The following is a 112,902-nucleotide window of genomic DNA, read 5'->3' on the forward strand; positions in this document are numbered from 1 at the left end:
GCCGTCGTTGGCGTTGCTGCCGACCAAACCGCCGGCGTAGCCGAAGCCGGTCGTATTGACCTCGCCGCTGGCCGACGAGGCGCTGATGGCGCCGAGGTTGCGGCCGGCCAGGCCGCCGATATTGGCGGCGTTGGCGCCGGCCAGTCCGGTGATGGCGCCGCTGGCGGCGGCGTTGCTGACCGCCGCGCCGTTGTCGCCGACCACGCCGCCGACGTTGGTCACGCCGGTGACGGCGGCGGACGAGACGACGTTGTCGATGATGCCGCCGGCGCCGGCAACCGCGCTGCCGACCAGGCCACCGACGTTGACGCCGCCGCGCACGCTGCCATCGGCCAGGCTGAGATTTTTGATGGTGCCGCCGCCCAGCACCGAGAACAGGCCGACGTTGTTGGACCCGGCGCGATTAATGCTCAGGTCGTTGATCTTGTGGCCGTTGCCGTTGAACGTGCCGGCATACGGATAATCGGTATTGGCGAGCGGCGCGAAGCCCTGGCCCGCGTTCCAGTAGGCCGTGCCGCCGGCCTCGATGTCCTTGTTGATGCTGAACCATGTCGACGCCGGCAAGCCGCCGGCGCCCTGCAAGCCGTAGATGTCGTCGAGCAGATACGGCGTGGCCGCGCTGCCGTCGCCGCCTGTTGCGCGCACGAACGTGCCGCCGTCGAGCCGGAAATCGCGGGCGGCGAAGGCGGGCAAGGCGCCGGTCTGCTTCCACTTGCCGCCCGCGAGCGTGAAAGTACCACCGACGAAGACGGCGTGCGGCGCGACGATATTGTTGGCGGCGTTCAGGGTCAGGTCACCGGAAATCGAGAGCGGCTGTGCGAGTGTGATGTCGCCGCCCGCGTTCAGGCGCAGGGAGGCGTTGGCGCCGTCGATCGACGCCTTCAACTCGATGCCGGCGTCGGCGTTCAGGGTCAGGCCGTGGGTCGAGGTCCACGTGACGGGACTGAGCACGCTGATCTTGCCGCTGCCGGTGCCGGCGCTGTTGGCGGTGCTGACGGTGACGTCGGTGGTCGCCAGCGCGCCCTGCAAGGTACTGGTCAGCAGCAGCGAATCGGCCACGGCCGCCGTTTCCAGGAACACGCCGCTATTGTTCGGCGGCGTGTTCCACGAAACGGCGCCCGTCATGCCGGCGGCCGTGGCGGTGCCAAGGTCGCTGGCGATGTAGATGTCGCTCGGGTCCAGCAGCAGCCGGCCGGTCGCGCCCTTCGGCGCGCGCGTGTCGACCCTGCCCTGCATGTCCAGATAATGGCCGGAGGTTTCGACGAAGCCGCCGTTGCCGCCGGCCGCGCCGCCGCGCGCGGAAATGGCGCCGTACACCTGCGTGGCCCGGTCGCTCCAGACGATGACCTTGCCGCCGTCGCCGAGGCCGGTGGCGTCGGCCTTGATCACGCTGTCCCGGCCCACATAGGTTTGCTGCGCGTTCGGCAGCGCTGCGGTATTGCCGTCGCCCCGTCCCTGATAATCGCCGCCGACCAGCACCGTGCCGCCGCCGGCGCCGCCACTGGCGTCGACCACGGCGTTGCCGGTCAGGCCGACCTGCGCGCCCAGCAGCACGATGTCGCCGCCGGTGTTGAGGTTGCCGCCCGACTGGCCATCGGCCACGCCGCGCGCGCTGGTGCTGCTGCCCGCCTCGAGCAAGGTGGTGCGGCTGGACTTGAGAATGATCTTGCCGTTGGCGCCGACCACGGCGCTGTCGGCGTTGATGGCGCCGCGCTGGTTGACCAGCGCGCCGTAAACGCCGACGCGCCCGCCCTGGGCGACGATGCTGCCGAGGTTGAGCGCCTGGTCGGCCGGCGACGACACCACCACCTGCACGTTGGGATCGCGCGAATCGAACAATTGCACGCTATGGCCGGCCGCCAGCACCACGTCGCCGTTGGGCGACGAAATGATGCCGCTGTTTTCCACCGACGGCGCGATCAGGAAGATCTGGCCGCCGCCCGGCGTGGTGATCGCGCCCTGGTTGACGACCTTGCCCGCGTTGGCGCCGCCGGCGAAGGTGTTTTTGCCGGCCAGGAAGTCGGCGTTGGAGATCGCCAGGCTCGAGGCGACCAGGCCGTTGACGTCGACCCGCGAGCCGGCGCCGAACAGCACGCCGTTCGGGTTGATCAGGAACACCTTGCCATTCGATTGCAGCGAGCCCAGGATGACGCTGGGGTCCTGCCCGGTGATGCGGTTCAGGACCTTGCTGTCGGCGCTTTGCTGGATGAAACGCGCCACCTCGTCGGCGCCGAGCGAGAAGCCCTGCCAGTTGATGATGGCGCCGGGCGTATTGGTGATGGAATACGTCTTGCCCTGGAAATTGAAGCTGGCCTGGCCCGCCACGACGGTCGGATTGACGGGGGCGGCGTGAACCTGCGCCGCGCCGCCATAACAGGCCGCCACCAGGACGGACAGCAGCTTGCGCCGCAACCCGCGCCGCAGCGGCGCGCCCGCGCGCACAAGTTGGCGCTGGCGTTGGCAATCAAGATCTGCTGTCATGAAGGCATCCTCTATCGGGGCTGGTCGTCAGCCCACCGCGCCGGTGACGACGCCGTGGGCGGGTAAGTCATGGATGGATCGAACGGTGAACATCACAACGAACTGGCATGCGGAGCCCGTCGAGAAATATCCAACGGGAAACAAATATTACTAGAAGTTTAGTCGGGTTTGGACTTGGCGCCGGCATTTTTTTGCTAATAAGCATGTATTTCTCGCTTTCTGTGGCATGGCGCGACGCTCAGCGGGGACGATCATTGCAAGCGCATTATTATTGCATTTATAGCACTACTTCGTCTCGAACGTTGTGACGCCGTCCCAGTCGTCGCCCGGCGGATGGACCTGGTAATAGGCGATGCGTTCAGTGTATAACGAGTACAGGCGGTGATCCGGGTATAGATCATGCAACTCGGAAATTATTGACATGGCTCTATCCCACTGTTGCGCCCGCACGGCGGCCAGCGCCTCGTGCCAGCGCGCCAGTCCGGCGGCGGTGGCCTCGTCCAGCTCGCCGGCGGGCGCCAGCGGCTCGAAAATGGCGACCGGCTCGCGCTTGCCCTTGACGCGCACCAGGTCCAGCTCACGGTAGGCGAACTCCGGCGCGGCCGCGCGGGTGGCCGCGCCGACCGCGATGCCGACGCCGTAGACCTTGGTGATGCCTTCGAGCCGGGCGCCGAGATTGACCGCGTCGCCCATGACGGTATAGGCGCGGCGGATCTTGGAACCCATGTCGCCCACGTGCATCAAGCCGGTGTTCAGGCCGATGCCGATTTTCAGCGGCGGCCAGCCGCGCGCGATGAAATCGTCGTTGAGGCGCTGCGCGCTGGCCTGCATCAGCAGCGAGGTGGCGACGGCGCGGCGGGCGTGGTCGGCGAAGGGCACCGGCGCGCCCCAGAACGCCATGACGGCGTCGCCGATGTATTTGTCGAGCGTGCCGCGATGACTGTCGCGGATGTCTTCGGACATCGCCGTCAGGTACAGGTTGATGTATTCGCGCAGCGCCTTCGGCGTCAGGCCCTCGGAGATGGTGGTGAAGCCGCGCACGTCGACGAACAGCACCGTCAGCTCGCGGCTTTCCCCGTCCATATTGTATTGTTCGGGATTGGCGGCCATCTCGGCCACCAGCTCGGGCGCGACATATTCGCCGAAGCGCGACACCAGCGCCCTGCCCTTGCGCACCTCGAAGAAGTAGCCCCACGCCACGTTGAAGACAAAGATGGCGGCAATGACGATGAGCTGCATCGCCAGCTGGAACAGCAGGTCGCGCGCGCTGTACAGGTAGTAGTTGAGGCCGATGCTGGCGCCCAGCGCGGCAGCGCCCAGCAGGATGGCTTGCAACGGCGCCAGCGCCGGCAGCGCGAACGTCAGCGCCAGGCCGGCCAGCACAATCAACCCCGCCTCCAGCACGATGGCGTAGAACGGCCGCGCTTTGAACTGGTCGTCGAGGATGGACTTGATGATGTTGGCGTGGATTTCGACGCCGGGGAACTCGGGGTTGACGGGCGTGGCCCGCAGGTCGACCAGGCCCGGCGCGGTGGTGCCGATCAGCACCACCGCGCCCTTGAGCAGAGCGGCCGGCGCGCGCCCGGCCAGCACGTCGGCCGCCGACACGTAGCGGAAGGCGCCGCCGCGCGGCCCGCCGCCGCCGCGGAACTGGATCACCGTCGTCATCGCCTCGCCCACCGGGATCAGGCGCTGGCCGCCCGGCAGGAACAGCGACAGGAAATCGTAGCCGCCGCTGGCCTGCTGGCTTTGCGACATGCGCTCGACCGCGCGGTCGAGGTAGGGTTTGATGGCGCGCGCCTTCAGGTACACGGCGGCCGTGGCCAGCGACAGCGACGGATAGTAATCGGCGCCGACCTGCTGGATCAGGCCGGCGGTGCGGACGATGCCGTCCGGATCGGTGACCACCGAGAAGCTGCCGGCGCCGGCGGCCGCGCGCGCCAGCGGCGCGACGTTGGCCTCGTAGCCGTCGGCCGAATAGGCCAGCAGTTCGCGGCCGTTCAAATCCTGTTCGGTAAACAGCGGCGCCGGCAGCGCGCCCTTGACCTGGTCCGGCGACAGGTTAAAGCCGAGCACCACCGGCTGGCCTTGCAGCGCGGCGGCGAACAGGCCGTCGTAGTCCATCGCCGGGCGCAGTTGTTCGAGCCGTTGGCGCAGCGCCGGCACGTCCTTCAGCTCCCCCGCCGACAGTTTTTCCAGCACGCCGTAGCCGGAACTGGTGTCCGGCTCGGGAAAGGAGATATCGTAGCCGACCGCGCCCACCTTGTAATGGCGGGTCAGCCGGGAGACCAGCCGCGCCTGGATGTCGCGGCTCCACGGGAAGCGGCCGAATTCGGTCAGCGCCTTGCCGTCGATGTCGACGATGACGATGCGCGGGTCGAGCACCGGCGCCTGCAGCTTCATGCGCTCGCCGGCGATCAGGCTGTCGAGGCGGGCGACGGTGCCGTTGTCGTACCAGCCCAGCGCATAGACCGCGCCAAGCGCGGTGATGAGCATGCCCGGCAGCCAGCGCGGAGCGTACTTGCGCAGCGTTTTGGCCCAACGGCTCCACAGTGGCACGGGCGCTCCTTCAGGCGAAAAGGCTAAGGCGTGTAGCCGGGAATCCGCGCTTCGTCGATGACGTCGATCTGCTTCTCGTCCATGTTGCGGCGGGCGAAGTCCAGGTAGATCTTGCTGCGAATGAAAATGTCGAACAGGTGCGGGTCGATGTGGCCGTTGAGCGAGAACTGGCCGAGGATGCGCAGCGACTCCGACAGCATCTTACCCTTTTTATACGGACGGTCCTTGGCCGTGAGCGCCTCGAAGATGTCGGCGATCGCCATCAGGCGCGCCTGCACCGACATCTGGTCGCCGGTCAGGCCGCGCGGATAGCCCTTGCCGTCCATGCGCTCGTGGTGGCCGCCGGCGTACTCCGGCACGTTCTTGAGGTGCTTGGGCCACGGCAGCGCCTCGAGCATGCGGATCGTCACGACGATGTGGTTGTTGATGATCTTGCGCTCGGCCTCGGTCAGGGTACCGGAGCGGATGGTCAGGTTCTGCACCTCGTCGGCGTCGAGGAAATCGCTGTCGATGCCGTCCGGCCCGGTCCAGCGGCGCGCGGCGATCTCGCGCACGCGCTGCTGGTGCGCGGCCGACATGGCCTCGGCGCCGACGTTGGCGAAGCGGATGAAATCGCGCTCGTCGCGCAGCACGGCCTGGCGGCGCGCCAGCTCGGCGTCGATCGCGGCCAGCCGCGCGGGATCGGCGGCGCCGGCGGCCAGCTTTTGCTTCAGCGCGGCGATCTCGGCGTCGCGCAGCAGCACCTCGAAGCGGGTGTCGATGGTGGTGATGCGGTCGCTGATGGTCTCGAGCTTGGTGGCCTTGTCGACCACGTGCACCGGCGTGGTGATCTTGCCGCAATCGTGCAGCAGGCCGGCCAGCCACAATTCCTTGCGGTCGGCGTCGGTCATGCGGAAGCCGGCCATGGGGCCGGTCTCGGTGGCGTGCACGGCCTCGGCCAGCATCATCGTCAGCTCCGGCACGAACTGGCAATGGCGCCCCGTGTAGGGCGATTTTTCGTCGATGCCGATGTTGATCAGGTTGACCAGCGCTTCGAGCAGCTCCTCGAGCTGGCGGATCAGGCGCTGGTGCGTCAGCGCCACCGCCGCCTGCGCGGCCAGCGCCTCGATGAAGCGCTGGTCGGTGGGCGAGAACGCGCGGATGGCGCCGGTTTCGGTGTCGAGCGCGTTGATCAGTTGCAGCACGCCGACCAGCTCGCCCTCATGGTCGCTCATCGGCACCGTCAGGAACGATTGCGAATGGTAGTTGCGCTGGCGGTCGAAATCGACCATGCCGGAAAAGTTGAAGACGTCCGCCTGGTAGACGTCCTCGATATTGACCGAGACGCCGAAATGGGCCGCGTACGCCGCCACCGAGGCCAGGTTCTTTCCGCCACCGTCGTCGTACAACGCAATCGGCGGCGCGGTGACGGGCTCGCCGTCGCCACCGCCCTGGCGGATGCCAAGGCTGTCGTTCCACAGAATATTGAAATCGAGAAAGCGCTTGTCCGCGCTGGGCCGGTACAGGGTGCCGCCGTCGGCGTTGGTCATGCTTTTGGCGACAATCAGGATACGCTCCAGCAGCGCATCGGTGTCGTGGGTGCCGCCCAGCGCAACGCTGAGTTCCGTCAACTGGTCGAGACGCTGGGCAATCTGCGTTGGATTCAACTCTTGCATGATTGTTTTTTTGTTACCGTTTAAGGAAAGTGACTGGCATCGACGCACTGTCGAGTGTAGCCGCCGCGCAAGCTGTTGTACATGGAGAAATGTGCAGTGCGGCAAAATTGCCGCTTTCCGGCGCTGTTTCTTGTTCTGTTACACCCTCGCGCGGGAAAAAAAAGCTATCATCGGCCGTTGGTGGCAAGGCAAAAAAATCAGCCGGCACGGGCAAAATGACAAAAAAATCACTAGGGATAGAGCATGAAATTCAGATTTTGGGGCGTACGCGGCTCCATCCCCTCGCCGGGGCCGCGCACCGCGCGCTACGGCGGCAACACCACCTGCATCGAAGTGCGCACCGATGATGACACGCTGATCATTATCGATGGCGGCACGGGCCTGTTCTCGCTCGCGCAATCCTTAATCCAAAACAAAACCGCCGCCATCCACGCCAACATTTTCATCACCCACAGCCACTGGGACCATATCCACGGGCTGCCGTTCTTCACGCCGCTGTTCGTGCGCGACAGCCGGGTGCGGCTGCACGGCGTCACCGACCCGGTCACCGGCAACGGCATCGAGCACGTGATGGGCGTGCAGTTGCAAAATAGTTATTTCCCGGTCAGCGAAACGCAGATGGACGCGACCATCGAATACCACACGCTGACGGTGGGCGAGGCGATCCAGGTGGGCGACGCCACCGTCAACAACGTCGTGATGAACCATCCGGTGACCGATCTGGGATATCGCATCGAGTGCAACGGCAAGTCGCTGTTTTTCACCGGCGACCACGAGCCTTTCTACAATATCCATCCGGACGGCCACCCGGAGCACGCGTCCTACGAGCACTGGATGCATGAGCGCAGCGCCGCCATCGACGCCATGGCCCGGGGCGTGGACGCGCTGATTGTCGATTGTTCGTATACGAGGGAGGAATATCCCGCCAAGCGGGGTTGGGGACACGGCACGTTCGACTCGGCGTTCGCGCTGGCGCTGCGCACCGGCGCCGGGACCTTGTACTGCACCCATCACGAGCCGACCCGCGGCGACGATGAGCTGGAGGCGGTGTTCGCCGACGTGATGGCGCGCCATGCGTCGCTGCTCGGCGGGCTGAAGGTGGTGCTGGCCTACGAGGGGATGGAAATAGCGCTGGGCGGGGCGTCGTAATCGGTCGATTGACGCCTCGCCGACGGCGCACCGATGGCGGATTACGGCGTGCCGCCTAATCCGCCCTACGTATCTCCACGGCGGTTCGTGCGTTACCGTTCAGTATCCTAGGCGACGGATACACGTAGGGCGGATTAGCGCAGCGTAATCCGCCATCTGTGCGCCGCCGCTCACGCAACAAATCAGGCCGCCACCGCCGGGCGGGCCGTCAAACGGCGGTCGGCCAGCGCGCGCAGCCGGGCCACGGCGGCCGGCAGGTTGAAGGCGCGGCCGGCGCGCAACGCGCTGACCATTTGCGTGGCGATGCGCAGCGCCGGGGCGGCGGCGTTCTTGGCCGCGTACGGCAGCACCAGGCGGTAGCGGCCCTGCATGCGCGGCACCACGCCGACGAAACCCACCGTCACTTCGTTGAGCGCCAGACGGCGCAATTCCAACGCCACCTGCTGCACCACGCGCACGATCTGCGGCACGTCGTCGCCGCGCATGCCGACCAGGCCGGCGTGGCTGCGCACGCCCGGCAGCATCGCCAGCAGGCGCTGGTCGAGCGACGCCAGCGCGGCCGGGGTGGACGGCGCGTCGTCGACTTCGAGAATACTGAGCAAGCAAGGCTGGGTGGAATAGCGGTTGTCGCTGGAGAGGTAACGCTGATCGATGATACGCATGGTTTTTCTGGCCTTTGACGAAACAGGCCACATTCTGAGGCCGATCAGCCCGGCGCGGAAGCGGAGCGTGGAGCCTTCGCTTGTAAGACGAAACTTACACATAAGGTGTTTCTAAGCCCTGCATGTTAATTTCACGGCAGTTGTTTCTCAAAGCAAACAGCGAGCGGATTACCGATGTATTTGCCGTAGTTTGCGATGCGGGCGTAGCCGCGCGCCGTGTAAAAATCGACCGCGCGACGGTTGACCAGGCGCGTCTCGAGCCAGATCGCCTGGTAGCCGAGTGCGGCCGCCTCCCGCTCCAGGTAGCCCAGCACGGCGCTGCCGATGCCGCTGCTGTGGCGGCGCGCGTACATGCGCTTGATCTCGGCCACCCCCGGCTCCAGCGGCCGGAAGGCGCCGCAGCCCTGGGCCACGCCGGCGGCGTCGCGCGCGACCACGAAACACGCCATCGGGCCACGCACGTCGTCGGCGTCGAACGAGGCCTTGCCGCTGCTGCCGGTGATCTCCTCGAGCACCGTCGACAGCTCCGCCATCAACGCCATGGCGTCGGCGGCGCCGGGGTCTTCCGGCGTGAGCACCACGGGGGGGATCGGCTTGTTCATGCAAACGATTATTGCACAGTGCAGATCACCAGTTCCGGATCGGCGTTGATGCGCACCGGGATACCGCTGCAACCCACGCCGCGACTGACGATCAGCTCGCCGTTACCGCGCAGCGGGAAACGCCCATAATGCAAGGAACGCGACAGCGGCCCGCGCGGCATCACCAGCGGCGTGCCGTCGCCGGTGGCGATTTGTCCACCATGGGTGTGGCCGGCGAAACCGACATCGAAGCGGTGGCCGTCGAGGCGCAGCAGGCCGTCGGGCGCGTGCATCAGCAGCACCCGCGTGGGGCCGGCGCCGGCGAACGTGGCGTGGCCGTCGGGCGCGCCGGTCCACGGATCGTCCATGCCGCACACCGACACGCCGTCGAACGGCGCCGGCAAGGCGTGCGCGCGGTTGACCAGCATCTCCACCCCGGCGCGCGCGAACATGCGTTCGAGCAGGCCGTGGTCGGTGATCAGGTCGTGGTTGCCGAACACGGCCAACTTGCCCAGCGGCGGATGGCACGTCGCCAGCGCCTCGCACAGCGCGTGGGCGTAGCGCGCCGGGCCGTGGACGTAGTCGCCGCCCAGCAGCAGCAGGTCGGGCCGCTCGGCGTCGATGCTCTTGAACAGCGCGTCGAACAGGCCGGCGTGGGTGGGCGGACCGGCATGGAAATCGGAGGCGAAGGCGATCTTGAGCGGGCGCGGCAAACGGCGTTCGGGGGGCAGCGCCACGCTGTAGCGCGTCACGCCGAGGCGGCCGTGCAGGCCGAGGCGGTAACTCAACGACGCCACCAGTCCGCCGAGCAAGGCGGCGTTCATGAGCGCCTCGCTGTATTGCCGGAACCGGGAGGGGCGCATGCCGCGCTGGGCCTTGCCCGGAAGTAATGTCATTGATGCCTGAGTGAATTTGGAAAAGGCGGCATGATAGCGCATTTGCGACATCGCGGCCCCGACGGTGGTAAGCTGGGATGGAACATCCATGCATTCAGCCTCGCCGGCGCGGTTGCCCCATCGCGCCTGCCTCGACTCCCCTACAGAGATTGCACGATGACTACTGACACCACCATCCCGGGCAAAGACGCCGCCCTCGAAACCACCATCGCCAGCTTGCAGGCCACGCTGGCCAGGCGCCGCTTCCGGCTGACCGAATCGACGCCGATACACGAGGTCCACGGCATCTGGTCGATGCAGCTCAAGGACGACGACTGCCCGCTGCTGGTCGCGCACGGCAAGGGCGCGACCGAACTGGCCGCGCGCGCCAGCGCCTACGGCGCGTTCGTCGAACGGCTCGGCACCCACGACTTCTGGACCCGCTACCACCTGGGCGCCGCACGCGGCGAGGCGGCGCTCGTGCACTACCCGGGTGAGCGATGGTTCGCGCCGAGCGCCGACGGCTCGTGGCCGTCCGAACTGCTCAACCCCGAGCTGCACGCGCTCTACAATCCAGACGGCGACATCGACGCCGGCGTGCTGGTCGACCTCAACTCCGGCAACGCCGGGCGCGGCATCTGTGCCCTGCCCTACCAGCGCCTGCGCGACGGCGCCACCGCCTACATCCCGGTCAACCTCATCGGGAACCTGTACGCCAGCAACGGCACGGCCGCCGGCAATACCGTCAACGAGGCGCGCGTGCAGGCGCTGTCGGCGATCTTCGAGCGCGCCATCCAGTTCCGCGTGATCGGCGAGGGCCTGTGCCTGCCGGACGTGCCGGACGACGTCATCGCGCGCTTCCCCCACATCGAGGCTGGCATCGCCGGGCTGCGCGCGGCCGGTTTCGGCGTGCTGGTCAAGGATGCCTCGCTGGGCGGCAAATACCCGGTCATGAACGTCACGCTGATCCATCCGAAAGACCAGGGCGTGATCACCAGCTACGGCGCGCACCCGAGCCTGAAAATCGCACTGGGACGGGCGCTGGCCGGGCTGCCGCCGGGCCTGTCGCTCGACGCGCTCGAAGGCTACCCGGAGCCAAGCTTCGACCCTGACGAGACCGACGCCGCCGCCAACCTGGAGGCGCACTTCCTCGGTGCGGGCGGCGTGATCGCGTGGGACTTCCTGAGCGACACCTCGGACTATCCGTTCGTCGACTGGAACTTCAGCAGCACTACCGGGGAGGACTACCGGTGGCTGGTCGACGCCTTGCACGCGGAGGGGAAGGATATCTACGTGGCCGACTTCGACGTGCAAGGCGTCCACACCTGCCGCATCGTGGTGCCGGACTTCTCCGAAATCCATCCGGTCGAGGACCTGGAGTGGGAGAACGACAGCGTCGGCAACGCGCTGCGTCCGCTGCTGGCGCGCCTGCACGAGCTCAGCGTGCAGGAATGCACCGCCCTGCTGGTTGAGCTGCAGACCTCCAACCTGGACGACGAACGGGCGGTGTGGGAAATCCTCGGCCTCGCGGTGCCGGCCGGCACGCCGTGGAAACAGCTGCGCATCGGCGAGCTGAAAACCTTGCTGGCGTTGGTGGTGGGCGACGAGGAAGCGGTGCTAGAGGGTTGCAACTGGATCCACCATTATGGCGACCTGCCCAGGCCGCGCCGGCTGGTGTACCGCTGCATCGAGAGCATCGTCAGGCTCGAGGAGCCGGAGAACTTCCGCCGCGCGCTGGAGCTGCTGTACGGCGTCGAGACGCTCGCGATGGCCGAGGCCCTGCTCGACGGTTCCGAACGCTTCTTCGGCCTGGAGACGCTGGGCCCGAACTTCGAAGGCAGCGCCCTGCATCAAAGCCTGCTGGCCGCCTACGACAAGCTGTTCGCGCCGGACGCGGTGTGACATGCCCTAAACTGAATATGATGGCCCTGGCCTCACATTCCAAGCTAAATTCAACGAACCATCTCGATCAACTCAAGTAAGCGACAAAGCTGCGGGCAAATTCTTTTGCCAACGCCTCGTCCGGTTCCCGCATGACGGTATGCCACAGCGATACCGGCTCCAACGCGATCGCTTCAATCGACGTGATCGCGTGCAGCAACGCAAAGCGCAGTGCGCGCTCGGGGGCGGCATGATGGATCTGATCGCGATGCACCAGCAGACATTGGACGCTGAGCTCAAGATTCTCGGCCATGATGGCGCGCGCGGTGGCAACAAACTGCGGGTCCACGTCGGCATCGATAAACCGCGCCAGCGCACGCACCAGACGTGGATGTTGTCTGTACTGCCTGAACATCGAGTCCATCAGCGCCTCGGCGCTTGCCGCCAGCGTGGCGCCTTGCAACGCGCTGGCAAGCCCCGAGCGGTTTGCTTCCCTGCTGTTTTCCAGCACGTGTAGTAACGCCGCGCGCATCAAGGCGTCCTTGTTGGCGAAGCGGCGGTAGACGCTGGCCGGTGAGACGCCAGCGAGCTCCGCGATGCGAGGAATGACCGCCCCCTCCAGGCCGTACTCATCCAGCAGGCGAATGGTGGCGCTCAGCAGCCGGTCCAGGGTGGCTTGGCTGCGCTTCTGCCGGGGTGCGGCGATCACTTTGTTCTGATTCATCCAGCCATGATAGACAAATCCCGCCAAATATGCGAATGTAAACCCACATTCACTTTTTAAGACATTACCATGAACAACCTGCCACCGACTTTTCGCCACGTCTGGATCGGTGCGACCATTTCGCAATTGGGGGACGTCGCCTTCATGCTGGCGCTGCCCTGGCTGGTGCTGCAACTGACCGGTTCCAGCATGGCGCTGGGCTCGGTCATGATGGCGCTGGCCATTCCGCATGCGTTGCTGATGTTGGTCGGTGGCGCGGTGAGCGACCGCTTCCCGGTGCGGGTCTTGCTGGCGGTGGCCTACACCGCGCAGGCGCTGTGCGTCACGCTGATCGCCGCGCTGCTGCACGCGCAGGCACTCGATTTGCCGATGCTGTATCTGCTCGCAGCTTGTTTTGGCGTGGCAGACGCTTTCAGCTCGCCCGCATTGCGCGTACTGGTCGCCCAACTGCTTGCGCCAGAACAGCTGCACCGCGCCAACGCGCTGCTGCAATCGAGCAGCCAGCTATGCGTGCTGGCCGGTTCGGCCGTCGGCGGACTGCTGATCGCGCAATGCGGAGTGAAAACCATGTTCATCGTCGATGCCGCCAGCTACGCCTACATCATCGTGGTCCTCCTGCTCCTGGCAGACGGGCGGCGGGCCGCCACATCGACCGGCAAAACGGTCGGCATCAGACGGGCAATTGTCGATGGTCTGCGCTACGTTTGGGGAGACAAGGGATTGCGGGCGCTGACGATCAGTTTCGCCGGCATCAATTTTTATGTCATCGGACCCAGCCAGATCGGACTGGTCGTACTGGCCGGCGACCGCCATGGCTCCACCGGCTTCGGCTTGCTGATGGCGAGCGCGGCGGCCGGTTCATTGGCCGGTTTGGGGCTGGCCGCCAGGTGGTCGCCCGCAGCCGGTATTCAAACGAGGGTCGCCATCGCTTCCGGGATGCTTAGCGCCATGCTGGCGTGTCTTGCGCTGCCCATGCCGCTGTGGTTGCTGTGCCTGGACGCGGGCCTGCTCGGCGCGGTGGCGGGTTTCATCAATGTCGGCGTACTAAGCTGGCTGCAAGGTCGCGTGCCCGGCGACATGCTGGGCCGCGTGATGAGCGTGCTGGGGCTGGCATCGGCCGGCATCACGCCACTGTCGCTGGCGGTCGCCGGCGTGTCGGCGAAGTTCGGCGCAGACGCGCTGTTCGTCGGTGCCGGCGCGATGCTACTGTTGACGACGATGGTTATCCGGTGGGCATTGCCCTTGCGCCTGGCCCCGGCATGAAATGGCACTCACGGCAGCGCAGCGTCCACCAGCAGATCCGGCTGCAAGGCGCGGATGCGCAGCTCGGTGAAATAACCGCCGGCCTCGTTGTAACGAAGATAGTTGCGGCCGCAATTCATGCAGCGCGACACCGTGCAGCGGTTGTAAGGATAGTAGCGCGGCGCGATCGGCGCATCCTCGCTTTCGTAGCGCGTGTCGTTCGGATGGAATTCGACGAACGTCGGTTCATCGTACGGATCGTCCATCAACGTGCCGAGGTCCTCGAAGCGGTCCAATTCAAGAGTCATCGGCAACGCCTGCCAACCCGCCAGCGATGCCTGATTGCAGCTGCAAGGTATGCCTACCGCGGCGGACGCCTGCGCCAACTGGGTCAACGTTCCGAAATCAACTTTTTGCATGCTTAGCCCATCAAGAAGTTATCGATTTTACCGCAATGCAGATCAACTCATCGCCCGGGATAAAGGTTTACATTGGACACCTCGACCCTCGCATAAATATCATGGAACTCAGAATCCTCACATGGGCATTTCCTTGGGTAATGGCTATTTTTGAATTTCTCATGCGCAGCAGCTTAAGCGATCCCGCCCCCGCCGCATTTATTGGCCCGACAGTCGGTGCAGCGTCGCTTGCATGCTACTGCCGCTCACGTGAGCAAGGGAATTGCATCGAACCGCTGCGAGTTCCTCCAAGCGCATATCCTTCGATCGCAGGGAAGATCACTGCGCGCAATGGATCAACGTCACGGTTTGGCCAGGTTTTTCCGCCTGGGCAAGCAGCTTGTATCTAAGCCTTACGGATGGCGATCGTTTTTTTGCGAACGTCGATGGCGGACGGACCGCTATTCTTATCGGCGCTATACTTTGGGGCATCGCGGTTCTTGTGGATTTTGCGCGAGGGGGCAAAAAATGAACTGGGATTCGGTTATCGATGGGCTGCTCCTGATTTTCTCTTGGATGCTTGGTTCCATGGCGGTCGCCATCACTCTCGCGCTGGCCATTCGTCATTTCTTCCCTCGTCGACCGGAGGACGACTACACCTTTGTCCTGAAGTCGAAAGACGGCAAAAAAGCCACCGTTGAATTACCGCCGGACTTGCCGGAAGCTGAGCAACAAGAACGGGTGCGGCAAGCTTACGAAAAAGTCGGACTGCCTCCTCAATCCCATTACCCCGTGCCCATGCCTAGTGGCGACGCCAACTTGTGGCGATTGCGCCGCCACACCACCAAAGCATTCCGAAGCGGCAATTCCCAAGCGATCCCTATCCCGCCTGAAATCGCCTACGGCCGGGCCGACATCGATCTCGACATTCAAAGGGTCGGCGACGAGCTCCGCATCCGTCCGGCCAGCGGCGACTCATCGTCGACCACGACGGCGCAGCCGCCCCGCTCCCGCGTCCAATAAAAAAGGGAGCCTCGGCTCCCCTTCGCGTTACATGATGTGCTGCCCCACCCACCAGGCGATCGCGGCGACGAAGGCCGACGCCGGTATGGTGAAGATCCACGCCCAGACGATGTTGCCGGCCACGCCCCAGCGCACCGCCGACATCTTTTGCGCGGAACCTACGCCGACGATGGCGCCGGTGATGGTGTGCGTGGTCGACACCGGCACGCCGAGGGCGGTGGCGGTGAACAGGGTGATCGCGCCGCCGGTCTCGGCGCAGAAGCCGCCCACCGGTTTGAGCTTGGTGATCTTCTGGCCCATGGTCTTGACGATGCGCCAGCCGCCGAACAAGGTGCCGAACGAGATCGCCGTGTAGCACGACACGATCACCCACAGCGGCGGCTCGGCGTCGCCTGCCTGCGAGTAGCCGGCGGCGATGAGCAGCATCCAGATGATGCCGATGGTCTTTTGGGCGTCGTTGCCGCCGTGGCCGAGGCTGTACGAGGCGGCCGACAGCAGTTGCAGGCGGCGGAACCATTTGTCGACCCGGCGCGGCGTCGAGCGCACGAACACCCACGACACGAGCAACATCATCAGCGAGCCGAAGATGAAGCCGAGCAGCGGCGAGAGCACGATGAAGGCCACGGTCTTGATCAGGCCGGCCGAGATCAGCGCGCCGGTGCCGCTCTTGGCCACGGCAGCGCCGACCAGGCCGCCGATCAGCGCGTGCGACGACGACGACGGAATGCCGTAGTACCAGGTGACGATGTTCCAGACGATGGCGCCGACCAGCGCGCCGAAGATCACGTACTGGTCGACCACGCTGGGGTCGATGGTGCCCTTGCCGACGGTTGCGGCCACGGTCAACTGGTGGAACACGAAAATGGCGACGAAATTGAAGAACGCGGCCATGGCCACCGCCGTTTGCGGCTTCAGCACACCGGTCGAGACGACGGTGGCGATCGCGTTGGCGGCGTCGTGGAAGCCGTTCATGAAGTCAAACACCAAGGCCAGCGCGATCAGCACGCCCAGCACGTAGATGCTTATTGTTATGGTATTCATGGACTGATCTTTTTGTAATTAGGCGTTTTCGACGATGATGCCTTCGATGATGTTGGCCACATCCTCGCAACGGTCGGTGACGGTTTCCAGAATTTCGTAGATCGCCTTCATCTTGATCAGGTTGCGCACGTCCGGTTCGTCGCGGAACAGCTTGGACATGGCCGCGCGCATGACGTGGTCGGCGTCCGATTCCAGGCGGTCGATCTCTTCGCAGATGGCGACGATCTGGCGCGAGTTGTCCATGTTGTGCAGCAGCGCCACGGCTTCCTTGACCTTCTCGGTGCAGGCGAGCACCAGCTCGGCCAGGCGCTTGGCTTCCGGCGTGACCGAGTGCAGGTCGTACAGCGAGACGGTCTGGGCGGCGTCTTCCAGCAGGTCGAGGATGTCGTCCTGGCGCGTGATGAGCTTGTGGATGTCGTCGCGGTCGATCGGCGTGATGAAGGTCTTGTGCAGCAGGTCGACGGTGGCGTAGGTGATCTTGTCGGCCTGTTTCTCGATGCTCTCGATGGCGTGCACGCGGTTTTCCAGGTCGTCGAAGTTGGACATCAACCCCAGCATCTCTTTTGCACCTTTGACGCACAGGTCGGCGTGCTGATTGAACAGGTCAAAAAATTTGCCCTCGGTGGGCATCAAGCGTCCAAACATGTCTTTCTCCGTTTCATAGTCGTGATTACTGCTACAGACCGCCCTCCGGCATTCGCCGGCGGCGTCAGGATGGGTACGCCCTGTTTGCTGTGGCGTACCCAGTGGTGTTGCCGGTGTTAGTCGCCTTGGTACAGCGCCAGGTTACCGGCGTAGTTGCCGAACTTGGTGTATTGGCCGATCCAGGTCAGGCGCACCGAGCCGATCGGGCCGTTACGCTGCTTACCGATGATGATCTCGGCCGTTCCCTTATCGGGCGAGTCGGGGTTGTAGACCTCGTCGCGATACAGGAAGATGATGACGTCCGCATCCTGCTCGATAGCGCCGGATTCGCGCAGGTCGGACATGACGGGACGTTTGTTGGGGCGTTGCTCCAGCGAGCGGTTCAGCTGCGACAGCGCGATCACCGGGCACTGCAGTTCCTTGGCCAGGCCCTTGAGCGAGCGCGAGATCTCCGAGATCTCGGAGGCGCGGTTGTCGCCTTGGGTCGAACCGGTCATCAGCTGCAGGTAGTCGACCACGATCAGGCCGAGCTTGCCGCACTGGCGCGACAGGCGCCGCGCGCGGGCGCGCATCTCGATCGGGTTCAATGCCGGGGTCTCGTCGATATAGACCTGGGCGTCGTTCATTTTCTGGATGGCGTGCGTCAGGCGCGGCCAATCCTCGTCGTTGAGCTTACCGGTGCGCAGGCGGTGCTGGTCGAGCTGGCCGACCGAACCGAGCATACGCATGGCCAGCTGCACGCCGCCCATCTCCATCGAGAACACGGCGACCGGCAGGCCCTCTTCGACCGCGACGTTCTCGGCGATGTTCATCGAGAACGCGGTCTTGCCCATCGACGGGCGGCCGGCAACGACCACCATGTCGCCCGGCTGCAGGCCGGAGGTCATGCGGTCGAGGTCGATCCAGCCGGTCGGCACGCCGGTGATCTCGGACTGGTTGTCACGTGAATATAATTCATCGATGCGCTCGACCACCTGGGTCAGCAGCGGCTGCACCGGCAGCCAGCCGGCGGCGCCGCGGGCGCCCTGTTCGGCGATGGCGAAGATCTTCGATTCGGCCTCGTCGAGCATTTGCTTGACTTCCTTGCCCTGGGGCGTGAACGCCTGGCCGGAAATCTCGTCGGCCACGGTGATCAGCTGGCGCAGGATGGAGCGGTCGCGCACGATCTCGGCGTAGCGCCGGATATTGGCCGCCGACGGCGTGTTTTGCGCCATCGCGTTCAGGTAGGCCAGCCCGCCGACGTCCTCGGCCTTGCCCATCTGCGTCAGGGTTTCGAACACCGTGATGACGTCGGCCGGTTTGGAGCCGTTGATCATCTTGACGATCTGTTCGAAGATGATGCGGTGGTCATAGCGGTAGAAGTCTTCCGAATGCATCATGTCCGCGATACGGTCGAACGCCTGGTTATCGCGCAGCAAGCCGCCGATGACGGACTGTTCTGCTTCGATGGAATGCGGCGGGACGCGGAGTGAATCGAGTTGCGGATCGGAGGGGGTGTTCATGGCGCGAATTATACCCGCTTAGGGCGGCAGCCAAGGCGTTACCGCGAAAAAATTGGCGATAAAAAAGCCGGGCAAGCCCGGCTTTTTTCAACTATTACCAATATCGCAAGCGTTATTAGCAACACAACGGGCATTGCTGCCCGTGCAAGCAATTTAGGCTGCTTCGCCGACGACTGCAACGGTCACTTCGACCACTACGTCGGTGTGCAGAGCAACGCTCACCGGGTGCTCGCCAACGGTCTTCAGAGGACCGGTAGGCATGCGCACAGCAGCTTTTTCTACAGCGAAACCAGCTTTGGTCAGCGCTTCAGCGATGTCGAAGTTGGTGACCGAGCCGAACAGACGGCCGTCGACACCAGCTTTTTGCGAAACGTTCACGGTCATGCCGTTCAGTTTCTCGCCTTGGGCTTGCGCGGCGGCCAGTTTAGCGGCAGCAGCTTTTTCCAATTCGGCGCGCTTGACTTCGAATTCAGCAACAGCCGACGCGGTAGCGCGACGGGCCATTTTTTGCGGAATCAGGAAGTTACGTGCGTAACCGTCTTTAACTTTAACGACTTCACCCAGGTTGCCCAGGTTGACGACTTTTTCTAACAGAATGATTTGCATAGTTTTTCTCCAGGATTAGACTACGCAATTAAGCGTGGTGCAGATCGGTGTAAGGCAGCAGCGCGAGGTAGCGGGCGCGTTTGATGGCGGTGTCAACTTGACGCTGGTAGTGCGCCTTGGTGCCGGTCAGACGTGCTGGCATGATCTTGCCGTTTTCCTGGACGAAGTCCTTCAGGGTATCAACGTCTTTGTAGTCAACCTGCTCAACGCCAGCGGCGGTGAAGCGGCAGAACTTCTTGCGCTTGAACAGTGGATTTTGTTGCTTGCGCTTTTCTTTAAGCTTGAGCTTGTTTTTGTCGAACTTTTTACCGAATGCCATTTGAGGCTCCTGTATCTAAATTGAGCTGTCTGGGACAGCACTAAAATCAATGATGTGAAACACCAGGCTTTTGCTGTTGCGTGTCTTTTTGTTGAGAAAACCGGTGAACTGGTACACCCCGCCCAGTGGCGCCTGGTTGAAGCGGCCCGAGATCTCGCCCGCGGCAACCGCGGAAATCTCGAATTCGCTCAACCGGGCAATGCCCGCCTCCATCTGCTGCGACCGGTGCTGGAGTACAGCGTTCACGATCGGCATGCCGGCCGGGGTATAGCGCAAGGCGTCCCGTTCGGCGATCAAGGCAATGAATTGGCTTTGATTCACTGGAGCTGAGTCAGCTCGGTTTTGCAACAATTAGGCCGCAGGAGCGGCGGCAACAGGAGCTGCTGGGGCTTCGGTGCGATGCGATTTCGCTGCATCTTCACGTTGTACCGACTTCATCATCGGCGAAGGAGCGGTTTCCGCTTTCTTCATCTTGACGGTCAGGTGACGCAGCACGGCATCATTGAATTTGAAGGCGGTTTCCAGCTCGACCAGGGTCTCGTTGTCGCATTCGATGTTCAGGCAGATGTAGTGTGCCTTAGCCAGTTTCTGGATCGAGTAAGCCATCTGACGACGGCCCCAATCTTCAACACGGTGCACGGCGCCGCCGCGGGTCGTTACGGTGGTTTTGTAACGTTCGATCATGGCGGGCACTTGCTCGCTCTGGTCCGGATGGACGATAAATACTATTTCATAGTGACGCATGCAAACTCCCTTAAGGACTGTGAAAATATAGCCCACCCTGGCGTCAAGACAGGTGTGGGAAGAGGTAAGCCCGCGACTATATCAGCTTTTCGGGCGGAAATCTACCCCTTCGCCGCCCCGGGACAGTGCTAACATCTTGCAAAACCAACAGGATTTCGATATGCAACCTTTCCGCGCGCTGTCCCCTCTGCTGTTTACCTTCCTCATTACGGGCCCAGCCCACGCCGCCGAGGTGCCCACCCCCGCCGCCGCCAAACCCAGCCATCCCGACATCGCCACCAAGGCCTACAGCACCAGGGAATTCCTGCTGGCGCTGCGCACGGACACCCAGACGCTGGCCCGGCTCGATCCGGTCGCCGATCCCAGCTTCGACTTCACACCCGGCCCGAGGGAAGCCGAGCGCCAGTACGACGGCTACGCCCACATCGGCGACCTGAACCTGCGCCTGCGCAGCGGTGGCGCCGGGGCCTGGCAGGAATTCTCCTCATCCGCCGCGCGGCGACCGATCAAGCCGCTGACGGCCGGCGGCAAGGTCCTGGCGGCGGCCGACATCACGGCCAGCCTGGGCAAGGACCTGCCGTTGACGGTGGAGCGGCGCTGGCTCAACGAGGGCGGCACGCTGGTGCTGCGGTTCACGTTGATTAACAAGTCGAACGCGCCGGTGGAAATCGGCGGCCTCGGCATGCCGATGGTGTTCGACAACATCATCACCGACCGCAACCTGGAGCAGGCCCACGCCAGCGCCAGTTTCGCCGACCCTTATATAGGCCGCGACGCCGGCTATGTGCAGGTGACGCGCCTCAACGGCCAGGGCCCGGCGCTGATCGTCACGCCGGACGGGCGCACGCCGCTGGAAGCATGGCGTCCGCTGACCGACCGCAGCCCGCGCGCGCAAACCTCAGAAGGCTTCTACGACTGGACCGTCGCCAGCAAGGCCTACGCCGAGAACGAATGGAAGAACGCCGGCGAACAGTGGAACACGCCGACCAGCATCACTTTGGAAGCGGGCGCGCGGCGCGACATCGGCGTGCGCTTCGCCACGGCGCCGTCGATCCGCGCCATCGAAGCCGCCCTGATCGCGCAAAAGCGCCCGGTCGCCGTCGGCATCCCCGGCTACGTGGTGCCGACCGATCTGGAGGCGACCTTGTTCCTCAACAGTCCGCAAAAAGTCGTCGGCATCACCAGTTCGCCCGAGAACGCGCTGGCCGTCGCGCCGGTCAAGTCGAGCGCCAAAGGCTGGGCGCGCTACACGGTGCGCGGCAACGGCTTGGGACCGGCGCGCCTGTCGATCGCCTACGCCGACGGCAGCGTGCAGACGGTCAGCTACTTCGTCACCAAGCCGCTGGAGCAGACGGTGGCCGACCTCGGCAAGTTCTCCACCACCCAGCAATGGTTCGACGACAAGACAGATCCGTTCAACCGCGCGCCTGCCATCCTCACCTACGACCGCGACGCCAAGCGCATCGTCACCGACGATCCGCGCGTGTGGATCTCGGGCATGAGCGACGAAGGCGGCGGCGGCAGCTGGGTGGCGGCCATGAGCAAGCAGCTCGACAACCCGGACGCGGCCGAAGTGGCCAAGCTTGAACGGCTGGTCAACGAGACGGTGGTCGGCAAGTTGCAGGTGGCCGACGGCCCGCAGGCCGGCGCCGTGCGCAAGAGCCTGTTCTACTACGACCCGAAAGCCTTCCCCGGCTACTACAACCAGAAAGCGGACTGGAGCACCTGGACCTCATGGCCGAAGAAGGACGCGGACGACCTGGGCCGCGCTTATAACTATCCGCACGTCGCCATCGGCCACTGGGTGCTGTACCGGCTGGCGCGCAACCACGCCGGCCTGGTCACCGCGCACGACTGGCGCTGGTACTTGCAGCGCGCCTACCAGACCACGGTGGCGATGGTGCGCGACGCGCCCGAGTACGCGCAGTTCGGGCTGATGGAGGGCGACGTCTTCCTCGACATCCTGAAAGACCTGCAGCGCGAAGGCATGACGGCCGAGGCGGCCGACATGGAAGCGATGATGAAGCGGCGCGCCGACCACTGGCGCACCCTTGCCTACCCGTTCGGCAGCGAGATGGCGTGGGACTCGACCGGCCAGGCCGAGGTCTACGCGTGGATGCGCCACTTCGGCTACACCAAGCAGGCCGACATCACGCGCGAAGTGATCCTGGGCTACGACCCGGCGATCCCGAGCTGGGGCTACAACGGCAACGCCCGCCGCTATTGGGATTTCTTATATGGCGGCAAGACCGCGCGCATCGAGCGCCAGATCCACCATTACGGCTCGACCTTGAACGCGGTGCCGCTGTTCGACGCCTACCGGGCCAACCCGAGCGACCTGCACTTGCTGCGCGTGGCCTACGGCGGGCTGCTGGGCGGCATCACCAATATCGACCGCGACGGTTTCTCGTCGGCCGCCTTCCACGCCTGGCCGGACATGATGCGCTGGGACGCCTACAGCGGCGACTACGGCATGGGCTTCTACGGCCACGCGTACGCGACCGCCACTTATGTGTTGAACGACCCGACCTTCGGGTGGCTCAGCTTTGGCGGCAACATGAAAGTGGCTAATAATGGCACGGTCCAGATCGTGCCCAAGGACAGCGCACGCACGCGCCTGTTCGTGGCGCCGGCGCGTGCCTGGATCACCCTGGAGGCGGGCAAGATCGACAGCGCCACCTACGATCCGAAGAGCGGCGCGATCACGATCGAGCTCGCAGCCGCCACCGCTGCGACGCCGGCGGCCCGTCTGCTGGTCGAGAGTCCGGGGGGCAGATTCAAGCCGCAGGGCCTAGTTGCCGAGCGCGATGGCTACAAGATTCCGCTGACGGCGGCGACCACGCGCGTGCTGTTGAAGCCACGATGAAGGTGGTTGAACGAACTTTTTTCATTTTATTTCGCTGAACACAACAAATTTCCTTGCATTGCGGGCCATACTGTACAAAAATACAGACTGTCTATATACACAGGCCCAACTGCACTCATGATCAAGCTCACCGCACGTCAGGAACAAATTCTCAATCTGATCAAGGATGCCATCGAAAACACCGGCTTCCCGCCGACGCGCGCCGAGATCGCCAACGAACTGGGCTTCAAATCCGCCAACGCGGCCGAGGAGCATCTGCAGGCGCTGGCGCGCAAGGGCGCCATCGAAATCGCCGCCGGCACCTCGCGCGGCATCCGTCTGCTGGGCGTGCACGCCGAACCGGCCACGCCGAAGGTGCCGGTGTCGCTGATGATGTCGTTGCCGCTGATCGGCCGCGTGGCCGCCGGCTCGCCGATCCTGGCGCAGGAAAACCTGGAGACGAGCTACAGCGTCGACCCGGCGATGTTCTCGTCCAAGCCGGACTACCTGCTCAAGGTGCGCGGCGAATCGATGCGCGACGCCGGCATCATGGACGGCGACCTGCTGGCGGTAAAGAAGGTCGACAGCGCCAAGAACGGCCAGATCGTCGTCGCGCGGATCGGCAACGACGTCACGGTCAAGCGCTACCGCAAGACCGGCACCCTGGTCGAGCTGCTGCCGGAGAACCCGGACTTCAAGATCATCAAGGTCGACCCGGAGGCGGACGAGTTCGCGCTGGAAGGCCTGGCGGTCGGCCTGATGCGCAGCTGGCACTAAGCCCAACCCAGGCTCTCATTCCGGGGTCAGGTCCTAATGCCGCTAAGTTAAGCTCTTAGCGGCATTTTTCTTGTAAACGACGGCCGAAAGTGTTAACTTGCCGGCACGATGCTATCAGATGCCATTTCCCTCGCTATAGACCTTCCAAGCCCGCCCGACTGGAGGCGGCTAGGCGCGCATTTACCTTACGAATGGATTGAAGGGGCGCTGGCCGCCACTGACAAGGCCAGTATCCGGTCACGGCGTCTGCCGGCGCAGCAGGTCGTTTGGCTCGTCATTTCGTTGGCTTTATACCGGCATTTATCGGTCAAGGACATCGTCGACAGCCTCGACTTGGCGCTGCCGGAACTGGCTGATCGCTGCATCACCTCCAGCGCCACGACGCAGGCGCGCCAGCGCGTTGGGGCCGAGCCACTCAAATGGCTATTCGAGAAATCGGCCCAGCAGTGGATAGGCCACGACCAAGCGCATTATTTATTCAAGGGATTGCACCTGCTGGCCATGGATGGCACGACGCTGCGCCTGGCCGACAGCGCGGCCAACCGCGAGCATTTTGGCGCGCAGAATTATCCCAACGACAAGGTGGCCAGCTATCCGCAAACGCGGGCCGTCACCTTGATGATGGCCGATACCCAGCTCATCCGCGACGCCCGCTTTGGCCGCTACAGCGTCAGCGAGATGACGCACGCCCATGACCTGCTCGCCAGCGTGCCCGACGACTCGCTCACGGTGTTCGATCGCGGCTTCTTCTCGGCGCAGTTGTTGTCCAATTTAACCACGGACGGCAACAACCGCCACTTCCTCATTCCGGCGAAAACCAATACCAAATGGACCATCGTGGAAGGCACCGACGAAGACGCATTGGTGGAAATGGCGATCTCGGCGCAGGCCAGAAAGGCGACCCCACGTTGCCCAAAACGTGGCGCGCACGAGCGGTGAAGGTGGACGACGGCGACGGCGGCAAACCGCGCCACCTGCTCACTTCGCTGACAGATCGCAAAATGATCAAACGTGCTGACTTGGCTGCCTGTTATCAGCGTCGCTGGCGCATCGAGACCAGCTACAGGGAATTGAAACAGTCCATGCTGGGATCGGCGCTGACCTTACGCAGCATGAGCGTCGAAGGCACCGAGCAAGAGATCTGGGGTGCGATGATCGCCTACAACTTGATTCGCATTGAAATGGCCAAGGCGGCATTGGAGGCCAAATGCGCGCCCACCTCGATCAGTTTCCTCCTCGCCCTGACCACCATTCAGAACGAACTGATGACGATCGGGCGAGCAACCTCGCCGGGAACCATTCCGGCCAGACTCAAACGCCTGCGCGATAGGCTGGTACTCGACCTGAAGGCGCAGCGACCCGGCCGGAAATTCGACCGGGTCGTTAAAGCGGTGGCGCAGCGATATCCAGAGAAACGACTAACTAAAAAAGCTTAACTTAGCGGCATTAGGGTCAGGTCCACCATTTCTACACGCTCTCGGCCGTACGTGCGGCCACGGGGCCTTGTTTTGGCAATAAGGCTGGGCTCGTGTAGAAATGGTGGACCTGACCCTGGAGTTGTTTAGCAGCCTTCCAGGGCGCAGGCGAAGTCGTCGAGCAGGTCGTCGGTGTCTTCGATGCCGACCGAGACGCGTATCAACGATTCGGCGATGCCCATCGAGGCGCGGCGCTCGGCACCCATCTCGTAGAAAATCGTGTGCGCGACCGGAATCACCAAGGTGCGCGTGTCGCCCAGGTTCGACGCCGGAATCGCCAGCTTGAGGCGGTTCAGGAAGTCGAAGCAGTCGATCCCATCCTTCAATTCAAAACTGAGCAGCGAACCGTGCTTGCGGAACAGTTCGCTCGAGATGCCGTGCTGCGGGTGCGATGCCAGGCCCGGATAGTGGACGGCGGCCACGCGCTCGTCCGCCTCCAGGATCTCGGCCAGCGCCAGCGCGTTGGCACTGGTGCGCTCCATGCGCAGCGCCAGGGTTTCGGCGCCGACGGCGATGTGGTGCGCCGCCTCCGGCCCCAGCGAGGCGCCGAAGTCGCGCAACCCTTTGGCGCGGATCTGCGCCAGCCCCCATTGCACCGGCGCTGCCTTCTTGTAGTTCTCGTAGATATTGGGGAATCTGGTCCAGTCGTATTCGCCGGTATCGGTCAGGCTGCCGCCCAGCGCGTTGCCGTGGCCGCCGATCGATTTGGTCAGCGCGTTGACCACCAGCCCGGCGCCGACCGACTTCGGCCGGAACAGGTACGGCGTGGTCATCGTGTTGTCGACGATGTAGAGGATGCCGCGCGCCTTGCACAGCTCGCCGATGCGCTTGAGGTCCGCCACCTGCGTGCGCGGGTTGGCTATGGTTTCGACGAACACCATGCGGGTCTGGTCGGTGATGGCGGCCTCGACGTTGGCGACGTCGGTGGCGTCGACGAACGACACGCCGACGCCCTGCGCCATCGTGGTCTGCCACAGGCTGTTGGTGTTACCGAACAGGAAGGCCGACGAGACGACATGGTCGCCCGCGCGCAGCAGCGCCTGGAACACGGCGCCGATCGCGCCCATGCCGGTGGCGAAGCACAAGGTGCCGACGCCCTGCTCCATCTTGTTGACCTTGTCCTCGAGCGCGGAGATCGTCGGGTTGCCCTGGCGGCCGTAGCGGAAGCCCGGCTCCTTGCCCTGGAATACGGACGCCAGCTGGCGCGCGTCGCTATAACCGAACGCGACCGAGGTGTGGATCGGCTTGTGCAGCGAGCCATGCTCGATGCCCTTCAGGCGGTCGTTGTGCAGGATGGTGGTGGTGAAACCGTAGTGTTTCTTATCGTTCATATGCTTGGAATGGTCAAAAAAAAAGCCCGGTACGGCGAACCGTACCGGGCGCGACATCAGCCTTCGGCGGTCGCGAGATTCAGATTCAGTTGCGAGCGGCCGGCGTCCTCGTGGGTCGTCTTGGCCTTCGGGTTGTGGCGCGCGTACTCCAGCTTGTCGAGGTATTCCTTCGACACGTCGCCGGTCACATAGATGCCGTCGAAGCACGACGCTTCGAAGTTCTTCAGCTCCGGATTGACGTCGGAGATGGCGCGCTTCAACGACTCGATGTCCTGGTACACCAGGTGGTCGGCGGTGATTTCGCGGCAAACTTCCTCGGTGGTGCGGCCGTAGGCGATCAGCTCGTCGCGGGTCGGCATGTCGATGCCGTACACGTTCGGGTAGATCACCGGCGGCGCGGCCGAGGCGAAGATAACTTTCTTCGCGCCCGCTTCGCGCGCCATCTGCACGATCTCCCGGCTGGTGGTGCCGCGCACGATGGAGTCGTCGACCAGCAGCACGACCTTGTCCTTGAATTCGGAGGCGATCGCGTTCAGCTTCTGGCGTACCGATTTCTTGCGCGCGGCCTGGCCCGGCATGATGAAGGTGCGGCCGATGTAGCGGTTCTTGATGAAGCCTTCGCGGTACTCGACGTTGAGCGCCAGCGCCAGCTGGATCGCGGCCGGACGCGACGAATCGGGAATCGGCATGACGACGTCGATCTCGCCGTCCTTGAATTCGCGCTTGATCTTCTCGGCCAGGTACTCGCCCATTTTCAGGCGGGTGGCGTAGACCGAGGCGCCGTCGATGACCGAGTCCGGACGGGCCAGGTAGACGAATTCGAACACGCACGGGTTGAGCGACGGATTGTCGGCGCACTGGCGGCTATGCAGCTGCATGTCGGCATCGACGAAGACGCACTCGCCCGGCGCGACGTCGCGCAGGAAGCGGAAGCCCATGCCTTCGAGCGCCACCGATTCGGAGGCGACCAGGTACTCGGCGCCCTGCTCGGTTTCGTTGATGCCCAGGCACAGCGGACGGATGCCGAACGGATCGCGGAAGGCCAGCAGGCCGACGCCGGCGATCTGCGCGACGGCGGCGTAACCACCCTTCACACGGCGGTGCAGCACGGTGACGGCGTCGAAGATGGTGTCGGCGTCGATCGAGATGCCGGTGGTGGCCTTCTGGATTTCGTGGGCCAGCACGTTGAGCAGCACTTCCGAATCGGAGTCGGTGTTGATATGGCGGCGGTCGTTCTTGAACATCTCTTGCTTGAGCTGCTCCCAGTTGGTCAGGTTACCGTTGTGCGCCAGGGTGATGCCGAACGGGGCGTTGACGTAGAACGGTTGCGCCTCTTCCTCGCTCGACGAGCCGGCGGTCGGATAGCGGCAGTGGCCGATGCCCGAGTTGCCTTGCAGGGTGCGCATGTTGCGGGTGCGGAAAACGTCACGCACCAGGCCGTTGGCCTTGTGCATGGCGAACATGCTGCTGTGATTGGTCGCGATACCCGCTGCATCCTGGCCGCGGTGCTGCAACAGCAGCAAGGCGTCATACAGCAGTTGATTGACAGGTTGATGGGAAACGACGCCGACGATGCCACACATGATGGTGCTCCTGGACTGGGTAATACAGATTAAAGACGCAGATTAAAGACGCAGATTAAAACCGGTGGTGCAATTCAAAAGTTCACATGCTGCGCCATCGCAGCGGGAAGGAAGGTCTTGACGAGCCGGGCGCCGGTCTCGGCATACGGACTGAGCAACGCCTCCTTCCAGAAATCCTGTTGTGGGAGCGACGTCATCCCACACAAGATGACGGCGGTCAGCACGATTACAAGGCCACGGCCGACGCCGAACACGGCGCCGAGCAGGCGGTCCAGCAAGCTCAGGCCGCCGGCGTCGAGCAAGGCGCCCAGCGCCATCGCCAACAGGCCCATCAAAATGCGTACGCCGATGAACAGGGCGATGAAGGCCAGGATCAGGCGCAGCACCTCGCCCGGCACCACGGCCGGCAACATCACGGCCAGCGCGGCGGCGTAGGCGTTGGCCACCACGAAGGCGACCACCCAGCCGGCCAGCGACAGCACTTCCTTGACCAGCCCGCGCAGCATGCTGATGATGATCGACGTGACCATCACGAAGATCACCAGATAATCGAAAATCGTCACGTCAGGCGGCCTGGATCACACCGTTTCCAGGCGGCCGCTCAGGCCCATGCCGCTCAGCTTGGCGCGCACTTTTTCCGCCTCTTCCTTGTTGGTGAACGGCCCCACGCGCACGCGGGTGATCTCGCCGGAAGGCGTTTTCTGCGTGAAGGAGCTGATGCCGGCGTCCTTCAGCTTCTTGCGCAGCTCGTCCACCTTGCCCTGGTCGCTCAGCGCGGCCACTTGCAGCACGAATTTCTGGCCGGATTCGGCGGCAGCGGCCGGCTTGGCCGCGCCCTTGCCTTCCAAAATGGCGAGCGCGCGCGCGTCTTCGGACGCCTTGTCGGCAGCGGGCTTGGCGGCAGGTTTGGCGTCGGCCAGCTTGCGCTCGGCATCGGCCTTGGCTTTTGCTTCGGCCTTCGCCTCGGCCAGCTTGCGCTCGCCTTCGCGCTTGCGCTCGGCATCCAGCTTGGCCTTGGCCTCGGTCTCGGCCCGTGCCTTGGACTCATGCTCGGCCTTGGCTTTGGCCAGCGCCTCGGCCTTGGCTTCCGCCTTGGCCTTGGCCTCGGCCTTCAGATCGGCCTGGGCTTCGGCTTCCTGCCGGGCGTTGTCGGCCTTGATGACCTCCTCGGCCGACGGCGCGGCGCGGGCGGCCGCGACAGCGGGTTTGCCCGGCTTGACGTCGTCGACGATTTCTTCCTTGCTGTCGAGGGCGGCGCTTGCGGGGACGGCGGCAGACGACGCGCGCGCGGCGGCCGGCTTATCCTTGGCCGGAATCTTGATTTCTATATCGGACGCGAGCGGACGCGGCTCGGAATCGAGCACCATCGGCAAGCCGACGGCGACAGCCAGCGCCAGCGCGATGGCGCCGACCAGGCGGCGGCGCGCGCGTTTCTTTTCCGGCAACACCGGATCGTCCGCCTCGCGGTCCTTGGCGCGGCGCGAGTTGGCCGGACCGTCGGCCGACGAGGCGCGCTTGGAGCGTGCGCGCTCGCCTGCGGCTTGATCATCCGCGCTGGTGTAATAGCCGCTGTCCTGACCGGCGGTCTCTTGCTTGTTTTTACCGAATTTCGAGAACAAGCCCATGCGTGATTTCAGTCCTGTGCGTTCAATGGAGTGAGGATTTTCTCGCCGCCATGACGCCTGCGACCGTGAGGAAAGATCCAAAGACCACAATTCTATCATTCTCCCCGGCCCGGCTCATCGCATTTGCATAGGCGGCGGCCGGATCGTCGAAGATATTGATGGTGCGTTCGGATTTTTCCGGTTGCACAATTTGCACCTTCGCGGCCAGTTCCGAGGCGCTGGCCGCGCGCGGCGACGGCAGATTCGTCAGGCACCAGTGGTCCACATGCTCGGACATGGCGGCGATGACGCCATCGATATCCTTGTCGTGCATGGAGCCGAACACGGCGTAGGTGTACGGATGGAAGCCCATATTGCCCAGGTTCTGGTTCAGCGCCGAGGCCGCGTGCGGGTTGTGGGCGACGTCCAGGATCACCGTCGGCCGGCCCGGCAGCACCTGGAAGCGGCCCGGCAGCTCCACCGTGACCAGGCCGGTGCGCACTTCCTGCGCGCCGACCGGCAATTCCAGCTTGAGCGCCTCCAGCGCGGCCAGCACGGCGGACGCATTGAGGATCTGGTTGGCGCCGCGCAGGCTCGGATAGGCCAGCGAATTGCGGCGCTGCGAGCGGCCGCCATAATTCCACTGCTGCTTGTCGCCGGAGTAATTGAAATCGCGGCCCATCAGCCACAGGTCGGCGCCGATGGCTTCGGCGTGGTCGATCAGCGACTGCGGCGGCACCGGGTCGGAGCAGATTGCTGTCTTGCCGGCGCGGAAGATGCCGGCCTTCTCGAAGCCGATCTTCTCGCGCGTATCGCCAAGATAGTCGGTGTGGTCGATATCGACGCTGGTGACGATGGCGACGTCGGCATCGACGATATTGACGGCGTCCAGGCGCCCGCCGAGGCCGACTTCCAGGATGACGACATCCATGCCCGCGCCGGCCAGCAGCTTCATGATGGCCAGCGTGGTGAATTCAAAATAGGTCAGCGGGGTGTCGCCGCGCGCCGCCTCGACGGCGTTGAAGGCGTCGACCAGCACCTCGTCGCTGGCCAGGTCGCCGTTGATCCGGGCGCGCTCGTTGAAGTCGAGGAAGTGCGGCTTGATGTACAGGCCGACCTTGTAGCCGGCGCGCAGCAGCACCGATTCCAGCATGGCGCAGGTCGAACCCTTGCCGTTGGTGCCGGCCACCATCACGACCGGGCAGCTAAAGCTCAGCTGCAAGCGTTCCTTGACGGCCAGGACGCGGTCCAGGCCCATGTTGATGACGGTTTCGGCGTGGCGCGATTCAATCAGCGCAAGCCAGGCGGGCAAAGTGGTTGGGAGGTTCGACATGATAAGACTCTGAAAATGGCAACGGCGCGCAGGCCGGATGATATCCGATTGCGCGCCGTTGTGCCGGGCATTGAAACTGCAATATTGGCTATGCGATAAGGTTACGCAATAACCTCGGCCGGCTGGTTTTGCAGCAAGGCCATCAGGCGCGCGATTTCTTCGCGCATCTTGCGGCGGTCGACGATCATGTCGACGGCGCCCTTGGTGACCAGGAACTCGGAGCGCTGGAAACCTTCCGGCAGTTTTTCGCGCACGGTGTTTTCGATCACGCGCGGGCCGGCGAAGCCGATCAGCGCCTTCGGCTCGGCGATGACGACGTCGCCCATGAAGGCGAACGAGGCGGACACACCGCCCATGGTCGGATCGGTCAGCACGCTGATGAACGGCAGCTTCTTCTCGGACAGCTTGGTCAGCATGGCGGTGGTTTTCGCCATTTGCATCAGCGACAGCAGGCCCTCTTGCATGCGGGCGCCGCCGGTGGCGGTGATGCAGATGAACGGCACTTTCTGTTCCAGGGCCACTTGCGCGCCGCGCACGAAGCGCTCGCCGACCACGGAGCCCATGGAGCCGCCCATGAATTCGAATTCGAAGCAGGCCACGACGACGGGCATGCTCATGATGGCGCCGCCCATGACGATCATGGCGTCGGTCTCGCCGGTCGCTTCCATCGCCTGCTTGAGGCGGTCGGGGTATTTCTTGCTGTCTTTAAACTTCAGCGTATCGACGGGCAGCGTGTCCATGCCGATTTCATAACGTCCGCCGGCGTCGAACAGGCTGTCGAGGCGTTCGCGCGCGCGGATGCGCATGTGGTGGTCGCATTTAGGGCAAACATGCAGGTTCGATTCCAGATCGGTGCGGTACAGGACGGCTTCGCACGATGGGCATTTGACCCACAGGCCCTCTGGCATCGTCTTGCGGGCGGCAACGTCGGAACGCTGGATTCTTGGGGGCAGCAGTTTTTCCAACCAACTCATAAATTCTCCTTGCAGCTAACTTGTGGCCGAAGTGTAGCCGTTTCTTGTACGCCTGTCGAACATTGCAATACAATAATTTTTAGCTTTCGTCATGGAATTCGCGGGGATTTAGAGGGAATCCCCTACTGCCGTCGCCTCTGTTTCGTCGTCGGTGGCAGGCATCTCTATCGTCACTTTGTAGTTCGCGCGAGCGATATGACGCAGATATGTTTCAATTACACGTTCAGGCGGCAGTCCAACCTCATCTCCAATTTGCTTGAAATAATTAATGGCATCGTTAGACAAACCGATCGTCAGCTCGCGTCCGATCTGCCGGGCAAAGTGGTTGGCAACAGGAACGCTTTTTGATAAATCTAACTCATCGTTACACATAGTTTCCTCATTGATAAATTTTCAGTTCCGCTTTGTTAGCCTTACGAGCTGATATGAGGCGTACGACATCAGCGCCTCGATAACAATGACTTACCAACAACAGCCGCCCTCGGTAACTTATTTTGCGAAGGTTGGATTTGGCCTTCTGCTCATCCCATTCAAAGCGCACGACCGCTCCCCTTCAACATAGTCAGTACTTAACTATGTATCAAGGTGAGCGGTCGTAATTTGATGACGGCCAAGCGGCCGGAGGGTGTTACGGTCTTCTAAAACCGGTCAGGCGTCGAGGGCGCTGCGGATGTCGCGGACGAAAGCTTCGACGGCCGCAACCGAACCTTCCTTGCCGTGCTTTTCGATCTCTTGCACGATGCGGCTGCCGATGACGACCGCGTCGGCCACCTCGGCCACGGCGCGCGCGGTGGCGCCGTCGCGGATGCCGAAGCCGACGCCGATCGGCAAGCTCACGTGCTTGCGGATTTCCGCCAGGCGCTCGGCCACCTGCAACGTATCGATATTACCGGCACCGGTGACACCCTTGAGCGAGACGTAATAGCTGAAGCCGCCGCCGACCTTGGCCACCTGCTGGATGCGTGCCTCGGTCGAGGTCGGCGCCAGCAGGAAGATCAGGTCGAGCTCGGCCGCGCGCATGGCGGCGGCGAACTCTTCGCACTCCTCCGGCGGATAGTCGACCACGATGGCGCCGTCGGCGCCGACTTCCTTCGATCTGGCGATGAAGGCGGCGGCGCCGATGCGCTCGATCGGGTTGGCGTAGCCCATCAGCACCACCGGCGTGGTCTGGTTGGTCTTGCGGAATTCGGCGACGTACTCGAACACGTCGCGGATGCCGACGCCAAACGCCAGCGCCCGCTCGCAGGCGCGCTGGATGACCGGACCTTCGGCCATCGGATCGGAAAACGGCACGCCGAGTTCGAGGATGTCGGCGCCGCCCGCGACCAGCGCGTGCATCAGCGCAACGGTGTGCTCGGGACCGGGATCGCCGGCGGTGATGAAGGTGACGAGCGCGGTTTTATTGGCCGCCTTCAGGGCGGCGAAGGTTGGTGCGATTCTGGACATGGTTTTCCTTGGTAGAGTTATTGGATGGATTAGTTGAAGTTCAAACCCATCCGCTCCGCCACGGTGTGCATGTCCTTGTCGCCACGGCCCGACAGGTTGGCCAGAATGATCTGATCCTTCGGCAAGGTGGCCGCCAGCTTCACGGCGTACGCCAAGGCGTGCGACGATTCCAGCGCCGGGATGATGCCCTCGATATGGCAACAATCGTGGAAGGCCTTGAGCGCCTCCTCGTCGGTGATCGAGACGTACTCGGCGCGGCCGATATCCTTCAGGTAAGCGTGCTCCGGGCCCACGCCGGGATAGTCCAGGCCCGCCGAGACCGAATGCGTCTCGATGATCTGGCCGTTCTCGTCCTGCAGCAGATAGGTGCGGTTGCCGTGCAACACGCCCGGATAGCCCTTGGTCAGCGAGGCCGCGTGCTTGACGCCGTCCAGCCCCTCGCCCGCCGCCTCGACGCCGATCAAGCGCACCTGCTTCTGGTCGATGTACGGGTAGAAAATGCCCATCGCGTTCGAACCGCCGCCGATGCAGGCCATCACGTAGTCCGGCTGGCGGCCGGTCATCTCCGGCATCTGCACCAGGCATTCCTCGCCGATCACCGACTGGAAGTCGCGCACCAGCATCGGGTAAGGATGCGGGCCCGCCACGGTGCCGATGATGTAGAAGGTGTTTTCGATGTTGGTGACCCAGTCGCGCATGGCCTCGTTGAGCGCGTCCTTGAGCGTCTTGGAACCGGACTCGACCGGCACCACGGTCGCGCCCAGCAGCTTCATGCGGTAGACGTTCTGCGCCTGGCGCTTGACGTCCTCGCTGCCCATGTAGACCACGCACTCGAGGCCGAAACGGGCGCAGATGGTGGCGGTGGCGACGCCGTGCTGGCCGGCGCCGGTCTCGGCGATGACGCGCGGCTTGCCCATGCGCTTGGCCAGCAACGCTTGGCCGATGACGTTGTTGATCTTGTGGGCGCCGGTGTGGTTCAGGTCTTCGCGCTTGAAGTAGATCTGCGCGCCGCCTGCCAGCTCGGACCAACGCTTGGCGTGGTAGATCGGCGACGGACGGCCGACGAAGTGCTTGAGCTCATAGCGGAATTCTTCGAGGAATTCCTGGTCCTTGCTGTAGCGCTCGTAAGCCTGGTTCAGCTCGGCCAGCGCGTAGGTCAGCGTTTCGGCGACGAAGGAACCGCCGTAGGGGCCGAAGTGGCCGCTGGCGTTGGGCAGTTCGTAGTCTTTGGCGTGGAACAGGGGCGCGGCTGCGCCGATCTCAGGTAATGCTTTCATGGTGGGTTTCGCTTTCAATCATGTCATCTCCGGCCCGCACCGCCGCGACGAAGGCGGCGATCTTGCGGGCGTCCTTGATCCCCTTGGACGCTTCGACACCACTGCTGATGTCGACGGCATAGGGGCGTACACCGACCACCGCGTCAGTCGCGTTGTGTACGCTCAAGCCACCACTTAAAACGACCCGAGGCGCGAGATCTTTTGGAATGAGAGACCAATCAAAACCCTTTCCTGCGCCACCGTAGGCATCCACATATGTATCCAGCAACAAACTGGTGAACAGGGGACTGGCGGCGCGGCATAGTTGTTCGTATTCTAGCAAATCGGACGGCAAGGTGTCGGGTTTGACGCGAAACACGCGCATGAACTGTCGCCCGCAGGCGGCGGCGATGGCGGCCGACTGGGCTATCGTCTCGTCGCCGTGCAGCTGGATCAGGGACACCGGCGCCACTTTCACCACGGCGGCCACCTCCTCCGGCGTGGCGTTGACGAACAGCCCAGTGCAGGTAATAAACGGCGGCACGGCGGCGATCAGCGCGGCGGCCTGCTCGGGCGTGACATAGCGCGGGCTTTTCGGATAAAACACGAAACCGATCGCATCGGCGCCGGCGGCCACGGCCGCTTGCACGTCCTCCACGCGGGTCAGGCCGCAGATTTTGACTCGGGTGCGTGGCATGCAATGTTTCCTTTTTAGAACCAAGGGAGCGCGCTGGTGGTCTCCAGCGGCAATTCCCATTTGGGATCGTAGTCGATTTTAGCCAGGTACAAGCCATCCGGCATGAAAGTGGGCGCGGCGGCATGGCGGTCTTTGGTTTCCAGCAATTGGCCCAGCCATTCAGGCTTTTCGCGTCCGGTGCCGATGTAGACCAGCGAACCGACCAGGTTGCGCACCATGTGGTGCAGGAAGGCGTTGGCGGTGATGGTGAACACCACCAGTTCGCCGACGCGCTTGATCTGGATGTCATGCATCAGTTTGACCGGCGACTTGGCCTGGCATTGCGCGGCGCGGAAAGCGGTGAAGTCGTGCCAGCCGAGCAGCGGCTGCACGGCTTGCTGCATCAGCGCGACGTCGAGCGGGCGGAAGCAGAAACCGGCGCGGCCTTCCAGCAACGGCGAGCGGGTCGGGTTGTTGTACAGCACATAGTGGTAGGTGCGGGCGCGGGCGCTGAAACGGGCGTGGAAGAAGTCGTTAACCGTCGGGTCGCCCGGCAGTTCCTTGGCCCAGCGCACGGCGATCGACGGCGGCAGGAAGGCGTTGACGCCGCGCACCCAGGAATGGGCGTCGCGGGTCAGGTCGGTATCGAAGTGGACCACTTGTTCGAGCGCGTGCACGCCGGTGTCGGTGCGGCCGGCGCAAGTGGTGGCCAGGCGAACCGTGGCGAATTTTTCCAGCGCCTGTTCCAGCTTGTCCTGGACCGTGTGGCCGTCTTCCTGTTTCTGGTAGCCGTGCCAGGCGGTGCCGTCGTACTGGACGCCGATTGCTATCCGTTTCAATTGCTGCCCGAGGTGATGTTTGAGGCTGGCATTATATCGGACAACCTCGCGGACAACCTCGCGGACAACCCGACACCGCTTACCCCAGCTGCGCCTTCATGGCGTTGGCTTTGGCGATCTGGTCGTCGCTGCCGCCGCGCAGCACTTCGTCCAGCAGCTCGCGCGCGCCTTCCTTGTCGCCGATTTCCTGGTAGGCGATGGCCAGGTCGAGCTTGGTGTCCATCTCCATGTGGTGCGCCGACAGGGTGTCGTCGCGCGCCGGCGATGCTGCAGGTTCCGCTGGTTCCGCCAACTCCGCCTTCGCGCCCTCGCCTGCGGCGCCGGTGAATTCGTTGTCCAGATCGAGGTTGATGTCCGACAGGTCGAACTCGCGCGCGGGCGCCGGCGCGGCCGTGATCGATTCGGCGTCTTCCGGCAACTCCAGCGGCTCGTCGAAGTCCACCGCCTTCGGATCGACCTTCGGCGGTTCGGTCAGGGCCGGCACTTCCGGAATATCGAAGCCCATGATGTCCATGTCCAGCGGATCGGTGCCGGCCGCCGGCACGCGCTCCGCCGATTTGGCCGATTCGGCAGGCTCCGCCGTGTCTTCCGGCAGATCGAGGCTGAAGTCCATGCTCGGGTCGTCGGCGGGCGCCGCAGCGGCCGCCGGTGCGGAGGCGGCAGGCGCATCGAAGGCCAGATCAAACGGATCGTCGGCAGCCTCCTCACGCGCCGGGGCCGGCATTTCGATCGGCGCCTTGTCGCTGGCGACCGGTTCGAAATTCATGTCGCCCAGGTCGAAGTCCATCAGGTTGTCCGATTGCGCGGCAACCGATGCTGGCGATACCGACGCGTCGGCCGGTTGCGGCAACGCCGTTTCCATGTCGCTCAGGTCGCTGCCGAAGTCCATCGCGCTGTCGGCCTTGGCAGACGCAGCATCCAGGCCCACGTCCAGATCGAGGCCGCTCGGGGTGGCGGCAGGCGGTTCGGCGCCGAAATCGTCGCCCGTGCCAAAATCGTTGGCCGAATACGCCGAGGCGGCGGCAGCGGCGGCCGCCGCGCCGGCCGCGACCGGCACGGCGGCGGCCGACATGGCAACGCCGCCGGCGCCGTCAGGCGCCGCCGAGTACAGCGGATTGGTCGGATCGATCGACTGCCCCATCGCGGACGCCTGCGCCCACTCCTCGCCCTGGCCGCGCGTCAGCGCATACAGCTCGGAGGCCTGGCCTTCGAAGGCGCGCGCATCCTTGCGGGTAGCATAGATTTCCAGCAGCTTCAGGCGAACCGGATGGCGCTCGGGGTTCGTGCGCAGCGCTTCCTTGAGGATATCCTCGGCCTGCGCGTCGCGGCCGTAGGCGATGTAGACGTCGGCCTCGGCCACCGGATCGACCTCGTTGGTGTCGAGCTGGCTGGCCGACGGCGCGAAATTGGAGTTGAACACGCTGTTGCTGGTGTCGACGTTCTGGGCCCCGGCCTCGGTGATGAACGGCTGTATCGGGGTGGTCGGATCGGGCGGCATGACGATCTCGCCCGGCACCACGACAAATTTCTTGCTCTTGCGGCGGCGCGCCAGGATGATGCCGTAGATCAGCGCCAGCAAGGCCGCGACCGCCAGCCCGACCAGCTGGATATTCTCCATCATTACTTCGTACCAGCTCGGCTCGACCGGCTTGCGTGGCGGCACGGCCAGGGTGCGCTTCGGTTTCGGCGCCTCGGCCGGGGTGGCGGCTGGCGCCGGCGTGGGCGCCGGCGCGGCGACAGGCGCTGCGGCAACTGGCGGCTTCTCGGCGATGGTCTTGTTCTTCACCGCCATCAGCTGTTCGAGGTCGTTGACGTTCTTTTCCAGCTCCTTGACGCGGGCGGCCGCTTCGTCCACCTGCTTTTGCTTGGCGATGTTTTCTTCGGCGGCCACGCCCGTCTTGCCCGCGACCGGCGCGGTGGCGGTCGATTTGGACAAGGTCAGCTTGTCCTTGGCCTCGTTGACGGCGTTCGGTTTTTCCTCGACCTTGGCGGTGATCTTGCCCTTGACGTTTTGCGTCGTCTCCGCTTCCCTGGCCGGCGTGCTGTTGGCGACCTGCCCGGCAAGCTTGGCGCGGTAGGCGTTGAAATCGACCGCGTGCGCGACCACCACGCCGCGCGCCTCGCCTTCGGGCACGATGGCGCGGACGGCGCCCGAATCCGGCACCTTCAGGATCTGGCCCGACTTCAGGCGGTTCATGTTATTGCCGGAGAACGCCTCCGGGTTGGCGCGGTACAGCGCCACCAGCATCATGTCGAGCGAGATGTCGCCCGGCTTGACCTGGCTGGCGATGCGGCTCAGGTTGTCGCCTTTTTTAACGGTGTACTGCTCGGTCGACCTGGCGGGTTGCGGGCGGGCCGGCGCCGTGGACGAAGGCGCGGCAGGGGTCGCGGCGGGCGCGGACGCCACCGGCGCGTTCGGCGCGGTCGCGGCCGGGGCGTTGGCCTGGCGGCTCAGATCGACCGGCGCGGCCACTTGCGGCGAATTGGCCGAACGCATGTCCGGTGGGTCGAGCAGGAAGGTGTATTCGCGCACCATGCGGCCGCCGGTCCACTTCAGTTCCAGCAGCATGTCGACGAAGGGCTCGTTGACCGGCTGGCTCGACGAGACGCGGATCAGTTGGCGGCCGTTGCGCTGCTCCACTTCGAAGCGCAGCGAGCTCAGCGCGGGATTGAAATCGATGTTGGCGGTACGGAAGGCATCTGGCGACGCCAGTTGGGCGACCAAACCGCTGGCTTCTTCGGGCGTGACAGCGGTCAGTTCGATTTCCGCCCGCAACGGCTGGCCCAGCGACGACAGGACGGTCAGCTTGCCAAGTCCGGCGGCGTTCGCGGCGGCGGACAACAACACCGCACCGGCGACCGCGCTAGTGAGTGTTTTCAACGCGAACGAAACGATGCTGGTGCGATTGGTGAAGGGCATAGTGGGCGGCAGTAGGTTATCAGAGGGAAAATGTTACTTTCCCGGATATATCAACATATCACCATGCACATGAGCATGCAAGCTTTGCACGCCGTTTCTCAAGTGATACATGAGGAGTTGTCAGGTCTGTGCCTAATTTGGTGAAAAAAAAGGGGTTTTCCCTATGAGAGCACATAGAGAAAACCCCTTCCACTACCAAGATTGCGCGGTAGCTTTTACTTATCCAGCACGATGCGCAGCATGCGGCGCAGCGGTTCGGCCGCGCCCCACAGCAGCTGGTCGCCGACGGTGAAGGCCGACAGGTAATCGTCGCCCATGCTCATCTTGCGCAGGCGGCCGACCGGGATCGTCAGGCTGCCGGTGGCGGCGGCCGGCGACAGGTCCTTGACCGACGCTTCACGCGTGTTCGGCACCACTTTGACCCACTGGTTGTTGGACGCGATGATGTCGTGGATCTCGTCGATCGGCACGTCCTTCTTCAGCTTGATGGTCAATGCCTGCGAGTGGCTGCGCATGGCGCCGATGCGCACGCACAGGCCGTCCACTGGAATCGCCTTGGAACCGAAGTCCGCGCCCAGGCCGAGGATCTTGTTGGTCTCGGCGCCGCCCTTCCACTCTTCCTTCGATTGGCCGTTGCCCAGGTCCTTGTCGATCCACGGGATCAGGTTGCCGGCCAGCGGCGCGCCGAACTGCCTGGTCTCCTCGGGAGAGAGACCATGTTGCGTCGCCAGCACCTGGCGGTCGATTTCCAGGATCGCGGAAGCCGGATTGTCCAGCAGCGCCTTGACCGACGAATTGATCGTGCCGAACTGGGTCAGCAGTTCGCGCATGTGCTGGGCGCCGCCGCCCGATGCCGCCTGGTACGTCATGGAGGTCATCCACTCGACCAGGTTGTGCTGGAACAGGCCGCCCAGGCCCATCAGCATGCACGACACGGTGCAATTGCCGCCGATGTAGTTCTTCACGCCCTTGCCCAGTGCGTCCTTGATGACGTGCAGGTTGACCGGGTCCAGCACGATGACGGCGTCTTTTTCCATGCGCAGGGTCGACGCGGCGTCGATCCAGTAGCCGTTCCAGCCGGCCGCGCGCAATTTCGGGAACACCTCGGTGGTGTAGTCGCCGCCCTGGCACGAGATGATGATCTCGCACTTTTTCAGTTCGTCGATGTCGGTGGCGCTTTTCAGTTTGGTTTCATTCTTCGCCATCTTCGGGGCGTCGCCGCCCGGGTTCGACGTCGTGAAGAACACCGGTTCGATGTGGGCGAAATCTCCCTCTTCCTGCATGCGCTGCATCAGGACCGAACCAACCATGCCGCGCCAACCTACCAAGCCTACGAGTTTCATTTTGCTCTTCCTTGTCTTTAGTTTTTATGCGAGTGCTTTAACTACCGCGTTGCCCATCTCCTCGGTGCCCACCTTGGTGGTGCCCGGCTCGAAGATGTCGGCGGTGCGCAGGCCCTGCGCCAGCACGGCCTTGACGGCGGTCTCGATGCGGTCGGCCTGTTCGTTCTTGTTGAACGTGTAGCGCAGCATCATCGCGGCCGACAGGATCGTCGCCAGCGGATTGGCGATGCCCTTGCCGGCGATGTCCGGCGCCGAACCGTGCGACGGCTCGTACAGACCCTTGTTGTTGGCGTCGAGCGAGGCCGACGGCAGCATGCCGATCGAACCGGTCAGCATCGCCGCGCAATCGCTCAGGATGTCGCCGAACATGTTGCCGGTGACGATGACGTCAAATTTCTTCGGCGCGCGCACCAGCTGCATGGCGGCGTTGTCGACGTACATGTGGTCCAGCGCGACGTCCGGATATTCCTTGTGGACGTCGGTGACGATGTCCTTCCAGAACTGGAACGTCTCCAGCACGTTGGCCTTGTCGACGCTGGTCAGTCGCTTGCCGCGTTTTTGCGCGGCCTGGAACGCCACGTGGGCGATGCGGCGGATCTCGCCTTCGGCATAGCGCATGGTGTCGAAACCTTCGCGCTGGCCCTTGAACGGACCGTCCGGGCACTCGCGCACGCCGCGCGGCTGGCCGAAGTAGATGTCGCCGGTCAGTTCGCGCACGATCAGGATGTCGAGGCCGGAAACGACTTCAGGCTTCAGGGTCGAGGCGCCGGCCAGTTCCGGATACAAAATGGCCGGACGCAAGTTGCCGAACAGGCCCAGGTTCTTGCGCAGGCCGAGAATGGCCTGCTCCGGACGCAGCGCGCGTTCCAGGGTGTCGTACTGGTAGTCGCCGACGGCGCCAAACAGCACCGCGTCGGCGGACTTGGCCAGCGCCAGGGTGGCGTCCGGCAGCGGATGGCCATGGGCCGCGTAGCCGGCGCCGCCGACGGGGGCGGTCTCCAGCTCGAACGATTCGCCCAGCACATTGAGGACCTTGACGGCTTGGGCGACGATTTCCGGGCCGATACCGTCGCCCGGGAGGATTGCGATTTTCATGTGAGTTTTCGAGATTAGATGACGTTAGCCAACCAGGGTTGGTTTGCCAGATGGCGCTCTTCGAATTCGCGGATGGTGTCGGCGTGGCGCAGGGTCAGGCCGATATCGTCGAGTCCGTTCATCAGGCAGTATTTGCGGAAGGCGTCGATCTCGAAGGGATAGGAGACGCTGCCATTGCTGGTGGAAATGCGCTGCTGCTCAAGGTCGACCACCAGACGGTATCCGGGGAAGGCCTTGACTTCGTTGAACAGATGATCGATCTGCGCTTCAGGAATCACGATGGGCAGCAAGCCGCTCTTGTAGCAGTTGTTGAAGAAGATGTCGGCGAACGACGGCGCGATGATGGCGCGGAAGCCGTACTGGTCCAGCGCCCACGGCGCGTGCTCGCGCGAGGAGCCGCAGCCGAAGTTTTTACGGGTCAGCAGGATCGAGGCGCCCTGGTAACGCGGCTCGTTGAGCACGAAGTCCGGATTGAGCGGACGCTTGCTGTTGTCCATGCCGGGCTCGCCATGGTCGAGGTAACGCCACTCGTCGAACAGGTTGGGGCCGAAGCCGGTGCGATGGATGGACTTCAGGAATTGCTTCGGAATGATGGCGTCGGTGTCGACGTTGGCGCGGTCGAGCGGGGCCACCAGGCCTTCGTATATCGTAAATTTATCCATGATCTCGTTCGGGTTGTGCGACGGCGGACCGTCGCGGCCCGCCGTACTGCGGTTATTTTTTGGTCGAAGCGCCTTCCAGCGACTCACCGACTTTTTTCACGTCCTTGCCGAAGCCGTTGACTGTGTTGCAGCCGGTCAGGATCAGCGCAATGATGGACAGGGCGAATAGTTTTTTCATGTTGGTGTACTCGTGGTATCAAACAAAAAATTCAGCGCAGCGTGCGCACGTCGACGAAGTGGCCGGCGATACCGGCGGCGGCGGCCATCGCGGGCGACACCAGATGGGTGCGTCCGCCCTGACCTTGGCGTCCTTCGAAATTACGGTTGGAGGTCGAAGCGCAGCGCTCGCCCGGTTCCAGGCGGTCGGCGTTCATCGCCAGGCACATCGAGCAGCCCGGCTCGCGCCACTCGAAGCCGGCGTCCTTGAAGATGCGGTCGAGGCCTTCGCGCTCGGCCTGGTCCTTGACCAGTCCGGAACCCGGCACCACCATCGCCAGCTTGACGTTCGACGCCCGCTGCTTGCCGCGCACCACGGCGGCGGCCGCGCGCAAATCCTCGATGCGCGAGTTGGTGCACGAGCCGATAAAGACCTTGTCGATGCGGATGTCCTCGATGGCCGTGTTCGGCTTGAGGTTCATGTAGACCAGCGCCTTTTCCATCGCGTCGCGCTTGACGCTGTCCTTTTCCTGGTCAGGATCGGGCACGCGGCCGTCGATCGATGTGACCATCTCGGGCGACGTGCCCCAGGTCACCTGCGGCTTGATCTCGGCGGCGTCGAGCGTGACGACCAGGTCGAATTTGGCGCCGGCGTCCGAATGCAGGGTGCGCCAGTAGTCGACCGCGCGGTCCCAGTGCGGCCCCACCGGCGAGAACGGGCGGCCTTTGACGTAGTTGATCGTGGTGTCGTCGACGCCGATGATGCCGGCGCGCGCGCCCGCCTCGATCGCCATGTTACAGACGGTCATGCGGCCTTCCATCGACAGCGCGCGGATGGTCGAACCGCCGAACTCGATACAGTAGCCGGTGCCGCCGGCCGTGCCGATCTTGCCGATGATGGCCAGCACGACGTCCTTGGCGGTCACGCCCACCGGCAGCGGGCCGTCGACCTGCACCAGCATGGCTTTCGATTTCTTTTGCAGCAGCGTTTGCGTGGCCAGCACATGCTCGACCTCGGAGGTGCCGATGCCGTGCGCCAGCGCGCCGAAGGCGCCGTGGGTGGACGTGTGCGAGTCGCCGCAGACGACCGTCATGCCCGGCAGGGTGGCGCCCTGCTCCGGCCCGATCACGTGGACGATGCCCTGGCGCTTGTCGTTCATGTTGAAATAGGTCATGCCGTAGGACTTGGCATTGTTGTCCAAGGTTTCGACCTGCAGGCGCGAGACCGGGTCGGCGATGCCGTCGGCGCGGGAGGTGGTCGGCACGTTATGGTCGGCCACGGCCAGGTTGGCCGACAGGCGCCACGGCTGGCGGTTGGCGGCGCGCAGGCCATCGAAGGCCTGCGGACTGGTCACTTCGTGCACCAGGTGACGGTCGATATAGAGGATGGTGGTGCCGTCTTCCTCGGCCTTGACCACGTGGGATTCCCAGAGTTTGTCGTAAAGCGTCTTCATCATGATGTGTGCTTACTGCTGCTGCCTGTGTGAGTGATCCACTTCGATTATGCCATATTGTGCAATGCGATAGCGACCGCCGCCATCCGGCCTCGTGAGCCGATGCGGTTCCGCCTACCGATACACGTTTTATGACTCCTTTAAAAATTCGGTGCTGCAAACAAAAATTAAACGAAAAAAAAGCCTGCGTGAACGCAGGCTTTTGGTGTCTGTGGCTAAGTCCTTGGACTAGGCCGCCATGCGTACACTTCCCCTGCATCCGTCCATCAGGAACGATAGGCCCACCACTAGCACCAGTTCGCCCTCGGCCGAGCGCGCGGTGCCGGTGATGCCCTCGACGGTAATCGCGGTCATCGGCTTGATGACCAGGTCGGCGGTGCCGTCGACCGCTTCCACCGCCAGAATATACGGCTGTGGCGCGGCGACAACAATACCGACCTTCTCGCGGCAGCTCTCGTAGCCGAGCGCATCGGCCAGCGAGCGCACCGGCAGCGGACGGCCCTGGTCCTTGAGGACCGGGGCGCCGCCCACTTCCAGGAACACTTCCGGCAATTCCACCACGCGCTGCACCACGGCCATCGGCAGCGCCAGCGCGGCGCCCGAGGTCGACACCAGCATGGTCGGCACGATCGACAGCTCGATCGGCAGGCGGATGGCGAACTTGGTGCCCTTGCCCAGCGCCGATTCGATGTGGATGGCGCCGCGGTTCTTCTCCACGGCGGTCTTGACCACGTCCATGCCGACCCCGCGGCCGGACACGCTCGAGGCCACTTCCTTGGTCGAGAAGCCCGGCAGGAACACCAGCTGGAAGCACTCGTCGTTGGTCAGATTGGCCGACTCGCTGATCAAACCCTTCTGCTGGGCCTTGGTGCGCAACACCACCGGGTCCATGCCCTTGCCATCGTCCTGCAGCACGATCATGACGCTGTTGGCTTCCTGCCATGCCTTGAGCGAGATGAACGACTTGGCCGGCTTGCCCGCCGCCAGGCGGTCTTCCGGCGACTCGACGCCATGGTCCAGCGAGTTGCGCAGCATGTGCACCAGCGGATCGTACAGACTGTCGACGACCACGCGGTCCACTTCGGTCTCGGCACCTTCGATGGTCAGTTCGACGTCCTTGCCCAGGTCCTTGGCCAGCTCGCGCACCAGGCGCGGGAACTTCTGGAACAGGCGGCCGACCGGTTGCATGCGCGTCGCCAGGGTGGCGCGCTGCAGTTCGGTCGAATACCGCGACGCCCGCTCCAGCGTTTCCGCCAGGGTGGCCATCAGGGTCTGGGCCTGGCCCTCGAATTTGAATTGCAGCAAACGTTCCAGCAGCACGGCGGCCTGGTTGGCGGCCTGCACCGATTCGCCCGCCACTTCCAGCAAGGCATCCAGTTTAACAGCATCGACGCGGATCGACTCTTCTTTGGCCGGCGCGGCATGCGGACGCTCTTCGCGTTTTTCCGGCGCGTCGCGCTTGGCCGGGGCGGCCACGGCGGTGCCGGCGACGGCGGCCGGCGCGGCGGCGGCCGGGGCTGGCGCTGCTGCAGCTGCGGCGGCGGGCGCTGCGGCGGCAGCGACCGGCGCGGCAGAGACGGCCGGACGGGTGTAGCTGCCGGCCGGCATCACGGTTTCATACATGCCTTCCCAGTCGAGGCCGTCCTCGGACGTGATCGACACGGCGGCCACGGCGGCTGGCGCGGCGGCGACGGGCGCTGGCGCAGCTGCCGGCGCGGGGGCCGGCGCCGGTGCCGGAGCGGACGCGCCGGTCTTGCCCTCGATGGCGTCGGTCAGGATCACTTCCAGGTCGTGCGGCATCGGCGCCAGGCTGTGCGGCTCGGCGCCGTTGTTCAGTTCGGCGAGCTGGTCGGCCACGAAGCCGGACGCCTGCAGCGCCGCCTCGATCGCGATCGGCGTCACCGGCGCGGCGCCGGTGCGCAGCGCGTCGAACAGGTTTTCGGTCAGGTGGCAGGCCGCGACCATCGCCGGCAGGCCCATGAAACCGGCGCCGCCCTTGATGGTGTGGAAGGAGCGGAACACCGCGTTCAGTGTCTCTTTATTATCGGGGTCGCGTTCGAGCCGCAGCAAGTGCTCTTCAACGTTGACCGCCAGATCCATCGCCTCGACGACGAAATCCTTCAGCATATCGTCCATTAGAATCCCAGGTCAGCAAGCAGGTCGTCGACATTGTCCTGGTTCAGCGCCACGGCCGGAGCCGATGGGCCGGACATCAGGGACACTTCTTTTTGCGCGATTTTTTCGCGTACCGCTGGCGGCGCGTTATCGCGCAGCAGTTCTGCCAGTTCGTGCTCCACCGTCTTGGTGATGTTCACGACCTTCTTGATCAGTTGACCGGTGATGTCCTGGAAGTCCTGGGCCATCATGATTTCGAGCAAACGCGCTTTTTCGGCCTCGGTGGCGGCCGACACGGCCACGGCGAAGGCTTGCGAGTCGCCGGCGAGCTGCTTGAACTGGTCAAGGCTGAGCTTGCCCGCGAACAGGTCGGCCCAGCGGTTTTCCATTTCCTTCGACTTCTTCGACAAGGTGTCCTGCTCGGGCATGCCCTCGTCGAGCGTGTTGAGCACCTTGTTGGCGGCTTGTTCGGTCAGGGTGGCGACGTATTCCAGACGGTCCTGGGCGTCGTTGATCTGCGACGAGGCCTCGGTCAGCGCCTTGTCGTAGCCCAGTTCGCGCAGCGAATCGTGCAGCAGGCGCACGATGCCGCCCAGGCGCTCGAACATCGGCTTGTCGCCGCCCTCCTCGGCCTCGCCGCCTTCGGCCGGCGCTGCGGCAGGAGCCGGCGCGGGGGCCGGTGCCGGGACCGGCGCGGCAGCGGCGGCCGACGACGACGAGACCTCGTCGAACAGGCTTTCGAGGTCGTCTTCTGCGGCGGCGGGTGCGGGGGCAGGCGCTGGAGCGGGCGCTGCGGTCTTGCTCTGAGCGGACACTTCTTCAAATAATGCGTCGAAATCATCAGCGGCGTTGGTCATAATCCCTGCTTCTCCATAATTTGTAAAATTGCTGCCCTCAACCCTGCGTATTGATGACGCTCGGCAATAAAAAGCACTTATGCGAGTGTAGCAGGGCAACACGGAAATATTCAATGCCGGCGTCGGTCGACTGCCCTGTTCTCCGTCTCAAAGCCGTGTTTCGTTGTATTTGGAGATACTATCATCGGATACATTGCCAAAGGGAGCATTAAAGAGACAAACCTGATGCTTGTGTGCAAAAAAGCCGCCGAGCAACTGTGAACAAGTGTTAAAGCGGCCGGCGGCGGTGCCGCGCTACGCTTTTTATTTGCGCTTTTATTTGATAAACATCAAGTCTTTCCTTACTAACAATACTGGAATTCGCGACTACAATAAGCGGTAGGCCGCGTTGAACAAGGAGGCTCGCCATGTACCGCAAAATCCTGATCACCACCGACGGCTCCGCCGTGTCGAGCAAAACCGCGTGCGCCGGCGTTGCGCTGGCCGAACAGCTTGGCGCCGAGGTATTGGTCCTGTTCGTCGCGCCCGAGTACCAATACCCGATCTACGTGGAAATCATCCCGCCCAGCTATCCGAGCGAGGACGAATACCGCGCCGCCATGCTGCGCGCCGGCAAGGAACACACGAAGGACGTGGTCGAGTCCTGCGCGCGCCGCAACGTCCGCTGCGAGGCGCTGACAACGTTTTCGGAAAGCGCCGCGCTGAACATCGTCGAGGTGGCGGAAAGCCACGCGTGCGACCTGGTCTTCATGGGCTCGCACGGGCGCAGCGGCTGGGGCCAGCTGCTGCTGGGCAGCGTGACCAACAAGGTCTTGTCGCACTCGCGCATCCCGGTGCTGGTGCATCGCTTGATCAAAGAGCCGGACCACAAATAAAATGCGGCCTGACTGCGGTTTCTATAGTAAGATCGCAAGGTTAATTCAAACACAACAGTATTTACTTTAGGTCACCTGAGATAGCCTCTTTATGATTCGAATAGTCATTGCGGACGACCACACCATCATGCGCGAGGGTCTCAAGCGCATCCTCGACGGTGCACCGGACATCGATATCGTGGGCGAGGCGATCGACGGCTTCGAAGTGCTCGGCCACGTGCGCCAGGGCGGCTTCGACCTGCTGCTGCTGGACCTGTCGATGCCGGGGCGCAGCGGCGTCGACCTGATCCGCCAGATCAAGGCCGAAGCGCCCAAGCTGGCCATCCTGATCCTCACCATGCACGAAGAGGAGCAGTACGCCGTGCGCGCCATCCGCGCCGGCGCCCAGGGTTACCTGACCAAGGAAAGCGCCGGCACCCAGCTGGTCGGCGCGATCCGCAAGGTCGCCTCCGGCCGGCCCTACATCAGCACCGAGGTGGCCGAGCAACTTGCGCTGAATATCATGATGCCCAACGAGAGCCTGTTGCATAAACAGCTGTCGGACCGCGAATTCGAGGTATTTTCGTTGTTGGTGGCCGGAAAATCGATCACCGAGATCGCCAACAGCCTGCACCTGAGCGTCAAGACCGTCAGCACGCATAAAACCCGCATCATGCAAAAAATGGGCATGAACTCGCTCTCGGAGATGGTCCAATATGCCGTGGCGCATCGCCTGTTGTCTCCCTTCAAAACCTGAAAAACGCCGGGGCAGTAGGAGTACTCCTACATCCGTGCGCTGACGCCTACTCCCATATTCAGCCATTGCTGATATCTATCTCCTCCCTCTGTTGGCATACTGAAACCACACGATTGATGCTGCAAGGCTACATGCCAAGCAGCGAGATGCCATACGGCACATTTGCTGTACAAAATGTCATGCGGTTTGCCGTCCCCGGCCCAACGAACAGAGTTACCTGATCAGGAGATCAACATGCTGTCAACGCAAACGTCTGAAATTCGCCCAGTCACCACCACGACGATGCAATCCTCGTCGATGGAAGCAGGCCGCCAGCGTCAGGGGCGACTGTGGTCGAACCTGAAAGAGGTCTGCGACCTGCTGCACATCCCGGCGGCCGTCTCGGTCTCGACCGAGGAACTGCTGTTCCAGCACGTGCAGTTCAAGACGGGCCAGCGCATCCACACGATCGGCCAGCCGTTCGACACGCTGTACATCGTCAATTCCGGCTTCCTCAAGACGGTGCTGATCGACGAGTTCGGCAACGAGCAGGTCCTCAGCTTCCCGATGAAGGGCGACATGCTCGGCGTCGACGGCATCCACACCCGCCACTACTCGTCGGAGGCGGTGGCGCTGTCGGACTGCGACCTGATCCTGCTGCCGTTCAAGAAGCTCACCGCCCTCGGCCGCGTGCACCTGGAACTGGAAAACATGATGTATGGCGTCATGAGCCGCGAGCTGGTGCGCGAGCAGGCCATGATCGGCATGCTCGGCGCGCTCAGCGCCGAGGCCCGCGTGGCGCGCTTCCTGGTGTCGCTGGCGGACCGCTTCGCGCAGATGGGCTATTCGAGCAAGCTGTTCAACCTGCGCATGACCCGCCACGAGATCGGCAGCTACCTGGGCCTGACCCTGGAGACGGTCAGCCGCACGCTGTCGGCCTTCAACGAAATCGGCCTCATCAGCGTCGACCAGCGCACCATCGGCATCAAGGATCCGGAGGCGCTCAAGACCTTGCGGCGCCTGCCGCCGTCGCGCACCCGCGCCAAACAACTGGCCGCGGCCAAGAGCAAGGCGGGCGAGGCGGTCACGCCCGGCCAACTGCTCGCCGCGCTGTAGGCTCCGGCCATCTCTGGCAATCACCCAGCCTTGGGCCCGGCTTCCCCGCCGGGCTTTTTTTTCGCCCGCCAACCTCCCCACGTTCATTTCAAATAAGGCTTGCATTCCGTCCCGCCTTCCACAATAATGAATGCAAATACGAATCATTCTTATTTAAAGGAGAAACGACGATGACCACCACCCTGACCATGCCTGTGCCGCAGCCAGCCCGCCCTTCCCACGCCGTGGTGTCCTCGGCGGTGTCCCCCGTCAAGCGCGTCAACAGCGCCGGCCTGATGGAGGGTGGGCGCGAACTCGAGATCGAACACGCAGGCCGCGTCTACCGTCTGCGCGTCACGCAGCTCAACAAGCTGATCCTGACCGCCTGATTTCTTTTATCTTTGCCCCGGGCGCCGCCGCGCCCACTCCCCGAGTCGCCAGCCACACCGCCAGCCGCACTCCCAATCCGACAGGAGCGTTTGATGGCCATAGACCGTAGCAATCCGATTTTTCTCGCCCCCGCGCAAGGCGGACACAATCCAGAACTGATGCTGTCCGCCGTGCTGCATTTGATGTCGCACTACACGGCCGGCAGCGACGCGGCCGGCGGCTGCGTCAAGCTGGCCTCGGTAATCGAACGCCACCTGAAGGCGCTGGCCGGCCTGCCGGACCTGGCGCCGGTGCTCAGCGCCACCTGCCAGCAGCTCTCCGAGCAGTGGGCCACGGTGGTCGAACGCAGCATGCACGAGCAGGAGAAGACCAACTTCCTCAGCCGCATAATGGCGCGCGCCCGCAGCACGCCGGCCACCGTCTGAGGAGACGACCAGATGTGCGAAAAACACGATCCGCTGGCGGCCATCGTCGCCGCCGCCATGCCACGGCTGGGCACCGCAAACCCGGCACCGGCGCCAGCGCAGCCTGGCACCGACCTGCAAACCGCTCGGCAAGTCGTCAAGCCGGTCATCAACAACGTCGCCGCCATCCTTGCCGGCGAACCGGACGCCCAAACCTCGCGCCGCAGGCGTTTGTGGGAGCTCGGCCACGCCTGCCACTGCCCGCTGGTCGGCGTCGGCTTTCCGCTGGGCGTGTTGCGCAAGCTGGTCGACAAGGTTACCAGCGGCAAGGTCGTCGCCGATGATTACGAAGTGCATGTGGGCGCGGTCACCGAATGCGGCAGTCGCAACCGGCTGTCCGAGGCGCTGCAAAAGGAACTGGAGCGGCGCTACGCGGCCGTGCTGCTGCGCTTCCGCAGCGCCAAGACGACCGGGCAGGTCGGCGAGCTGTGGCGCACCGCCGTGGCCAACGGCGACGTCGCAGGCGCCTTCTGGGCCGGCCTGACGCACCCGCGCTGCAGCAGCGAGCTCGAGGAGCAAATGTGCCGCGACCTGCACATGGTGCAACACCAGGCCGGCGCCTGCGTGCGCGCCGACATCGGCAAGTTCAACGCCACCCTGGCCGAGAACACGCGCCTGACGCACGACCTGGGCAAGGCCCAGCAGCGCGCCGCCGCCCTGCTGGCCGACAAGAGCGCCGACGCCGAGCGCCACGCGACGCAACTGATGCAGCTGCGCGCGCAACTGGTGGGCAAGGACAGCATGATCGACTCGCTGCGCACCGAACTCGAACAGTTGAAGGAATCGATCCCGGGGCTGGAGACGCGTGCCAGGCTGGCCGAGCGGCTGGCCCAGATGGACGAGCGCGAGCGCGCGCTGCGCCAGCAGATCGCCGAGCTCAAGACCGAGGCGCTGCGCGCCGTCGAGCCGCCGGCGCCGATCCAGGAGCAAACGCGCCAGGTGGTCGAGCATGTCATGAAGATGCCGCTGCGCCTGAGCGACCGGGCCGTGCTGTGCGTGGGCGGACGCTCGGGCAACGTCGCCACCTACCGCGAGCTGATCGAGCAACAGGGCGCCCAGTTCGCGCACCACGACGGCGGCCTGGAGGACAACGCCAACCGCCTCGACGCCAGCCTGGCGGCGGCCGACCTGGTGATCTGCCAGACCGGCTGCATCAGCCACAGCGCCTACTGGCGGGTCAAGGACTATTGCAAGCGCACGGGCACGCGCTGCGTATTCATCGACAACCCCAGCATCTCGAGCCTGGCGCGCGGCCTGGAGCAGGCCGGCGCCGAGCCGTAACCCCGCCCGGCGCGATCCCGCCGCGCCAGTCCTCCCCGCCATAAAAAAAGCCCCCACCCGCGCTGAACGCCGGTGGGGGCTTTTGCTGCTAAGCGGCGAACCGGCTTAGAAGGTGTAGTTGCCGGTCATGTAGAACGTACGGCCCATCGGATCGGCGTAGCGTGCATCGTAGCCGATCTGGTGGCCGGACGAGGCGCGCAGCGACAGCGGTGGATTGCGGTCGGCGATGTTTTTCACGCCGGCGCGCAGACCGAACTGCTTGGTCGCTTGCCATTTGCCCTGCCAGTCGAAGGTCAGGTACGACGGCACTTCGATGCGGAACGTTTCGTTCTTGTTCGTACCCAGGTTGAACGACGTCGCCGACGCATCGGTGTAACCGTTGCGGTAGTTGGCGATCAGCGAGTTCGAGAACGCGCCGGTGTCGAGCGTGGTGGCCAGACGGATCACGTGGCGGAACGACACGGCATCGTTGATACCGAAGAAGTTCATGCTGTTGACCCAATCGTTGCTCGTGCCCGGGCGGGTGTAGTCCGACTTGATCAGGTAGGTGCCGTTCAGGGTCGTGCTCAGGTTGCCGAAACCGAAGCGGTGACGGTAGGTCGTTTCCCAGTCGATACCTTGGTTGTGGGTCTGGCCGATGTTGACCGACAGCGTTTTCTTGGCCCACAAGGTCTGGCCGCTGCCTGGTTCCACGAAGGTCGTGAACAAATCGCGGAACTGGACCGGATCGGCGAAGATCTGCGCTTCCGACACCGCCGAGACGGCGTCACGGATTTTCACGTCCCACAGGTCGGCCTGGACGTAGAACGACGAGGTCGGCTCGAAACGGAAGCCCACGGTGAATTGCTTGGACTTCTCGGGACGCAGGTTCTCGTTGCCGCCGGACAGGACGTTGTACTGGCTCTTGCCAACGCGGCAGTAGGACGAGTTTTCCGCCGCGAGGTTGGCCGGGCATTCCCATGGCGAGGCGGTGAAGCCGGCCGCCACCAGTGGCTGGCCGATGTCGAGCATCGACGGCGCCTTGAAGCCGGTGCCGTACGAACCGCGCATCAGGAACGACTGGGTTGGCTGCCAACGGGCCGAGACCTTGTAGGTGCTGGCCGATTCCTTGTTGCCCATGTCGCGGTTGGCGATGTGGTTCTGAACCGCTTCGATGGTGTCGTAACGCGCTGCGGCCGTCACTTCGATGCTTTTGATCACAGGTACGTTCAACTCGGCGAAAGCGCCGTAGTTGTTACGCTCCATGTCGTAGGCCGGGGAAGCGCTGAAGCCGTAGATGTCCGACGAGGTCGCGTTCGGGGTTTGCTCGTAGTGGTAGTTGCGGTAGTCGCCGCCCAGGGCGACGTTGGCCGCGCCGGCCGGCAACTGGATCAGTTCGCGCGAGCCGCGGAAGTCGATGCCCTTGAGCGTGGTCGACGCTTCGCGGATCGAACCCTTGAACACCGAGTTGGCGATCAGTTGCTTGGTCGCTGCGCTTTGCGCGCCGGCGGCCAGGAACGGGTTGAACTGGTTGTTGGCCAGCATGCTGCGGAACTCGGCGTTCTTGACGTAGCCGCCTTCATAGCGCTCGTCGATCGAGTTCTGGGACCAGGTCAGGCCGGCGCCGACGCTCCAGGCGCCGATCTCGCCCTCGGTGCCCAGCACCAGGTGCTTCGCCTCGGTGATGGTCTGGCTGTCGCGGGTGCCCCAGTCGTAGGTGCGGTAGGTGGCCGTGGCGCTCGACAGGTTGGCGTCTTGCGCGGTGGTCAGGTACGGACGCACGTAGTTGTTGTACAGCTGCGAACCTTTGGCCAGCGCGATCGACGCGGTGTTCGGCGCGATGCGGGCGGTCAGGTCCATGCGCGAGTAGGCTGCCTCGGCGAACACTTCGAAGGTTTCGCCGACTTTGGCGGTGGCCTTGGCGAACGCGGTGTCGCGCTGGCTTGCCGGGACGATCTCGACCGTGGCGGCCGAATCGAAGCCGCAGTTCTGCACGGTGGCGGTGTTGTTCTTCTGCGGCTGGTTCATCGGGCCGCACTGGCCGTTGATGTTGCGGTACGGATTGAAGCCGATCGACGAGGTCGAGGTCGGGGTGCGGCCGTCGCGGTAGGCCACGGCGACGTTGGCCGGCACGGCCGAGGTGCTCGAACGGTCGTGGAGGTAGTTCTGGCCGTTCCAGCTGAATGGCAGGAACGAGCTGTTGGCGAAGTCGCGGTCGGTCGCTTTGACGCGGCTGTTCTCGTCGTGGCGGGCCGACAGCAAGATGTTGTAGCGGTTCGTGTCCAGATCGCCGAAGCCGTAGGTGGCGCTGAAGTTGCTCGACTGGCCGGCGCGGCTTTGGCCGGGCTGGCTGGCGGTCGCTTCGATGCTGCCGCCTTGCAGGTTTTTCTTCAGGATGAAGTTGATCACGCCGGCGATGGCGTCCGAACCGTACAGGGCCGAAGCGCCGTCGGTCAGGATCTCGACGCGCTCAACCGCGCTCATCGGAATGGCGTTCAGGTTGATCGCGGAGCCCGAGCCTTGCGGGGCGACGCGGCGGCCGTTCAGCAACACCAGGGTGTAGCTTTCGCCGATGTCGTGGATGGACGCGGACACGCGGCCGCCGGAGTTGGTGCCGGCCGCGATGGCGGCGACGGTGAAACCTTGCATCGACGGCAGGGCCTGGATCAGTTCGGCGACCGAGGTGGCGCCGGTCTTGGCGATCTGTTCCGAGCTCAGGCGCTGAACTGGCAGGGCGCCTTCAACGTTGATACGTTTGATGGCCGAGCCGGTGATTTCCACTTTCTGGATGGCTTGCTCTTGTGCCGACGCCTGACCTGCGAACATGGTGGTACCGGCCAGGACTGCGAGTGCCAGGCGTACCGAACGGGCGCCGACTTTCTCTTGCAAAATCATTCACTACTCCCTGTAATGTGGTTATATAAACTCCATGAGCAAGGTGAATGCGTGCGCTTCGCGCTCTGCGGCCGAGACAGGCCTGGCGCGGGAATGGGCCGCTGGGGCCGCAACGCAGGACGGAAAAGGATCAGGCTAGGCGACGAGTACGTAAGGACCTTCCTTGCTCATCAACCGAAGATTATGTAACGGCTTTGTCACAAACAGGGGATGTTTTAAGGCAATTTTGCGAAACAATAAGACAAACCGGCGAGAAGTGTGGATTGTTCAGGTGAACGTGATTTGGAATAAACTTTATTTTGCACAAGTCCGCCTTGGCCATATGCAAGCGTGGCGTTTTTACCACATCGATATATATATCCCAACAACAACATGACGATTTCGGCCGATAAACATCGCGCCGGGAGCGCTTTTCGGTCACTTAAGTATCACATTGTATGCGCCCGGGAAGCCGGCGGCCACTTGGTCGCTCCCGCCGCGCCCGGATGGCTTACGTCCTACCACATCGCTAATACACATCCCGCTGGTACCGCCTTTCGGCGACCAACGCATCCAGTTGCACACTCCCCAAGATCGCCTCGAGCGCCTGATGGACGCCGGCCGCCATGCCCTGCAGGCTGCCGCAGACGTAGATAGCGGCGCCGTCGGCCACCCAGGCGCGCAACTTGTCGGCGCGGGCCGGCAGCAGATCCTGCACATAGCGTGCCGTGCCGCCGTCGCGCGACCAGGCCAGGTCCAGGTCCAGCCGCCCCGCCAGGTGCATCGCCTCGAGCTCGTCGTGGTAATGAAAATCGTGGGCGCTGTTGCGCTCGCCGAACAGCAGCCAGTTGCGGCCCTGCCCGGCCAACGCGCGCGCCCTGAGGTGGCCGCGCAGGCCGGCGATGCCGCTGCCGTTGCCGATCAGGATCAAGGGACGGCCCGCGTTGCCCTCGAGCCGGAAACGGCGGTGCTGGCGCAGCCGCAGCCGCACCGTCCGGCCTGGCTCGGCCTGGCGCGCCAGCCAGCCGGAGGCCAGGCCATGGCTGCCGTCGTCATGGCTGTGCAGGCGCACCAGCAGATGCACCCTGCCGTCGGCCGGGATCGACGCGATCGAGTATTCGCGCGGACGCGACGGCTCGGCCGGCGCGGCGATCTGCACCAGGTCGCCCGACTCCCAGTCCGGCAACACGCCGCCCGGCGGCGTCAGCTCCAGGTGGTAGACCGGCGCACCGGCGCTGCCGGGGTTGAGCTCGGCGCGCGCATGCAATGTCCAGTCCTCGAACGCCGGGGCGCTCCAGTCCGGCGCGTCGCTGGTGCCGACCAGGTGGCTCAGTTGCTGGCGCCATAGCCCGATGGCGGCATCGGCGCTGCGGTCGACCTCGATGCGCGGGAACAGGCTCTGCGCGCCGCGCGCGGCCAGCCAGGCGTCCAGCGCCCGGCCGAAACCGCAGAATTGGGCGTAGGCGCTGTCGCCCAGCGCCAGCACCGCATAGTGCAGCTGCGTCAGCGGCAGCTCGGTGGTCATCAGGCGGCCGGCGAAAGCTGCCGCCGCGTCGGGCGCGTCGCCTTCGCCATAGGTGCTGACCAGGAACAGGATGCGCTCGGCGCGGCGCAGGTCGTCGGCGTCGAGCTCGGACAGTTCGCTCAACTGGGCGGCGATGCCGGCCAGCCGCAACGTCGCCAGCGTTTGCTGCGCCAGCGCCTCGGCGTTGCCGGTCTGGCTGGCGTAGGCGACGATCCAGCCCGGGGCGGCTGCCGCCTCGGCCTTGGCGCGCAACGCCGCCCGGCGCTTGCGGCGATGGCGCAGATACGGCAACAGGCACACCAGGCCATAGCTGGCGCCCAGTCCTGCCACCAGCATCAATCGGGTCGGGTCGTCGGTCCAGATCATTCGGGTTATTCGTCCAGCATGCCGCGTAAATGGGAACTCATGTGTTCGGTGAAGCCGCCATCGGCGTCGCGCGCGACAAAGCGCGCCGCCAGCCCCTGACGTTCGGCCAGCGCCAGGCCCTGTTCGGCGCCCAGCACCGTCAGCGCGGTCGACCAGGCGTCGGCCGCCATGCATTGCGCGTGCACCACCGTGACCGACGCCAGGTCGTTGGCGATCGGCATGCCGCTGCGCGGATCGATGGTGTGCGAATAGCGCCGGCCGTCGAGCTCGAAGTAGCGGCGGTAGTCGCCAGAGGTGGCCACCGCCAGGCCGTGCAGCGCCAGCACCAGCGACGCCGGTTCTTCCACGGCGGGGGCATCGTGCACCTCCTCCAGCGCCACCCACCACGGCTGGCCGTCCGGCTTGACGCCGGCGCCGCGCAATTCGCCGCCGACCTCCACCAGATAGTGCTCGATACCTTGTGTTTTCAAATAGTAGGCCAGCCGGTCGACGCTGTAGCCCTTGGCCACCGCCGACAAATCGAGCTGCACGCCGCCCGGCTGCAACGCCTTGCGCCCTTCGCGCTCGAGCCGCACGCCGGCGGCGGCCAGCTGGTTGCGCGCGATGGCGATCTCGTCCGATGAAGGGGGAACGAATTCAGGTTGGTCGAAACGCCCGTAAGGTCCGAAGCCCCACAGGTTGACCAGGCTGCCCGCGCACGGATCGTAGGCGCCGCCGGAATCGCGCGCCACGCCCATCGCGAACGACAGCACATCGAAAAACGCCGGCGGCAAGGCCAGCCAGCTGCCCGCCTCGGCGCGGTTGAACCGGCCCAGGTCGGAATCGGTTTCCCAGTGGCTCATTTCGGCCACGACGGCATCGAGTTGCTGTTGCAGCCCGTGTTGCAGATGGTCGAGCGCAAGGTGGCCGGGCGAGCCTGCCGGCGCGGCCACCAGCCGCACCGACCAGCTGGTGCCCATGCTGCGGCCGGCGATATCGCGGATTACGCCGTCGGCCGGCGCCGGGTCGTCGGAAATATGATGAGGCAGGAGAACCCGGCGCATGCGGACCTTGTCGACGTGTAAGTGTGGAGACGCCGGCCGGATTACTCCGGCAGGATTTCCACGGTGGCCGCGTAGCTGGCGCGGCGCGGCGCCATCTGCGGCGGCTGGCCCTGCACCTGCGGCGCGGCCGCCGGCCAGCTGCTGCTGACCATGTACATGCCGGCCGCCGGCAGGGTGAACGTCAGCTCGCCCTTGGCGTCGGTGTTCTGGCGGATCTCGCCCAAGGTGCCGCGATAGCGCACGCCGCCGGGAATCAGGCTCACGCCTTGGTTGGCCGCCGGTTTGCCGTCGAGCAGGAAACGCCAGGTCGCCTTTTCGCCGGCGCGCAGGTCGTTCGGATGGGTGACGGGCACCATCTCCAGGCCCACGCCCGTGGTCTTGAAGACCGCCATGTCCGGCTCGCCGGTGGTGACGAAGGTCTCCAGGCGGCTGTCGGTGCGGGTGAGCTTGACCTCGGTCGCGTCGGCCGGCACGTCCTTGGCCAGGGTTTCCTCGGTGCCGCGGAAGCGTTTCATTTCGCCTGCCGCGTTCTTGTAGCTGCCGAACACGTTCTTCGACACCAACTCGATCTTGTACGTGCCCGGTTTCGGCAGCTTCAGGTCGAAGCTGTTGCGCATCTTGCCGTTGGCGACGTTCTGCTTTTCCAGCTTGGCGCCGTCGGGACCGGTGATGACGACCGTGTCGACTTTGAGCGGCTGGTGGTCGACATCGAACAGGCCTTCCGAAATGGCGGCGTCGATCGTGACCCAGGCTTCCTTGCCTTCGATCAGGGTCGACGACGGCAGCAGCCATGGCTTGTGGGCGTGCGCGCTCAGCGCGATGCCGGCCAGCGCCAGCGCGACCAGCGATTTCTTGAATGTGGACATGTCCCCTGCTTTCTTATGGTTTCAGTTGTACAACCACGGCGCCCAGCTCTTCCTTGCCCTGGCCTTTGAGGTCCTGCTTGGCCTTCGGCGGCCACTGCAGCGGCACCTTGACCACTTCGCGTCCGCCCGCCTCGCGCGCCGCTTCGACCAGCAAGGTGTAGTTACCGGCCGGCAGCTTGTCAAGCGCCGCCTTGGCGCCCGGGAAAGTCAGCGACACTTCGCCCGGCGCCTTGGTCGCGCCGCTGACGCCGTCCATCGGCATCTCGACGTCGCGCCCGGTCTTGCGCCACCACTGGCGCATGTCCTTGAGCCACTTGGTGCCGGCGTTGTCCTTCTTCTTGGTGTCGTACAGCACGGCCAGGTTGGTCACCACTTTCTGGTCGGCGTTCTCCAGCCACGCGGCGATGTAGGGGCGGTGGTATTCGGCAACGTTCAATTGCGGCACGTCGAGTTTGAGGGCCAGATCGGCGCCCATGGCCGAGGCGCTGGCCAGCGGCAGGCTCAAGGCGATGGAATAACGTAATTTCATGGAGTCCCAGTGCGAGGTGAAGGAGGTTGGAAAATTAGTGTATGAACAGCAAAGCGATGACAAATGGAATCAAAATACCCAGCCCGACCATGGGCCACGTGAACGGCCGGTTGGCGGCGTGGAACTTCAGGATCAGCAAGCCGGTGATGCAAAACACCAGGCAGGCGCCGGCGAAAATATCGATGAACCAGTTCCACGCGGCGCCCGTGTTGCGCCCCTTGTGGACGTCGTTCAACCACGAGATCCAGCCGCGGTCGGTCTTTTCGAATTCGGCCGCGCCGTCCTCCAGCGCGATGCGCACCCAGGCGTCGCCGCCGGCCTTGGGCATCGGCAGGTAGACCTCGTCGGCGGCCCATTCGGCGGCGCGGCCGCCGGCCTGCACCTTCCAGGTGTCGCTCAGCCACTGTTCGGCGGCCGCCGGCAGCGGCTCCTTGGCGCCGTCGTGCTCGGCCGCGTAGGCGCGCAACTGCGCCGCCAGCGCCGCCGGCACGCTGGCCTGCTGGCGCACGATCGCCGGCTTGGCTTCGATCTGCGAGGCGTGGTTCAGGGTGATGCCGGTAATGCTGAACAAAAACATGCCGAGCAGGCATAAAGCCGAACTGATCCAGTGCCACTGGTGCAGGTTCTTCAGCCATACCGCGCGGCTGGCATTGCTGGCTTGTTGAGCGCTCAAATCATGTCCTCGATCGGTGAAAGTGCGCCCTTGAGCCAGGCACAAACACAAATGATAATAATTATCATTTGCGTTGTCAACCTGTCCAATGTAACGCCTGTGTAAAGTTCGCTGGTTAAACTGGCTTCACGCCAGCGTGAGAGCGCGTACAGACCGCGTCCCGGACGATGCGTAAGCTTGGGCCGAATCATCCTTTTGTCATGGAGGCGCATCATGCCGCTGTATTCGCAAGACCAGATCAACACCATCTCCGCCAAGATCAAGGATGTGCGCTTCGGCATGTTCACCACCTTCGACGCGGAACACGTGCTCACCAGCCGTCCGCTGACCACCCAGCAGATCGACAACGAGGGCAACCTGTGGTTCTTCGCCTCGGACGAGGCGGCCTTCATGCTCGACCTGCCGCAACATCCAGGCGTTAATATCAGCTACTCCGACCCGGAGCGCAACCTGTACCTGTCCATTTCGGGGCGCGCCTACGTGCTCAAGGACCGCGCCAAGGCGCGCGAACTGTGGAACGCGGCCGCGCGCAGCTGGTTCCCCGAGGGCGTCGACGATCCGCACCTGACCCTGATCCGCGTGCGCATCGAGTCGGCCGAATACTGGGACGCCGGCTCGACCAAGATGAAACAGCTGGTGCAGATCGCCACGGCCGCCATTACCGGCCGCGCGCCGGTGGCGATGGGCCGCCACACCACGATCTGCCTGTAGTGTCGATAAAAAAAGACCTGCGGACGTGACGTCCGCAGGTCCAAACGGCCGGGGCCCAGAGGAGAAGGCGCCAGCCGCACATCAAGCGTAGATTAAGATTTCGAGCCCGCGTTACCCGAGGAACCGGAACGGCTGCCGCCACGGCTGGCTTTTCCGCCAGCGCTGCCACGGCCTGCATCTGCGCCGTCATCCTCGTCACGCGCGCTGCCCTGATTGCCGCCGCGCGAGCCGCTGCTGCTGCTTTGGCTGTTGCCATTGTTCTTGTGACTCATCGCGCCCGCGCGGCGCGCCTCTTCCGAGGTGAATTCGTGTGCCGTCCCTTTTTGATGGGCGGCGCGGCCGCCCTGGGCCGCTATCTGGCGCTGCTGCTCCGGATCCATCGACGCGAAACCGCGTTTTCTTGGTGCGCTTTGCTCGCTGCCCGACTTGCCGCCTTGTTTGCTGTCTGGACTGCCGCCCTGGTTACCGCCGCCTTGATTACCGCCGCCCTGATTACCGCTCCTCTTATTAGTCGCCATGACCATCTCCCTGAATGATTGTCGTCATTCCCGCTTGCTACACAGGTGGAGTCATCGTAGTGCACAGCATAACGGCGAAATATAGGACACGCGTAGCAGAGAATGTAGGACCATTCCCTGTACAGTTGTCGCCGGCCGCCCAACAACGCTTGGGTCCGCTACGCCGGCGCAACTAGCGGTTTGACAGGCACCTCGACCACGGTGTCGCCGCTGGTGACGAACAAGCGCTCGCCCGGCTCAGGCAGCACCGGGTGGCCGCCGGTGAAGGCGCCGAAGGCCGGCAGCACCACCCGGCCCTCGCCGACCAGGAAGCACGGCAGCAGCAGCGAGTCCCAACCGGCGCGCAGGCGGTACACGGGATGCACGTGGCCGGCCATCAGGTAGCCGGACACCAGCAGATCGGGATGGTGGCAGAACGCGAACGGCGCCTGCCGCAGCGGCTCGTCGACCATGTCGATGGCCAGCCGGGCCGGCGGGTCGCCGGCATGGGCGTCGTGGTTGCCGCGCACCACCGTCAGCTTCAGCGTCGGCCGCGCCAGGCGCCAGCCGTGGATCGCCGTCATCGTCGCTTCGGCGTGCGCCGCCTTGGCATGCAGGAAGTCGCCGAGGAACAGGATCTCGCGCACCGCGTGCCGCGCCAGCAAGCCATCGAGCGCGCGCAGATTGGCCGCCGTCGTCCCGCCCGGCACCGGCACGCCCAGCGCGCGGAACGAGGCGGCCTTGCCGAAATGGATATCGGCGATGATCAGCATTTTTTCGCGCGGCCAGTACAGCGCCTTCTCCGGCAACAACAGTACCTCTTCGCCCGCCAGTTCGATGGCCAGGGTGCCCGCCATGCCGGCGACGCCGGCCTCTTCCATCTGTTGGGCCTTGCTGATTGCAATTGTCATGGTCCGGCCGCCTTTTCAAGTTCGCGCACCAGCCTGGCGACGCGATCCGACAGTTTTTCGGTAGTGAGCTTTTCGCGGAAGCGCTCGACCATCAGCGCGAAGCCGAATGGCGTCGCCCGCTTGGTTCCATGATAACTGACTTGGCGTGCTTGCAACGCCTCTAATGTATCGCGCAGGCGGTTCAATTCCAGTTCCTGCTCGAGCACCTCGCGCTGGGCCTGGGTGAGTAGCAGATTGCCAGCGTCGTGCTGGGTGAACACCGCGTAAAACAGCGACGACGACGCCTGCAACTGGCGCGCGCTTTTGGGCTGTCCCGGATAGCCCTGGAACACCAGCCCGGCGATGCGGGCGATCTCGCGGAAACGCCGCTGCGACAGTTCGGTCGCGTTCAGGCTGGCCAGCACGTCCTCCAGCAAATGCTCGGTGCTGAACAGGCCGACCTTTGCACCATCGCCTGCGGCGATCAGCGCGGCCCAATCGATCTCCTGCGGCGCCAACAGCTCGAAGCCGTAGTCGTTGACGGCGATCGAAAACGTCACCGGCGTCACCTTGCCGACCCGCCATGCCAGCAAGGACGCCAGCCCGATGTGCACCGAGCGCCCGGCAAACGGGAACATGAACAGGTGGCGGCCCTCGCGGCTCTGCATGCTCTCGACGACGGTGGTGTCCGGCGTCGGCAGCGCCGACCAGCGCTGCTGGATTTCCAGCAGCGGCTTGATCGCCTGCATCTCCGGCCCCTCGTAGCGGCCCAGGGTGGCGAGGCGCAACTGCTCCAGCGCCGCGTGCGCCAGTTCCGACGACATCGGCATCTTGCCGCCCTGCCAGCGCGGCACCGCGCCCTTCTTGACGCCGGTGGCGCGCCGCACGTAGGCGGTCATCTCGTGCAGGCGGACGAATTCCAGGATGCGGCCGCCGAACAGGAAGTGGTCGCCCTTGCGCAGGCGCGAGATGAACGATTCCTCGACACTGCCGATGCGCCCGCCGCTGAGGTATTTGACCTGCAGCGAACTGTCCGAAACGATGGTGCCGATGCCCATGCGGTGGCGTCGCCCCAGCGCCAGGTCCGGCACGCGGTAGACGCCCTCCTCGTCGGGCAGCACGCGCCGGTATTCCGGATACACGGCCAAGGTCTGGCCGCCGCGCGCCACGAAGTCGAGCGCCCATTGCCATTCCTCCGGGCCCAGGTTGCGGTACGACCAGGCGGTGCGCACCTCCTGGTAAAGCGCTTCGGAGCGGAAGCCGCCGCCCAGCGCCATCGTCACCAGATGCTGCACCAGCACGTCGAGCGGCTTGTCCGGCACCGGCCGCGCTTCGATATCGCGCGCGGCCACCGCCTGTCTGGCGCCGGCCGCCTCCAGCAGCTCCATGCTTTGCGTCGGCACCAGGGTCAGGCGCGAGATCCTTCCCGGCGCATGGCCGCTGCGGCCGGCCCGCTGCAGCAGCCGCGCGATGCCCTTGGCGCTGCCGATCTGCAGCACGCGCTCGACCGGCAGGAAGTCCACGCCCAGGTCCAGGCTCGACGTACATATCACCGCCTTCAGCTGCCCCTGCTTCAAGCCCTGCTCGACCCAGTCGCGGACCTCCTTGTCGAGCGAGCCGTGATGCAACGCGATCAGCCCGGCCCAGTCGGGGCGAGCCTCCAGCATGTGCTGGTACCACAGCTCCGCCTGCGAACGGGTGTTGGTGAACACCAGCGTGGTCGCGTGCTTTTCGATTTCGGCGATGACCGGCCCGAGCATCTGGATGCCCAGGTGGCCGCCCCACGGAAAGCGCGATGGGTTGGCCGGGATCAAGGTGTCAACCTGGATCTCCTTGGCGACGTGGCCTTCGACGGTGACGCCGTCCGCCATCAAGGCCTGCTTGGCCTGGTCCAGGTTGCCGAGCGTGGCCGACAGGCCCCACACCAGCAGCGCCGGATTCCACATGCGCAGGCGCGCCAGTGCCAGCTGCGTCTGCACGCCGCGCTTGTTGCCCATCAACTCGTGCCATTCGTCGATGATGATCATGTCGAGCTGGGCGAACTGGGTGGCCGCCTCCGCCTTGCTGAGCAGCAGGGTCAGGCTTTCGGGCGTAGTGATCAGGGTGTCGGGCAGTTTCTTGTTCTGGCGGGCGCGCTGTGCGGAACTGGTGTCGCCGGTGCGCGCCTCGATCTGCCAGCCGGTTTTGCCGCCGGCCGCAAGCCCTGGCAGCGCCTCCAGCGACTCCTGCAGCGCCCGCAAGGTGTCGGCGGCCAGGGCCCGCATCGGCGTGATCCACAACACCTTCAGCCCCGCCTTGGGTTTGGCCACGGCCGCCGCGCGCTGCAACGCGGCGAACCACACCGCGTAGGTCTTGCCGGCCCCGGTGCTGGCGTGCAGCAGCCCGGACTGGCCGGCCGCCGCCGCCGCCCACACCTCGCGCTGGAACGGGAACACGCTCCAGCCGCGCGTGGCGAACCACGCCTTCGTTTGCGCGACCGCCGCGGTGGTCTTGAACTTTGCTGGCACCGGGCCGGGCAGCCCGCTCATGATGTGGCCAGCAGGCTTTTCAGCGTATCGAGCGTGTCGGCCTCGTCGATCGATTTATCGTCGCGCTGGCGCAGGATGCGGGGAAAGCGCACGGCAATGCCGGACTTGTGGCGCGGCGAGCTGGCGATGCCTTCGAAGCCGATCTCGAACACCATGCTGGGCGTGACGCTGCGCACCGGCCCGAATTTTTCCACCGTGGTCTTGCGGATGGCCTGGTCGACCTTGGCGATCTCGGCATCGGTCAAGCCGGAATAGGCCTTGGCGAACGGCACCAGCTTGCGCTCGCCGCCATCTTCCTGCTCCCAGACGGCGAAGGTGTAGTCGGTGTACAGCGAGGCGCGCCGCCCGTGGCCGCTTTGCGCGTAGATCAGCACTGCGTCGATGCTGTACGGATCGATCTTCCACTTCCACCAGGTGCCCACGTTTTTGGTACGGCCCACGCCGTACCTGGCGTCGTTCGCCTTGAGCATCATGCCTTCGACGCCGCGCTCGCGCGATTCCTCGCGGATTTGCGCCAGATGCTCCCAGCTGTCGGCCGTGATCAGCGGCGACAGGCGCAGCTGCGGCGCCGCCTGCTGCGCGCGCAGCATGCTCACCAGTTGTTCGAGCATGCGCCGACGCTCCGATTGCGGCAGCCCGCGCAGGTCGCGGCCGTCCATCTCCAGCAGGTCGTAGGCCACCAGCACGGCCGGCAGTTCGCCCAGCAGGCGCGCCGACACCTGCTTGCGGCCCATGCGCTTTTGCAGGTCGGCGAACGGCGCCGGCGCGTTGCCGCCATGCCAGATCAAGATCTCGCCGTCGATCACCACGCCGTCGGGCAGGCGCAGCGCGGCCAGTTCAGGAAAGCGCTCGGTGATCAAATCCTCGCCGCGCGACCACAGCCAGTTCTGGCCTTCGCGGCTGACCAGCTGCGCGCGCATGCCGTCGTATTTCCATTCGACCTGCCAGTCCGACAACGCCCCCAGCGAGGCCGGTTCGCGGTCGAGCAGCGCGTGCGCCAGGAAGAACGGATACGGCTGGCCGCCGCGCTGCGCGTGCTCCTCCGGCGTGTGGGCGGCGATCAATTGCAGGAAACCGGCCGCCGTCGGGCTGACGCTGCCGTCGGTCCAGCCCATCAGACGCTGCGCCACCAGCTTGCTGTCGAGGTTGGCGATGGCGCTGAGCGCGCGCGTCACCAGCAAGCGCGACACGCCGACGCGGAAGCCGCCGCCGATCAGCTTGGTGAGCAGGAAGCGCTCGCGCGTGTCGAGCTGGTCCCAGTACAGCAGCAGCGCGGAGCGCACCGCTTCCGGCGCGGCGCCGCGCAACGGCGCTATGCCCAGCTCGATCCAGTCGGCCAGGCCGATGTCGCTCGGCTGGCTGGGCGGCGGCAGGATGTGGGCGATGGTCTCGGCCAGGTCGCCGACGGCGTGGTAGCACTCGTCGAACAACCAATCGTCCAGGCCGGAGTATTCGATGGCGAACTGGCGCAGCAGCTTGGTCGGCACCGCCTGTCGCGGCTTGCCGCCGGCCAGGAAGTACACCGCCCAGGCCGCGTCCTGCGGCGCCGCGCTGGTGAAGTAGGCTTGCAACGCCGCCAGCTTGCGGCTGGTGGAGGTGGTTTCGTCGAGTTCCGCGTATAGACGGGCAAAATCACGCATCGGCGGCTCCTTCCGTTGCGGTGACCGGGTTATCCGACCCGGCGGCGACTGTCGCCACGGGGTCCGCCGCAACGCCGGCGGCCGCGACCTCGTCGGCCTCGTCGTCGCCGTATTCGGTGTCGAAGCCGCTGGCCTGCAAGCCCTGCTGCTGCAACCAGCGCACCAGCACCGGGATCGAGCCATGGGTGACGATCACGCGCTCGGCGCCGGTGGCGGAGATCGCCTGCATCAGTCCCGGCCAGTCGGCGTGGTCGGACAACACGAAGCCGCGATCGACGCCGCGCCGGCGGCGCGCGCCGCGCAGCTGCATCCAGCCGCTGGCGAAGGCGTCGCTGAAGTCGCCGAAGCGCTTGATCCACGGCGAACCGGCGGCCGACGGCGGCGCGATGACCATGGCGCGGCCGATGGCCTGCTTGTCGACCTCGCCGACCATGACAGTCGGCGGCAGCCACACGCCGTCGTCGCGGTAGACCTGGTTCAGGGTCTGCACCGCGCCGTGGCAGATGATCGGGCCGATATCGGGATCGAGTCCGCTCAGGATGCGCTGCGCCTTGCCGAAGCTGTAGCACTGCATGACGCTGGCGCGCCCCTGCTCGGCGTTGGACCGCCACCAGTCGTTGATGTCGTCATACACTTCCTGCTGCGGCTGCCATTGGTAGATCGGCAGGCCGAAGGTGGATTCGGTGATGAAGGTATCGCAGCGCACCGGCTCGAACGGCGTGCAGGTGCTGTCCGCCTCGACCTTGTAGTCGCCGGACGCCACCCACACCTGGCCCCGGTACTCCATGCGCACCTGTGCCGAGCCCAGCACGTGACCGGCCGGGTGCAGCGAGATCTTCACGCCGTTGTGCACCACCCGCTCGCCATAGGCCAGGCCCTCGATGTGGATCGGGCCCAGGCGCGACTTCACGACGTTCACACCCGTCTCGGCCGTCAGATAGTGCTGATGGCCGCCCCGGGCATGGTCGCCGTGGGCGTGCGTGATGACGGCGCGTTCCACCGGCCGCCAAGGGTCGATGTAGAACTGGCCGGGCACGCAGTACAGGCCTTCCTTACGGACGACCACCAAGTCGGATGGCGTTGATGTGGATGTGGACATGAACAGCTTTCAGAAAACGGCGTTTAGCCACGATAGCCGATTCTGTCGCCCGTCCCATGCCCCCGTCTGTCAGGCAGCGCACCTTCATGAGGGATCGATGAACTCCGCCATGAAGCTGATGTTGTCGTCTTCCTGGCCGTTGATGACGACATGTTCGTCGCCTATCATCAGCATGGCGGCGAGGTCGAGGCCTCTTACAGTTGGGCTTGGCTGTACAGGTCCGCCCTCGCTGCCGGTGTGTCGTGGTGGTTGCTGTTGCTGCTGTTCTTGCTTGTCATTATTTTTTGGCTTGCCCTGACGCTGTGAGTCGGCGTTCTTTTTTCTGGTCGACATAAATTTTCCGTTTTGATTGGTAAAAGACGCGCCCCTGGACGTCGTGACGCACTGCGACAAGAGTAGCCTGCATGGCAGGCGCGCGCCATCGGAGACTGCCTAAATTACCGTAGGAGGGCGGACTGTCTGCTGCGCGTCTTGCCCGCTTGGGCTACCATAGCGGCTTGGCCGAAGCCCACCCGCGCTTCGCGGACCCTCAATCGACACAATTGATTATCAGAATATTATGACTTTCACCCTCAGCGACACCGCCTACAGCACCGACACGCCGGAAGCCAAGCGCGCCATGTTCGACGACCTGCGCTCGCAACTGACCGGCCTGGTGCACGGCGAGAGCGACTTGATCGCCAACACCGCCAACTTCAGTTCGCTGGTGTTCAACAGCATGCCGGGCTTGAACTGGGCCGGGTTCTACTTCCTCAAGGGCGACGAGCTGGTGCTCGGACCGTTCCAGGGCAAGCCGGCCTGCATCCGTATCAAGAAGGGCCGCGGCGTGTGCGGCACCACGGTGGTCGAGGGTAAGTCTATCGTTGTGCCGGATGTGCATGCGTTCCCGGGGCATATCGCGTGTGATGTGAACTCGCGCTCGGAGCTGGTGGTGCCGGTGCGCGGCGCCGACGGCGAAATCGTCGGCGTGTTCGATCTGGACAGCCCGCTGCCGAACCGTTTCGACCAGACCGATGCCGATGGCATCGAGGCGCTGGTAAAAGTATTGGAAGCGACGCTGGTTTAACGTAGCTGGCCGGCGCGCGCCAGCAGCAACGTCCGCTCGCGCTGGTTCTGCGTCAATTGCGCGGCGCGCTCCAGCTCCGCCCTGGCCTCGTCATTGCGCCCCAGCTTGGCCAGGAAATCCCCGCGCACGCTTGGCAGCAGATGGTAATTTTTCAGCGCCGCCACCTCCAGCAAGCCGTCCACCACCTCCAGCCCCGCCTCCGGCCCGAACGCCATCGACACCGCCACCGCCCGGTTCAGCTCCACCACCGGCGACGGCGCCAGCTGCGACAACGCGTCATACAACGCCGCGATCCGCCCCCAGTCCGTATCGCCGGCCAACCGCGCCCGCGCATGACAGGCGGCGATCGCGGCCTGCACGCCATACGGCCCCAGCCCCCGACCGGTGCGCTCGGCCCGCGCCAGCGCCGACAAGCCGCGCCGTATCAGCAACTGATCCCAGCGCGAACGATCCTGCTCCAGCAACAGTATCGGCTCGCCGCCCGGCCCCACCCTGGCACGGGCGCGCGACGACTGGATCTCCATCAGCGCCACCAGCCCGTGCACCTCCGGCTCCTGCGGCGCCAGCTCGGCCAGGATGCGTCCCAGCCGCAGCGCCTCCTCGCACAGCGCCGGACGCATCCAGTCTGCCCCGGCACTGGCCGAATAGCCCTCGTTATAAATCAGATAGACCACCTGCAGCACCGACGCCAGCCGCTCGACCAGCTCGTGCGCGCGCGGCGCCTCGAACGGAACTTTGGCCTCGGCCAGGGTGCGCTTGGCGCGCACGATGCGCTGCGCCACCGTCGATTCCGGCACCAGGAAGGCGCGCGCGATCTCCTCGGTGCTCAAGCCGCCCAGCAGGCGCAAGGTCAGCGCCACCCGGCCGTCGGTCGGCAGAATCGGATGGCAAGCGACGAACACCAGCCGCAGCAGATCGTCGCCGATGTCGTTTTCCAGCGCGTCGGCCACCGCCGCCTCCAGGTCGGGCGCGGCATCCTGCAACATGCCTTCGATTTCGTACGTGAGCCCCCGCTCCTTTTCCTGATGCAGCTGGCGCCGCCGCAGCACGTCCAGCGCGCGGTTTTTGGCGACGGTGGTCAGCCAGGCGGCCGGCTGCTCGGGCACGCCGCTCTCGGGCCAGCGCTCCAGCGCCAGCACCAGCGCGTCCTGCGCCAGTTCCTCGGCCTGGCCGACATCGCGCAGCATGCGCGCCAGCACGGCGATGATTTTGGCGGACTCCATCCGCCATACCGCCTCGACGATCCGGGCGACGTCAGAGGCCACGGTTCTTCTTGTTGAAGGCGCCGCGCAGGCCCGCTTCCAGCAGTTCGGCGCGCAGGCGCTCCTCGGCGGCGCGCATCTCCGGGGTGAATTCCTGGTGTTCGAGGCGCTCGCACGCCTCGCGGATCTCCAGCGTCAGGTCGCCCGGGTGCGGATACGGATACGCCTTGGCCCAGGCGATGGCTTCTTCGCGCGTGGCGACCTGCACCATCCAATAACCGGCGATCAACTCTTTCACTTCCGTGAACGGGCCGTCCACCACCGTGGTTTTCGAATTGGCGAAATGCACGCGCGCGCCGGTGCCGGTGCCGCGCAGGCCGGCGCCGGCCAGCAGCACGCGCTCGCGCACGGCCGCCTCGTTGGTTTCGTTCATGCGATCGATGACTTCGGCCGGCGGCATCAGGTCGGCCTCCGCCTCGACGTCCGAGCGCAGGAACACCACATAGCGTTTGAGCGCGACGTCGCGTTGCGGCATGTTGCCCAACACCGTGCCGCGCTCGTCGATGCTGTGGCAGCCGCCGACGCAACCGGGATCGCGGATTTCATAGACCGCGCCGCTGTCGAACAGGGGCCACCAGCGCACCTGCTCGATGACGTCCTCGCGCGAGGCGGCCTCGACCAGGGTAAAACCGGCGACCAGCTCCTTGGGCGAAAACGGGCCGGTGCTCTGCAGCCACTCGCCGTCGCGGCGCGTCAGGCGCACCGCCTCGGTGCTGGGGCGCAGGAAAACGCCCGGCTCGAGCGCCGGCGGCTGCTCGCCCCGCTCCGTGCTCTGGTTGGCGCGGCGCAGTACCATGAATTCCATTGCTTGCTCCTGTGAAGATGTTAGTAGTCGTTGAATACTAAGGTAGCAGCTTCACAAGCGTGCGCGCAAGGCTTCTTCCTGCGCCACGACCTCGGGTGTGGCGGCGTCGCCGAAATCCTCCAGCTCGAACACCTGGCGGATCTCGATCTCGGACGGGCCGTCGGACGGATTCGGACAGCGCTTCATCCATTCGATGGCCTCCTCCTTCGACTTGACCTGGATCAGCCAGAAGCCGGCGACCAGCTCGCGGGTCTCCGGGAACGGGCCGTCGATGACGGTGCGCTGGGTGCCCTCGTAGCGGATGCGCGCGCCCTTGGCGCTCGGTTGCAGGCCCTCGCCCGCCAGCAGCACGCCGGCGTTGACCAGCTCCTCGTTGAACTTGCCCATGGCGGTCAGCAATTCGGTGCTTGGCATCTTGCCCGCTTCCGAGTCCTCGGTGGCTTTGACGATGATCATGAATCTCATGATTGTGGCCCGCATTCAGGGTTCATCGCCTGCATCGCCTCGCCCATCTCTTCCGGCGACATGTCCTTGACGTGCGTGGCGATCGACCAGTTGTGGCCGAACGGATCGACGACCTGGCCGTAGCGGTCGCCCCAGAACTGGTTCTCCACCGGCATGCGCACGGTGGCGCCGGCGGCGACCGCCTGCTCGAACACCTGGTCCACGTTCGGCACGTAGACGTGCAGGGTCACCGGGCTGCCATTGAGTTTTTTGGGGCCGACGCTGCCGTAATCGGGAAACTCGTCGACCAGCATCACATGGGAGTCGCCGATGCGCACGCTCGCGTGCATGATCTTGCCGTCCGGCGTCTGCATGCGGGCCGTTTCCACGGCGTTGAAGGCTTTTTTATAGAATTCGATGGCGTCGGCCGCGCCGTCGCAGACCAGGTGCGGGGTGACCGTATGCATGTCGCGGGGGACGGGCTCTACTTGTGCAGTCATGGTGATCTCCTAAGTGTGGTGGGACCGAGTGAGACATCCCACTCTACCTCCACGACGAAGCAGCACAAACCGAATCGACAGCTTTTTCTAACTATTTTGCGTTTTTTCAAACGACAGGTAAAAAACCGTGCTGGCGCCCGGCACGCTGTCGACCCGGATCTTACCTCCATGCAATTCCATGATGGCGCGCACGATGGACAGGCCCAGCCCAGCCGAGTGCGCGCGGTCCGAGCGGGCCGCATCGGCCCGGTAGTAACGGTCGAAGATATGCGGCAAATGTTCGGCGGCGATGCCGGGGCCGGTGTTGCTGACCGCCAATTCCACGCCGTCGGCCGTGGCGCGCGCAGACAAGGCCACCTCGCCCCCGGCCGGCGTGTGGCGGATCGCGTTCGACACCAGGTTGCCCACCGCGCGCTGCAACAGCATCGGATCGGCCTCGGCCCGCAGCGGCGGCGACTCGACCGTCAGCCGCACGCCGACATCGTCGGCCAGGACCTCGAAATAGTCGTGGAGCCGTTGCAGCTCGGCGCGCAGGTCGACCGATTCGCGCCGCAGGCCCAACTGGGCGTTGTCGACCCGCGCCAGGAACAGCGTGTTCTCGATCATGCGCCCCAGCCGCTCGTATTCCTCGAAGTTGGAGGCCAGCAGCGCCTGGTATTCCTGCACCGTACGCGGACGCGACAGCGCCACCTGGGTCTCCATCATCAAGGTGTTGACCGGCGTGCGCAGGTCGTGCGCGAGGTCGGCGGCAAAGCCGGACAGCCGCTGCACGCCATCCTCCAGCCGGTCGAGCATGGCGTTGAAGGCTTGCCCCATTTCGCGCAGCTCGACCGGCGCGTCCTCCACCGACAGGCGGGTGTTCAGGCGGCTGGTGTTGATGTCGTTGGCCTTGCCGATGACCGAGCGCAAGCGTCGCATGCTGTGGCGCACGATGGCGTAGCCGAACAGGGCCGCCAAGGTGGCGCCCACGCACAACGCGACAAACAGGTCGACCGCGTAATTGCGCATGATGCGCAGCCGGTCCGAGCGCTCGCGCGCCAGGGTGATCTGCACCGGCTGGCCGTCCGCGCCCACCAGCCCGACCGCGCTGACCATGCGGCCGGTGCCCATGGCCGGGGTCCAGTCGTGCACGTCGGCCAGGGTCAGGGGCTGCTTCGGCGGCACGCGCTCGACCTGCGGCAGCGGCCGCGAAGTCAGCGAGGTGCGCAGCAAGGTCATGCCGTCCGGGCTCCTGACGCTGAGCATGAAATCGTCGTGGCCGAACAGGGCCTCCGTCAGCGGACGGGGATTTTGCACGATCGCCTGCGGCGACGGCAGCTCGGCCAGGATGCGGCGGATCTGCGCCACCTTGCCGATCAACTCGATATCGTCGCGCTCGGCCATCTGGCTGGCCAGGGTCTGGTACAGGTAGGCGCCAACGGCCAGGAAGGTCGCCACCGCCACCGCCGACAGCAGCAGCGCCACCCGCAAGGTCAGCGACAGCGGACGCGGCCTGCGCGCCCCGTGCGCGGTCCCTGCCACCGTCACGCGCGCTCCTCGACCAGATAACCGATGCCGCGCACCGTCTGGATCAACTTGACCGGATACGGATCGTCGATCTTGGCGCGCAGCCGGCGGATCGCGACATCGACCACGTTGGTGTCGGAATCGAAATTCATGTCCCACACCATCGACGCGATCTGCGTGCGCGACAGCACCTCGCCCTGGCGCTTGGCCAGCAGGTGCAGCAGCGCGAACTCCTTCGCCGTCAGCTCGATGCGCTGGGCCTGGCGCGTGACGCGGCGGCGCAGCACGTCGATCTCCAGATCGGCCACGCGCACCACGTCGGCCTCGCGCACCGGTCCGCGCCGCATCAAGGTCTTGATGCGCGCCAGCAGCTCGGCAAAGGCGAACGGCTTGACCAGGTAATCGTCCGCGCCCAGCTCGAGCCCCTTGACCCGGTCGGCGACATCGTCGCGCGCGGTCAGGAACAGCACCGGCGTGTGCTTGCGCTCGCGCAGCTTGCCCAGCACCGCCCAGCCGTCCATTTGCGGCAGCATCACGTCCAGCACGATCAGGTCGTAATCGTGTTCCAGCGCCAGCGCCAGGCCGTCGACGCCGTTGCGCGCCAGGTCCGCCACGTAGCCCGATTCGCGCAAGCCCTTGACCAGATAATCGCCCGCTTTGGGCTCGTCTTCCACCACCAGTATTTTCATGACGCCCATTGTCCGATGTTCGAAGGCGGATTTGGATTACAAATCCGTCATTTGCACCATCTGGCAAGGATACATCATGCAAAGCTGTCGGACGGCAACGGGCAACGCCGCCCTGTCCGGTCACATCGGCGGCGCGGCTTCCTGCCAACCACGGGCGGCGCCGTTTACCCCCGCCGACGCCGACATGCCTGCCCGTTCGGCCAAGTCCTTGGCGGCGGCGACGATCTCGTTCTGCGCCAGGTGCTGCATCATGTGGCCGACGTCGGGCAACAAGGTCAACTCGCTGTGCGGCACGTCCTTGTGCAGCCGCGCAGAATGACTCTCGGGATCGATCACGCGGTCGTTCTTGCCCGCCATGATCAGTAACGGCAGGCGCAGCTCGCCGTAGCGCTGCTCCAGCGCGGCGGCCGCCTGCACCATCAGCGACGCCTCGTCGGCGGTGGCTCGCACCTGGACGGGACGCAGCAGCATCCACGGGTCCTCGCGGCGGAACGATTCGGGCACTTCGCTCGGGCTGAACATGCCCTTGGCAGCAAGCGGCCAGGCCAGGCGCCCCAGCAGCGGCGACACGGTAAAGCGCATCAGGTCGCCGAGCACGGGAATGGCCGGCATCGCGGCCAGCGGCACGTCGAGCCGCGCGCTCGGATAATAGTAGCCCGACAGCAGCAACAGGCCCAGCACCTTGTCCGGCGCCCGCAGGGCCATCTCCAGCGCTACCATCGTGCCCCACGAGTGGGCCAGCACCAGATAGCGGTCGGCACCCAGTTGGCGCAGCGCCTCGGCCATCAGCCGCGCCTGGGCGCACGGGGTCCAGCTGGTGTCGCGCGGCCGCTCGCTATAGCCGAAACCGGGGCGGTCGATGGCGATCACGCGGTACGAGCGCGACAGTTGGTCCAACAGCCCATTGGCCCGGAAATCGTCGGCCGTCACCACGGTGCCGTGCAACAGTAGCAGCACCGATCCCTCGCCCTGTTCGATGTAATGCAGGCGCACGCCGTCGACCTCGATGAAGCGGCCCGCGGGCGGATTATCGCGCTCGGCCTTGGCGGCACGGTTGCGCACGGCCAGCCACGAGCCGGCAAGGGCTGCGGCGGTAACCAAGGCCGCGGCGCGCCAACGCGGCCGGCCGCTCCCGGCCCGGGACGTGCCGCGCCGTTCAATCGTTATGTTTCGCATAGCAATCTCCGTTCAGATTAATGAAGCACAATCACGAGACTCAATCATGGGACAAAAACCCGCAGCGGCGCGTTCCGTTACTTACGGCAAGACTGGCGCCACGCCGTCGAAGCCTGGCGTGACCGCGAATACCCCGGCGATGTGGTCGATGAACACGCTGGCGCGCAGCGGCAGCAGGCGCGCCGCCGAGTAGACGGCGTTGACCGGCGAGAACGTCGGGGCGTGCCCGGCCAGCACGTCCACCAGGGCGCCGGAGCGCAGGTGGTCGTCCACCATCCATCTCGACAGGTAGCCGATGCCGAGTCCGACGAGCGCGGCGCGCCGTACGGCATCCAGACTGTTGACCCGCAGCCGGCCGCGCACATGGACCTCGCCATCTCTCAACCGCCACGCGCCGCTGCCGCCAAGCAGCGTGTAGACGATGCACTCGTGGCGCGCCAGGTCGGCCGCCGTTGCCGGCACGCCGTGCCGCGCCACGTAGCGCGGGCTGGCGACGCACAAGCGCTCCGAGTTGCCCAGGCGGCGGGCGCGCAGTGCGCTGTCCTTGAGCTCGCCACCCCGGATGGCGACGTCGACGCCTTCGGCCACCAGATCCACAAAACCGTCGTCCACGCGCAGTTCGAGTTCGATATCCGGATAGCGTTCCAGAAAGGCCGGCAAGGTGGGGGTAATGACTTCGGTGCCCAGCGCCGGCGAGCAGGCCACGCGCAGCAAGCCGCGCGGATTGTGCTGTCCCAGCACGTCCGCCTCGGCCTGGGCGATCAGGTCGAGCGCCTGCCGCGCTTGCGTGTAATAGCGCTGTCCCTCGGCCGTGACCACCAGCTGGCGCGTCGAACGGTGCAGCAGCAAGGCCCCCAGGTCCGCCTCCAGCGCGGCGATGTGGCGGCTGACGTTGGGCTGGCCGATGTCGAGCTCGCGGGCGACAGCTGAAAAGCTGCCCGTCTCGACCACGCGCACAAAACAGCGCATCCATAACAATTTATTCATTTCCGAAGCCCAAGCTGATCGTCATATGCAATTAGAGCATAAATCATATGCGTCGGGCCTGTCTTATCGCGGGGGTGTTTCGGCCGCACACTGCTTCCATGGTCTTTCAGGCCGCAACCCAACGCAAAGGAAAACATCATGTCCCAGAAACTCGAAGGAAAAGTAGCAGTGGTCACCGGCGGCACCAGCGGCATCGGCCTGGCCGTCGCCAAGCGTTTCGCCGCCGAGGGCGCGCGCGTCTACATCACCGGGCGCCGCCAACCGGAACTGGACGCCGCCGTCGACGCCGTCGGCGCGGGCGCGATCGGCGCGCGCGTCGATTCGGCTGACCCGGCGCAGTTGACCGCGCTGTTCGAGCGCGTCAAGGCCGAGCACGGCAAGCTCGATGTGCTGGTGGCCAACGCCGGCGGCGGCGCGATGCTGCCGCTGGGCCAGATCACCGAGGAACACTTCGACGACACCTTCAACCGCAACGTCAAAGGCACCTTGTTCACGGTGCAGGCGGCGCTGCCGCTGCTGGGTGCAGGATCGTCGGTGATACTGACCGGCTCGACCGCCGCCAGCACCGGCACCGAGGCGTTCAGCGTCTACGCGGCGTCGAAGGCGGCGGTGCGTTCGTTCGCCCGCAACTGGATCCTCGACCTGAAGGGACGCGGCATCCGCGTCAACACCATCAGCCCCGGTCCGATCAAGACGCCGGGCCTGGTGGAACTGGCCGGGCCGGACGCCGCCCAGCAACAAGGCCTGCTCGACTACTTCGCCACGCAGATTCCGATGGGCCGCGTTGGCGAGCCCGACGAGATCGCCAAGGCGGCCGTGTTCCTGGCCTCGGACGACGCCAGCTTCGTCAACGGCATCGAGCTGTTCGTCGACGGCGGCCTGGCGCAGATCTAGTCAGACGTCGAGCGGCTGCGGCTCGCCCAGCATGAAACCCTGGGCGTAGTCGACGCCGATCTCGGTCAGCTTGGCCAGCGTAGCCTGGTCATTGACAAACTCGGCGATGGTGCGCCGCCCCATGATGTGGCTGATGTCGTTAGTGAAGCGCACCATCTCGAAATCCACGGTGCTGCTGGTCATCATCTGGATGAACGAACCGTCGATCTTGACGTAATTGACCGGCAACTGCTTCAGGTAGGCGAACGAGGCCATGCCGGTGCCGAAATCATCGAGCGCGAAACGGCAGCCCAGCTGCTGCAAGGCCAGCACGAACGACAGCGTATTCTGCAGGTTGGCAAAGGCGCCGGTCTCGGTGATCTCGAAACACAGCTTGTCGGCCGGCACCGCCACCGCCTGGATGCGTCCGACCGCGTACTGCTGGAAACCCGGATCGGCCAGCGCCCGCTGCGACAGGTTGATGGTGCACAGCTCGAGGCGGTCGACGTGCTCGGGATGGCTCTCCAGCCAGGCCAGGCTGCGGTCCAGCACCCAGCGGTCGACCTCCTGCATGATGTCGTAGCGCTCGGCCGCCGGCAGAAAGCTGGTGGGGCCGACCGGCCCGGCGCTGCCGTCCTTCATGCGCAGCAGGATCTCGTAGTGCAGGCCGCCGTTGCCGGTGCCGCCAAGCGCGCGGATCGGCTGGTAGTACAGTTGCAGGTCGTCGTTGCGGAAGGCGTCGCCGAGCCGCTTTACCCAATACATGTCGTTGCGCCGCTGGGCGATCTCGGCGCCGCCGCGCTGTTGCAGAAACACCCGGTTGCGGCCGCTCTCCTTGGCGACGTAGCAGGCGTGGTCGGCCTGGCGCAACGCTTCCTCCATCGTGGTGGTGCCGCCGTCGAGCGGCGTCAGGCCGATGCTCACGCCCAGCCGGAACACCTGGTTGTTGCAGATGTAGCGGAAGTTGCGGGTGGTGTCGAGCAGCTTGTTGGCCACCACCATGGCCTCCTCCACCGTGCAATGCTCGACGATCAGCGCGAACTCGTCGCCGCCGATGCGCGCCAGGGTGTCGCGCTCGCGCACATGGGTGCCGTAGGCCACCGACAGCTGGCGCAGCAGGTCGTCGCCGGCCGCGTGTCCGCAGGTGTCGTTGACAATCTTAAATTGGTCCAAATCCAGATAGAGCAGCGCGCTGTCGCTGGCGCCCGGCTGGCCGGTGCGGTCGAGTGCGCGCTGGAGCCGCACGCCGAACTCGCGCCGGTTCACCAGCCCGGTCAGCACGTCGTGGCTGGCCTGGTAGCTCAGGTTCTTGAGCAGCCCGCGCGACTCGGTGACGTCGTTGAGGACCAGCACGGCGCCGCCGGTGCGGTTGTCGGGCAGTTGCAGCGGCGCGGCCGCGTAGTCGATCGTGTGCCGGCTGCCGCTGCGCGAGCGCAGCACCGCCGGCGCCGACGACGTCACAGGGCGGCTTTCGCGCATGCAGCGCAGTACGGTGTCCAACCCCGGCGCCGCAGGCGACGGATCGGCCGCACCGGCCGGAGCAGCCAGTTCTGCCGCCGGCTCCTCGTCCAGTTGCAGCACCTGGTCGAGCGGCAGGCCGCGCGCCTCCTGTTGGCCCCAGCCGGTCAGCCGTTCGGCGGCAATGTTCATGCTGTCGATGTGGCCGTCCAGGCCGGTGGTGATGACGCCGTTGCTAATCGCCCGCAAGGTCACCTCGGCGCGTTCCTTTTCCGCCCGCAGCGATTCCTGCATCCGCTTCAGGTCGTCGATGTCGTGGGCCACGGCCACGGCCATGCGGCGCTCGTCGCCCTCGGCCTGCACCGGCGTGGCGCCGACGCGGAAGTAGCGCGGTGCCGTCCCGGGTACGTGGAACACCAGTTCGCGCGCCGGCACCGGCTGCCCCGTGATGATGGCCTCCGCCAAGGGAAACTCATGCGCCAGCAGGCGCCGCCCGTCCGGATCGCGAACATCGGTGCGGGCGTAGTCGTGATAGGTGGCGACCTCTTCGAGCGTGGCGCCGAAGATGCGCCTGGCCTTCAGGTTTTGATACAGCAGCTTGCCCGAGGGCACCTCGGCCACAAACACGCCGGACGGCATCTGGTCGATGATGGCGCGAAAGCGCTGGCGCATCACCTGCAGTTCGTTGAGCAGGCGCTCGCGTTCCTCGGCCAGCAGGCGCATGTCGTGGATGTCGACGCAGACGCCGGTCAGCTCGCCCTGGCCCTCGCTATTCCTGGTCCAGTCGGCCCGCACGAAGAACCAGCGGCAGTTGCCGTCCTGGCGGCACAGCCGCACCTCCAGGGTCAGCGGCTGCCCCGGCATGGCCGTCATCAGGGTGCGCAACCTGTCATGCACGGCCGGCACGTCCTGCGGATCGACCAGGGCGCGCCAGTTGCCGGGGTCGGGCGCCGGGCCGGCGGCGTCGTAGCCGAGCAATTGCTTGAGCGCGGGGGACAACTCCAGGCGGCGGCTGGCGGCTTCCCACTTCCATGTGCCGGCGTTGGCGGCGGTCATGATGCGGCGGTTTTCTTCTTTTTCGTCGAGGCACTGTTCCAACAGCTTGTGGCGCGTCAGGTCCATCGTGACCTTGGAGAAGCCCACCAATTGCTTGTGTTCGTCGCGCAAGCCGGTCAGCGCGATGTGCGCCCAGAACAGGCTGCCATCTTTTTTCCTGCGCCAGGTTTCCTCGCTGTAGAAGCCATGCTTGGCCGCCTCGCCCAGGTTGTGGTCGGCCCAGCCGCGCGCCTTGTCCTCGTCTCGGTACAGCAGCGACAGGTGCTCGCCGATGGCCTCGTCGGCACGGTAGCCCTTCATGACCTCGGCCGCGCGGTTCCAGCTGGTGATGACGCCGCGCGTGTCCATCAGGAAGATCGCGCATTCCTTGATCTCCTGCACCATCAGGCAGAACATCTCGGCCGCCTGGTGCGGCAACGGTATCGATTCTTTGGGAGTTTGCGGCATAGGCTGCCCGGCCGGATCGGCGCGGCTCGACAAAATTGAACATCTATTTTGCCGGATTTTCGCCGCGCCGTTTGATAGCGTTTCTACCGTGCCAGCGTTAGCGGGCCGATGCCAGCCTTCGCACCACCGTGATCATGCGGTCGATCTCGTCAAACGTGTTGTAGAACGCCAACGATGGCCGCACCGTCGTCTCCACGCCGAAACGTCGCAGGATCGGCTGCGCGCAATGGTGCCCCGTGCGCACGGCGATGCCCTCGTCGTTGAGCGCGTGACCGACCTCTTCCGTAGTGTAGCCGGCCAGCACGAACGACATCACGCTGGCCTTGTCGGCGGCCGTGCCGATCAGGCGCACGCCCTTGATCGCGGCCAGCTCGCGCATGCCGTAGACCAGCAGATCGTGCTCGTAGCGGGCGATGTTTTCGATGCCGATGCGCGTCACATAATCGATCGCCGCGCCCAGCCCGACGGCGTCGGCGATGTTGCCCGTGCCGGCCTCGAACTTGTTGGGAATCGGCTGGAACACGGTCTTGTCGAACGTCACATCGGCGATCATGTTGCCGCCGCCCTGCCATGGCGGCATGTCCTCAAGCACTTCGCGCTTGCCCCACAACACGCCGATGCCGGTCGGCCCGAACAGCTTGTGGCCGGAGAAGACGAAGAAATCGGCGCCGATGTCCCGCACGTCGATGCGCATATGCGAGACCGACTGCGCGCCGTCGACCAGGGTCCTGGCGCCGGCCCGCTTGGCAAGCTCGACGATTTCCTTGACCGGCGTCACCGTGCCCAGCGCGTTCGACACTTGCGTGACGGCGACGATCTTGGTGCGGTCGTTGAGCAGCTTGCGGTACTCGTCGAGCAACACCTGGCCGGTGTCGTCGACCGGGATCACGCGCAGCCGCGCCCCCTTGGCGGCGGCCAGCTGCTGCCAGGGCACGATGTTGGCGTGGTGTTCGAGATTGGAGACGATGATCTCGTCGCCCTCGCCCACGTGCTGCCCGCCCCAGCTCTTGGCCACCAGGTTGATGGCCTCGGTGGTGCCGCGCACGAAGATGACTTCGTTGACGTCCGGCGCGTTGAGGAAACGCCGTACCCGCTCGCGGGCGCCTTCATAGGCGTCGGTGGCGCGGGCGGCGAGCTCGTGCGCGGCGCGGTGGATGTTCGAGTTCTCATGCGCGTAGAAATACGCAATGCGGTCGATCACCGACTGCGGCTTGTGGGTGGTCGCGGCGTTGTCGAACCACACCAGCTGGCGACCGTTGACCTTTTCCTGAAGAATTGGAAAATCGCGCCGCACAGCGTGCACGTCGAACGGCGGATGGCGGTCGCCGCCGGCCGATGGCACGGTCGCGTGCGGCGCCGGCTTGGCCGGGGTGACGTAGCCGCTCGGCAGCACCACCGCGTCGACGAAATAATACTGCGGCGCGGACGATGGCGATGGCGCCGCCGGCGCGGACGCGCCCGGCAAGCCGGTGGCGGGTGGCGACAACGAGGGCCCCGCGGACAGTTGCGGCGACGGGAACGATGGCGTGTAACCCTGCGGCGACGGCGGCGCGCCCTGCGGCAAAGGCGACGACGGCGCCGGCGCCTGCCGCGTTGCGGCGCCAGGCTGGCCGTAGCGCTCGCTCAGGAAATAGTACGACGACGCTTCGGCCGGCGGCCCGGCGTTGCCGGCGCCTTCCGGAACGCCGAGCACGGCGCCGCCGTTGCGCGGCTCGTACGCCGGAATCGCGCCGAACGCTTTGTCGGGCACGCCGTTGCCGGCCTGCGCGGCAGGCAACAACGCAGGCGCGCGGTTACCCAGCGACAGCACCTGGGTCGGCGACGCCGGAATCAGGTTGGTGCCGGGAATTTGTCCCTGCGGTATCGGCGTGCCGGGCACGCTGGGACCGAAGCCGGCCGGGCTGACCAGCGGCGAACCGGGCGGCGCGATGTTGGCCGGCGCCTGCACGCCGGGCACGCTCAATTGCCGGGCGAACGGCGGCGCCGAAAAGAACTCGTTGGCCAGGCGCGCCAGCGCGGCCGGATCGAACGGCGCGCCGGACGGTTCGGGAACGCCGGCGGCGCGGTCCGCCGGCAGGGAGATGGGGGGCGAAAGGAGGCTCACGTGGCGCGCTTACTTATAAGTGTCGGGATAGTCGTGGTACTTGTTGATCTCAACGTCGTCGAGCACGGCCAGCGCGTCGGAGGTCAGCACCGCGAGCGAGCAGTACAGCGAGATCAGGTACGACGATATCGCATGATTGTTGATGCCCATGAAACGCACCGACAGGCCCGGGCTTTGCTCGCCCGGCAGGCCCGGCTGGAACAGCCCGACCACGCCCTGGCGCTTGTCGCCCACGCGCAACAGCAGGATCTTGCTCTTGCCGTCGGCCACCGGCACCTTGTCCGACGGGATCAGCGGAATGCCGCGCCACGTGATGAACTGCGAGCCGAACAGGCTGATGGTCGGCGGCGGCGTGCCGCGGCGGGTCGCCTCGCGGCCGAAGGCGGCGATCGCCAGCGGATGGGTCAGGAAGAAGGCCGGCTCCTTCCACACCTTGGTCAGCAGCTCGTCGAGGTCGTCCGGCGTCGGCGCGCCCGTCAGCGGGAAGATGCGCTGCTCGTCGGTCACCTGGGCCAGCAGGCCGTAGTCGGGATTGTTGATCAGCTCGCTTTCCTGGTTTTCCTTGATGGTCTCGATCGTCAGGCGCAGCTGCTCCTTGATCTGGTCGTGCGGGCTGCTGTAGAGGTCGGAGACGCGGGTGTGCACGTCGAGCACGGTCGAGACGGCGTTGAGGAAGTACTCGCGCGGATTTTCCTCGTAGTCGACATAGGTGCGCGGCAGCTGGTTCTCTTGCTCGCGGGCGGTGCAGGTGACTTTGATCGCTTCCGGATTCTTGACCTTGTTGAGCCGGTAGATGCCCGCCTCCACCGGCACCCATTGCAGCAGGTGCGTCAGCCAGCGCGGGCTGATGGTCTCGAGCTGGGGAACGGTCTTGGTCGCGTTCGCTAATTGCCGTGCTGCGTTATCGCCCAGCGCCGTGGTACCGCCTACAGTTGCCGACATCGTGACTCCATTTCAGTAAGGTGAAAAAACACATAAGGTCATGCAGAAAATAACCGGGCCAGTATGGCGTTACTGATGAGTCAGCTCAACATGCTATCGCCACCAATCGCCCCCCCCTCGGGGGTCAGCGCCCCCCCTCGGGGGTCGGTGCCGACATTCAGACACGGACTAATCCGTTCGGCTGCCGAGCTTGTGTCCGAATGTCGGCACTGACCCCGGGGGGATGGACGCGGTGGTGGTGGTGTCGCTGACCATTTCGCCGCGCGTCAGCAAGGCCGACGGCGTCAGCTTGAGCGCCAGCGCCAGCTTCTCCACCGTCAGCAGCGACGCGATCACCCGGCCCCGCTCGATCTCGCCCACATACGAGCGGTTCAGGTTGGAGTTTTCGGCCAGCTGTTCCTGCGACCATCCCTGCGCCTCGCGCAGTTGCCGCACGCCGATGCCGAAGCTGCGCACAAGGGTATTCATCGGGCCGCCGCGCCGCTCAGGCCGCCGCGATGCCGTTGGCGAAGGCGCCCACGCGCGACTCGGCCTGGGCGATGCGCCCGCCCGGCGGCACGTCGTGCGTCAGCCAGACGTTGCCGCCGATGATGGCGCCCTTGCCGATCGTGATCAGTCCGAGCACCGTGGCGCCGGCATAGATGACGACGTCGTCCTCGACCACAGGATGGCGCGGCAAGCCCTTTTGCAGGTTGCCGTCGGCGTCGGTCGGGAAGCGCTTGGCGCCAAGCGTGACGGCCTGGTACAGCCGCACGCGGGCGCCGATGACGGCCGTCTCGCCGATCACCACGCCCGTGCCGTGGTCGATGAAGAAGCCGGCGCCGATGCGCGCGCCGGGGTGGATGTCGATGCCGGTGGCGCCGTGCGCCAGCTCGGAGACGATGCGGGCGAGCAAGGTCAGGCCCAGCGTATAAAGCTGGTGGGCGATGCGGTAGTGGATCATCGCCAGCACGCCCGGGTAGCACAGCAGCACCTCGTCGACGCTGCGCGCGGCCGGGTCGCCCTGGTAGGCGGCCATGACGTCGCTGTCGAGCAGCGAGCGGATCGCCGGCAGCGCGGCGGCGAAGCGGCGCACGGCGCCCAGCGCCTCCTGGTCGATGTCGTGCTCGACGCTGGAATCGACCACGCGCAACGGTTCGCCACGCAGGCCGGCGTTGTATTTCAACTCGCGCCGCACCTGCTTGAGCAGCGCGTGCAGCACCCCATCGAGCGCGTGGGCGACGTGGAAATCCTCGCTTTCCTGGCGCAGGTCCGGCGGGCCGAGGCGCATCGGGAACAGCACGCCCTTGAGGCTGTCGATGATGGCCGCCAGCGCGTTCCGCGACGGGAATTCACGCCCGCCCGGCTCGCTGCCTCGGCTTTGCTCCTGGCGCCAGCGGTGGCGCGCCTCATGCAGCGATTGCACGATGGTGGTGATGTCGAAAGTAGCCACGCTGTCCTCGTCGGGATATGGTTGAGTGCTGGTTGAATGCCGCGGTTTAGTCCTGCACCCACGGCAAGCCGTGGAAGCGCCAGCCGTCGGCCTTGCCGCGCTGCTGGCGCGCGTCGATCTCGCCCTCGAAACCTTCTAGCACGTTGAAGACGTTGGTAAGGCCGGCTTTCGTGGCCGCCTCGGCCGCCAGCGCGGAACGTTTGCCGCTGCGGCACAGCAGCAGGACCACGCTGTCCTTGCCGCCGATTTTGCTTTCCAGTTCGCGCGCGAAGCGCGGGTTGCGCGTCAGCGCGGTGCCGGTTGCCCACGGCACATGCAAGCTGTCGGGCACGTGGCCGACGAATTTGCGCTCCTCGCCGGTGCGCACGTCGACCAGCAGCACGTCCTTGGTGGAAAACAGTTCCCAGGCGACGGCCGGGGCGACGCCGCCGGCATACGGCAATTGGGACGCGGCCGCATCGGCCTTGATCGATGCCAGCACTGGAGGCAGCGCCGGCGAGAGGACGTCAACTGACATAGAGAGACCTTATGATGGCTTGGAATGGTGGCGAGCCGCCGGCCGTTGATGGCGATAGACGGCTTGCGGAATGAAATATACGTTTTGGCGAAGTGAAACAAAACGAATAAAATCAACTTCGCAAAGATGAAAACCGTCTATGCGACGGAAATGCCGTCGATGGACGACGCGCGGCGGGCGCCGGCCGGGGTGGCGGGAATCGGTGGGGGCTTGCTCAGGCGTCGGCGCAGGCCGGCTGCGGCAGCGGATGGTGGCCGCTTCTCAGCGGCGGGGCCACGCGATTGCGGCCCCGGTGTTTGGCGTCGTACAGCGCCCGGTCGGCCACGCCGATCAGCGGGCTGCAGCCGGCGCCGCGCACCGGCACGCAGGCGGCGACCCCGGCGCTGATGGTGACGACGCCGAAATCGCTGGTGCGGTGGGGCTGTCCGAGCGCCCGCACGGCCGCGCAAATGCCCTCGGCAACGGCGTGCGCGCCTGCCAGTTCGGTGTTGGGCAGGAATACCACGAACTCCTCGCCGCCGAAGCGCGCGGCGATGTCGGCGGTGCGCTGCGCGGCGCGCGCGACGACGTCGCTGACCAGCTTGAGGCAAGCGTCGCCGGCCAGGTGGCCGTAGGTATCGTTGTAGCGCTTGAAAAAGTCGATGTCGAGCATCACCAGCGCCACCGGCAAGCCGTCGCGCGCCGCCCGCGCCAGTTCGCTCTCGAGCCGCTCGTTGAGGTGGCGCCGGTTCTTCAGGCCGGTCAGCGGGTCGGTTGTCGCCAGCAGCTCGAGCTGCGCGACGCTGTGCTGCAAGGCGGCTTGCGAGTGGCGCAATTCGATTTCCAGATGGTCGCGCAGGCTGATCTGGCGGATCAGGCGCGTGCCCAGCCAGCCCAGCGTGGCCAGCAGCAGCGCCAGCGCGCCGCATTGGCGCCAGGTGTCGGTCCACCACTGCGCGAAGATTTCATCCTTGGACAGCGACGCGGCGATCACCAGCGGATAGCCGTGCACGCGCCGGTAGCTGTACAGGCGCTCGACGTTGTCGACCAGCGCCACCCGCATCGCCGTGCCGCTATCCTGGCCCTGGTCGATCAGCGTGAACACGGCGCCGCCTTTGAGGCTGCTGCCGATGACGTTGTTGAGCATCGGCCGGCGCGCGATCAAGGTGCCGTCGTCGAGCGCGATAAAGATGCCGCCGGCCTTGCCGATGTCGAAGCCGTTGTAGTACTGCTGGAAGTAGTCGGTGCGGACGGTGGCCAGCACGACGCCGGCGAACGAGCCGTCGGCGTGGTCGACGCGCTGCGACACCGGCAGTATCCATTGGCCGGACGAGCGGCTGCGCACCGGCGTGCCGATGTGGACGCCGCGCCCGGCATGCGTGCGGTGGTACTGGAAATACGGGCGGTCCGCGTTGTTGGCGCCGGGATCGACTTTGTCGAGCGAGGTGATCACCCAGCGCCCGTGTTCATCGTAGACGAAGATACCCTGCAGGCCGCTGGTCTGCGCCACGCGGGCCTGCAGCAGCGCCTGCAGGCGCGCGAAGTTGGACGGGCCGGTGCCGTCGCGCTCGACGCGCTCGACGACGCCGAACAGCACCGAGCCGACGATGTCGATCGTGCGCTCGGCGTGCTCGGCGGTCGCGCGGGCGATGTTGACGGTGGCGCGGGCGCTCTCGTCGAGCTGGGTCTGGCGGGCGTTGCTGCGGTAGGCGAACTGCAGGCCGCAGATGGCGCACAGGATGGCAACCAGGAACAGCGAGGCGGCGCGCCGGATCGGCCGCTTTTTCCCTTCAAGCTGCACCAGTTTCGACGCGCCCGCCCCGCCATCGGCGCCGGCGGGCGCCGGCGCGATGGGGTCGGACACGTTGACGGTGGACTGCGACATACTTCCCTTGGGCTATTTTTAACGGGTAAAAACGCGGCGGGGGTTGGGCCTCGTCGTGGGATCATAACAGAATTACTTTCCAGAAAGTAATTTTTGTGTCGGATTTCCCACAGCCGGCGTCACATGGCGTCCAGGGTCGCCAGGGTGGCGGCGTCGAGGCGCAAGGCGCCGGCGGCGACGTTGTCCCGCAGGTGCGCCACCGACGAGGTGCCGGGAATGACGAGGATGTTGGGCGAGCGCTGCAACAGCCAGGCCAGCGCCACCTGCATCGGCTGCGCGCCCAGCGCGGCGGCCGCCCTGGTCAGGGCGTCGGACTGCAACGGCGAGAAGCCGCCCAGCGGGAAGAACGGCACGTAGGCGATGCCATCGGCCGCCAGCGTATCGATCAACGCGTCATCGCCGCGATGGGCGAGGTTGTACTGGTTCTGCACGCAGACGATGTCCGTGATCGAGCGCGCCTCGGCCACCTGTCCGGCCGTGACGTTGCTCACGCCGATATGGCGGATCAGTCCCTCCTCCTTCAGACGCACCATCGCCGCGATGGCCTCGCCGATGGCCGAGCCGTCCGGGCCTTGCACGCCAGGGGCGCGGTAGTTGACCACGTCGAGCGCCTCCAGTTGCAGGTTGCGCAGGTTGTCGTGGACCGCGTCGCGCAGTTGTTGCGGCGACGCCGCCGTCAGCCATGACTGGTCGGCGCCGCGCACGAAGCCGATCTTGGTGACGATGGTCAAATCGTCGCGATACGGATGCAAGGCTTCGCGGATGATCTGGTTGGTGACGTGCGGGCCGTAGAAATCCGAGGTGTCGATGTGGTTGATGCCCAGTTCGATCGCCTCGCGCAGCACGGCAACGGCGGCGGCGCGGTCCTTCGGCGGCCCCCACACGTGCGGGCCGGCCAGTTGCATGGCGCCGTAGCCGACGCGGTTGAAGCGGACGCCGCTCCCGGCGGGGGTGAACTGGTCGCCGGATGGGGAATATGTGGTCGTCGTTTGGGTCATGGTGATCTCCTGGTGTGTGATGTGGAAAAGCATGGACACATGGTAACGGCAGGACGACCGTGTGATAATGGGGGCAATGCCGCACGGGCTGTACGAAATTCCGCACAATCGAGATCATGACCACAGAAAACCCCTCCATGGCCGACCTGGCCACTTTCGCGTTGGTGGCCCAGCACGGCGGCTTCCGGCAGGCGGCGCGCGCCGGAGGGCAGTCGGCGTCGGCGCTGAGCGAGGCGCTGCGGCGGCTGGAGAACCAGCTCGGCATCCGGCTGCTGCTGCGCACCACCCGCAGCGTCACCCCGACCGAGGCCGGGGCCTTGCTGCTGGCGCGCCTGCAGCCGGCGTTGAGCCAGGTAGCCGGCGCCCTCGACGTGCTCAACGACCTGCGCGACAGTCCGCGCGGCACCTTGCGCCTCAACGTGCCGGTCAGCGCCGCGCGCTTCTTCCTGCAGCCGCTGGTCAACCGGTTCATGCGCGCCTATCCGGACATCGTGCTGGACGTGGTGATCGACAATAATTTCGTCGACGTCGTCGCCAGCGGCTGCGACGCCGGCATCCGCTACGGCGAGCGGCTGGAACAGGACATGATCGCCATCCCCATCGGGCCGCGCGTGCAGCGCTTCGCGGTGGCGGCCGCGCCGGACTATCTGGCGCGGCGCGGCGTGCCCGAACACCCGCGCGACCTGCTGCAACACGCCTGCCTGCGCGGCAAGTTTCTCAGCGGGGCGATCTATCCATGGGAATTCGCGCGCGACGGCCAGACGCTGACGGTCGAGCCGACCGGGCCGCTGGTGGTCACGCCGACCGTGTTCGACCTGGCGGTGGGCGCGGCCGTGGCCGGGCACGGCGTGATCTATCTGTTCGAGGAGTGGCTGGAACCGTACATGGCCTCAGGCGAGTTGCAGCCGATACTGCGGGATTGGTGGGCGGATTTCCCGGGGCCGTTTTTATACTATTCGGGCCGGCGCCACCTGCCCGCGCCGCTGCGCGCCTTTGTCGATTTCATCCGGGCGCCCGATGCGGCGCAGGACTAGTGCAAGTAGCGGGAGTGACTGGATTTGCTTCACGGATGTGCCGCGCTTATTTTCATCCAGTCTTGAACCAAGGTATCCAGGGCGAAATCTACGAACTGGCGCAGGAAAATCGCTCCGAGCGGCATCAACGTCGGCGCCATTGAAGTCTATGTGGCATTAAATCCACTGTATCGTGGCAGATCGATCGTGCGATCCTGGCAGGCGGTGCCCAGCCATACATTCGGCGGGCACCGCTTGGTCGCCCTAAAGCCGCACCGCATCACTCGGCCGACATTTGGCCGACATTTGGCCGACATTTGGCTGACATTCGCCTGACATTCGTCGGCGCTAGCCTTCGGTGGCAGCCATCGCGCGCTGCCAAGCCGGACGGGCCTTGATGGTGTCGGCGAAGGCGTTCAGCTTCGGCCAGCGCTGCCCTTCCGGTTGCTGGGTGGCCAGGATGACCGGGAAGCTCAGCATGATATCGGCGGCGGTCAGCCCTTCGCCAATGAAGTAGCCCGACGGCTGCAGGATACTTTCGAGATAATCGAAATAGCTGGCCACCTGTTCGTCGATACGCCCGTGCAGGGGGGCGCCGCCCTCGCCCAGGCGCGAGACATAAATCCGTAACAGCAGGGGCAGCATCGCCGAGCCTTCGGCAAAATGCATCAGCTGCAGGTGCTTGAGCGCGGCCGACGATCCCGGCTCGGGCTGCAGGCGTCCCTCCCCGTAGCGGTCGCACAGGTACTGGACGATCGCGCCCGACTCTTCGATCAGTTCGCCGTCGTCCTCCAGCAATGGCGACTTGCCCAGCGGATGGATTTTCTTGAGCTCGGGGGGCGCGAAGTTGGTCTTTGCGTCGCGCTGGTAGCGGACGATGTCGTACGACAGTCCCAGTTCCTCGAGCAACCAAACGATCCGCTGCGAGCGGCTTTTGTTCAAATGATGGACGCGTATAGCCATGTTTTTCCTTTGAGCTTTGTGGGTTTTTAGTGCTGGACTTATAGCACAAGCGGTGTTCAGTACGGAAATCTGGACCGGACTAACCGAACTCTAATCCGTTACTATCTGTTCAGCGCTAGCATGTTCGCCGCGCCAATGTCATCGATGCGTCCGGCGATCCAAGCGAGAAAGGCGTCGCGGGTGTCGCTCGCGCGATTCCTTCAGAGCGCTGTGGTCGTCGCATCAGCGGCACCGGCACCGGTGACCGCAACGGTAGCGTCTGTAGTGGCCACAGCCCCGGCACCTGCGCCGCGTCGCATGGTGGAGCATCGCACGGTGGCGCATCACACTAGCGAGCCACTAGCGACAACCGGACCTCTGCGGGCAGAGTTGAGCGGATAGGCACTATGAGCGTCGGCGATCCGAGTCGGTCAGCAGCCCGTGTTGCGTTCCTTGCCACAGAGCGCTTACAATTGGTCTCCTTCCACGTCCTTGTTCCTTCCATGGCAAATCAGAGCGCGCTTCCGGAAAACTTGGTCAATGTGGCGAGCGTCGAACGTACCTGGAATGGCATCGCCGTCGTGATGACCGAGTTTATCGGCACCGGCCGGGTGCTGCACCAACTGGCGCACGATGGCCAGTCGCGGCTGGGCATGCTCTTGGAGGAAGTCGGCAATGGCCGCTCTGAACCGCGGCTACGCGGCAACGTGCCCTGCCCGGTCGACTACAAGCCGCGCCAGATGCACTTCACACCCGCAGGGATGGAGCTGTGGGGATTCAGCGAGGATGTTCGCTATGCCCGTGACATCAACCTTTGCTTCGATATCGACGCACTCGGCAACCGCTGCCAGATCGAAGGACCGCGCGACCTTGCGCACACGCCGCGGCTGCGCTTTACCGACGATGGGAGCTGCGCGCTCATCAACTTGCTGGCGGATGCGATGCGCGATCCGGATCCGTCGGCGCAGCTGTACGGCGACGCCCTCGTGTGCTCGATTGCGATCCGGCTGTTTCGCGGTAACCCGGCCCCGGTCAAGGGCCCGGCCAAACTGTCCCCATTGCAATTGAGCGATGCGCTAGGCTTCCTGGAAACAAGCCTGCCCTCCAGGGTGGACCTGGCGACGCTGGCAAACCTTGCCGGACTATCACAGTCGCACTATCACCGCGCCTTCAAGGCCTCGACTGGCTTGGCACCCTACAAGTGGCAGCTGCAAGCGCGCATCGAGCGCGCCAAGGCGCTGCTGCTCGACACCTGCGGTTCGCTTGAAGACGTGGCCGAAGCGACCGGCTTCGCGGACGCAGTCCATTTTGGCCGGACTTTTCGCAAGCTGACGGGCGCAACCCCGTCAGTCTGGCGCAGGGATCGCCTCAGTTAGGCAAGCTCGGCGTTCAAGCCCGCGCCGCCGATTGCAGCAGCTGTATTTCCCAAGCCAGCGCGACCCCACTGGCGCCGCCGTGGTCCAGCACGACCTGCGAGAGCTCGGTGGCCGATTTCACGCGCGCCCAGTCGCGTTGCCACTCGGAGATGACGGCCATCCAGGTGATCGGCACGGCGCCGGCCTGCACCAGCCGGCGCACCGCCATGTCGTGTGCTTCGGCCGAGACACCGCCCGACGCATCGGTCACGACGAACACGTCGTAGCCCTCGCCCAAAGCCTGGATCGCGGGCATGGCCAGGCAGATCTCGGTCCACAGCGCGGCGAGGATGAGCTGTTTGCGGCCGCTCTTTTTGACGAGGTCGGTGACATTGGCGTCTTGCCAGGTATTGATGAAGGTACGATTGATCGGCTTCTGGTCGGGGAACACATCTTGCAGCCCCTTGATCAGGTTGCCGCCGCGATCTTCGATCACCGTGGTGAGGATGGTCGGGACGCCAAACACTTTGGCGCCCTTTGCCAGGCCGACCACGTTATTGACGATCATTGTCGGCTCGTGACTGTGCAGGTTGGCGAATTGGTAGGGCTGGTGGTCGATGAGCACGACTATGCTGTCTTCAGGGCGAAGCAGTGCGGGAAGGCCGGTCTTGGGCATGTAAAACTCCTTGGTGGATGTGGCGTTTGTGCGCCGTTGCGGAATGACTGACGGGGCGGCAGTACCGCCTTCCGTCCACGAGAGAGATTGTCATGACAGGCCGGGTTTGGCACTGACCCGTCTTGCGCAGAACAGTCTGAATTTCTCACCGGGCCATCACCGGTGCCAGGATCCGCCGGGTAGACGAGGGTCATGCTGAAACACTGGAGTTGAGTGCTGCGACCACCGACTCAATACGCCCCCAACACGGACCGCAGCACATTTGTCCGCTGGCCTTTGAAGAGCTTCTTTACATATCGCGAAATCCAGATATACCGTGCTTCATGGACTTACTTGAAACATTCAAAGCACTCTCAAACCGCACCCGAGTTGAAATTCTGGAACGGCTGAAGGATCCTGAAAACAGCTTCCCACCGCAGGACGAAGGAGATGTTCATACGGTCGGCGTCTGCGTCAGCAGTATCCAGGAGGGAGTTGGATTGTCGCAATCGACGGTCTCCAACTATCTGGCGACACTGCAGCGGGCAGGTTTGGTGGAAGTCCAGCGGGTAGGACAGTGGACGTACTATAAGCGCAACGAGCAAGCCATCCGTTCACTGGCGCAACAGATAGGCAAAGACCTGTAAATTTTTTTGCCACAACATATCGATAATTTTCGATATCTCTTTTTAACGAAGCGAGGAAAAAAATGAAAGCAATGACACTCACCACTTTTTGCGGTACCGATGCATTCGAACTGGTCGACGTACCGAAGCCGGCACCCGGCGCCGGACAGGTGCTCGTGCGCGTGCACGCTACTTCGATCAACCCACTGGACTACCAAGTCCGTCGCGGGGATTACAAGGACTATGTGCCCCTGCCCGCCATCACCGGCCACGATGTCTCCGGCGTGGTGGAAGAAGTCGGAGCGGGCGTCGCGTCCTTCGTTCCCGGTGACGAGGTGTGGTACACCCCGCAGATCTTCGATGGTCCGGGAAGCTATGCGGAGTACCACGTCGCCGCCGAAAACATCATCGGCAAGAAGCCTGCCTCGCTTAGCCATGTGGAAGCGGCCAGCCTGACCTTGGTTGGCGGAACCGCGTGGGAAGCGCTGGTCGGCCGCGCGCAACTTCGCGTCGGGGAAAGCGTTCTGGTGCACGGCGGCGCCGGCGGTGTGGGTCACGTGGCAATTCAAGTGGCGAAGGCGATCGGCGCGAAGGTGTACACGACTGCACGTGCGGATCAGTTTGAATTTGTCCGCAGCCTGGGCGCCGACGTCGTGATCGACTACGAAAAGGAAGACTATGTCGAAGTCATCATGCGCGAATCGGCGGGCCAGGGCGTCAACGTCATCTTCGACACGATCGGCGGGGACACCCTCACCCGCTCGCCGGACGCGCTCGCCCAGCTCGGCCGGGTCGTCTCGATCGTCGATCTGGCCAAGCCGCAAAACCTGATCCAGGCCTGGGGCAAGAACGCCAGCTATCACTTCGTGTTCACGCGGCAGAACCGCGGCAAGCTCGATGAACTGAAAGCGTTGGTGGAACGCGGTCAATTGCGTCCGCATATAGGCGCGACGTACTCGCTGGCAGAGATTCCGCTTGCCCATGCGCGTCTGGAAAGCCGTGATAACGGACTGCGCGGCAAAGTCGCTATCGCTGTCGTGCCGGAAGCAAACGCGGCCCAGGCAAAATCCTAACGCTGGCTAAGGAGAAAATCATGATCTATGAGATTGCTTCGCTGCCTGTCAGAGCCGATCAAGTCGATGCCTTTACAAGCGCGTTTAACTATGTGACCCATCTGCTGACACGCGTGCAGGGATACGGGCGTCATATGCTCACGCGGGGAGTCGAGACGCCATCGCATTTCACGCTGATTGTGCAATGGCAAACGCTCGAGGACCATACGCAAGTGTTCGAACCAAGTGAAGACCACCGGGCTTTCATGGGGGGGCTTGAAAGATACTTTGCCGAGGAGCCGACCGTGTATCACGTGCGATCGGCTGTTGCAGGCGGATGGCTTGACGTTCTGCCCGCATAAGAGGGGTGCACGGGCGTCTTACCAGCGCCTCCAGGCGAATTTGTATGGCTGAAATTCTGGTTTCGGCCATGCCGTATTTCTGGGGCGAAAACCTGTGAAAATCCAAAATCCTGTCCACTTCCCGCCCAGTTTAGCCACTGCAGCTATGGCGTGTTCCGAATCCGACACAATCGTCCCTCCACTGTCAGCACTCCTACTGCGCAACAGCGTGCCATGTTCCGCAATACGCGACACAGCTTTGCAGATGTGCCTAGTATCTGGTCGAGCGAAACCGACGTAAAATTCAACGGCAAACGATTAACCAACATGTGGAGCAAATATATGCAAAAGCTCGTGAATACCGCAGGAAAAAACGTAGAGGCTTCGGTCCGAACTGACATCGAAGCGGTGTTGCAGGCCTACGAAACGGCACTGAACACCTCAGACACCGACACGGTGTTGACTTTGTTCGCACCTGACGGTGTCTTCATGGCGCCGAACAGCCCATCGACGATTGGTGCTGATGCCATCCGGGCAGCGTACAACGCCATCTTTCAGGCGATCGCTTTCGGCACCGAGTTGACCGTCGAGGAGATCGTCCAGGTTGCGCCAAACTGGGCGTTCGTCCGGACAAGCTCGAACGGGCACGTGATCGTCAATGCGATCAAACAGCGCGTTTCCGATGCCAACCACGAACTGTTCATTTTCCAAAAATGGAACGGCGCCGCGTGGAAAATCGCGCGCTACTCCTTCGCAACGACGAATCCGCTGCCCCAATAGGTCGTCGGGTAACAGCAACCGCGAAGGCGTCACGCGGCTCATGATTGCGGCCGGACTCGGCCAGGCCGACACGGTGGCGCGACTGTTGACGGCGGGCGCCGGCCCGCGCGCAGCCGATACGCGCAAGGGAGCGACAGCGCTGCACAATCCGACAACCCGGAGGCCATCGAAGATTCTCGTTGAGGCCGGCGCCTCGGTGAGCCTGCGCACCCATTCCGGGCTGACTCCGCGCGAGCTCGCCCTGCTCTACGGCTACGACGATCTGGCGCGGATGCTCTCCGAGACGGCGGGCTGATACGGGTAGGGAGCCTGTCAAGTAAGCATGTCGATGCGCCATGCCGCCGGGCTGGCGCCGGTCATCTTGCGAAAGGTGCGACCGAAGTGCACCGCGTCGGCGAAGCCGGTGGCTTCGGCGACATCCTGTAGAGGACGGTTGGTGGTCAACAGCAGGTCCTTTGCTCGCTCCAGGCGCGCCTGCAACTGCCATTGATATGGCGCCAGCCCGGTCGATACCTTGAAGGCTCTGCAATAGTGCGCCTGCGACAAATCAGCGAGTTTCGCCAGTGTTGCGAGCTCGACCTTTGCTGGCATCTTCGCCTCGAGATAGCTGATCGCATCCTTCAGCTGAATCGCCGAGAGCTGATACGCGCTGCCCTTGGCCACCTTCGGCCTTTCGAAGAGCTTCGCCGCGATTGCCGCAGTGAGTGAGTCGCCATACAGCTCAGTGGTGATGTCATTGTCGTTGATCGCATCTGTCAGCAGCCTCATCAACGTCCACATGCTCTCATCCGAAAAGCGGAAGCGCGGAGCATCAATCACGCCCAACGAATCGGCTAGCCCCAAACGCTCTTGGAGCACCTTGGTGTCGAAGGTAACCGTCGCACACTTGAGATAGCGCGCATCCTCTGAATGTGCCCATAATTCCATGTCAGCCGGCGCGATGTACAAGGGCCGAGGCTTGTAGGCACGTGGATTAGGTGTGTCGCGTGCCAGCCTGGCTTCGATGTAGCCTCGTCCGACCTCTTCAAGCTGCGCGGCAAGCCAAGTCAATTCTTCCGGGCGTTCAACCCGAAACAAGACTCTGCCTGTGCAAGTGTATTCGTGCATTTCCACGGTCACGCCATTCCAGCTACGGCTGCAACTTCCCACGTTGGCCACATTCTCAGGAAGTTCAAATTCGTTCGACATAGGAGTAGTCCGTTCATATCCTGTTTCAGGGCGACGCGGCGATAATTGACGCAGCGTTGCGATCCTGATCATTATTAACCGCACCTCCGGTCGCCGTCTAGACGCGCTTTCAGAATACAGTGTTCCCCAAAATGGAACGCCAGCCAAGCTTTTGGCGTTGAAACTGCGATGCTCGCCTGCCGCGCCGATGTTACCCGACAGTGATTGTAGATTAGGCCGCCGGAATCGGCGTTGAAGCGCCCTTGGCGATCGACCGTCAATGTTTTGTCGCCATCTGCGGCGCAGACAGCGCCCCGATGGCGCAAGGGGTTACTGTCAGAGCGAGAGTTTTCGCTCCGCGAACAGACCGACGACGTTCTCCGGCAGGAACTGCGGCCATTCTCGGCCATCATGTTTGCTTCAAATAGAAGCATTGTTTATTCCGCTCGCATTTTTATATGCGTGCAGCCCGGCCAAGCTTCACGGCATGTGTTGATCCCGAGATAGCAGAAACGATCAGTCCGCCGCAGGATTGAACATTGCCCTGCTTTCAACCCGTTGCTATCGTTTTGTCTCCGGCGTCAATCCCGCACCGGCGGCAATCGCAGCACGCCTTTCCCGTCCGTGTGCCCACCAGGAACATAAATATGGATATCGAAGAATTGAGGACATTCGTTGAAATAGCCGACGCTGGCGGGATTTCACCTGCCGCGTCTCGACTCGGCGTGGCGAAGTCCATCGTCAGTCGCCGGCTGGCCCGGCTTGAAGCGGATTTGGGCGTGCAGCTACTATCCCGATCGACGCGCGGCACGGCCCTGACAGAAGCGGGAACGACTTTCCGCAACCACGCGCTGCGGGCCTGCGCAGAAATCGATGTTGGTAAGGAAGCGACGCAATGTTCCGGGGACCTCCAGGGCCGCCTGCGCATCGCTGCGCCTGTTTCCCTCGGGTCGACACACTTCGCTGCCGTGCTCGCGGCGATGGCAGGCAGTCATCCTCTGCTCCACATTCACACGTCGTACAGCGACCATGTGGTCGATCTGATCGGAGACGGCTTCGACTGCGCAATCCGGCTGGGCATTCTCCCGGACTCCAATCTCGTGGCACGCAAGATTGGATCGTTGCCTGGGGTGATAGTCGCGAGTCCGGCGTACATCACGGCGTACGGAGCGCCGCAGACGGCTGAAGAATTAATGACTCGAGATGCGCTGACGAAAGGAACGGAGTCGTGGCAACTCTGGGAAGGTGAAAAGAACCTGTCGATCCGGCCCCAAGGACGATTCAAGGCAGACAGTAGAACGGCTTTGGTCGCCGCCGCCTTGGCAGGGCTCGGCGTCGCCTACTTCCCGACTAGCCTCATCCACGAACATTTAGACTCCGGCGCCCTCGTTCCCGTCGCAACACGATATCGTGCCTCCCCCTTCGGCGTTTACGTCGTGCGTCCACCGGCGCGGCATCCATCCAGAAAGATTCGTGCGTTGACCGATTTGCTTGTTGAACACTTCAACAAGGCGTGCGTGCCTGCTCAAGTTCCGCGCGAAACCGCAGAGATGCTAATGGCAGGGTAAGCCTCATCACATACAGATAAGGACGACCACATCATGAACAAACTCGATCTTCAACAGCGTCCGAGCAACGTACACAACCAAGTGCCACGGAATCGCGTCATCTTGTATGAGATCTGTGCATGCGTTATGCCGATCGCGATCACCTATGCGAATTCGGGGCTGGTGGCCGCTGTGGCTTCAGCATGCAGCATGCAATGGCGGCGACACGAAGACGGCGTCCATTCACAACGAGCGGTTTTACACAACAAACAGAACCAGGCAGATCTTTAAAAGGTCGGCTGACCGTGTCATCGCTTTGCAGCCACATCGGCTGTCACGGACTGCGCTGGTCGCAATGCGCTAGAGCCGGACGCCGCCATGCTGAATCGCAGCTTGAGGAACATCGGACGGCTGCGAAGGTCGCTCAGGGATGAATTGCCAGATAAAAAAGAGTAGTTCAGTGAGCAACACCTATTCCGGCACAAGCAGCGCCGTATATTTATTCAATAACTGGAGGAATGGCAGTGAAATTGATATTCATAATCGGACTCATGGTGGCGAACGGCTTGATGAACGCCCACGCCCAAGCGCAACCCACGCAAGCGTCGCAAGGCGCCGACCTGATCGTGCACAACGCCAAGATTTATACCGGCAATCGGACGCAACCGGCGGCATCGGCCCTGGCCGTCAAGAATGGCCGCATTTACGCGGTCGGCACGGACGCCGAGGTGCTGGGCTTGAAGAACGCGAACACCCGAGTCATCGATTCCCACGGCCGCCGGATGGTGCCTGGCATTATCGACGCGCATACCCATGTGCTCAACGAGGGCGGCTACAACTACACGCTGCGCTGGGACGGCGTGCCGACGCTGCGCCGCGCCATGGCGATGCTGAGCGAACAGGCCAAACGCACACCGGAAGGCCAATGGGTGAAGGTGGTCGGCGGCTGGTCGCCCTACCAGTTCGAGGAGAAGCGCTTCCCCACCATGGACGAACTGCGCAAGGCCGTGCCCAATCGCCCGCTGTTCGTGCAGTACGCCTACAACCGCGGCTACATGAACCAGCAGGCGATGGACGCCCTCGGCGTGGGGACCGACAAGTTCCCCAATCTGCCGGGCACCGTGCTGGAGAAGGATGCGCAGGGCAAGTATACCGGCGTGGTGCATGGCTACACGTTCACGTTCATCGGCATCGAGACCATGGTCCCGCAGCTCTCCTTTGAGGAGGAGGTGAGCTCGCTGATCCAGACGGTCCACAGCCTCAACCGCTTCGGCATCACCTCCGTCGTCGATGCCGGCACCGGCTTCCGCGGCTATCCCAAGGCTCAGCGCACCGTGGACGTGGTCGCCCGCGACAACCGCCTCAACATCCGCATGCCTTTCGTCGACATCCAGTTCGGCGAAGGCGCCGACTTCAATGTGGTGGACGCGCAGATCAAGGCGATCACCAAGACCGCGCCGGTCAGCCCCGGGCAAAATCTGCACCCGCAGCTGGCGCACGGCCACGTCTATCGCGGCGCCGGCGAGCTACTGTCGGTGGCCGTCCACGATCACGAGAACTTCGACCGTCCGGTGGTCATTGTCGAGCCGGCCAAGATGCGGGAACTGGTGGAGCGCGACATCGCCAAGCTGGTCGAGCGACGCATTCCCTTCCGCGAGCACATCAGCTACGACGAGAACATCACGCCCTTCCTCGATGCGCTGGAGACGCTGAACCAGAAGACGCCACTTGACGGCCTGCGCTGGAGCATCGAACATGCCGAGACCATTAGTCCCGCCAACATCGCCCGGGTCAAGGCGCTGGGCGGCGGCGTTGCGCTGGACACTAAGATGGCGCTGCACGCCGACGGCTTCATCAAGACCTACGGCCGCGACAAAGCCTTGCTGACCCCGCGCCTGCGCGAACTGGTCGACAGCGGCATCCCGCTGGCCATGACCACCGACGCCTTCCGAGTGGCCTCGTTCAATCCGTGGGTCGGCATCAGCTGGATGGTGTCGGGCAAGTCGGTTTCCGGCGCCGAAGTGCTGGCCAAGAACAACCGTCTGTCGCGCGCCGAAGCGCTGGGTCTGTTCACGCGCGGTGCGGCGTGGTTCATGCAGGCCGAATCCGAGCTGGGCATGATCGCCCCCGGCCAGCTCGCCGACTTCGCGCTGCTGGACCGCGACTACTTCATGGTGCCGGAGGCCCAGATCAAATCCATCGCCTCGGTCTTGACCGTCATGGATGGCCGGGTGGTGTACGGCGCACAGGACTATCAGGCGCTGTCGCCAACATTGCCCGCAATTCTCCCCTCCTGGTCACCGATCAAATACTATGGCGGCTACCCGCAAGATCGGTGACGGTACGGCGAGGAAGCATGCCGCTTGGCTCGGGTTTCCATGCTGCTCGCGGGTGCCGCGCTGGCGCAGTTCCGCCCACTGCGATTCAAAGACGACTTCAATGCCCAGCGCCAGGAATACGCCGGCGATGACCACCGCCGCGCGTGCTGGACCGCCCGATCGCCGATGACGTGCGCCTGAGCGTCTGCAGTGACTTGCGCAGGCGCTACGAGCGCGCCGCGAATCCACGCTATAGGCCGGAACGCCAGCGCCGCTGGGGGTTGTTTATGCAGCGCCAGCGATGATGATCATGGATCCGCCACTCCAACTGGCACCTCACCCATTATGGCCGTGGCGCCGAGTGAAATCTTGGACACGGCCCGAAAGCGCTAGAATGTCGCGTTACGCGCCGGCGTCGTTACGCCTTGGCAAAACCAGACTCATCGCATCGCCGAAAAAACCCGATGACCACCGTCCCAACGAAATCAACGCTGCCGCCGTCAAGAACAGTCCGACAGCCTCTTACCGGATTTCAGGAACCATTTTTAGCGGCTGGCCGTTATCAAAGGCTGACCTAGGCGGCGCTCGTCGGACGCGGGCTCGCTTACGAAGCATTAACGTACGGCCCGGGCGGAACGGCGCCGCACTCATGGACCTGCGGGGAGCGGGTGAGTTGTCGGTCAAGGATATGCGCCACTTAGCGGATTTCGAGGTCACGCCAACGGCGGTGAAGAAAGTGTTTGCCACCTCGACTGTTGTAGCGCCGTAGGACCGCTGGGAAGGCAGGACACTTATTTGATCCAGCGAGCTATTCCAATAACACTGTCGAATTACCGCTGTCGCCAGCGTTTTTAACCGCCATCCGGAGATGGGAAATGAAAATACAACTAGCAAGCCTTTATTGCGCGTTCGCGTTGGCCGGCTGTGTTGGCGTTCACGGCAACTCGCCTGAATCAGAAAGCGCCAACGGGCCACAGCCTAAGAAAACGGAGTGGATTCAGCTATTCAATGGAAAAGACTTATCCGGCTGGACTTCGAAGTTCAAAGGCTATCCATCCGGCGTCAACTATAAAAACACATTCAAGGTTGAAAACGGCATTCTCAAAGTCGACTACAGCGAGTACGCCAAATTCAACGGCGAATTCGGTCATCTGTTCTGGAGGCAGAAGCTGTCGCACTACCGTATTCGGGCGGAATATCGTTTCGTTGGCAAACAGCTCGCGGGGTCCCCTGGGTGGGGCTTTCGCAATAACGGCATCATGATTTTTAGCGAACCGCCGGAGACCATGGAACTCGACCAGGAATTTCCCGCATCGATCGAGGTGCAGATGCTGGGCGGCGGCGGGCCCGGTGAACAGAACAACGGATCGTTCTGCACCCCTCATACCAAAGCCGTATTCAACGGGCAGTTGACCACCACCCACCGCACCTCCGCCAAGTCCAAGGTATATATGGGGGACGATTGGGTCACCATCGAGGTGGAAGTTCACGGTGGGAAATTAATCAAGCATATGCTGGACGGCGAAACCGTCATCAGCTATAGCCAGCCTCAGCTCGATCCGGGCGATCCACATAGTTCGAAACTGCTGTCGAAAGGCTTCCCTCAAATGTTGGAAAGCGGCTACATCGCCATCCAGGCGGAAACGCATCCGACGGAATTCCGGCGGATCGAAATCCTGCCGTTGGACGAATGAGTTTGGGCGCCGATTGAAATCCTTGGGCTCAGCGCGAAAGCGGTAGAATGTCGAGTTACGCGCCGGCGTCGTTACGCCCCGGCAAAACCAGACTCATCGCATCGCCGAAAAAGAACCAATGACCACCGTCCCCAACGAAATCAACGCTGCCGCCGTCAAGAACAGTCCCACAGAAAAAGTCACGCCGATGATGCAGCAGTACCTGAGCATCAAGGCCGAGTACCCGGACATGCTGGTCTTCTACCGCATGGGCGATTTCTATGAGCTGTTCCACTCGGACGCGGAAAAAGCGGCGCGCGTGCTCGGCATCACGCTGACGGCGCGCGGTTCGTCGGGCGGACAACCAATCAAGATGTGCGGCGTGCCGTTCCATTCGCTGGAAGGCTATCTGGCCAAACTGGTCAAGATCGGCGAGTCGTGCGCGATCTGCGAACAAATCGGCGACCCGGCCACCAGCAAAGGCCCGGTCGAGCGCAAGGTGATGCGGGTGGTCACGCCGGGCACCCTGACCGACGCCGACCTGCTGCCGGAAAAGGCCGAGCGCCCGCTGCTGGCGATGTGCATCATCAGCCAGCGCAAGGTATGCACCGCCGGCCTGGCGTGGCTGTCGCTGGCCAGCGGTTCGCTCAAGCTGATGGAATTCTCCGGCGACAGCCGCACCGTCAACACCCGCATGCAGCAGGAGCTCGAACGCATCGCGCCGGCCGAGATCCTGCGTGGCGATAACGCCGACCTGTTCGAGGAAGCCGTCAGCTGCCATGTCAACCGCGTGCCGGACTGGCACTTCGACGTCGTCACCGGCCACAAGTCGCTGCTCGATCAACTGAGCGTGGCGACGTTGACCGGCTTCGGCGCCGACGGCCTGGGCGCGGCCTTCGGCGCGGCCGGCGCGCTGCTGCGCTACGCCCAGTCGACCCAGGGCCGCGGACTGCAGCACGTGCGCAGCCTGAGCACCGAGACCGAGAGTGAGTTTATCGGCCTGGACGCGGCCACGCGGCGCAACCTGGAACTGACCGAGACCATACGCGGCCAGGAGTCCCCAACCCTGTTCTCGCTGCTGGACCACTGCCGCACGGCGATGGGTTCGCGCCTGCTGCGCTATTGGCTGCACCACGCGCGCCGCGACCAGCGCATCGCCCGCTCGCGCCACGAGGCCATCGCCGCGCTGGCGCAGGCCGACGCCACCGGCGGCCTGTCGCATACCCTGGCGCAGGTGCCCGATATCGAACGCATCACCACGCGCATCGCGCTGCTGTCGGCGCGCCCGCGCGACCTGGCCAGCCTGCGCGACGGCGTCAAGCAGCTGCCGGCGCTGCGCCACGGCTTGCAGCGCGCGCTGACCGATCCGAACGGCCTGCTCAACGCGATCCATAGCGACCTGTCCTCGCCCGAGGAATGCCTGGACCTGCTGGTGCGCGCGGTGGCGCCGGAGCCGGCGAACATGGTGCGCGACGGCGGCGTGTTCGCGCGCGGCTTCGACGCGGAGCTCGACGAGCTGCGCGCTCTGTCGGAGAACGCGGGCCAGTTCCTGGTCGACCTGGAGACGCGCGAGCGCGCCCGTACCGGCATCGCCAACCTGCGGGTGGAGTACAACAAGGTGCACGGCTTCTACATCGAGGTCACGCACGGCCAGACCACCAAGGTGCCGGACGACTACCGCCGCCGCCAGACCCTGAAGAACGCCGAGCGTTACATCACGCCGGAACTGAAGGCGTTCGAGGACAAGGCGTTGTCGGCGCAGGACAAGGCGCTGGCGCGCGAGAAGATGCTCTACGATCAGCTGCTGGCCGACCTGGCGCCGTTCATCGGCTGCCTGCAGACGATCTCGAAGGCGCTCTCGCAGCTCGACGCGCTGGTGTCGCTGACCGACCACGCGCTGCGCCACAACTGGTGCGCGCCGCAGCTGGTCGACGGCCCGTGCATCAACATCGTCGAGGGCCGCCATCCGGTGGTAGAGAATCAGATCGAGCGCTTCATCGCCAACGATTGCCGCTTCGTCGACGAGCGCCGCCTGCTGCTGATCACCGGTCCGAACATGGGCGGTAAATCGACCTTCATGCGCCAGGTGGCGCTGATCACGTTGCTGGCCTACGTCGGCAGCTACGTGCCCGCCACCAGCGCCACGATCGGCCCGATCGACCGCATCTTCACCCGCATCGGCGCCACCGACGATCTGGCCGGCGGCCGCTCGACCTTCATGGTGGAGATGACCGAATCGGCGGCGATCCTCAACGGCGCCACCGAGCATTCGCTGGTGCTGATGGACGAAGTGGGACGCGGCACCTCGACCTTCGACGGCCTGGCGCTGGCGTGGGCCATCGCGCGCCACCTGATCGACACCAGCCGCAGCTTCTCGCTGTTCGCGACCCACTACTTCGAACTGACGCAGCTGCCGGAGAGCCACCCGACGGCGGCCAACGTGCACCTGTCGGCCGTCGAGCACAAGGACAGCATCGTGTTCCTGCACGCGGTGCAGGACGGCCCGGCGTCGCAGAGCTACGGCTTGCAGGTGGCGCAGCTGGCCGGCGTGCCGCAGACCGTGATCAAGGCGGCGCGCAAGCATCTGGCGCGGCTGGAGGCGCAGGCGCTCGACGCCACGCCGCAGCTGGATTTGTTCGCCGCCCCCGCCACCGACGCCAACGACGAGCCTATGGAAACGTCGGCGTCCGCCGACGGCAATGGCAGCGGCAATCCAACACCGGCCATGCGCGAGCTGCTCGACGCGCTCGACGATCTGGACCCGGACGCGCTGACGCCGCGCGAGGCGCTGGACCGCTTGTATCAGCTTAAGCACCAACTCAAGCGCCTGACGGAGACCGCGCAGGCATGACGCGCGCCGCGTCCAGGCTCGCCCTTGCGCTGACCGTTGCGCTCAGCGTCGCGGCGGCGCTCGCGCCGGCGCACGCGCGCGAGCGCGCGGCACCAGCCGGCAAGGGCTTCCAGTTCGCGGTGATCGGCCATCCATTCAAGAACGGCGCCGACGAGGCGCCCCTCAAGCACGCCATCGCCGCCGCCATGCAATCCAATCCTGCGTTCATCGTCGCCACCGGCATCAAGGGCGACAAGGAACCTTGCAGCGACAAGTTGTACGCCGCGCGCCACGCGATCCTGGACGACGCGGGCACGCCGGTGGTGGTGTCGCTGGCCGGCAGCGACTGGAGCGCCTGCCTCAATTCGGCCGGCCGCTCGAACGCGATCGAACGCCTGAACCGCCTGCGCGAACTGTTTTACGGCGAGCCCGAGTCGCTGGGGGCGCAGCGCATCGCGCTGTCACGCTTGTCGAGCACCGCCAAGTTCCGCAGCTACGCCGAGAACGCGCACTGGGAATACGGCAAGGTGCTGTTCGCCACCATCAATCTACCGGCGAACAACAACCATTATCGTCCGGAGGCGGGCCGCAACAGCGAGTACGAGGACCGCCTGGTCGCCAACCGCGCGTGGCTGCACCGCCTCTTCACCCTGGCCGCGCGCCAGAAGATGCACGGCCTGGTGCTGTTCTCGGACGGCGCCATCGGCTTGCAGGAGGAGGAAGGGTTTTCGCTGTTGCCGCGCTTCGAGTCGAAACAGGACGGCTTTGCCGAGCCGCGCCGTCAAATCAAGACGCTGGCCGGTAAATTCAAGGGGAAGGTGCTGCTGGTGGACACCCAGATCCAGGCCCCACCCCAAAACGGCGCAGCCGGCAGGACCGAACCAGCCATCGATTGGCGCGGCAACGTGGGACATCTGAGCGTGGCCGCGGAATCGGCCGAGGTGCGCGTCAATCCCGACACCGCCGCCCTGTTCACCATCAAGGGCGGCGGCGCCGAGACGACGCCTTGATCGACTAGATCAGTGGATCGGGTGGATGGCGACGTGGTCGCCCTCTTCGCCTTCGTCGTCCTCGTCACCGTGGTGGTGGCCGTGGGCGCCGTGCACGTGGCCGTGGGCGATTTCCTCGTCGGACGCTTCACGCACTTCGGTGACGTTGAGCGAGAAGCGCAGCGCCATGCCGGCCAGCGGATGGTTGCCGTCCAAAACGACCTTGTCGTCGGCGATGTCGGTGACGGTGAAAATCATCGCTTCGTCGGCGTCGTCGCCGTCGGGCATGCCTTCGAACTGCATGCCCACTTCCAGCGGCTCCGGCAGGCGGTTGCGCGGCTCGACCTTCACCAGCGCGGCGTCGTAGTCGCCGAAAGCGTCTTCCGGCTCGATCTGGATGATCGACGAGTAACCGACTTCCTTGCCGTCCAGTTCTTCTTCGATTTTTGGCAGCGTGTTCTCGTAGCCACCGTGCAGGTAGACCATCGGTTGACGGCCGTCTTCGATCAGATTGTCCTGTGCATCGGACAGTTTGTAATTCACAGTCACGACCGTGTTCTTGGCAATCTTCATTGGAATTTCCTTTCTGTTATGAGCAGGCAGATTATACCTTTAATCGTGCGCGGGACCGCGCCGCTCCGGACGGCGCATGCGCAATCCGCATAACGATATGTGATTCGGTTCCGTCGCTTGCACGGCGCAAGCCCTACAATGGTGTCCATGCGACAAGCCACCTCCGACAAACTCGCCCAATGGCTGCTCGGCAGCATCGAGCTCGACGCCGCCGCGCTGCACGTGGGCCGCTACTGCGGGCCGTGGCGCGTGTCGACCGCCGACCGCGCCATGGCCAGCTTCCACCTGGTGCTGCAGGGCGCGTGCTACCTGCACATCGACGGCCAGCCGGCGCTGCGCCTGCACGCGCGCGACGGCGTGTTCCTGATGAGCGACGTGGCGCACTTCCTCAGCCCTTCGCCGGACCCCGCCGCCCCGGTGGCGAAACAGCCGATGCTGCCGCTGGCCGGTGACGACGGCGGCGGCGAGTCCGCCGGCATCGACGGCGCCGGCCTGGCCTGCGGCTTTTTTCGCTTCAGCGGCGCCCTCAGTCCGATGGTGATTGGTTCCTTCCCCGAATACCTGGTGTGCCGCAGCGGCGACGCCGCCCTGGGCCACAGCGCGGCGCTGTTCGACATGATCCAGGCCGAATCGATCAACGGCGGCGATCCCGAACGGCCCTCGCCGCTGATCGCGCGCCTGGTCGAACTGCTGTTCTTTTACCTGATCCGCCACGCCAGCGAGCGCGAGGCACTGAGCGCCGGCCTGCTGGCGCTGGCCCAGCGCGGCGAGTTCATGGCGCTGCTCGAACGCATGCTCGACGCGCCGGGCGACGACTGGAGCATCGCCCGCATGGCCGACGCCGCGCACATGTCGCGCGCCGCCTTCTGCAAGCACTTCACCGGCGCCGGCGGGGTGACGCCGGCGCAGTTTCTGCTGCGCCTGCGCATGCGGCTGGCCACCCAGCGCCTCAACGCCGGCGACTCGGTCGAGCAGGCCGCCGCCCACGTGGGCTACCAGTCCAACGCGGCGTTCACGCGCGCCTTCAAGCGCATCGTCGGCGAGCAGCCGGGCGCCTACCGCCGCCAGCTGCGCGCGGCCGTATGAACATGGTTGAACAAAAAAGACGTTTGAACAAAAAACCGCGACTTTTGGACATGGCGGAGATCGCGCGCGCGCCTGATAATATGACGTCAACATTTAGGAAAAGCCACCATGTCCCGTCTGACCCTGCACACACTCGATACCGCCCCCGCCGATAGCCGCGCCTTCGTCGAAAAAGCCATCGCCAACAACGGCTACCTGCCCAACCTGATCGGCGTGCTGGCCAACGCGCCGGTGGCGCTGGAAACCTACCTGACCGTCTCCGGCATCAATTCGCGCGCCAGCCTGACCCTGGCCGAGCGCGAAGTGGTGCAGATCACCGCCGCGCGCATCCATGGCTGCGATTTCTGCATCGCCGGCCACAGCGCCATCGCGCTGAAAAAAGCCGGCCAGAACGCCGACAGCGTGCGCGCGCTGCAAACCGGCGCCGCCACCGGCGATGCCAAGCTGGACGCGGTGGCCCGCTTCGCCACCGCCGTCATCGCCCAACGCGGCGCCGTCGGCGACGAGGCGCTGCAGGCCTTCATCGACGCCGGCTACAACCAGCAGCAGGCGCTGGAGGTGGTGCTCGGCATCAGCCTGGCCACCTTGTGCAACTTCGCCAACAGCCTGGCCGGCACGCCGGTCAATCCGCAGCTGCAACCGTATCTGCCGGGCGCGGTGTAAGGATGACGGGCCTCTACGACTGGCTGGCGCTGCACGCGGACTCCCTCGACCAATCCGAAGACCTGGCGGACCAGGTCATGCCGGCGCTGGCGGCGCAGGGCTGCTTCCTGGCGGGCGTGCCATCGCATCTTGGCGGCAGCGGCGGCGACGTGCGCGACGCCATCGACGGCATCGCCGAGGTGGCGCGCCATTCGCTGACGGCGGCCTTTGTCTATTGGGGCCAGCGCAGCTTCATCGAATACCTGCTGCAAAGCCCCAACGCGGCGCTGCGCGAACGCCTGCTGCCGCAGCTGATGGCCGGCACGCTGGCCGGCGCCACCGGCCTGTCGAACGCGATGAAATTCCTGTCTGGGATGGAGCCGCTGCAGATCGACGCCAGCCCCGCCAAGGAAAGCGGCGACTGGACCCTGAACGGCAAGCTGGCGTGGATCACCAACCTGCGGCCGCAGCGCTTTGTCGCCGCCGCCGCCGTGGCGCCGGTCAACGGCGCGCCGGCGGCGGTGGTGGCTTTCGCCAGCGACGCCGCCGGTGTGCAGCGCAGCGCCAATTTGCAGCTGATCGCCATGCGGGGCAGTAACACCGCCGCCGTGCGGCTCGAAGGCGTGGCGGTCCCGCCGGAGAACATCATCTCGTCGCAGGCGCCGGAATGGCTGCCGCGCGTGCGGCCAGCCTTCTTGGGCATGCAGTGCGGGATGTCGATCGGCCTGGCGCGCGCGGGCCTCGATCACGCGGCGCGCACGCTCGACAGCGGCGCCAAGGGACGCGGCCAGCTCGGCGAGCGCATCGCCGCCGCGCGCGACGCGCTCACGCTGCACACGCAGCACCTGCTCGAAGGCGTGGCCGACGGCCGCTTCGTCGCCGACGCGCCGACGCTGTTCAAGCTGCGCATCGCACTGGCCGATCTGGTGCAGCAGGCCCTGACGCTCGAACTGCACGCCAAGGGCGGCCACGCCTATCTGGAACAGGAACAGGACGGCTTTGCGCGGCGCTGGCGCGAAGCGGCCTTCATCCCGGTGATCACGCCAAGCATCACGCAACTGCAGGCGGCGCTGGACAAGCACGCGGCGTCCACCAAATGAACGACGCCGCGTTGAACCACGCCGCCCGCAGCGGCGCCGGCGCCGGCCTGGCGCTGCAAGCCGAGGGACTGGGTTTCGCCTACCCCGGCGCCGGCCATACCTTCGACGACATCACGCTGGCGGTGCGCCCGCGCGAAATCGTCTGCCTGCTCGGCGGCAGCGGCTGCGGCAAATCGACCTTGCTGCGCGTGCTGGCCGGCCTGCAGCGTCCATCGCGCGGCAAGGTCGCCTTCCTTGGCGCGCCGCTGACCGAACCGAGTCCGCGCAGCGCGCTGGTGTTCCAGCAAGCGAGCCTGCTGCCATGGCTGAACGTCGCCGCCAACGTCGGCTTCGGTCTCGATTTCGCGCACCAGCCGAAGATCTCCAAAGACGCCCACGCCAGGCGCGTGCAGGACGCGATCGACGCCGTCGGCTTGGCCGGCAGCGAAAAGCGCTACCCGAACGCGCTGTCCGGCGGCATGGCGCAACGCGTCGCGCTGGCGCGGGCGCTGGCACGCCAGCCGGAGCTGCTGTTTGCCGACGAACCGTTTTCCGCGCTCGACGCCATCACCCGCGCCGAGATGCAAACGCTGTTGGTCGACGTGGTGCACCGCTGGCACAGCGCCGTGCTGCTGGTCACGCACGACATCGACGAGGCGATCCTGGTGGCCGACCGCATCGTGCTGATGGGCGGCCAGCCGGGCCGCATCGTGCACGAATGGCAGGTCGACCTGCCGCATCCACGCCTGGCCGACACCGAGGCGATCGGCGCGCTGCGGTTGCGCATCCTCGCCGCGCTGCAGAACGTTCGCGCGCCTGCCGCGCCGCCGACCGGATCGACCATCTGACGACAATTCCAAAACTATCCGAAAGCCCTCCATGACCGCAAACCCTTACCATATCTGCGCCGCCTCCGATTGCGACTGCGGCATGACGCGCCGCGATTTCCTGCGCGTGTCCGCGCTCGGTAGCGCCAGCGTCGCCGCGCCGCTGCTATTCGCCGGCGACGCCATGGCGCAGCAAGGCCCGAAAGGCGACGACCAGCCGGTCAAGATCGGCTATCTGCCGATCACCGATGCCACGCCGCTGCTGGTGGCGCACGGGCGCAAACTGTTCGAGGCAGAGGGCTTGCAGGCCGAGACGCCGCGCCTGTTCCGCAGCTGGGCCCAGATCATCGAGGCCTTCGTCTCCGGCCAGGTCAATGTGATCCACCTGCTGTCGCCGGCCACCATGTCGGTGCGCTACGGTGCCAAGTTCCCGGCCAAGGTGGTGGCGTGGAACCACGTCAACGGCTCGGCGCTGACGGTGGCCAAGGAGATCAACAGCGTCGCCGACCTGGGCGGACGCACGGTGGCGATTCCGTTCTGGTACTCGATCCACAACATCCTGCTGCAGCAGATCCTGTCCAAGGCCGGGCTGTCGGTGGTGGCCAAGGGCCGCGAAGGCGCCATCGGGCCGAAGGAAGTCAATCTGGTGGTGCTGGCGCCGGCGGAGATGGTCTCCGCGCTGGCCAGCAAATCGATCGCCGGCTTCATCGTCGCCGAGCCGTTCAACGCGCTGGCCGAAACCAACGGCGTCGGCAAGGTGCTGCGCTTCTCCGGCGACGTCTGGAAGAACCACGCTTGCTGCGTCACCTTCCTGTCCGAGCGCGACATCGCCGCCCGTCCGGAATGGGCGCAGCGCGTGACCAACGCCATCGTCAAGGCGCAGCTGTGGACACGCTCGAACCAGATCGACACCGCGCGCCTGCTGTCGAATGGCGACGCGCACCGCTACACGCCGCATGCGCTGCAGGTGCTGTCGAAGGTGCTGACCGTGACCGACTACGCCGACTACGAAAAGCGCGGCGTCATCGTCCACAAGGACTGGAACCAGCGCCGCATCGACTTCCAGCCCTACCCGTTCGCGTCGTACACGGAGCAGATGGTCAAGGCGCTCAAGACCACGCGTCTGGAAGGCGACACCGGCTTCCTGCAAAAGCTGGAGCCGTCGTTTGTCGCGCGTGATTTGATCGACGACCGCTTCGTGCGCAAGGCGATTGCCGCCGTTGGCGGTCCGGGCGCGTTCGGCTTGCCGGCCAACCTGCTGCGCAGCGAAGTGCTGGCGGTCTGACGAATGGGGAATCTGGTGAATCGCGTCGGCTTGCCGCTGCTCGGTTTCGCGGTCGCGCTGGTGCTGTGGCACGCCGGCGTAGTCGCGCTGGAAAACGATACGCCGATCGCGTCGGCCTTCGCGCCGCTGGAGGCCGGGCGCGCGCTGCTGCAACTGCTGCAAGGGCCGGACATCTGGCGCGACATCGGCCTCAGTTTGCGCCGGGTCGGTTACGGCCTGGGGGCGGCGGTGCTGATTGGCGTGCCGCTTGGGGTGTTGGTCGGCAGTTCGCGGCGCTTCGCGGCGGCGGCCATGCCGCTGTTCCAGTTGCTGCGCATGGTGTCGCCGCTGTCGTGGATGCCGCTGGCGGTGATGACCTTGGGCGTGGGCGACGCGCCGGTGTATTTTTTGCTGGCGTTCGCTGCCGTCTGGCCGATTTTGCTCAACACCGCCACCGGCGTGGCGCGGCTCGATCCGAACTGGCTGCTGCTGGCGCGAAGTTTATCGGCCACCAGGACGGAGACCGTGCTGCGGGTGGTGCTGCCGGGGATCACGGCCGATATTTTGACCGGCGTGCGGCTGGCGATCGGCATTATCTGGATCGTGCTGGTGCCGGCGGAGATGCTGGGGGTGTCAGCGGGCTTGGGGTATTTCATACTCGATGCGCGCGACCGCTTGGCTTACAACGAGTTGATGGCGGCGATTGTGCTGATCGGCGTGCTGGGGTTCGCGCTCGATTATCTGGCGCGCTGGCTGCATGCGCGTTGGTTGCACGCACGCTGAACGCACACGTCAACCCGCACGGCGCGGACCGCCGGGGTCGGACCCATCGGGTCCGACCCCTCTGACTGGGGTGCGGGTTTATAATGCGGTATGAAAAAATTACCGCTCCTCGGCGACATCACGCCGGCGCAGTTTCTGCGCGACTACTGGCACAAAAAGCCACTCCTGATCCGTAACGCCATCCCCGGCTTCAAGCCACTGCTGAGCTTGGATGCACTGACCAAGCTGGCCTCGACCAACCACGCCGAATCGCGCCTGATCGCGGCCGTCGACGGCGAATGGTCGATGCAGCACGGCCCGCTGGAAAACCTGCCGCCGCTGACGCAAAAGGAATGGACCCTGCTGGTCCAGGGCGTCAACCTGTTCGACGCCAAGGCCGACGACCTGCTGCGCCAGTTCCGCTTCATTCCCGATGCCCGCCTCGACGACCTGATGGTCAGCTTCGCCACCGACGGCGGCGGCGTCGGTCCGCACTTCGATTCCTACGACGTGTTCCTGCTGCAGGCGCAGGGACAGCGCCGCTGGCGCATCGGCCCGCAGAAGGACCTGAGCCTGGTCGAGGGCCTGCCGCTCAAGATCCTGGCCAACTTCAAGCCGAACGAGGAGTTCGTCCTCAATCCGGGCGACATGCTGTACCTGCCGCCGCACTACGCGCACGACGGTGTGGCCATCGGCGATTGCCAGACCTATTCGATCGGCTTCCGCTCGCCGTCTTACCAGGAGCTGGGCGAGGCGTTCCTGCAATTCATGGCCGACTCGATCGACCTGCCGGGCCGCTACGCCGATCCGGAGCTGGAGGCGACCGCCAAGCCGGCCGAGATCCCGCGCCACATGCTCGACACGATCACCGAGGAAATCAACAAGGTCCGCTTCACCGAAGAGGACGTGACGATCTTCCTGGGCGAGTATATGTCGGAGCCCAAGCACAACGTATTCTTCACCGGACCGGCCAAACCGCTGACTTTCGGCAAGTTCGGCGAGGCGGCGGCGAAAAAGGGGTTGTCGCTGTCGCGCAAGACGCAGATGCTGTATCGCGGCAAGCACGTGTTCATCAATGGCGAATCGTTCGGCGTCGGCCGCGCCGACAAGGTGGCGCTGGAATTACTCGCCAACAACCGCGCGCTGACCGGCGCCGAGCTGGCGACGGCATCCGACGATGTGATGGACGCGCTGTACACGTGGTATCAGGACGGCTGGATCGAACTAGGCTGATCAATCAGGCGGAGGCGCGATGGAAAGGCAAGTAGTTACCTTTACGACGAAAAGCGGGTTTGTCGAGCAGCTGGACGCCTGCCTGGCCCGCGCCGAGCACACGCTGCGTCTGTTCGATCCCGATTTCGCCATCTGGAACCTGGGCGGCAGCGCCACCGATGCGGTGCTGCGCCGCTTTTTAAAAGGTGGCGGCCGCCTGCAACTGGTCGCCCACGACGGCCGCGTGATCGAGCGGGACGCCCCGCGTTTCTTGCGTTTGGTTAAGGATTACGGCCATGCGATCGAGATCAGGCGCACCAGTCAGTCGCTGCGGCAACTAACAGACTCGTTCTGTATTGCCGACGAGCTTCATATCGTCCGGCGTTTCCATTCAGACCATTTCCGTGGTGAAGCAGTTTTCTACGGCCCGACCGATATAAACACCCCTTTGGAACGTTTCCTTACAATTTGGGACGAATCAGGACCTGGAATGTTTGCAAACTCAACAGGACTCTGAGCGGTTAGGGGTAAAATGCGGTGTTCGAAGCGAACTCCGGTAGTGGCCGGCTTCCCTAAACCGAAGTCGAAAGCGAAATGTTGCGATACCGCAAAATAGTTGTGAGAACGGCTCTTTGTCCTATTGCGACGCAGTAAAAATCGCTATAATATTCGGTTAGGAAGTTTCCGTTGTCTGGCAGGCACCATGTCAGGTACGAAAAGCCTTCGAAGACGACCTAATGAGCGATAATTACCGGTAATTATTAATCGCAACACTGTGTTCAATTTTGTATTTACTAAGGAAAATTCATGAAAAAATCCCTGCTGATCGTTTCCCTGCTGGCCGTTGCTGCTCTGACCGCTTGCTCGAAAAAAGAAGAAACCACCGTTACCCCAGCACCAGTAGTGGCTCCAGAAGCTGCTCCAGCTGCTGCTCCAGCTGCTCCAGCCGCTGACGCTGCTGCTCCAGCCGCTCCTGCTGCTGACGCTGCTGCTCCAGCCGCTCCTGCTGCTGACGCTGCTGCTCCAGCTGCTTCGGCACCTGCTGCTTCGAAGTAATCAGTAAGGAAGAACCCGCCAGCGCTTTTGGCGCCGGCGGGTTTTTTTTCGCCTGAAGCTTTTGCGTCCAATGGAAATCTCCATTTATCCGCAGATATAAAAAAACCGGCGCGTGGCAC

At 64.6% G+C, this 112,902-nt stretch carries 102 protein-coding genes and 2 pseudogenes (1 of these 104 only partly in view); 38 read left to right on the top strand and 66 right to left on the bottom strand.

Features of this window, described 5'->3' with window-relative positions:
• From AC0IYS_RS23085 to AC0IYS_RS23095, 3 genes are all read right to left on the bottom strand, one after another.
• Positions 1-2,481, bottom strand: the start of a protein-coding gene (locus AC0IYS_RS23085; RefSeq protein WP_471707379.1) for a YDG domain-containing protein. 3,585 nt of this gene lie to the left of the window's left edge; 2,481 of the gene's 6,066 nt are visible here — the first part of the coding sequence; the start codon lies at positions 2,479-2,481; its stop codon lies beyond the left edge, outside the window.
• Positions 2,482-2,766: 285 nt separating this feature from the next.
• Positions 2,767-4,977, bottom strand: a complete 2,211-nt coding sequence (locus tag AC0IYS_RS23090) for a CHASE2 domain-containing protein (RefSeq protein WP_471708924.1) — start codon at positions 4,975-4,977, stop codon at positions 2,767-2,769.
• A gap of 86 nt (positions 4,978-5,063) precedes the next feature.
• On the bottom strand, positions 5,064-6,695 hold the full coding sequence (locus AC0IYS_RS23095; protein ID WP_471707380.1) for a GAF and HD-GYP domain-containing protein: 1,632 nt from the start codon (positions 6,693-6,695) through the stop codon (positions 5,064-5,066).
• Positions 6,696-6,938: 243 nt separating this feature from the next.
• Between AC0IYS_RS23095 and AC0IYS_RS23100 the strand changes: the two genes are divergently transcribed.
• A complete protein-coding gene (locus AC0IYS_RS23100; RefSeq protein WP_471707381.1) occupies positions 6,939-7,844 on the top strand; it encodes an MBL fold metallo-hydrolase in 906 nt (301 codons plus the stop codon).
• A gap of 182 nt (positions 7,845-8,026) precedes the next feature.
• Here the strand turns inward: AC0IYS_RS23100 and AC0IYS_RS23105 are convergent, their stop codons facing one another.
• The 3 genes from AC0IYS_RS23105 to AC0IYS_RS23115 form a co-directional block, all read right to left on the bottom strand.
• On the bottom strand, positions 8,027-8,506 hold the full coding sequence (locus AC0IYS_RS23105; protein ID WP_471707382.1) for a cyanophycin synthetase family protein: 480 nt from the start codon (positions 8,504-8,506) through the stop codon (positions 8,027-8,029).
• A gap of 131 nt (positions 8,507-8,637) precedes the next feature.
• Entirely contained in the window at positions 8,638-9,108 is a 471-nt protein-coding gene (locus tag AC0IYS_RS23110) for a GNAT family N-acetyltransferase (protein WP_471707383.1), read from the bottom strand.
• Between the two features lie 8 nt (positions 9,109-9,116).
• Positions 9,117-9,983, bottom strand: coding sequence for a metallophosphoesterase (locus AC0IYS_RS23115; protein ID WP_471707384.1), 867 nt, complete (start codon positions 9,981-9,983; stop codon positions 9,117-9,119).
• A gap of 156 nt (positions 9,984-10,139) precedes the next feature.
• Here AC0IYS_RS23115 and ycaO point away from each other — a divergent pair, with 156 nt between their 5' ends.
• A complete protein-coding gene (gene ycaO, locus AC0IYS_RS23120; RefSeq protein ID WP_471707385.1) occupies positions 10,140-11,864 on the top strand; it encodes a 30S ribosomal protein S12 methylthiotransferase accessory factor YcaO in 1,725 nt (574 codons plus the stop codon).
• 67 nt (positions 11,865-11,931) lie between these two features.
• Here ycaO and AC0IYS_RS23125 read toward each other — a convergent pair whose 3' ends face one another.
• Complete coding sequence (locus AC0IYS_RS23125; protein ID WP_471707386.1) at positions 11,932-12,567, bottom strand: TetR/AcrR family transcriptional regulator; 636 nt, start codon at positions 12,565-12,567, stop codon at positions 11,932-11,934.
• A gap of 69 nt (positions 12,568-12,636) precedes the next feature.
• On the opposite strand from AC0IYS_RS23125, the gene AC0IYS_RS23130 reads away from it, so the two are divergent.
• Positions 12,637-13,830, top strand: coding sequence for an MFS transporter (locus AC0IYS_RS23130; RefSeq protein ID WP_471707387.1), 1,194 nt, complete (start codon positions 12,637-12,639; stop codon positions 13,828-13,830).
• Positions 13,831-13,838: 8 nt separating this feature from the next.
• On the opposite strand, the gene AC0IYS_RS23135 is transcribed toward AC0IYS_RS23130, so the two are convergent.
• Positions 13,839-14,228 carry a hypothetical protein gene (locus AC0IYS_RS23135; RefSeq protein ID WP_471707388.1) on the bottom strand — a complete coding sequence of 130 codons (390 nt, stop codon included), beginning with the start codon at positions 14,226-14,228 and terminating at the stop codon, positions 13,839-13,841.
• A gap of 777 nt (positions 14,229-15,005) precedes the next feature.
• Between AC0IYS_RS23135 and AC0IYS_RS23140 the strand changes: the two are divergent.
• Positions 15,006-15,170 (top strand): annotated as a pseudogene (locus AC0IYS_RS23140) (AbrB/MazE/SpoVT family DNA-binding domain-containing protein); the annotation flags it as partial.
• Positions 15,171-15,257: 87 nt separating this feature from the next.
• On the opposite strand, the gene AC0IYS_RS23145 reads toward AC0IYS_RS23140, so the two are convergent.
• From AC0IYS_RS23145 to rpsF, 7 genes are all read right to left on the bottom strand, one after another.
• The gene (locus tag AC0IYS_RS23145) at positions 15,258-16,271 is read right to left on the bottom strand and encodes an inorganic phosphate transporter (protein ID WP_471707389.1); all 1,014 of its coding nucleotides are present in this window, start codon (positions 16,269-16,271) and stop codon (positions 15,258-15,260) included.
• A gap of 18 nt (positions 16,272-16,289) precedes the next feature.
• Complete coding sequence (locus tag AC0IYS_RS23150; protein WP_090314775.1) at positions 16,290-16,916, bottom strand: DUF47 domain-containing protein; 627 nt, start codon at positions 16,914-16,916, stop codon at positions 16,290-16,292.
• A 116-nt stretch (positions 16,917-17,032) separates the two neighbouring features.
• On the bottom strand, positions 17,033-18,418 hold the full coding sequence (locus AC0IYS_RS23155) for a replicative DNA helicase (protein WP_090314778.1): 1,386 nt from the start codon (positions 18,416-18,418) through the stop codon (positions 17,033-17,035).
• Positions 18,419-18,571: 153 nt separating this feature from the next.
• A complete protein-coding gene (rplI, locus tag AC0IYS_RS23160; RefSeq protein WP_090314782.1) occupies positions 18,572-19,024 on the bottom strand; it encodes a 50S ribosomal protein L9 in 453 nt (150 codons plus the stop codon).
• A gap of 28 nt (positions 19,025-19,052) precedes the next feature.
• Positions 19,053-19,343: a 30S ribosomal protein S18 gene (gene rpsR / locus AC0IYS_RS23165; protein ID WP_019922639.1), complete on the bottom strand. Its 291-nt coding sequence runs from the start codon at positions 19,341-19,343 to the stop codon at positions 19,053-19,055.
• Between the two features lie 15 nt (positions 19,344-19,358).
• Positions 19,359-19,664 carry a primosomal replication protein N gene (priB, locus tag AC0IYS_RS23170; protein ID WP_471707390.1) on the bottom strand — a complete coding sequence of 102 codons (306 nt, stop codon included), beginning with the start codon at positions 19,662-19,664 and terminating at the stop codon, positions 19,359-19,361.
• Positions 19,665-19,694: 30 nt separating this feature from the next.
• On the bottom strand, positions 19,695-20,087 hold the full coding sequence (gene rpsF / locus AC0IYS_RS23175; protein ID WP_090314787.1) for a 30S ribosomal protein S6: 393 nt from the start codon (positions 20,085-20,087) through the stop codon (positions 19,695-19,697).
• A 160-nt stretch (positions 20,088-20,247) separates the two neighbouring features.
• Between rpsF and AC0IYS_RS23180 the strand changes: the two genes are divergently transcribed.
• From AC0IYS_RS23180 to AC0IYS_RS23190, 3 genes and pseudogenes are all read left to right on the top strand, one after another.
• A complete protein-coding gene (locus tag AC0IYS_RS23180; protein WP_471707391.1) occupies positions 20,248-22,953 on the top strand; it encodes a DUF5695 domain-containing protein in 2,706 nt (901 codons plus the stop codon).
• Between the two features lie 117 nt (positions 22,954-23,070).
• The gene (lexA, locus tag AC0IYS_RS23185; protein WP_209716483.1) at positions 23,071-23,709 is read left to right on the top strand and encodes a transcriptional repressor LexA; all 639 of its coding nucleotides are present in this window, start codon (positions 23,071-23,073) and stop codon (positions 23,707-23,709) included.
• A gap of 108 nt (positions 23,710-23,817) precedes the next feature.
• A pseudogene (locus AC0IYS_RS23190) lies at positions 23,818-25,145 on the top strand (IS4 family transposase).
• A gap of 125 nt (positions 25,146-25,270) precedes the next feature.
• Here the strand turns inward: AC0IYS_RS23190 and AC0IYS_RS23195 are convergent.
• The 19 genes from AC0IYS_RS23195 to AC0IYS_RS23285 form a co-directional block, all read right to left on the bottom strand.
• Complete coding sequence (locus tag AC0IYS_RS23195; protein WP_471707392.1) at positions 25,271-26,515, bottom strand: cystathionine gamma-synthase family protein; 1,245 nt, start codon at positions 26,513-26,515, stop codon at positions 25,271-25,273.
• Positions 26,516-26,571: 56 nt separating this feature from the next.
• On the bottom strand, positions 26,572-28,098 hold the full coding sequence (gene purF, locus AC0IYS_RS23200) for an amidophosphoribosyltransferase (RefSeq protein WP_471707393.1): 1,527 nt from the start codon (positions 28,096-28,098) through the stop codon (positions 26,572-26,574).
• Between the two features lie 74 nt (positions 28,099-28,172).
• The gene (locus AC0IYS_RS23205; RefSeq protein WP_471707394.1) at positions 28,173-28,661 is read right to left on the bottom strand and encodes a CvpA family protein; all 489 of its coding nucleotides are present in this window, start codon (positions 28,659-28,661) and stop codon (positions 28,173-28,175) included.
• 15 nt (positions 28,662-28,676) lie between these two features.
• Positions 28,677-29,723 (bottom strand): SPOR domain-containing protein, encoded by a 1,047-nt coding sequence (locus AC0IYS_RS23210; RefSeq protein WP_471707395.1) that lies wholly within the window; start codon positions 29,721-29,723, stop codon positions 28,677-28,679.
• Positions 29,724-29,745: 22 nt separating this feature from the next.
• Positions 29,746-31,035 (bottom strand): bifunctional tetrahydrofolate synthase/dihydrofolate synthase, encoded by a 1,290-nt coding sequence (gene folC, locus AC0IYS_RS23215; protein WP_471707396.1) that lies wholly within the window; start codon positions 31,033-31,035, stop codon positions 29,746-29,748.
• 101 nt (positions 31,036-31,136) lie between these two features.
• Complete coding sequence (gene accD / locus AC0IYS_RS23220; RefSeq protein ID WP_090314808.1) at positions 31,137-32,009, bottom strand: acetyl-CoA carboxylase, carboxyltransferase subunit beta; 873 nt, start codon at positions 32,007-32,009, stop codon at positions 31,137-31,139.
• Between the two features lie 108 nt (positions 32,010-32,117).
• Positions 32,118-32,381 carry a hypothetical protein gene (locus tag AC0IYS_RS23225; RefSeq protein WP_471707397.1) on the bottom strand — a complete coding sequence of 88 codons (264 nt, stop codon included), beginning with the start codon at positions 32,379-32,381 and terminating at the stop codon, positions 32,118-32,120.
• A gap of 276 nt (positions 32,382-32,657) precedes the next feature.
• Entirely contained in the window at positions 32,658-33,455 is a 798-nt protein-coding gene (gene trpA / locus AC0IYS_RS23230; protein WP_471707398.1) for a tryptophan synthase subunit alpha, read from the bottom strand.
• 29 nt (positions 33,456-33,484) lie between these two features.
• A complete protein-coding gene (trpB, locus tag AC0IYS_RS23235; RefSeq protein WP_471707399.1) occupies positions 33,485-34,732 on the bottom strand; it encodes a tryptophan synthase subunit beta in 1,248 nt (415 codons plus the stop codon).
• Complete coding sequence (locus tag AC0IYS_RS23240; RefSeq protein WP_471707400.1) at positions 34,716-35,408, bottom strand: phosphoribosylanthranilate isomerase; 693 nt, start codon at positions 35,406-35,408, stop codon at positions 34,716-34,718. Before AC0IYS_RS23240 ends, trpB begins: the two co-directional genes overlap by 17 nt.
• A gap of 14 nt (positions 35,409-35,422) precedes the next feature.
• On the bottom strand, positions 35,423-36,226 hold the full coding sequence (gene truA, locus AC0IYS_RS23245) for a tRNA pseudouridine(38-40) synthase TruA (protein ID WP_471707401.1): 804 nt from the start codon (positions 36,224-36,226) through the stop codon (positions 35,423-35,425).
• A 79-nt stretch (positions 36,227-36,305) separates the two neighbouring features.
• Positions 36,306-39,146, bottom strand: a complete 2,841-nt coding sequence (locus AC0IYS_RS23250) for a motility hub landmark protein FimV (RefSeq protein ID WP_471707402.1) — start codon at positions 39,144-39,146, stop codon at positions 36,306-36,308.
• A gap of 215 nt (positions 39,147-39,361) precedes the next feature.
• Positions 39,362-40,489, bottom strand: a complete 1,128-nt coding sequence (gene asd / locus AC0IYS_RS23255) for an aspartate-semialdehyde dehydrogenase (RefSeq protein ID WP_471707403.1) — start codon at positions 40,487-40,489, stop codon at positions 39,362-39,364.
• A gap of 24 nt (positions 40,490-40,513) precedes the next feature.
• On the bottom strand, positions 40,514-41,584 hold the full coding sequence (gene leuB / locus AC0IYS_RS23260) for a 3-isopropylmalate dehydrogenase (RefSeq protein ID WP_471707404.1): 1,071 nt from the start codon (positions 41,582-41,584) through the stop codon (positions 40,514-40,516).
• Positions 41,585-41,598: 14 nt separating this feature from the next.
• A complete protein-coding gene (gene leuD / locus AC0IYS_RS23265) occupies positions 41,599-42,246 on the bottom strand; it encodes a 3-isopropylmalate dehydratase small subunit (protein WP_363505095.1) in 648 nt (215 codons plus the stop codon).
• A gap of 52 nt (positions 42,247-42,298) precedes the next feature.
• Entirely contained in the window at positions 42,299-42,424 is a 126-nt protein-coding gene (locus AC0IYS_RS23270) for an entericidin A/B family lipoprotein (protein WP_008450980.1), read from the bottom strand.
• 31 nt (positions 42,425-42,455) lie between these two features.
• Positions 42,456-43,859, bottom strand: a complete 1,404-nt coding sequence (gene leuC, locus AC0IYS_RS23275) for a 3-isopropylmalate dehydratase large subunit (protein ID WP_471707405.1) — start codon at positions 43,857-43,859, stop codon at positions 42,456-42,458.
• 225 nt (positions 43,860-44,084) lie between these two features.
• Complete coding sequence (locus AC0IYS_RS23280; protein WP_471707406.1) at positions 44,085-45,992, bottom strand: chemotaxis protein CheA; 1,908 nt, start codon at positions 45,990-45,992, stop codon at positions 44,085-44,087.
• On the bottom strand, positions 45,992-46,828 hold the full coding sequence (locus tag AC0IYS_RS23285) for a protein phosphatase CheZ (RefSeq protein ID WP_471707407.1): 837 nt from the start codon (positions 46,826-46,828) through the stop codon (positions 45,992-45,994). Before AC0IYS_RS23285 ends, AC0IYS_RS23280 begins: the two co-directional genes overlap by 1 nt.
• 407 nt (positions 46,829-47,235) lie before the next feature.
• Here AC0IYS_RS23285 and AC0IYS_RS23290 point away from each other — a divergent pair, with 407 nt between their 5' ends.
• The 6 genes from AC0IYS_RS23290 (at position 47,236) to AC0IYS_RS23315 (ending at position 51,648) form a co-directional block, all read left to right on the top strand.
• A complete protein-coding gene (locus tag AC0IYS_RS23290) occupies positions 47,236-47,703 on the top strand; it encodes a universal stress protein (RefSeq protein ID WP_471707408.1) in 468 nt (155 codons plus the stop codon).
• Between the two features lie 91 nt (positions 47,704-47,794).
• Complete coding sequence (locus AC0IYS_RS23295; protein WP_090314830.1) at positions 47,795-48,439, top strand: response regulator; 645 nt, start codon at positions 47,795-47,797, stop codon at positions 48,437-48,439.
• A 297-nt stretch (positions 48,440-48,736) separates the two neighbouring features.
• On the top strand, positions 48,737-49,534 hold the full coding sequence (locus AC0IYS_RS23300) for a Crp/Fnr family transcriptional regulator (RefSeq protein ID WP_090314832.1): 798 nt from the start codon (positions 48,737-48,739) through the stop codon (positions 49,532-49,534).
• A 170-nt stretch (positions 49,535-49,704) separates the two neighbouring features.
• The gene (gene hemP / locus AC0IYS_RS23305; RefSeq protein WP_471707409.1) at positions 49,705-49,902 is read left to right on the top strand and encodes a hemin uptake protein HemP; all 198 of its coding nucleotides are present in this window, start codon (positions 49,705-49,707) and stop codon (positions 49,900-49,902) included.
• 93 nt (positions 49,903-49,995) lie between these two features.
• Positions 49,996-50,328, top strand: coding sequence for a hypothetical protein (locus AC0IYS_RS23310; protein ID WP_471707410.1), 333 nt, complete (start codon positions 49,996-49,998; stop codon positions 50,326-50,328).
• Between the two features lie 12 nt (positions 50,329-50,340).
• The gene (locus AC0IYS_RS23315; RefSeq protein ID WP_471707411.1) at positions 50,341-51,648 is read left to right on the top strand and encodes a DUF2325 domain-containing protein; all 1,308 of its coding nucleotides are present in this window, start codon (positions 50,341-50,343) and stop codon (positions 51,646-51,648) included.
• Between the two features lie 105 nt (positions 51,649-51,753).
• On the opposite strand, the gene AC0IYS_RS23320 is transcribed toward AC0IYS_RS23315, so the two are convergent.
• From AC0IYS_RS23320 to AC0IYS_RS23345, 6 genes are all read right to left on the bottom strand, one after another.
• Positions 51,754-54,522, bottom strand: a complete 2,769-nt coding sequence (locus AC0IYS_RS23320; RefSeq protein ID WP_471707412.1) for a TonB-dependent receptor — start codon at positions 54,520-54,522, stop codon at positions 51,754-51,756.
• A gap of 508 nt (positions 54,523-55,030) precedes the next feature.
• Positions 55,031-56,392 (bottom strand): sulfite reductase subunit alpha, encoded by a 1,362-nt coding sequence (locus AC0IYS_RS23325; RefSeq protein WP_471707413.1) that lies wholly within the window; start codon positions 56,390-56,392, stop codon positions 55,031-55,033.
• Positions 56,393-56,397: 5 nt separating this feature from the next.
• Positions 56,398-57,435, bottom strand: coding sequence for an FAD:protein FMN transferase (locus AC0IYS_RS23330; RefSeq protein ID WP_471707414.1), 1,038 nt, complete (start codon positions 57,433-57,435; stop codon positions 56,398-56,400).
• Between the two features lie 41 nt (positions 57,436-57,476).
• Complete coding sequence (locus tag AC0IYS_RS23335; RefSeq protein ID WP_471707415.1) at positions 57,477-58,301, bottom strand: DUF4198 domain-containing protein; 825 nt, start codon at positions 58,299-58,301, stop codon at positions 57,477-57,479.
• A 13-nt stretch (positions 58,302-58,314) separates the two neighbouring features.
• Complete coding sequence (locus AC0IYS_RS23340; RefSeq protein ID WP_315219262.1) at positions 58,315-58,830, bottom strand: DUF2271 domain-containing protein; 516 nt, start codon at positions 58,828-58,830, stop codon at positions 58,315-58,317.
• A gap of 34 nt (positions 58,831-58,864) precedes the next feature.
• Entirely contained in the window at positions 58,865-59,503 is a 639-nt protein-coding gene (locus AC0IYS_RS23345) for a PepSY-associated TM helix domain-containing protein (RefSeq protein WP_471707416.1), read from the bottom strand.
• Positions 59,504-59,716: 213 nt separating this feature from the next.
• Between AC0IYS_RS23345 and AC0IYS_RS23350 the strand changes: the two genes are divergently transcribed.
• Positions 59,717-60,214: a pyridoxamine 5'-phosphate oxidase family protein gene (locus tag AC0IYS_RS23350; protein WP_471707417.1), complete on the top strand. Its 498-nt coding sequence runs from the start codon at positions 59,717-59,719 to the stop codon at positions 60,212-60,214.
• A 92-nt stretch (positions 60,215-60,306) separates the two neighbouring features.
• Here the strand turns inward: AC0IYS_RS23350 and AC0IYS_RS23355 are convergent, their stop codons facing one another.
• The 6 genes from AC0IYS_RS23355 to AC0IYS_RS23380 all read right to left on the bottom strand — a co-directional run bounded on the left by AC0IYS_RS23355 (position 60,307) and on the right by AC0IYS_RS23380 (position 67,201).
• The gene (locus AC0IYS_RS23355) at positions 60,307-60,732 is read right to left on the bottom strand and encodes a KGG domain-containing protein (RefSeq protein ID WP_471707418.1); all 426 of its coding nucleotides are present in this window, start codon (positions 60,730-60,732) and stop codon (positions 60,307-60,309) included.
• A 158-nt stretch (positions 60,733-60,890) separates the two neighbouring features.
• Positions 60,891-61,568, bottom strand: a complete 678-nt coding sequence (pdeM, locus tag AC0IYS_RS23360) for a ligase-associated DNA damage response endonuclease PdeM (RefSeq protein ID WP_471708925.1) — start codon at positions 61,566-61,568, stop codon at positions 60,891-60,893.
• A 50-nt stretch (positions 61,569-61,618) separates the two neighbouring features.
• On the bottom strand, positions 61,619-64,129 hold the full coding sequence (locus AC0IYS_RS23365) for a ligase-associated DNA damage response DEXH box helicase (RefSeq protein ID WP_471707419.1): 2,511 nt from the start codon (positions 64,127-64,129) through the stop codon (positions 61,619-61,621).
• Positions 64,126-65,769 (bottom strand): ATP-dependent DNA ligase, encoded by a 1,644-nt coding sequence (locus AC0IYS_RS23370; protein ID WP_471707420.1) that lies wholly within the window; start codon positions 65,767-65,769, stop codon positions 64,126-64,128. The genes AC0IYS_RS23365 and AC0IYS_RS23370 overlap by 4 nt, the downstream gene beginning before the upstream one ends.
• Positions 65,762-66,868, bottom strand: a complete 1,107-nt coding sequence (locus AC0IYS_RS23375; RefSeq protein ID WP_471707421.1) for a ligase-associated DNA damage response exonuclease — start codon at positions 66,866-66,868, stop codon at positions 65,762-65,764. Before AC0IYS_RS23375 ends, AC0IYS_RS23370 begins: the two co-directional genes overlap by 8 nt.
• An 84-nt stretch (positions 66,869-66,952) precedes the next feature.
• Positions 66,953-67,201, bottom strand: a complete 249-nt coding sequence (locus AC0IYS_RS23380; RefSeq protein ID WP_471707422.1) for a hypothetical protein — start codon at positions 67,199-67,201, stop codon at positions 66,953-66,955.
• A 226-nt stretch (positions 67,202-67,427) separates the two neighbouring features.
• On the opposite strand from AC0IYS_RS23380, the gene AC0IYS_RS23385 reads away from it, so the two are divergent.
• Positions 67,428-67,934 carry a GAF domain-containing protein gene (locus AC0IYS_RS23385; RefSeq protein ID WP_471707423.1) on the top strand — a complete coding sequence of 169 codons (507 nt, stop codon included), beginning with the start codon at positions 67,428-67,430 and terminating at the stop codon, positions 67,932-67,934.
• On the opposite strand, the gene AC0IYS_RS23390 is transcribed toward AC0IYS_RS23385, so the two are convergent.
• The 8 genes from AC0IYS_RS23390 to AC0IYS_RS23425 all read right to left on the bottom strand — a co-directional run bounded on the left by AC0IYS_RS23390 (position 67,931) and on the right by AC0IYS_RS23425 (position 75,303).
• Positions 67,931-69,157, bottom strand: a complete 1,227-nt coding sequence (locus AC0IYS_RS23390) for an RNA polymerase sigma factor (RefSeq protein WP_471708926.1) — start codon at positions 69,155-69,157, stop codon at positions 67,931-67,933. The genes AC0IYS_RS23385 and AC0IYS_RS23390 overlap by 4 nt on opposite strands.
• 31 nt (positions 69,158-69,188) lie before the next feature.
• Positions 69,189-70,001 (bottom strand): YciI family protein, encoded by an 813-nt coding sequence (locus AC0IYS_RS23395; protein ID WP_471707424.1) that lies wholly within the window; start codon positions 69,999-70,001, stop codon positions 69,189-69,191.
• A gap of 51 nt (positions 70,002-70,052) precedes the next feature.
• Positions 70,053-70,466 carry a YciI family protein gene (locus AC0IYS_RS23400; RefSeq protein WP_471707425.1) on the bottom strand — a complete coding sequence of 138 codons (414 nt, stop codon included), beginning with the start codon at positions 70,464-70,466 and terminating at the stop codon, positions 70,053-70,055.
• A complete protein-coding gene (locus tag AC0IYS_RS23405; RefSeq protein WP_471707426.1) occupies positions 70,463-70,945 on the bottom strand; it encodes a VOC family protein in 483 nt (160 codons plus the stop codon). Before AC0IYS_RS23405 ends, AC0IYS_RS23400 begins: the two co-directional genes overlap by 4 nt.
• An 87-nt stretch (positions 70,946-71,032) precedes the next feature.
• Positions 71,033-72,472 carry a heavy metal sensor histidine kinase gene (locus AC0IYS_RS23410; protein WP_471707427.1) on the bottom strand — a complete coding sequence of 480 codons (1,440 nt, stop codon included), beginning with the start codon at positions 72,470-72,472 and terminating at the stop codon, positions 71,033-71,035.
• Positions 72,469-73,140, bottom strand: coding sequence for a heavy metal response regulator transcription factor (locus tag AC0IYS_RS23415; RefSeq protein ID WP_471707428.1), 672 nt, complete (start codon positions 73,138-73,140; stop codon positions 72,469-72,471). Before AC0IYS_RS23415 ends, AC0IYS_RS23410 begins: the two co-directional genes overlap by 4 nt.
• Positions 73,141-73,260: 120 nt before the next feature.
• Positions 73,261-74,316, bottom strand: coding sequence for an alpha/beta fold hydrolase (locus tag AC0IYS_RS23420; protein WP_471707429.1), 1,056 nt, complete (start codon positions 74,314-74,316; stop codon positions 73,261-73,263).
• A gap of 81 nt (positions 74,317-74,397) precedes the next feature.
• Positions 74,398-75,303: a LysR family transcriptional regulator gene (locus AC0IYS_RS23425; protein WP_471707430.1), complete on the bottom strand. Its 906-nt coding sequence runs from the start codon at positions 75,301-75,303 to the stop codon at positions 74,398-74,400.
• A 138-nt stretch (positions 75,304-75,441) separates the two neighbouring features.
• Here AC0IYS_RS23425 and AC0IYS_RS23430 point away from each other — a divergent pair, with 138 nt between their 5' ends.
• The gene (locus tag AC0IYS_RS23430; RefSeq protein WP_471707431.1) at positions 75,442-76,197 is read left to right on the top strand and encodes an SDR family NAD(P)-dependent oxidoreductase; all 756 of its coding nucleotides are present in this window, start codon (positions 75,442-75,444) and stop codon (positions 76,195-76,197) included.
• Here AC0IYS_RS23430 and AC0IYS_RS23435 read toward each other — a convergent pair whose 3' ends face one another.
• From AC0IYS_RS23435 to AC0IYS_RS23470, 8 genes are all read right to left on the bottom strand, one after another.
• The gene (locus tag AC0IYS_RS23435) at positions 76,198-79,137 is read right to left on the bottom strand and encodes an EAL domain-containing protein (RefSeq protein ID WP_471707432.1); all 2,940 of its coding nucleotides are present in this window, start codon (positions 79,135-79,137) and stop codon (positions 76,198-76,200) included. It abuts the gene before it with no gap.
• Positions 79,138-79,234: 97 nt separating this feature from the next.
• Positions 79,235-81,241, bottom strand: coding sequence for a family 2A encapsulin nanocompartment cargo protein cysteine desulfurase (locus AC0IYS_RS23440; protein WP_471707433.1), 2,007 nt, complete (start codon positions 81,239-81,241; stop codon positions 79,235-79,237).
• A gap of 9 nt (positions 81,242-81,250) precedes the next feature.
• Positions 81,251-82,183, bottom strand: coding sequence for a family 2A encapsulin nanocompartment shell protein (locus AC0IYS_RS23445; RefSeq protein WP_090314882.1), 933 nt, complete (start codon positions 82,181-82,183; stop codon positions 81,251-81,253).
• Positions 82,184-82,351: 168 nt separating this feature from the next.
• On the bottom strand, positions 82,352-82,651 hold the full coding sequence (locus AC0IYS_RS23450; RefSeq protein ID WP_471707434.1) for a helix-turn-helix domain-containing protein: 300 nt from the start codon (positions 82,649-82,651) through the stop codon (positions 82,352-82,354).
• A gap of 16 nt (positions 82,652-82,667) precedes the next feature.
• Complete coding sequence (gene epsC, locus AC0IYS_RS23455) at positions 82,668-83,615, bottom strand: serine O-acetyltransferase EpsC (RefSeq protein WP_471707435.1); 948 nt, start codon at positions 83,613-83,615, stop codon at positions 82,668-82,670.
• A gap of 46 nt (positions 83,616-83,661) precedes the next feature.
• A complete protein-coding gene (locus AC0IYS_RS23460; protein ID WP_471707436.1) occupies positions 83,662-84,132 on the bottom strand; it encodes a rhodanese-like domain-containing protein in 471 nt (156 codons plus the stop codon).
• 214 nt (positions 84,133-84,346) lie between these two features.
• Positions 84,347-85,996 carry a sensor domain-containing diguanylate cyclase gene (locus AC0IYS_RS23465; RefSeq protein WP_471707437.1) on the bottom strand — a complete coding sequence of 550 codons (1,650 nt, stop codon included), beginning with the start codon at positions 85,994-85,996 and terminating at the stop codon, positions 84,347-84,349.
• A gap of 119 nt (positions 85,997-86,115) precedes the next feature.
• Complete coding sequence (locus AC0IYS_RS23470; protein WP_471707438.1) at positions 86,116-86,994, bottom strand: oxidoreductase; 879 nt, start codon at positions 86,992-86,994, stop codon at positions 86,116-86,118.
• A 116-nt stretch (positions 86,995-87,110) separates the two neighbouring features.
• Between AC0IYS_RS23470 and AC0IYS_RS23475 the strand changes: the two genes are divergently transcribed.
• Entirely contained in the window at positions 87,111-88,028 is a 918-nt protein-coding gene (locus AC0IYS_RS23475) for a LysR family transcriptional regulator (protein WP_471707439.1), read from the top strand.
• 327 nt (positions 88,029-88,355) lie between these two features.
• Here the strand turns inward: AC0IYS_RS23475 and AC0IYS_RS23480 are convergent, their stop codons facing one another.
• On the bottom strand, positions 88,356-88,970 hold the full coding sequence (locus tag AC0IYS_RS23480) for a glutathione S-transferase family protein (protein WP_471707440.1): 615 nt from the start codon (positions 88,968-88,970) through the stop codon (positions 88,356-88,358).
• A 386-nt stretch (positions 88,971-89,356) separates the two neighbouring features.
• On the opposite strand from AC0IYS_RS23480, the gene AC0IYS_RS23485 reads away from it, so the two are divergent.
• Entirely contained in the window at positions 89,357-90,325 is a 969-nt protein-coding gene (locus tag AC0IYS_RS23485) for a helix-turn-helix domain-containing protein (protein WP_471707441.1), read from the top strand.
• A gap of 13 nt (positions 90,326-90,338) precedes the next feature.
• Here the strand turns inward: AC0IYS_RS23485 and AC0IYS_RS23490 are convergent, their stop codons facing one another.
• Positions 90,339-90,980, bottom strand: a complete 642-nt coding sequence (locus AC0IYS_RS23490; protein ID WP_471707442.1) for a hydrolase — start codon at positions 90,978-90,980, stop codon at positions 90,339-90,341.
• A 323-nt stretch (positions 90,981-91,303) separates the two neighbouring features.
• On the opposite strand from AC0IYS_RS23490, the gene AC0IYS_RS23495 reads away from it, so the two are divergent.
• The 5 genes from AC0IYS_RS23495 (at position 91,304) to AC0IYS_RS23515 (ending at position 94,053) form a co-directional block, all read left to right on the top strand.
• The gene (locus tag AC0IYS_RS23495; protein ID WP_471707443.1) at positions 91,304-91,606 is read left to right on the top strand and encodes an ArsR/SmtB family transcription factor; all 303 of its coding nucleotides are present in this window, start codon (positions 91,304-91,306) and stop codon (positions 91,604-91,606) included.
• A 62-nt stretch (positions 91,607-91,668) separates the two neighbouring features.
• The gene (locus AC0IYS_RS23500) at positions 91,669-92,658 is read left to right on the top strand and encodes a zinc-dependent alcohol dehydrogenase family protein (protein WP_471707444.1); all 990 of its coding nucleotides are present in this window, start codon (positions 91,669-91,671) and stop codon (positions 92,656-92,658) included.
• 20 nt (positions 92,659-92,678) lie between these two features.
• The gene (locus AC0IYS_RS23505; RefSeq protein ID WP_471707445.1) at positions 92,679-92,999 is read left to right on the top strand and encodes an antibiotic biosynthesis monooxygenase family protein; all 321 of its coding nucleotides are present in this window, start codon (positions 92,679-92,681) and stop codon (positions 92,997-92,999) included.
• 213 nt (positions 93,000-93,212) lie between these two features.
• Positions 93,213-93,758 carry a YybH family protein gene (locus AC0IYS_RS23510; RefSeq protein ID WP_471707446.1) on the top strand — a complete coding sequence of 182 codons (546 nt, stop codon included), beginning with the start codon at positions 93,213-93,215 and terminating at the stop codon, positions 93,756-93,758.
• A 40-nt stretch (positions 93,759-93,798) separates the two neighbouring features.
• On the top strand, positions 93,799-94,053 hold the full coding sequence (locus tag AC0IYS_RS23515) for a hypothetical protein (RefSeq protein WP_471707447.1): 255 nt from the start codon (positions 93,799-93,801) through the stop codon (positions 94,051-94,053).
• A 17-nt stretch (positions 94,054-94,070) separates the two neighbouring features.
• Here AC0IYS_RS23515 and AC0IYS_RS23520 read toward each other — a convergent pair whose 3' ends face one another.
• Positions 94,071-94,946: a helix-turn-helix domain-containing protein gene (locus AC0IYS_RS23520; protein WP_471707448.1), complete on the bottom strand. Its 876-nt coding sequence runs from the start codon at positions 94,944-94,946 to the stop codon at positions 94,071-94,073.
• A 626-nt stretch (positions 94,947-95,572) separates the two neighbouring features.
• On the opposite strand from AC0IYS_RS23520, the gene AC0IYS_RS23525 reads away from it, so the two are divergent.
• The 6 genes from AC0IYS_RS23525 (at position 95,573) to AC0IYS_RS23550 (ending at position 104,303) form a co-directional block, all read left to right on the top strand.
• Positions 95,573-96,493 carry a LysR family transcriptional regulator gene (locus tag AC0IYS_RS23525; RefSeq protein ID WP_471707449.1) on the top strand — a complete coding sequence of 307 codons (921 nt, stop codon included), beginning with the start codon at positions 95,573-95,575 and terminating at the stop codon, positions 96,491-96,493.
• A 33-nt stretch (positions 96,494-96,526) separates the two neighbouring features.
• Positions 96,527-96,763 (top strand): hypothetical protein, encoded by a 237-nt coding sequence (locus AC0IYS_RS23530; RefSeq protein ID WP_471707450.1) that lies wholly within the window; start codon positions 96,527-96,529, stop codon positions 96,761-96,763.
• Between the two features lie 278 nt (positions 96,764-97,041).
• Positions 97,042-98,811, top strand: a complete 1,770-nt coding sequence (locus tag AC0IYS_RS23535) for an amidohydrolase (RefSeq protein ID WP_471707451.1) — start codon at positions 97,042-97,044, stop codon at positions 98,809-98,811.
• A gap of 854 nt (positions 98,812-99,665) precedes the next feature.
• Positions 99,666-100,484 carry a 3-keto-disaccharide hydrolase gene (locus tag AC0IYS_RS23540; RefSeq protein ID WP_471707452.1) on the top strand — a complete coding sequence of 273 codons (819 nt, stop codon included), beginning with the start codon at positions 99,666-99,668 and terminating at the stop codon, positions 100,482-100,484.
• A 118-nt stretch (positions 100,485-100,602) separates the two neighbouring features.
• Complete coding sequence (gene mutS / locus AC0IYS_RS23545; RefSeq protein ID WP_471707453.1) at positions 100,603-103,314, top strand: DNA mismatch repair protein MutS; 2,712 nt, start codon at positions 100,603-100,605, stop codon at positions 103,312-103,314.
• Positions 103,311-104,303 (top strand): hypothetical protein, encoded by a 993-nt coding sequence (locus AC0IYS_RS23550; RefSeq protein ID WP_471707454.1) that lies wholly within the window; start codon positions 103,311-103,313, stop codon positions 104,301-104,303. The genes mutS and AC0IYS_RS23550 overlap by 4 nt, the downstream gene beginning before the upstream one ends.
• 9 nt (positions 104,304-104,312) lie before the next feature.
• Here AC0IYS_RS23550 and AC0IYS_RS23555 read toward each other — a convergent pair whose 3' ends face one another.
• Positions 104,313-104,855 carry an FKBP-type peptidyl-prolyl cis-trans isomerase gene (locus AC0IYS_RS23555; protein WP_315219230.1) on the bottom strand — a complete coding sequence of 181 codons (543 nt, stop codon included), beginning with the start codon at positions 104,853-104,855 and terminating at the stop codon, positions 104,313-104,315.
• Between the two features lie 147 nt (positions 104,856-105,002).
• Here AC0IYS_RS23555 and AC0IYS_RS23560 point away from each other — a divergent pair, with 147 nt between their 5' ends.
• The 9 genes from AC0IYS_RS23560 (at position 105,003) to AC0IYS_RS23600 (ending at position 112,783) form a co-directional block, all read left to right on the top strand.
• The gene (locus AC0IYS_RS23560; RefSeq protein WP_471707455.1) at positions 105,003-105,941 is read left to right on the top strand and encodes a cupin domain-containing protein; all 939 of its coding nucleotides are present in this window, start codon (positions 105,003-105,005) and stop codon (positions 105,939-105,941) included.
• 108 nt (positions 105,942-106,049) lie between these two features.
• The gene (locus tag AC0IYS_RS23565) at positions 106,050-106,604 is read left to right on the top strand and encodes a carboxymuconolactone decarboxylase family protein (RefSeq protein ID WP_471707456.1); all 555 of its coding nucleotides are present in this window, start codon (positions 106,050-106,052) and stop codon (positions 106,602-106,604) included.
• A gap of 2 nt (positions 106,605-106,606) precedes the next feature.
• Positions 106,607-107,683, top strand: coding sequence for an acyl-CoA dehydrogenase family protein (locus AC0IYS_RS23570; protein WP_471707457.1), 1,077 nt, complete (start codon positions 106,607-106,609; stop codon positions 107,681-107,683).
• Positions 107,680-108,510 (top strand): ABC transporter ATP-binding protein, encoded by an 831-nt coding sequence (locus AC0IYS_RS23575; protein ID WP_471707458.1) that lies wholly within the window; start codon positions 107,680-107,682, stop codon positions 108,508-108,510. The genes AC0IYS_RS23570 and AC0IYS_RS23575 overlap by 4 nt, the downstream gene beginning before the upstream one ends.
• 31 nt (positions 108,511-108,541) lie before the next feature.
• Positions 108,542-109,774, top strand: coding sequence for an ABC transporter substrate-binding protein (locus tag AC0IYS_RS23580; protein WP_471707459.1), 1,233 nt, complete (start codon positions 108,542-108,544; stop codon positions 109,772-109,774).
• Between the two features lie 3 nt (positions 109,775-109,777).
• Positions 109,778-110,536, top strand: coding sequence for an ABC transporter permease (locus tag AC0IYS_RS23585; protein ID WP_471707460.1), 759 nt, complete (start codon positions 109,778-109,780; stop codon positions 110,534-110,536).
• A 90-nt stretch (positions 110,537-110,626) separates the two neighbouring features.
• Positions 110,627-111,748 (top strand): JmjC domain-containing protein, encoded by a 1,122-nt coding sequence (locus AC0IYS_RS23590; RefSeq protein WP_471707461.1) that lies wholly within the window; start codon positions 110,627-110,629, stop codon positions 111,746-111,748.
• Positions 111,749-111,767: 19 nt separating this feature from the next.
• Complete coding sequence (locus tag AC0IYS_RS23595) at positions 111,768-112,244, top strand: DUF7931 domain-containing protein (protein ID WP_471707462.1); 477 nt, start codon at positions 111,768-111,770, stop codon at positions 112,242-112,244.
• 290 nt (positions 112,245-112,534) lie between these two features.
• Positions 112,535-112,783 (top strand): hypothetical protein, encoded by a 249-nt coding sequence (locus tag AC0IYS_RS23600; protein WP_315219227.1) that lies wholly within the window; start codon positions 112,535-112,537, stop codon positions 112,781-112,783.
• Positions 112,784-112,902: the final 119 nt, after the last annotated feature.

The organism is Duganella sp. AC237 (assembly GCF_979254035.1).

What these genes read in the sequence shown, in the direction of transcription:
- AC0IYS_RS23130 (WP_471707387.1), top strand. Translation starts at nt 12,637, where the DNA reads ATGAACAACCTGCCACCGACTTTTCGCCACGTCTGGATCGGTGCGACC.
- lexA (WP_209716483.1), top strand. Translation starts at nt 23,071, where the DNA reads ATGATCAAGCTCACCGCACGTCAGGAACAAATTCTCAATCTGATCAAG.
- AC0IYS_RS23535 (WP_471707451.1), top strand. Translation starts at nt 97,042, where the DNA reads ATGAACGCCCACGCCCAAGCGCAACCCACGCAAGCGTCGCAAGGCGCC.
- folC (WP_471707396.1), bottom strand. Translation starts at nt 31,035, where the DNA reads ATGTCGAACCTCCCAACCACTTTGCCCGCCTGGCTTGCGCTGATTGAA.
- purF (WP_471707393.1), bottom strand. Translation starts at nt 28,098, where the DNA reads ATGTGTGGCATCGTCGGCGTCGTTTCCCATCAACCTGTCAATCAACTG.
- AC0IYS_RS23465 (WP_471707437.1), bottom strand. Translation starts at nt 85,996, where the DNA reads ATGTCGCAGTCCACCGTCAACGTGTCCGACCCCATCGCGCCGGCGCCC.
- AC0IYS_RS23415 (WP_471707428.1), bottom strand. Translation starts at nt 73,140, where the DNA reads ATGAAAATACTGGTGGTGGAAGACGAGCCCAAAGCGGGCGATTATCTG.
- AC0IYS_RS23470 (WP_471707438.1), bottom strand. Translation starts at nt 86,994, where the DNA reads ATGACCCAAACGACGACCACATATTCCCCATCCGGCGACCAGTTCACC.
- AC0IYS_RS23550 (WP_471707454.1), top strand. Translation starts at nt 103,311, where the DNA reads ATGACGCGCGCCGCGTCCAGGCTCGCCCTTGCGCTGACCGTTGCGCTC.
- hemP (WP_471707409.1), top strand. Translation starts at nt 49,705, where the DNA reads ATGACCACCACCCTGACCATGCCTGTGCCGCAGCCAGCCCGCCCTTCC.
- AC0IYS_RS23315 (WP_471707411.1), top strand. Translation starts at nt 50,341, where the DNA reads ATGTGCGAAAAACACGATCCGCTGGCGGCCATCGTCGCCGCCGCCATG.
- mutS (WP_471707453.1), top strand. Translation starts at nt 100,603, where the DNA reads ATGACCACCGTCCCCAACGAAATCAACGCTGCCGCCGTCAAGAACAGT.
- AC0IYS_RS23270 (WP_008450980.1), bottom strand. Translation starts at nt 42,424, where the DNA reads ATGAAAAAACTATTCGCCCTGTCCATCATTGCGCTGATCCTGACCGGC.
- trpA (WP_471707398.1), bottom strand. Translation starts at nt 33,455, where the DNA reads ATGTCCAGAATCGCACCAACCTTCGCCGCCCTGAAGGCGGCCAATAAA.
- AC0IYS_RS23450 (WP_471707434.1), bottom strand. Translation starts at nt 82,651, where the DNA reads ATGAATACCCTTGTGCGCAGCTTCGGCATCGGCGTGCGGCAACTGCGC.
- AC0IYS_RS23225 (WP_471707397.1), bottom strand. Translation starts at nt 32,381, where the DNA reads ATGTGTAACGATGAGTTAGATTTATCAAAAAGCGTTCCTGTTGCCAAC.
- AC0IYS_RS23350 (WP_471707417.1), top strand. Translation starts at nt 59,717, where the DNA reads ATGCCGCTGTATTCGCAAGACCAGATCAACACCATCTCCGCCAAGATC.
- AC0IYS_RS23525 (WP_471707449.1), top strand. Translation starts at nt 95,573, where the DNA reads ATGGATATCGAAGAATTGAGGACATTCGTTGAAATAGCCGACGCTGGC.
- ycaO (WP_471707385.1), top strand. Translation starts at nt 10,140, where the DNA reads ATGACTACTGACACCACCATCCCGGGCAAAGACGCCGCCCTCGAAACC.
- AC0IYS_RS23105 (WP_471707382.1), bottom strand. Translation starts at nt 8,506, where the DNA reads ATGCGTATCATCGATCAGCGTTACCTCTCCAGCGACAACCGCTATTCC.
- AC0IYS_RS23100 (WP_471707381.1), top strand. Translation starts at nt 6,939, where the DNA reads ATGAAATTCAGATTTTGGGGCGTACGCGGCTCCATCCCCTCGCCGGGG.
- AC0IYS_RS23595 (WP_471707462.1), top strand. Translation starts at nt 111,768, where the DNA reads ATGGAAAGGCAAGTAGTTACCTTTACGACGAAAAGCGGGTTTGTCGAG.
- AC0IYS_RS23310 (WP_471707410.1), top strand. Translation starts at nt 49,996, where the DNA reads ATGGCCATAGACCGTAGCAATCCGATTTTTCTCGCCCCCGCGCAAGGC.
- AC0IYS_RS23340 (WP_315219262.1), bottom strand. Translation starts at nt 58,830, where the DNA reads ATGAAATTACGTTATTCCATCGCCTTGAGCCTGCCGCTGGCCAGCGCC.
- leuC (WP_471707405.1), bottom strand. Translation starts at nt 43,859, where the DNA reads ATGATGAAGACGCTTTACGACAAACTCTGGGAATCCCACGTGGTCAAG.
- AC0IYS_RS23110 (WP_471707383.1), bottom strand. Translation starts at nt 9,108, where the DNA reads ATGAACAAGCCGATCCCCCCCGTGGTGCTCACGCCGGAAGACCCCGGC.
- AC0IYS_RS23530 (WP_471707450.1), top strand. Translation starts at nt 96,527, where the DNA reads ATGAACAAACTCGATCTTCAACAGCGTCCGAGCAACGTACACAACCAA.
- AC0IYS_RS23385 (WP_471707423.1), top strand. Translation starts at nt 67,428, where the DNA reads ATGACTTTCACCCTCAGCGACACCGCCTACAGCACCGACACGCCGGAA.
- pdeM (WP_471708925.1), bottom strand. Translation starts at nt 61,568, where the DNA reads ATGGCGGGCACCCTGGCCATCGAACTGGCGGGCGAAGAGGTACTGTTG.
- AC0IYS_RS23390 (WP_471708926.1), bottom strand. Translation starts at nt 69,157, where the DNA reads ATGGAGTCCGCCAAAATCATCGCCGTGCTGGCGCGCATGCTGCGCGAT.
- AC0IYS_RS23490 (WP_471707442.1), bottom strand. Translation starts at nt 90,980, where the DNA reads ATGCCCAAGACCGGCCTTCCCGCACTGCTTCGCCCTGAAGACAGCATA.
- AC0IYS_RS23590 (WP_471707461.1), top strand. Translation starts at nt 110,627, where the DNA reads ATGAAAAAATTACCGCTCCTCGGCGACATCACGCCGGCGCAGTTTCTG.
- AC0IYS_RS23280 (WP_471707406.1), bottom strand. Translation starts at nt 45,992, where the DNA reads ATGGACGATATGCTGAAGGATTTCGTCGTCGAGGCGATGGATCTGGCG.
- AC0IYS_RS23435 (WP_471707432.1), bottom strand. Translation starts at nt 79,137, where the DNA reads ATGCCGCAAACTCCCAAAGAATCGATACCGTTGCCGCACCAGGCGGCC.
- AC0IYS_RS23500 (WP_471707444.1), top strand. Translation starts at nt 91,669, where the DNA reads ATGAAAGCAATGACACTCACCACTTTTTGCGGTACCGATGCATTCGAA.
- AC0IYS_RS23600 (WP_315219227.1), top strand. Translation starts at nt 112,535, where the DNA reads ATGAAAAAATCCCTGCTGATCGTTTCCCTGCTGGCCGTTGCTGCTCTG.
- AC0IYS_RS23365 (WP_471707419.1), bottom strand. Translation starts at nt 64,129, where the DNA reads ATGAGCGGGCTGCCCGGCCCGGTGCCAGCAAAGTTCAAGACCACCGCG.
- trpB (WP_471707399.1), bottom strand. Translation starts at nt 34,732, where the DNA reads ATGAAAGCATTACCTGAGATCGGCGCAGCCGCGCCCCTGTTCCACGCC.
- AC0IYS_RS23380 (WP_471707422.1), bottom strand. Translation starts at nt 67,201, where the DNA reads ATGTCGACCAGAAAAAAGAACGCCGACTCACAGCGTCAGGGCAAGCCA.
- AC0IYS_RS23560 (WP_471707455.1), top strand. Translation starts at nt 105,003, where the DNA reads ATGCGACAAGCCACCTCCGACAAACTCGCCCAATGGCTGCTCGGCAGC.
- AC0IYS_RS23480 (WP_471707440.1), bottom strand. Translation starts at nt 88,970, where the DNA reads ATGGCTATACGCGTCCATCATTTGAACAAAAGCCGCTCGCAGCGGATC.
- AC0IYS_RS23125 (WP_471707386.1), bottom strand. Translation starts at nt 12,567, where the DNA reads ATGAATCAGAACAAAGTGATCGCCGCACCCCGGCAGAAGCGCAGCCAA.
- AC0IYS_RS23460 (WP_471707436.1), bottom strand. Translation starts at nt 84,132, where the DNA reads ATGTCAGTTGACGTCCTCTCGCCGGCGCTGCCTCCAGTGCTGGCATCG.
- AC0IYS_RS23095 (WP_471707380.1), bottom strand. Translation starts at nt 6,695, where the DNA reads ATGCAAGAGTTGAATCCAACGCAGATTGCCCAGCGTCTCGACCAGTTG.
- leuB (WP_471707404.1), bottom strand. Translation starts at nt 41,584, where the DNA reads ATGAAAATCGCAATCCTCCCGGGCGACGGTATCGGCCCGGAAATCGTC.
- AC0IYS_RS23425 (WP_471707430.1), bottom strand. Translation starts at nt 75,303, where the DNA reads ATGAATAAATTGTTATGGATGCGCTGTTTTGTGCGCGTGGTCGAGACG.
- AC0IYS_RS23495 (WP_471707443.1), top strand. Translation starts at nt 91,304, where the DNA reads ATGGACTTACTTGAAACATTCAAAGCACTCTCAAACCGCACCCGAGTT.
- rpsF (WP_090314787.1), bottom strand. Translation starts at nt 20,087, where the DNA reads ATGCGTCACTATGAAATAGTATTTATCGTCCATCCGGACCAGAGCGAG.
- AC0IYS_RS23090 (WP_471708924.1), bottom strand. Translation starts at nt 4,977, where the DNA reads ATGCTCATCACCGCGCTTGGCGCGGTCTATGCGCTGGGCTGGTACGAC.
- AC0IYS_RS23400 (WP_471707425.1), bottom strand. Translation starts at nt 70,466, where the DNA reads ATGAGATTCATGATCATCGTCAAAGCCACCGAGGACTCGGAAGCGGGC.
- AC0IYS_RS23145 (WP_471707389.1), bottom strand. Translation starts at nt 16,271, where the DNA reads ATGAATACCATAACAATAAGCATCTACGTGCTGGGCGTGCTGATCGCG.
- AC0IYS_RS23485 (WP_471707441.1), top strand. Translation starts at nt 89,357, where the DNA reads ATGAGCGTCGGCGATCCGAGTCGGTCAGCAGCCCGTGTTGCGTTCCTT.
- AC0IYS_RS23115 (WP_471707384.1), bottom strand. Translation starts at nt 9,983, where the DNA reads ATGACATTACTTCCGGGCAAGGCCCAGCGCGGCATGCGCCCCTCCCGG.
- AC0IYS_RS23320 (WP_471707412.1), bottom strand. Translation starts at nt 54,522, where the DNA reads ATGATTTTGCAAGAGAAAGTCGGCGCCCGTTCGGTACGCCTGGCACTC.
- AC0IYS_RS23250 (WP_471707402.1), bottom strand. Translation starts at nt 39,146, where the DNA reads ATGCCCTTCACCAATCGCACCAGCATCGTTTCGTTCGCGTTGAAAACA.
- AC0IYS_RS23520 (WP_471707448.1), bottom strand. Translation starts at nt 94,946, where the DNA reads ATGTCGAACGAATTTGAACTTCCTGAGAATGTGGCCAACGTGGGAAGT.
- AC0IYS_RS23405 (WP_471707426.1), bottom strand. Translation starts at nt 70,945, where the DNA reads ATGACTGCACAAGTAGAGCCCGTCCCCCGCGACATGCATACGGTCACC.
- AC0IYS_RS23510 (WP_471707446.1), top strand. Translation starts at nt 93,213, where the DNA reads ATGTTCCGCAATACGCGACACAGCTTTGCAGATGTGCCTAGTATCTGG.
- AC0IYS_RS23285 (WP_471707407.1), bottom strand. Translation starts at nt 46,828, where the DNA reads ATGACCAACGCCGCTGATGATTTCGACGCATTATTTGAAGAAGTGTCC.
- AC0IYS_RS23395 (WP_471707424.1), bottom strand. Translation starts at nt 70,001, where the DNA reads ATGGAATTCATGGTACTGCGCCGCGCCAACCAGAGCACGGAGCGGGGC.
- AC0IYS_RS23325 (WP_471707413.1), bottom strand. Translation starts at nt 56,392, where the DNA reads ATGATCTGGACCGACGACCCGACCCGATTGATGCTGGTGGCAGGACTG.
- AC0IYS_RS23240 (WP_471707400.1), bottom strand. Translation starts at nt 35,408, where the DNA reads ATGCCACGCACCCGAGTCAAAATCTGCGGCCTGACCCGCGTGGAGGAC.
- AC0IYS_RS23575 (WP_471707458.1), top strand. Translation starts at nt 107,680, where the DNA reads ATGAACGACGCCGCGTTGAACCACGCCGCCCGCAGCGGCGCCGGCGCC.
- AC0IYS_RS23475 (WP_471707439.1), top strand. Translation starts at nt 87,111, where the DNA reads ATGACCACAGAAAACCCCTCCATGGCCGACCTGGCCACTTTCGCGTTG.
- AC0IYS_RS23330 (WP_471707414.1), bottom strand. Translation starts at nt 57,435, where the DNA reads ATGCGCCGGGTTCTCCTGCCTCATCATATTTCCGACGACCCGGCGCCG.
- AC0IYS_RS23430 (WP_471707431.1), top strand. Translation starts at nt 75,442, where the DNA reads ATGTCCCAGAAACTCGAAGGAAAAGTAGCAGTGGTCACCGGCGGCACC.
- rplI (WP_090314782.1), bottom strand. Translation starts at nt 19,024, where the DNA reads ATGCAAATCATTCTGTTAGAAAAAGTCGTCAACCTGGGCAACCTGGGT.
- AC0IYS_RS23375 (WP_471707421.1), bottom strand. Translation starts at nt 66,868, where the DNA reads ATGTCCACATCCACATCAACGCCATCCGACTTGGTGGTCGTCCGTAAG.
- AC0IYS_RS23355 (WP_471707418.1), bottom strand. Translation starts at nt 60,732, where the DNA reads ATGGCGACTAATAAGAGGAGCGGTAATCAGGGCGGCGGTAATCAAGGC.
- AC0IYS_RS23135 (WP_471707388.1), bottom strand. Translation starts at nt 14,228, where the DNA reads ATGCAAAAAGTTGATTTCGGAACGTTGACCCAGTTGGCGCAGGCGTCC.
- AC0IYS_RS23180 (WP_471707391.1), top strand. Translation starts at nt 20,248, where the DNA reads ATGCAACCTTTCCGCGCGCTGTCCCCTCTGCTGTTTACCTTCCTCATT.
- AC0IYS_RS23445 (WP_090314882.1), bottom strand. Translation starts at nt 82,183, where the DNA reads ATGTCGGCAACTGTAGGCGGTACCACGGCGCTGGGCGATAACGCAGCA.
- AC0IYS_RS23515 (WP_471707447.1), top strand. Translation starts at nt 93,799, where the DNA reads ATGATTGCGGCCGGACTCGGCCAGGCCGACACGGTGGCGCGACTGTTG.
- AC0IYS_RS23155 (WP_090314778.1), bottom strand. Translation starts at nt 18,418, where the DNA reads ATGAACACCCCCTCCGATCCGCAACTCGATTCACTCCGCGTCCCGCCG.
- AC0IYS_RS23540 (WP_471707452.1), top strand. Translation starts at nt 99,666, where the DNA reads ATGAAAATACAACTAGCAAGCCTTTATTGCGCGTTCGCGTTGGCCGGC.
- AC0IYS_RS23150 (WP_090314775.1), bottom strand. Translation starts at nt 16,916, where the DNA reads ATGTTTGGACGCTTGATGCCCACCGAGGGCAAATTTTTTGACCTGTTC.
- AC0IYS_RS23290 (WP_471707408.1), top strand. Translation starts at nt 47,236, where the DNA reads ATGTACCGCAAAATCCTGATCACCACCGACGGCTCCGCCGTGTCGAGC.
- AC0IYS_RS23420 (WP_471707429.1), bottom strand. Translation starts at nt 74,316, where the DNA reads ATGCGAAACATAACGATTGAACGGCGCGGCACGTCCCGGGCCGGGAGC.
- AC0IYS_RS23210 (WP_471707395.1), bottom strand. Translation starts at nt 29,723, where the DNA reads ATGGGCTTGTTCTCGAAATTCGGTAAAAACAAGCAAGAGACCGCCGGT.
- AC0IYS_RS23565 (WP_471707456.1), top strand. Translation starts at nt 106,050, where the DNA reads ATGTCCCGTCTGACCCTGCACACACTCGATACCGCCCCCGCCGATAGC.
- AC0IYS_RS23505 (WP_471707445.1), top strand. Translation starts at nt 92,679, where the DNA reads ATGATCTATGAGATTGCTTCGCTGCCTGTCAGAGCCGATCAAGTCGAT.
- accD (WP_090314808.1), bottom strand. Translation starts at nt 32,009, where the DNA reads ATGAGTTGGTTGGAAAAACTGCTGCCCCCAAGAATCCAGCGTTCCGAC.
- AC0IYS_RS23570 (WP_471707457.1), top strand. Translation starts at nt 106,607, where the DNA reads ATGACGGGCCTCTACGACTGGCTGGCGCTGCACGCGGACTCCCTCGAC.
- AC0IYS_RS23370 (WP_471707420.1), bottom strand. Translation starts at nt 65,769, where the DNA reads ATGCGTGATTTTGCCCGTCTATACGCGGAACTCGACGAAACCACCTCC.
- AC0IYS_RS23585 (WP_471707460.1), top strand. Translation starts at nt 109,778, where the DNA reads ATGGGGAATCTGGTGAATCGCGTCGGCTTGCCGCTGCTCGGTTTCGCG.
- asd (WP_471707403.1), bottom strand. Translation starts at nt 40,489, where the DNA reads ATGAAACTCGTAGGCTTGGTAGGTTGGCGCGGCATGGTTGGTTCGGTC.
- AC0IYS_RS23195 (WP_471707392.1), bottom strand. Translation starts at nt 26,515, where the DNA reads ATGAACGATAAGAAACACTACGGTTTCACCACCACCATCCTGCACAAC.
- AC0IYS_RS23335 (WP_471707415.1), bottom strand. Translation starts at nt 58,301, where the DNA reads ATGTCCACATTCAAGAAATCGCTGGTCGCGCTGGCGCTGGCCGGCATC.
- AC0IYS_RS23580 (WP_471707459.1), top strand. Translation starts at nt 108,542, where the DNA reads ATGACCGCAAACCCTTACCATATCTGCGCCGCCTCCGATTGCGACTGC.
- AC0IYS_RS23555 (WP_315219230.1), bottom strand. Translation starts at nt 104,855, where the DNA reads ATGAAGATTGCCAAGAACACGGTCGTGACTGTGAATTACAAACTGTCC.
- rpsR (WP_019922639.1), bottom strand. Translation starts at nt 19,343, where the DNA reads ATGGCATTCGGTAAAAAGTTCGACAAAAACAAGCTCAAGCTTAAAGAA.
- leuD (WP_363505095.1), bottom strand. Translation starts at nt 42,246, where the DNA reads ATGGATAAATTTACGATATACGAAGGCCTGGTGGCCCCGCTCGACCGC.
- AC0IYS_RS23295 (WP_090314830.1), top strand. Translation starts at nt 47,795, where the DNA reads ATGATTCGAATAGTCATTGCGGACGACCACACCATCATGCGCGAGGGT.
- AC0IYS_RS23300 (WP_090314832.1), top strand. Translation starts at nt 48,737, where the DNA reads ATGGAAGCAGGCCGCCAGCGTCAGGGGCGACTGTGGTCGAACCTGAAA.